At 41.8% G+C, this 93,392-nt stretch carries 93 protein-coding genes, 2 pseudogenes and 4 riboswitches (1 of these 99 cut by a window edge); of the genes and pseudogenes, 23 read left to right on the top strand and 72 right to left on the bottom strand.

Annotated elements, in window-relative coordinates:
• On the bottom strand, window positions 1-434 hold a 434-nt coding region (locus FNK51_RS07165; RefSeq protein ID WP_141992881.1), incomplete at its 3' end, for a YkvA family protein.
• A 355-nt stretch (window positions 435-789) separates the two neighbouring features.
• Here FNK51_RS07165 and FNK51_RS27105 point away from each other — a divergent pair.
• On the top strand, window positions 790-1,056 hold the full coding sequence (locus FNK51_RS27105; protein WP_141992880.1) for a hydrolase: 267 nt from the start codon (window positions 790-792) through the stop codon (window positions 1,054-1,056).
• Window positions 1,057-1,166: 110 nt separating this feature from the next.
• Here FNK51_RS27105 and FNK51_RS26425 read toward each other — a convergent pair whose 3' ends face one another.
• The 3 genes from FNK51_RS26425 to FNK51_RS07150 form a co-directional block, all read right to left on the bottom strand.
• The gene (locus tag FNK51_RS26425) at window positions 1,167-1,325 is read right to left on the bottom strand and encodes a hypothetical protein (RefSeq protein ID WP_181762203.1); all 159 of its coding nucleotides are present in this window, start codon (window positions 1,323-1,325) and stop codon (window positions 1,167-1,169) included.
• 157 nt (window positions 1,326-1,482) lie between these two features.
• Entirely contained in the window at window positions 1,483-1,845 is a 363-nt protein-coding gene (locus tag FNK51_RS07155) for a HesB/IscA family protein (RefSeq protein ID WP_098371466.1), read from the bottom strand.
• A gap of 207 nt (window positions 1,846-2,052) precedes the next feature.
• Complete coding sequence (locus FNK51_RS07150; protein ID WP_098371467.1) at window positions 2,053-2,289, bottom strand: YuzB family protein; 237 nt, start codon at window positions 2,287-2,289, stop codon at window positions 2,053-2,055.
• A 286-nt stretch (window positions 2,290-2,575) separates the two neighbouring features.
• Here FNK51_RS07150 and FNK51_RS07145 point away from each other — a divergent pair, with 286 nt between their 5' ends.
• The gene (locus FNK51_RS07145) at window positions 2,576-3,643 is read left to right on the top strand and encodes an NAD(P)/FAD-dependent oxidoreductase (protein WP_141992879.1); all 1,068 of its coding nucleotides are present in this window, start codon (window positions 2,576-2,578) and stop codon (window positions 3,641-3,643) included.
• Window positions 3,644-3,727: 84 nt separating this feature from the next.
• On the opposite strand, the gene FNK51_RS07140 is transcribed toward FNK51_RS07145, so the two are convergent.
• The gene (locus FNK51_RS07140) at window positions 3,728-4,057 is read right to left on the bottom strand and encodes a YuzD family protein (RefSeq protein ID WP_098371468.1); all 330 of its coding nucleotides are present in this window, start codon (window positions 4,055-4,057) and stop codon (window positions 3,728-3,730) included.
• Between the two features lie 184 nt (window positions 4,058-4,241).
• Between FNK51_RS07140 and FNK51_RS07135 the strand changes: the two are divergent.
• A pseudogene (locus FNK51_RS07135) lies at window positions 4,242-4,463 on the top strand (NifU family protein); the annotation flags it as partial.
• Window positions 4,464-4,655: 192 nt separating this feature from the next.
• Here the strand turns inward: FNK51_RS07135 and thrB are convergent.
• From thrB to yutH, 5 genes are all read right to left on the bottom strand, one after another.
• Entirely contained in the window at window positions 4,656-5,600 is a 945-nt protein-coding gene (thrB, locus tag FNK51_RS07130) for a homoserine kinase (RefSeq protein ID WP_141992877.1), read from the bottom strand.
• On the bottom strand, window positions 5,597-6,658 hold the full coding sequence (thrC, locus tag FNK51_RS07125) for a threonine synthase (protein WP_141992876.1): 1,062 nt from the start codon (window positions 6,656-6,658) through the stop codon (window positions 5,597-5,599). Before thrC ends, thrB begins: the two co-directional genes overlap by 4 nt.
• On the bottom strand, window positions 6,655-7,953 hold the full coding sequence (locus tag FNK51_RS07120; RefSeq protein WP_141992875.1) for a homoserine dehydrogenase: 1,299 nt from the start codon (window positions 7,951-7,953) through the stop codon (window positions 6,655-6,657). The genes thrC and FNK51_RS07120 overlap by 4 nt, the downstream gene beginning before the upstream one ends.
• Window positions 7,954-8,143: 190 nt before the next feature.
• Window positions 8,144-9,058: a L,D-transpeptidase family protein gene (locus tag FNK51_RS27100; RefSeq protein ID WP_286178589.1), complete on the bottom strand. Its 915-nt coding sequence runs from the start codon at window positions 9,056-9,058 to the stop codon at window positions 8,144-8,146.
• Window positions 9,059-9,163: 105 nt separating this feature from the next.
• Window positions 9,164-10,165: a spore coat putative kinase YutH gene (gene yutH, locus FNK51_RS07110; RefSeq protein WP_141992874.1), complete on the bottom strand. Its 1,002-nt coding sequence runs from the start codon at window positions 10,163-10,165 to the stop codon at window positions 9,164-9,166.
• Window positions 10,166-10,362: 197 nt separating this feature from the next.
• Between yutH and FNK51_RS07105 the strand changes: the two genes are divergently transcribed.
• Window positions 10,363-10,860 (top strand): phosphatidylglycerophosphatase A family protein, encoded by a 498-nt coding sequence (locus tag FNK51_RS07105; protein ID WP_098371473.1) that lies wholly within the window; start codon window positions 10,363-10,365, stop codon window positions 10,858-10,860.
• Between the two features lie 61 nt (window positions 10,861-10,921).
• Here the strand turns inward: FNK51_RS07105 and FNK51_RS07100 are convergent, their stop codons facing one another.
• Window positions 10,922-11,689 carry a TIGR01457 family HAD-type hydrolase gene (locus FNK51_RS07100; protein ID WP_098371474.1) on the bottom strand — a complete coding sequence of 256 codons (768 nt, stop codon included), beginning with the start codon at window positions 11,687-11,689 and terminating at the stop codon, window positions 10,922-10,924.
• A 23-nt stretch (window positions 11,690-11,712) separates the two neighbouring features.
• On the bottom strand, window positions 11,713-12,297 hold the full coding sequence (locus tag FNK51_RS07095; protein ID WP_311624894.1) for a DUF86 domain-containing protein: 585 nt from the start codon (window positions 12,295-12,297) through the stop codon (window positions 11,713-11,715).
• 270 nt (window positions 12,298-12,567) lie between these two features.
• Between FNK51_RS07095 and FNK51_RS07090 the strand changes: the two genes are divergently transcribed.
• Together FNK51_RS07090 and FNK51_RS07085 are read left to right on the top strand one after the other, a co-directional pair.
• Window positions 12,568-12,834, top strand: a complete 267-nt coding sequence (locus FNK51_RS07090) for a DUF3055 domain-containing protein (protein ID WP_098371475.1) — start codon at window positions 12,568-12,570, stop codon at window positions 12,832-12,834.
• Window positions 12,835-12,904: 70 nt separating this feature from the next.
• Window positions 12,905-13,192 carry a cytosolic protein gene (locus FNK51_RS07085; RefSeq protein ID WP_377409758.1) on the top strand — a complete coding sequence of 96 codons (288 nt, stop codon included), beginning with the start codon at window positions 12,905-12,907 and terminating at the stop codon, window positions 13,190-13,192.
• 30 nt (window positions 13,193-13,222) lie between these two features.
• On the opposite strand, the gene FNK51_RS07080 is transcribed toward FNK51_RS07085, so the two are convergent.
• Window positions 13,223-13,498 carry a YutD family protein gene (locus FNK51_RS07080; RefSeq protein ID WP_076368161.1) on the bottom strand — a complete coding sequence of 92 codons (276 nt, stop codon included), beginning with the start codon at window positions 13,496-13,498 and terminating at the stop codon, window positions 13,223-13,225.
• A 113-nt stretch (window positions 13,499-13,611) separates the two neighbouring features.
• Between FNK51_RS07080 and FNK51_RS07075 the strand changes: the two genes are divergently transcribed.
• On the top strand, window positions 13,612-14,274 hold the full coding sequence (locus FNK51_RS07075) for a YhcN/YlaJ family sporulation lipoprotein (protein WP_141992872.1): 663 nt from the start codon (window positions 13,612-13,614) through the stop codon (window positions 14,272-14,274).
• A gap of 38 nt (window positions 14,275-14,312) precedes the next feature.
• On the opposite strand, the gene lipA is transcribed toward FNK51_RS07075, so the two are convergent.
• A complete protein-coding gene (gene lipA / locus FNK51_RS07070; RefSeq protein ID WP_063234033.1) occupies window positions 14,313-15,227 on the bottom strand; it encodes a lipoyl synthase in 915 nt (304 codons plus the stop codon).
• 187 nt (window positions 15,228-15,414) lie between these two features.
• On the opposite strand from lipA, the gene FNK51_RS07065 reads away from it, so the two are divergent.
• Both FNK51_RS07065 and yunB read left to right on the top strand, forming a co-directional pair.
• Window positions 15,415-16,404 carry a M23 family metallopeptidase gene (locus tag FNK51_RS07065; protein ID WP_483296114.1) on the top strand — a complete coding sequence of 330 codons (990 nt, stop codon included), beginning with the start codon at window positions 15,415-15,417 and terminating at the stop codon, window positions 16,402-16,404.
• Window positions 16,405-16,490: 86 nt separating this feature from the next.
• Window positions 16,491-17,240 (top strand): sporulation protein YunB, encoded by a 750-nt coding sequence (yunB, locus tag FNK51_RS07060; protein ID WP_141992871.1) that lies wholly within the window; start codon window positions 16,491-16,493, stop codon window positions 17,238-17,240.
• Between the two features lie 122 nt (window positions 17,241-17,362).
• Here yunB and FNK51_RS07055 read toward each other — a convergent pair whose 3' ends face one another.
• The 11 genes from FNK51_RS07055 to FNK51_RS27740 all read right to left on the bottom strand — a co-directional run bounded on the left by FNK51_RS07055 (window position 17,363) and on the right by FNK51_RS27740 (window position 28,057).
• A complete protein-coding gene (locus FNK51_RS07055; RefSeq protein WP_353617855.1) occupies window positions 17,363-18,361 on the bottom strand; it encodes an HD-GYP domain-containing protein in 999 nt (332 codons plus the stop codon).
• A 178-nt stretch (window positions 18,362-18,539) separates the two neighbouring features.
• Window positions 18,540-18,842: a YunC family protein gene (locus FNK51_RS07050; protein WP_098371480.1), complete on the bottom strand. Its 303-nt coding sequence runs from the start codon at window positions 18,840-18,842 to the stop codon at window positions 18,540-18,542.
• A gap of 55 nt (window positions 18,843-18,897) precedes the next feature.
• Entirely contained in the window at window positions 18,898-20,289 is a 1,392-nt protein-coding gene (locus FNK51_RS07045; protein ID WP_141992870.1) for a bifunctional metallophosphatase/5'-nucleotidase, read from the bottom strand.
• A gap of 16 nt (window positions 20,290-20,305) precedes the next feature.
• Window positions 20,306-21,133, bottom strand: a complete 828-nt coding sequence (locus FNK51_RS07040) for a sulfite exporter TauE/SafE family protein (RefSeq protein WP_141992869.1) — start codon at window positions 21,131-21,133, stop codon at window positions 20,306-20,308.
• Window positions 21,134-21,216: 83 nt separating this feature from the next.
• Window positions 21,217-22,065: a DUF72 domain-containing protein gene (locus FNK51_RS07035; protein ID WP_098371483.1), complete on the bottom strand. Its 849-nt coding sequence runs from the start codon at window positions 22,063-22,065 to the stop codon at window positions 21,217-21,219.
• A gap of 192 nt (window positions 22,066-22,257) precedes the next feature.
• Window positions 22,258-23,655 carry a Fe-S cluster assembly protein SufB gene (sufB, locus tag FNK51_RS07030; protein ID WP_098371484.1) on the bottom strand — a complete coding sequence of 466 codons (1,398 nt, stop codon included), beginning with the start codon at window positions 23,653-23,655 and terminating at the stop codon, window positions 22,258-22,260.
• Between the two features lie 55 nt (window positions 23,656-23,710).
• Window positions 23,711-24,139 carry a Fe-S cluster assembly sulfur transfer protein SufU gene (gene sufU / locus FNK51_RS07025; protein WP_141992868.1) on the bottom strand — a complete coding sequence of 143 codons (429 nt, stop codon included), beginning with the start codon at window positions 24,137-24,139 and terminating at the stop codon, window positions 23,711-23,713.
• The gene (locus FNK51_RS07020) at window positions 24,129-25,358 is read right to left on the bottom strand and encodes a cysteine desulfurase (RefSeq protein ID WP_141992867.1); all 1,230 of its coding nucleotides are present in this window, start codon (window positions 25,356-25,358) and stop codon (window positions 24,129-24,131) included. The genes sufU and FNK51_RS07020 overlap by 11 nt, the downstream gene beginning before the upstream one ends.
• Window positions 25,358-26,659: a Fe-S cluster assembly protein SufD gene (sufD, locus tag FNK51_RS07015; RefSeq protein WP_098371487.1), complete on the bottom strand. Its 1,302-nt coding sequence runs from the start codon at window positions 26,657-26,659 to the stop codon at window positions 25,358-25,360. Before sufD ends, FNK51_RS07020 begins: the two co-directional genes overlap by 1 nt.
• A 15-nt stretch (window positions 26,660-26,674) precedes the next feature.
• Window positions 26,675-27,460 carry a Fe-S cluster assembly ATPase SufC gene (gene sufC, locus FNK51_RS07010; RefSeq protein WP_034310141.1) on the bottom strand — a complete coding sequence of 262 codons (786 nt, stop codon included), beginning with the start codon at window positions 27,458-27,460 and terminating at the stop codon, window positions 26,675-26,677.
• 456 nt (window positions 27,461-27,916) lie between these two features.
• Entirely contained in the window at window positions 27,917-28,057 is a 141-nt protein-coding gene (locus FNK51_RS27740) for a YuzK family famiily protein (protein WP_472673127.1), read from the bottom strand.
• A gap of 466 nt (window positions 28,058-28,523) precedes the next feature.
• Between FNK51_RS27740 and FNK51_RS27095 the strand changes: the two are divergent.
• Window positions 28,524-28,864: pseudogene (locus FNK51_RS27095) on the top strand (IS5/IS1182 family transposase); the annotation flags it as partial.
• Between the two features lie 112 nt (window positions 28,865-28,976).
• Here FNK51_RS27095 and FNK51_RS06995 read toward each other — a convergent pair.
• The 11 genes from FNK51_RS06995 to FNK51_RS06945 all read right to left on the bottom strand — a co-directional run bounded on the left by FNK51_RS06995 (window position 28,977) and on the right by FNK51_RS06945 (window position 40,856).
• Window positions 28,977-29,813, bottom strand: a complete 837-nt coding sequence (locus FNK51_RS06995; RefSeq protein ID WP_141992866.1) for a MetQ/NlpA family ABC transporter substrate-binding protein — start codon at window positions 29,811-29,813, stop codon at window positions 28,977-28,979.
• Between the two features lie 15 nt (window positions 29,814-29,828).
• A complete protein-coding gene (locus tag FNK51_RS06990; protein ID WP_076368176.1) occupies window positions 29,829-30,497 on the bottom strand; it encodes a methionine ABC transporter permease in 669 nt (222 codons plus the stop codon).
• Complete coding sequence (locus tag FNK51_RS06985; protein ID WP_076368177.1) at window positions 30,490-31,524, bottom strand: methionine ABC transporter ATP-binding protein; 1,035 nt, start codon at window positions 31,522-31,524, stop codon at window positions 30,490-30,492. Before FNK51_RS06985 ends, FNK51_RS06990 begins: the two co-directional genes overlap by 8 nt.
• 153 nt (window positions 31,525-31,677) lie before the next feature.
• A riboswitch (SAM riboswitch) is annotated at window positions 31,678-31,790 on the bottom strand.
• 116 nt (window positions 31,791-31,906) lie between these two features.
• Entirely contained in the window at window positions 31,907-33,217 is a 1,311-nt protein-coding gene (locus tag FNK51_RS06980; RefSeq protein WP_181762202.1) for an O-acetylhomoserine aminocarboxypropyltransferase/cysteine synthase family protein, read from the bottom strand.
• A 99-nt stretch (window positions 33,218-33,316) separates the two neighbouring features.
• A riboswitch (SAM riboswitch) is annotated at window positions 33,317-33,423 on the bottom strand.
• A 145-nt stretch (window positions 33,424-33,568) separates the two neighbouring features.
• Complete coding sequence (locus FNK51_RS06975; RefSeq protein ID WP_098371655.1) at window positions 33,569-33,877, bottom strand: thioredoxin family protein; 309 nt, start codon at window positions 33,875-33,877, stop codon at window positions 33,569-33,571.
• A gap of 3 nt (window positions 33,878-33,880) precedes the next feature.
• On the bottom strand, window positions 33,881-34,246 hold the full coding sequence (locus tag FNK51_RS06970) for a toprim domain-containing protein (protein WP_048688210.1): 366 nt from the start codon (window positions 34,244-34,246) through the stop codon (window positions 33,881-33,883).
• A 93-nt stretch (window positions 34,247-34,339) separates the two neighbouring features.
• A complete protein-coding gene (gene gcvH, locus FNK51_RS06965; protein WP_034310122.1) occupies window positions 34,340-34,723 on the bottom strand; it encodes a glycine cleavage system protein GcvH in 384 nt (127 codons plus the stop codon).
• 95 nt (window positions 34,724-34,818) lie between these two features.
• On the bottom strand, window positions 34,819-35,175 hold the full coding sequence (locus FNK51_RS06960; protein WP_063234020.1) for an arsenate reductase family protein: 357 nt from the start codon (window positions 35,173-35,175) through the stop codon (window positions 34,819-34,821).
• A gap of 142 nt (window positions 35,176-35,317) precedes the next feature.
• On the bottom strand, window positions 35,318-37,105 hold the full coding sequence (locus FNK51_RS06955) for an acyl-CoA dehydrogenase family protein (RefSeq protein ID WP_141992865.1): 1,788 nt from the start codon (window positions 37,103-37,105) through the stop codon (window positions 35,318-35,320).
• Between the two features lie 69 nt (window positions 37,106-37,174).
• Entirely contained in the window at window positions 37,175-38,353 is a 1,179-nt protein-coding gene (locus FNK51_RS06950; protein WP_141992864.1) for an acetyl-CoA C-acetyltransferase, read from the bottom strand.
• Between the two features lie 73 nt (window positions 38,354-38,426).
• The gene (locus FNK51_RS06945) at window positions 38,427-40,856 is read right to left on the bottom strand and encodes a 3-hydroxyacyl-CoA dehydrogenase/enoyl-CoA hydratase family protein (RefSeq protein WP_397269077.1); all 2,430 of its coding nucleotides are present in this window, start codon (window positions 40,854-40,856) and stop codon (window positions 38,427-38,429) included.
• Window positions 40,857-41,019: 163 nt separating this feature from the next.
• On the opposite strand from FNK51_RS06945, the gene FNK51_RS06940 reads away from it, so the two are divergent.
• Window positions 41,020-41,154, top strand: coding sequence for a YuzL family protein (locus FNK51_RS06940; protein ID WP_072273724.1), 135 nt, complete (start codon window positions 41,020-41,022; stop codon window positions 41,152-41,154).
• Window positions 41,155-41,203: 49 nt separating this feature from the next.
• On the opposite strand, the gene FNK51_RS06935 is transcribed toward FNK51_RS06940, so the two are convergent.
• Window positions 41,204-42,121 carry a proline dehydrogenase family protein gene (locus tag FNK51_RS06935; protein WP_141992862.1) on the bottom strand — a complete coding sequence of 306 codons (918 nt, stop codon included), beginning with the start codon at window positions 42,119-42,121 and terminating at the stop codon, window positions 41,204-41,206.
• 149 nt (window positions 42,122-42,270) lie between these two features.
• Between FNK51_RS06935 and FNK51_RS06930 the strand changes: the two genes are divergently transcribed.
• Together FNK51_RS06930 and FNK51_RS06925 are read left to right on the top strand one after the other, a co-directional pair.
• Window positions 42,271-42,549 (top strand): hypothetical protein, encoded by a 279-nt coding sequence (locus FNK51_RS06930; protein ID WP_141992861.1) that lies wholly within the window; start codon window positions 42,271-42,273, stop codon window positions 42,547-42,549.
• A 13-nt stretch (window positions 42,550-42,562) separates the two neighbouring features.
• Window positions 42,563-42,898, top strand: coding sequence for a spore coat protein (locus FNK51_RS06925; RefSeq protein WP_095394034.1), 336 nt, complete (start codon window positions 42,563-42,565; stop codon window positions 42,896-42,898).
• An 82-nt stretch (window positions 42,899-42,980) separates the two neighbouring features.
• Here FNK51_RS06925 and FNK51_RS06920 read toward each other — a convergent pair whose 3' ends face one another.
• From FNK51_RS06920 to FNK51_RS06900, 5 genes are all read right to left on the bottom strand, one after another.
• The gene (locus FNK51_RS06920; RefSeq protein WP_098371496.1) at window positions 42,981-44,153 is read right to left on the bottom strand and encodes an FtsW/RodA/SpoVE family cell cycle protein; all 1,173 of its coding nucleotides are present in this window, start codon (window positions 44,151-44,153) and stop codon (window positions 42,981-42,983) included.
• 147 nt (window positions 44,154-44,300) lie between these two features.
• A complete protein-coding gene (locus FNK51_RS06915; protein WP_141992860.1) occupies window positions 44,301-45,182 on the bottom strand; it encodes a metal ABC transporter permease in 882 nt (293 codons plus the stop codon).
• The gene (locus FNK51_RS06910) at window positions 45,179-46,105 is read right to left on the bottom strand and encodes a metal ABC transporter permease (RefSeq protein WP_098371498.1); all 927 of its coding nucleotides are present in this window, start codon (window positions 46,103-46,105) and stop codon (window positions 45,179-45,181) included. Before FNK51_RS06910 ends, FNK51_RS06915 begins: the two co-directional genes overlap by 4 nt.
• Window positions 46,106-46,112: 7 nt before the next feature.
• The gene (locus FNK51_RS06905; RefSeq protein ID WP_076368189.1) at window positions 46,113-46,868 is read right to left on the bottom strand and encodes a metal ABC transporter ATP-binding protein; all 756 of its coding nucleotides are present in this window, start codon (window positions 46,866-46,868) and stop codon (window positions 46,113-46,115) included.
• Between the two features lie 12 nt (window positions 46,869-46,880).
• A complete protein-coding gene (locus FNK51_RS06900; RefSeq protein ID WP_141992859.1) occupies window positions 46,881-47,804 on the bottom strand; it encodes a metal ABC transporter solute-binding protein, Zn/Mn family in 924 nt (307 codons plus the stop codon).
• Between the two features lie 710 nt (window positions 47,805-48,514).
• On the opposite strand from FNK51_RS06900, the gene FNK51_RS06895 reads away from it, so the two are divergent.
• On the top strand, window positions 48,515-49,477 hold the full coding sequence (locus FNK51_RS06895) for a LacI family DNA-binding transcriptional regulator (protein ID WP_098371500.1): 963 nt from the start codon (window positions 48,515-48,517) through the stop codon (window positions 49,475-49,477).
• A gap of 251 nt (window positions 49,478-49,728) precedes the next feature.
• Window positions 49,729-49,914, top strand: a riboswitch (Lysine riboswitch).
• 96 nt (window positions 49,915-50,010) lie between these two features.
• Window positions 50,011-51,462: an amino acid permease gene (locus FNK51_RS06890; RefSeq protein ID WP_260397948.1), complete on the top strand. Its 1,452-nt coding sequence runs from the start codon at window positions 50,011-50,013 to the stop codon at window positions 51,460-51,462.
• A 39-nt stretch (window positions 51,463-51,501) separates the two neighbouring features.
• Here the strand turns inward: FNK51_RS06890 and FNK51_RS06885 are convergent, their stop codons facing one another.
• The 7 genes from FNK51_RS06885 to FNK51_RS06855 form a co-directional block, all read right to left on the bottom strand.
• Window positions 51,502-53,181 (bottom strand): glycoside hydrolase family 13 protein, encoded by a 1,680-nt coding sequence (locus tag FNK51_RS06885; RefSeq protein ID WP_141992858.1) that lies wholly within the window; start codon window positions 53,179-53,181, stop codon window positions 51,502-51,504.
• 85 nt (window positions 53,182-53,266) lie between these two features.
• A complete protein-coding gene (locus tag FNK51_RS06880; RefSeq protein ID WP_141992857.1) occupies window positions 53,267-54,346 on the bottom strand; it encodes a Ger(x)C family spore germination protein in 1,080 nt (359 codons plus the stop codon).
• Window positions 54,343-55,443, bottom strand: a complete 1,101-nt coding sequence (locus tag FNK51_RS06875) for a GerAB/ArcD/ProY family transporter (protein ID WP_141992856.1) — start codon at window positions 55,441-55,443, stop codon at window positions 54,343-54,345. Before FNK51_RS06875 ends, FNK51_RS06880 begins: the two co-directional genes overlap by 4 nt.
• A gap of 23 nt (window positions 55,444-55,466) precedes the next feature.
• Window positions 55,467-56,975 carry a spore germination protein gene (locus FNK51_RS06870; protein ID WP_480339338.1) on the bottom strand — a complete coding sequence of 503 codons (1,509 nt, stop codon included), beginning with the start codon at window positions 56,973-56,975 and terminating at the stop codon, window positions 55,467-55,469.
• A gap of 162 nt (window positions 56,976-57,137) precedes the next feature.
• Complete coding sequence (locus FNK51_RS06865) at window positions 57,138-57,692, bottom strand: YhcN/YlaJ family sporulation lipoprotein (protein ID WP_181762201.1); 555 nt, start codon at window positions 57,690-57,692, stop codon at window positions 57,138-57,140.
• A gap of 54 nt (window positions 57,693-57,746) precedes the next feature.
• Complete coding sequence (gene sugE, locus FNK51_RS06860; protein WP_098371657.1) at window positions 57,747-58,067, bottom strand: quaternary ammonium compound efflux SMR transporter SugE; 321 nt, start codon at window positions 58,065-58,067, stop codon at window positions 57,747-57,749.
• A gap of 47 nt (window positions 58,068-58,114) precedes the next feature.
• A riboswitch (guanidine-I (ykkC/yxkD leader) is annotated at window positions 58,115-58,213 on the bottom strand.
• A gap of 40 nt (window positions 58,214-58,253) precedes the next feature.
• The gene (locus FNK51_RS06855; RefSeq protein ID WP_141992853.1) at window positions 58,254-58,583 is read right to left on the bottom strand and encodes a DUF948 domain-containing protein; all 330 of its coding nucleotides are present in this window, start codon (window positions 58,581-58,583) and stop codon (window positions 58,254-58,256) included.
• Between the two features lie 118 nt (window positions 58,584-58,701).
• On the opposite strand from FNK51_RS06855, the gene FNK51_RS06850 reads away from it, so the two are divergent.
• Entirely contained in the window at window positions 58,702-58,881 is a 180-nt protein-coding gene (locus FNK51_RS06850) for a hypothetical protein (RefSeq protein WP_141992852.1), read from the top strand.
• A 486-nt stretch (window positions 58,882-59,367) separates the two neighbouring features.
• Complete coding sequence (locus tag FNK51_RS06845) at window positions 59,368-59,988, top strand: RraA family protein (RefSeq protein WP_098371507.1); 621 nt, start codon at window positions 59,368-59,370, stop codon at window positions 59,986-59,988.
• A 60-nt stretch (window positions 59,989-60,048) separates the two neighbouring features.
• Here the strand turns inward: FNK51_RS06845 and ltaS are convergent, their stop codons facing one another.
• The 5 genes from ltaS to FNK51_RS06820 all read right to left on the bottom strand — a co-directional run bounded on the left by ltaS (window position 60,049) and on the right by FNK51_RS06820 (window position 66,888).
• Entirely contained in the window at window positions 60,049-62,019 is a 1,971-nt protein-coding gene (ltaS, locus tag FNK51_RS06840; RefSeq protein WP_141992851.1) for a lipoteichoic acid synthase, read from the bottom strand.
• A 1,069-nt stretch (window positions 62,020-63,088) separates the two neighbouring features.
• Complete coding sequence (locus FNK51_RS06835; protein ID WP_181762205.1) at window positions 63,089-64,033, bottom strand: siderophore ABC transporter substrate-binding protein; 945 nt, start codon at window positions 64,031-64,033, stop codon at window positions 63,089-63,091.
• Between the two features lie 212 nt (window positions 64,034-64,245).
• On the bottom strand, window positions 64,246-65,004 hold the full coding sequence (locus FNK51_RS06830; RefSeq protein ID WP_063233995.1) for an iron ABC transporter ATP-binding protein: 759 nt from the start codon (window positions 65,002-65,004) through the stop codon (window positions 64,246-64,248).
• Window positions 64,998-65,945, bottom strand: a complete 948-nt coding sequence (locus FNK51_RS06825) for an iron chelate uptake ABC transporter family permease subunit (RefSeq protein WP_141992849.1) — start codon at window positions 65,943-65,945, stop codon at window positions 64,998-65,000. Before FNK51_RS06825 ends, FNK51_RS06830 begins: the two co-directional genes overlap by 7 nt.
• On the bottom strand, window positions 65,938-66,888 hold the full coding sequence (locus tag FNK51_RS06820) for an ABC transporter permease (protein WP_141992848.1): 951 nt from the start codon (window positions 66,886-66,888) through the stop codon (window positions 65,938-65,940). The genes FNK51_RS06825 and FNK51_RS06820 overlap by 8 nt, the downstream gene beginning before the upstream one ends.
• 264 nt (window positions 66,889-67,152) lie before the next feature.
• On the opposite strand from FNK51_RS06820, the gene FNK51_RS06815 reads away from it, so the two are divergent.
• From FNK51_RS06815 to shc, 3 genes are all read left to right on the top strand, one after another.
• Window positions 67,153-67,494, top strand: a complete 342-nt coding sequence (locus FNK51_RS06815) for a DUF1450 domain-containing protein (RefSeq protein WP_141992847.1) — start codon at window positions 67,153-67,155, stop codon at window positions 67,492-67,494.
• Window positions 67,495-67,713: 219 nt separating this feature from the next.
• A complete protein-coding gene (locus FNK51_RS06810; protein ID WP_141992846.1) occupies window positions 67,714-69,363 on the top strand; it encodes a M14 family metallopeptidase in 1,650 nt (549 codons plus the stop codon).
• A 167-nt stretch (window positions 69,364-69,530) separates the two neighbouring features.
• Window positions 69,531-71,426 (top strand): squalene--hopene cyclase, encoded by a 1,896-nt coding sequence (gene shc, locus FNK51_RS06805; protein ID WP_286178588.1) that lies wholly within the window; start codon window positions 69,531-69,533, stop codon window positions 71,424-71,426.
• Window positions 71,427-71,652: 226 nt separating this feature from the next.
• On the opposite strand, the gene FNK51_RS06800 is transcribed toward shc, so the two are convergent.
• The 4 genes from FNK51_RS06800 to FNK51_RS06785 form a co-directional block, all read right to left on the bottom strand.
• Entirely contained in the window at window positions 71,653-72,135 is a 483-nt protein-coding gene (locus tag FNK51_RS06800) for a tetratricopeptide repeat protein (RefSeq protein ID WP_098371516.1), read from the bottom strand.
• A 265-nt stretch (window positions 72,136-72,400) separates the two neighbouring features.
• On the bottom strand, window positions 72,401-72,949 hold the full coding sequence (locus tag FNK51_RS06795; protein ID WP_098371517.1) for a PepSY domain-containing protein: 549 nt from the start codon (window positions 72,947-72,949) through the stop codon (window positions 72,401-72,403).
• 65 nt (window positions 72,950-73,014) lie between these two features.
• Window positions 73,015-74,370, bottom strand: coding sequence for a sensor histidine kinase (locus tag FNK51_RS06790; RefSeq protein WP_141992844.1), 1,356 nt, complete (start codon window positions 74,368-74,370; stop codon window positions 73,015-73,017).
• The gene (locus FNK51_RS06785; protein ID WP_141992843.1) at window positions 74,367-75,062 is read right to left on the bottom strand and encodes a response regulator transcription factor; all 696 of its coding nucleotides are present in this window, start codon (window positions 75,060-75,062) and stop codon (window positions 74,367-74,369) included. The genes FNK51_RS06790 and FNK51_RS06785 overlap by 4 nt, the downstream gene beginning before the upstream one ends.
• Window positions 75,063-75,647: 585 nt before the next feature.
• Here FNK51_RS06785 and FNK51_RS06780 point away from each other — a divergent pair.
• The gene (locus FNK51_RS06780) at window positions 75,648-75,833 is read left to right on the top strand and encodes a hypothetical protein (protein ID WP_141992842.1); all 186 of its coding nucleotides are present in this window, start codon (window positions 75,648-75,650) and stop codon (window positions 75,831-75,833) included.
• Here the strand turns inward: FNK51_RS06780 and msrA are convergent.
• From msrA to FNK51_RS06715, 13 genes are all read right to left on the bottom strand, one after another.
• On the bottom strand, window positions 75,805-76,326 hold the full coding sequence (gene msrA / locus FNK51_RS06775; RefSeq protein ID WP_141992841.1) for a peptide-methionine (S)-S-oxide reductase MsrA: 522 nt from the start codon (window positions 76,324-76,326) through the stop codon (window positions 75,805-75,807). The two genes, FNK51_RS06780 and msrA, sit on opposite strands and share 29 nt — an antisense overlap.
• A 119-nt stretch (window positions 76,327-76,445) precedes the next feature.
• On the bottom strand, window positions 76,446-77,054 hold the full coding sequence (locus FNK51_RS06770; RefSeq protein WP_076368214.1) for a response regulator transcription factor: 609 nt from the start codon (window positions 77,052-77,054) through the stop codon (window positions 76,446-76,448).
• Between the two features lie 12 nt (window positions 77,055-77,066).
• Window positions 77,067-78,188, bottom strand: a complete 1,122-nt coding sequence (locus FNK51_RS06765; protein WP_098371520.1) for a sensor histidine kinase — start codon at window positions 78,186-78,188, stop codon at window positions 77,067-77,069.
• Between the two features lie 93 nt (window positions 78,189-78,281).
• Entirely contained in the window at window positions 78,282-79,340 is a 1,059-nt protein-coding gene (gene desA, locus FNK51_RS06760) for a Delta(5) desaturase DesA (RefSeq protein ID WP_098371521.1), read from the bottom strand.
• Between the two features lie 279 nt (window positions 79,341-79,619).
• Window positions 79,620-80,327 carry a response regulator gene (locus FNK51_RS06755; RefSeq protein WP_098371522.1) on the bottom strand — a complete coding sequence of 236 codons (708 nt, stop codon included), beginning with the start codon at window positions 80,325-80,327 and terminating at the stop codon, window positions 79,620-79,622.
• Window positions 80,324-81,916 (bottom strand): ATP-binding protein, encoded by a 1,593-nt coding sequence (locus tag FNK51_RS06750; RefSeq protein ID WP_141992840.1) that lies wholly within the window; start codon window positions 81,914-81,916, stop codon window positions 80,324-80,326. The genes FNK51_RS06755 and FNK51_RS06750 overlap by 4 nt, the downstream gene beginning before the upstream one ends.
• A 79-nt stretch (window positions 81,917-81,995) precedes the next feature.
• Window positions 81,996-83,522 (bottom strand): tripartite tricarboxylate transporter permease, encoded by a 1,527-nt coding sequence (locus FNK51_RS06745; protein WP_098371524.1) that lies wholly within the window; start codon window positions 83,520-83,522, stop codon window positions 81,996-81,998.
• Window positions 83,523-83,540: 18 nt separating this feature from the next.
• On the bottom strand, window positions 83,541-83,996 hold the full coding sequence (locus tag FNK51_RS06740) for a tripartite tricarboxylate transporter TctB family protein (protein WP_098371525.1): 456 nt from the start codon (window positions 83,994-83,996) through the stop codon (window positions 83,541-83,543).
• 57 nt (window positions 83,997-84,053) lie between these two features.
• Window positions 84,054-85,076, bottom strand: a complete 1,023-nt coding sequence (locus tag FNK51_RS06735; protein WP_141992839.1) for a Bug family tripartite tricarboxylate transporter substrate binding protein — start codon at window positions 85,074-85,076, stop codon at window positions 84,054-84,056.
• 159 nt (window positions 85,077-85,235) lie between these two features.
• The gene (locus FNK51_RS06730) at window positions 85,236-86,162 is read right to left on the bottom strand and encodes an AEC family transporter (protein ID WP_141992838.1); all 927 of its coding nucleotides are present in this window, start codon (window positions 86,160-86,162) and stop codon (window positions 85,236-85,238) included.
• Window positions 86,163-86,317: 155 nt separating this feature from the next.
• Complete coding sequence (locus FNK51_RS06725) at window positions 86,318-87,190, bottom strand: LysR family transcriptional regulator (protein ID WP_141992837.1); 873 nt, start codon at window positions 87,188-87,190, stop codon at window positions 86,318-86,320.
• A 152-nt stretch (window positions 87,191-87,342) separates the two neighbouring features.
• The gene (fdhD, locus tag FNK51_RS06720; protein WP_141992836.1) at window positions 87,343-88,140 is read right to left on the bottom strand and encodes a formate dehydrogenase accessory sulfurtransferase FdhD; all 798 of its coding nucleotides are present in this window, start codon (window positions 88,138-88,140) and stop codon (window positions 87,343-87,345) included.
• Window positions 88,141-88,195: 55 nt separating this feature from the next.
• Window positions 88,196-88,558 carry a Na-translocating system protein MpsC family protein gene (locus FNK51_RS06715; RefSeq protein ID WP_076368224.1) on the bottom strand — a complete coding sequence of 121 codons (363 nt, stop codon included), beginning with the start codon at window positions 88,556-88,558 and terminating at the stop codon, window positions 88,196-88,198.
• Between the two features lie 335 nt (window positions 88,559-88,893).
• Here FNK51_RS06715 and fdhF point away from each other — a divergent pair, with 335 nt between their 5' ends.
• On the top strand, window positions 88,894-91,833 hold the full coding sequence (gene fdhF / locus FNK51_RS06710) for a formate dehydrogenase subunit alpha (RefSeq protein ID WP_141992835.1): 2,940 nt from the start codon (window positions 88,894-88,896) through the stop codon (window positions 91,831-91,833).
• 18 nt (window positions 91,834-91,851) lie between these two features.
• On the top strand, window positions 91,852-92,328 hold the full coding sequence (locus tag FNK51_RS06705) for a helical membrane plugin domain-containing protein (protein WP_141992834.1): 477 nt from the start codon (window positions 91,852-91,854) through the stop codon (window positions 92,326-92,328).
• A 568-nt stretch (window positions 92,329-92,896) separates the two neighbouring features.
• On the opposite strand, the gene FNK51_RS06700 is transcribed toward FNK51_RS06705, so the two are convergent.
• Window positions 92,897-93,392, bottom strand: partial view of a nuclease-related domain-containing protein gene (locus tag FNK51_RS06700; RefSeq protein ID WP_141992833.1) — the 3' portion only. 473 nt of this gene lie beyond the right edge of the window; the window shows 496 of its 969 coding nt (coding positions 474-969); the start codon falls outside the window, past its right edge; its stop codon occupies window positions 92,897-92,899.

The following is a 93,392-nucleotide window of genomic DNA, read 5'->3' as shown; positions in this document are numbered from 1 at the left end:
GAAATCCTGCGAATAAGCGAGTATTCGTGAGCATTATCTATTAAACTGAGGGAGTTCATTAAGCGATAAATATTTATAATAGCCCATATTATAATCAAGCCCCAAATCAATACTATTATAGAGCCCACTATCCAATTCTTCGGCTTACCGTTTTTCATCATTTCCTCTGCCTTAACTTCACAGTCGGTTAATACATTCTTTGGTATCATCTTTAATGCAATCATTATCCCTATCGGAACGAGAATTACATCGTCTAAGTAGCCAAGAATGGGTATAAAATCAGGTATTAGGTCAATCGGACTGAATGCATAAGCTACAACACAAGCCGTAAATACTTTTGCATACCTAGGCACTCTTGCATCTTTACAAGCAAAGTAAAGGATAAAAATCTGTCGTTTTAGATCCCTCGCCCAAGTTTTAATTTTTTTGAACATTTTATCTCCTAATAATCGTTAAAATTTTATTTTCATTATAACAAAATAAAATTTACTAAGGATTGTTATTTCACTAACCTGCCCCGATAGTCGCATAAAGAAAAAACTGCCTTAAAGACAGTTCCGATCTTAAGCTAATGTAAAAAATTGAAGCTTGCTTTTTATTTAATATGGTCTTTTTCCTCATTGTTTAATTTTCATGGTAGTGTATCATATCTGTCCCTCATAGACCAAGGAGCAAAAAAAAGCCTAATTAACTCAAAAACGGCCAAACAATCAATCCCTTTGTCCACTCCTGATTGTTTTCCCTTTCATATGTTATTAAAGTAAGACAAGCTAATGAAAGGGGGATGTAATGATGTCAAGTCGAAATTCATCGAGTCGTCAATCCAGTTCATCTCGTAGAAACAGATGCAATGGATGTGTATGTAATACTTTACGCCGTTTGCGTCCTGGTACAGAAGTAGACGTTTTTTTATCTGGAGGCACAGTTCTTGAAGATGTTATCTTCCGTGCCTTTGACAACAATACTTGTTGTGCCCGATTCAGAGACGAAGAGAACGAACCTGGTACTGTCATTTTTGTTGACTGCCGAGACATCCAAGCCCTTCGCATCGAGTAATAACATTTAGGGGGATCCTTCATTTTTGAAGGATCTTCATTTATTAAAGACACCGTATTGAAGTAATTTTCCTCGTCAAGCCATCCGGTAAATTAACGCCAAGTGTTCGGTTAATCATCACGTATCCTATCCCGGATACCTTCACCGATCTTTGCAGTAATAAAGTAGTTCCACGCAGGCTCTAGCGCCATCGGCTGGATATCGGATGTGACGTTCGCACACTTGGCAACCTTAGCCCTTCGCTGCTTGATTTTCCTTTCTTCGGACATAAAAAAGACGCCTCCCAACGTATCGTTAAATACGTCAAGAAGCGTCAAATATATGAGTTGATATCGAATTAGCTAGGGGTTTAGAACGTAACCCTTCGAAGAGTAAATACGTAATCCCCATCGTTTAACTTACCGATCACTGACCGTCAGCCAACCGTTAGCAGTTCTCCGGTGTACCGGCGTTTTTTGCCGTTTTGAAGGAAGACCCGCAACCGCATGAAGCGATAGCATTTGGGTTTTCGATCGTAAAGCCTCCGCCCATCATCGTTTGTTTATAATCAATTACCGTTCCATTCAATATATCTGCATCCTCGGCATTAACAAGGATCTTAATTTCAAACTGTTCCAGCTGGCTATCTTTATCCCCAGGCTCTTGTTCAAAACCCATTCCGTAGGATAATCCGCTGCAGCCTCCGCCTTTAACGGCCACTCTTAAAAATGAACCCTCTTCGCCATTATGTTTCATCATTTCTTTTATCTGAAAAGCGGCAGCTTCCGTTATTTGAACAACTTCACTCACAATAAATCCCTCCTTCTTCTGATATGTGAGATAGAACTATTTCTCTTTATAGTATATACCAAAGAAATTCCCACGCTCAATTTTCCAGCTTGAAAATATTCATATTCCCCCACCTATTTTACCAAAAAATTAGTTTATACTAATGCTGCAAAACTAAGTAAAAAGGCTGTTCCATCGAGGAACAGCCTTTTAATTCACCATTGATGATTAGAACATTTCATATTCATCAATGTACTTATATATTTTATCCACCAATTCATCCGTTGTGTCACCAAAAACCACTTCACCGTTTACAAGAGCATATAAGTTACTGGAGCATCTGCCGCAATATCCCAGACAACCATATTCTATGATATCTAAATTCGGATCCCTCTCCAATCTTTCCAGAGCCTCCTGAGCGCCACTGGCCAGATTGCTTACACAAAATTCAATAATCGGGTACATTGTTTCACCTCACAGTTACTAACAAACCATCTTATTACTTTTCCCGTATACAGTCAATATTTACGCATAAAAAATCAGCCGATTTCAAGATATCGGTTGTGATTTCCTTTTATATTCGTTATACTTTTGTCGGGGTACGTAAAAAAAGAAAATTATCTAATTTTTTATTCTTGTTACTAATTGGGGTATATATATTTATTTAAACTTTAAAGGGGACCATTTGGGGGAATCCTATAGTTAAATGCTTATCAAATTTTCAAGAGATCAAATAAAGGGGAAAAATCATATGAAGAATCTAGTCATACTTGGTGGCGGGTATGGTGGTATGCGCATGTTGCAAAGATTGCTGCCTAATCAGCTTCCTGAAAATGTGAGCATCACGCTTATCGACCGTAATCCTTATCACTGCTTAAAAACGGAATATTATGCTTTAGCAGCAGGTACCATTCCAGATCAGCACATCCGTGTTGCATTTCCTGAACATCCTCGCTTGAAGAACGTATACGGAGAAGTACTTTCCATCGATATGGAAAATAAACAGGTCATTATAGAAAATCAAGATCCTGTCTTTTATGATGATTTAGTCATTGGCCTTGGCTGCGAAGATAAATACCACGATATTCCTGGTGCAGACACACATACTTACAGTATCCAAACAATCGATAAATCACGAAGCACATATTCAGCTTTGAATAATTTAGGTGCCGGTGCAACCGTTTCTATCGTTGGTGGCGGACTGAGTGGTGTTGAGCTTGCAAGTGAATTGATTGAAAGCCGTTCAGATTTAAGCGTTAAGCTATTCGACCGTGGACCGCATATTCTATCTGCATTCCCAGAAAGATTAAGTACTTTTGTTGAATCATGGTTCGATAAACATACAATCGAGATCGTCCATCATTCAAATATAACGAAAGTTGAGCCAAACCTTCTTTATAATGGCGACGAAGCCGTTCAAAGCGACGTCATCGTATGGACAGCTGGAATTCAGCCAAGTAAGATCATCCGCGATATGGATATTGAAAAGGACCGTCAAGGAAGAGCTGTTCTGACTCCTCAGCATTTCCTACCTAATGATGACAGCATCTTTGTCGTCGGTGACTGTGCGAGCCTGCCTCATGCGCCTAGTGCTCAATTAGCGGAGTCCCAAGCAGAGCAAATCGTCCAAGTTCTTGTGAAGAAATGGGCAAATGAACCACTTCCGGAAAGCTTCCCTACAATGAAATTAAAAGGAACATTAGGTTCCCTTGGGAAGAAACAAGGTTTTGGTCTTGTTGCAAATCGCCCAATCACAGGCAGAGTGGCACGCCTAATGAAATCAGGCATCCTCTGGATGTATAAATACCATAACGGTTGATTCCAACCCATGATACAGTTAAACTGACCCAATGAGCTGCATGCAGCTCATTGGGTCAGTTTTTCTTATTTCTTCCATTATATATCACACTTGCATCGTATATCCGTATTTTTCCATGGTTTCCACCACTTTTTTGAGACGCACATTTCCTTCTGCAATAATTTCACCTTCGATGAGGACCAGTGGATAAAACAAATCTTCTTCGATCATCTTCGCGGCAAAGTTCTTTTGCTTCAGCGTTTCTGGGGGATTATACATATCTATATAGGATATTTTGAATTTCTGCTCAGGAAACTTTCTCGTTAAAGCGGCTTCAAGCCACTCACAGGTATCTTTCGAAGAAGGGAGATTCACACAACTCGCGCAAATTTGCTCCGCTCCATACACTTCTATCTCAATTTCTTTAATTACCATACTCTTCCTCCTTCATTTAAGTATATTTGCTTCATTTTGAATAATGTTTAAAAACTTCACCTGTTTCCATCATACCAGAATAATATAGATTATATTTCCGCAAAGTTACAGTTGGATTTTTTACTACCTTCGCTTTATAATATGAATAGGAAAGGAGTCGATTGCAATGTCTGAACAACAAACAATGGAAGTTCAAGTTCAAGAAGTCCTAGATAAGCTTCGTCCGTTTCTTCTTCGTGATGGCGGTGACTGTGAACTAGTTGACGTAGAAGATGGAATTGTAAAATTACGATTACTAGGAGCCTGCGGAAGCTGTCCTAGTTCGACCATTACGCTAAAAGCTGGGATTGAGCGTGCCCTTCTTGAAGAAGTTCCTGGTGTAGTGGAAGTTGAACAAGTTTTCTAATAGCCCTTTAAATAACATGCAGCGTATGGATGAAGGATTACTTCATCTATACACGTTCAACCTTTTTCATGCAGACCGGAACTTTTCCTGGTCTGTAATAAAAATAAAGCTGACTCGGCTTTTGCCCTATCAAATGAATTGATACGGCTTGACGCGAGTCAGCTTTTTTATTGGACGGTATATGAACATGGCTTACGATTCCAAAAATTTCAATTCCTTTTTTTCCTGTTCTGAAAGGATTGCCGTATAACTGCCATCATTATCGATTTCCAATTCTTTCACAAGAAATTCCGGAAACCTTTCCTTCAATCCAGTATGCAAACTTTTACTTTTTTCTGCCGATGCCAAGCATAAAACAGTTGGTCCTGCTCCGCTTAGTGCTGCACCAAATCCGCCTTCATTAAGGACAACTTCTTCTATAAGCGCTAAATGAGGGACCAACTCCGCCCTATATGGTTGATGGAAGCGATCACTTTGCATCATTTCACCAACAAGCTTCCAATCTTTTGATAGAACTCCCGCCAGCAAAACATTTGCGGCTGCACTTCCGCTTATCGCATCTTTATAGGAAAGCGAATTCGGAAGGACATTTCTTGAATCCTCAGTAAGCAATTCAAAATTGGGAATGACAGCGATCACCTTAACTCCCTCGATCGGAAACGACACGACATCCGTTCTTTCATCCGTATGAAGGCCCACGACCAATCCACCATACACAGATGCCCCTGCATTATCCGGATGCCCTTCAAAAAGGGAAGCATGCCTATTCTTTTCATCATCGGATAAATGAAGTTCACCAACGATGTTCGCCAATTCAATCCCCGCCACAATGGCAGAGGCACTGCTTCCAAGACCCCGAGCCAGCGGAATTTCGCTAGAGACGAAAAGCCGGCATGGGGATAGTTCCTTTCCATAGGAAGCCGCCGTTTCCTTGGCAATCTGGACGATATAATTACGATCATCCCTTGGAAAAACAGACATTTCCTCTGAAAGTGGAACGACTTCCCAATGATCTGATGAAGATCCATGTATTTCCAAGTAAAGACCTAACGCCAAGCCGATGGAATCGAATCCTGGGCCTAAGTTGGCCGTACTTGCTGGTACACGGATCAAGAACATCTCCGATTCTGCACTCATGCCTGCTTCACACCCTGCAGATGTTCTAAAATGACTTCTTCATCCATTGGCAGCAATGTCGGTTGAATCGTGCTTGTATCGACTGCCACATTCGGATCTTTCAATCCATTTCCAGTCAATACAGCAACAACCTTACTTCCTTTTTTGATTTCACCGCTTTTTAGTTGTTTATAGATACCTGCAATGGAAGCACAAGATGCTGGCTCTGCAAATACCCCTTCTTTTTTAGCAAGGAAATGATAAGCTTCCAGAATTTCTTCGTCTGTCACCTCATCGATTTTGCCTTTGGATTCATTTGCTGCTTCAACAGCAAAGTTCCAACTTGCAGGATTTCCAATCCGGATGGCTGTTGCAATCGTTTCTGGATTTTCAATGATGCTATCCCGGACAATCGCAGCCGCACCTTCAGCTTCGAACCCTCTCATTTCAGGAAGGCCCGTTTGTTTCGCTTCGTTATATTCTTTAAACCCTTTCCAGTAAGCAGTTATATTACCTGCATTCCCGACAGGAAGAGCCAAAATATCCGGTGCCGAGCCGAGTGCATCACAAATTTCGAAAGCCGCTGTCTTCTGCCCTTCAATCCGGTATGGGTTGACCGAATTCACAAGAGTTATCGGTGAGCTCTCACTAAGTGAACGGACGATTTTTAAAGCCTGGTCGAAGTTCCCTTCGATCGAGATGATTTCCGCTCCATACATAACGGCTTGGGCAAGCTTGCCCATGGCAATTTTACCTTCCGGGATGACAACGATACAGCGCAGGTTGGCACGGGCCGCATAAGCTGCTGCAGCTGCTGATGTATTCCCGGTGGAAGCACAGATGATCGTGTCGCTGCCCTCTTCTATCGCTTTGGCGACGGCCATGACCATTCCGCGATCTTTAAACGACCCAGTTGGATTTGCCCCTTCGTATTTTACATGTAAGTCGATTCCCCACTCTTCGGATAATCGATTCAGTCTGATTAAAGGTGTATTCCCTTCCAAAAGGGTTAGTGCAGGTGTGTTTTCATTAACGGGTAAAAAATCTTTATACGTGCTTATAAGTCCTTGCCAGCTCATTTGATGTCCTCTCCTTCAACTCTGTATGTGCTTTTCACTTCTCTTACCATATTGTAATCATTTAATTTCTGTATTATTTGCTCAAATGCAGCCTTTGTGGCAGTATGCGTAACCAATACGATTTCGGAAGATTCCTTTTCATCCAGAGGCAATTGAAGGATTTTATCGAATCCTACCCCATGCTCAGCAAATAAATTCGTGATTTTGGCTAAAACGCCAACTTCATCTTGAACATGTAATCGAATGAAGAACTTAGCGAAAATCTCAGTCGCATCTTTTAATTGTTTCGGGAACTGAGGTGAAACGGCACTGCGGCCATTTACGCCCAGCCTCATATTCTTGATGACCGTCACCATATCCGAAACGACTGCAGTCGCAGTAGGAAGACTGCCAGCCCCCGGTCCGTAAAACATCGTTTCCCCTACGGCTTCCCCATAAACGTATACCGCATTATACTCATTATTTACCGATGCTAAAGGATGTGCTTCAGGAAGAAGTGCAGGCTGGACACTTACTTCGACTCTATCCCCTGCCCTCGAAGCGACGCCGATCAATTTCATTGTATAACCAAGCTTCTTACTATATCTCAAATCCTCTTCGGATATCTCGGTAATGCCCTGTACCTCAACATCATTCAAGCCAATGTTCATGGAGAACCCGAGTGTGGAAAGGATCGCCATTTTACGGGCCGCATCCAAACCGCCTACATCAGCAGTCGGATCGGCTTCAGCAAATCCCAGCTCCTGAGCTTCCTTCAATACGTCATCATAAGCTCTGCCTTCCTTGCTCATTTTCGTTAAAATGAAGTTTGTCGTTCCATTGACGATTCCCATCATTTTCGTGATGCGGTCAGAAGATAATCCATCCACAAGTCCGCGTAAAATCGGAATTCCCCCTGCAACACTTGCTTCATAGAACAAATCACATTGATTCTCTGTGGCCAATTCCAGCAATTCAGGTCCATATAAAGCCATTAGGTCTTTATTGGCCGTAACGATATGCTTTTTATTCTTTATTGCCTCTATCAGATAACCGCGTGTTTCTTCGATTCCACCCATCACTTCTATTACAACATCAATCTCGGGATTCGAAAGGATATCCTCAGGATTGTCAGTTAACATACCTTTATCGATCTCGACAAGCCTCTCCTTCGTCGTGTCTTTGACTAGTATCTTCTTAACGGATATGGAACAGCCCACTTGGTGCATGAGCTTGTCCTGATGGCTTTCAATGATTTGTACGACTCCTGATCCAACTGTACCTAACCCCAATAAACCGATTGAGATGGCTTTCATATTTTGGTTCCCCCTTAAAAACTGTTTGCCTGAAGAAGACGTTTGTATTTGTATAGTAGACATTATAAGTTTAATTCATATAATTATCAATAGTTAGAAAAGATGGATGCACGAACTTTTTTCGTCCATCCCTTGAACGAGTAAGAACGGGTAAAGCTAAATTTTTTATGGGAAACCATTTTGTTCATTATTACTTAACGCTCTTCAATGAATCATTTGTACCCATTACAATATGTGGCTTTTGCACGGGATCCATCCATTTCAGTAAACTGACGACATTCTTTTCGGCCGTGGCTGTACATCCAGCCGTCGGTTTTGTACTCCCTCTCCATATATGAAGAAAGATTGCACTTCCTTTTCCTTTTACGATGGGATTCGTATTATAATTGATGACTGCCCCATACTTATAGAGTTCATGATTCATCCTTTCGAAAGACTTCCATTTACCTGCAGGATTTCCTTTATAGGTTTTCCACTTGTTATAATCCGTGGATGTCTGATCATCAATCCAGTAGTCATATTTGGTCGTTTTCTTATAACTCATTTTCACTCCTGCCGGCTTCGTTTCGCTTCCAAAGGACGTACCAAATGAATAAATCCCGACCGGGGATTTCCCATCACCCTCTTTTTTGCTCATCGTGAAGCCGTTCTTCCCAATGACACCCTCCATCTTCTTCAATGCCCGGCGCCATTCCCCTTGTTTCTTCTCATAAGTTTGGATCGTGACCTTCTTATCACTCATCGCTTTACCTGTCACAGATACAACTTGATTAACGCCCTTTCTCCCATCGAATTTCTTCAAAATGGCTTTTTCACCGGAACTGAAAACCTCTTTTGCATCTGCAATATTGATATATGCGGTCTTATTTGAGTGACAGACCTTATACCAGCTTCCAGTTCTTCCGCTTGCCGATAATTCTTTATTTTTCTTATAGGTTTTTAACGTTTTACTTGCAGCCGACGCCTTTTCTTTCACATCCGCTTCAGACTTCATGACAATCTTGAATTGAGTTGCTTCGCAGCCTGTTTTCGTTTCAGCCTTCGCAAGATTTGCCGTTTGGAAGATTAAAAGGGCTATAAGGGCGGCCATCATCAATCTTTTCATGGTCCCATCCTTCCGTAGTGATTAAATATCTAATTATTCTAAAAAATCTTGTTATCATCATAACATAGTAAGTAAGGATGAATCATATTTCTTTCCTGTTTTTATCTAAATCCAGTCAATTTTAGGCAAATCATATTGCTTGACAGGGACCTCTGCCAATTCATAAAAATGTTTGAGGAAGGACTCATATTGTTGGGAGGATTTCGTGATCGAAGATATTTTATCCTCCAATTGGTTCGACCTTGATTCCGTCGTTTTTGAAAAATACTCTTCCACAGTTTCAAAGTAATGAATGGGAAATAGCATCCTCGAATATAATAACCGGGCCGAAAAGCTGGAGAACGGTTCTATGGACTGATATTCGTGAAAGAAATGGGCAATTCCCCGCTGATGGGTATGCACATTTTGAAAATAATGTTCCCTCACCCATTCCGCGACATCCCTGGTTCCGTGGTCAAATACCCAATCGAACGGATTTTTCATCCACTTATTGCTTTTCCAGGTATCATGTAAAAAACGTTCATAACATACCGTTCCACTATCGACAATTTGCGGGGTATCATCGATTTCCGTGTCGACTAAATATTGAATCGCATTTTCACCTAGGACCATATAATAGGGAAAGGTTTCAATAAATAATTTTTCAAACTGGTTATCAGGATGGGCGTTGAGCTTATCCCGCCAAATCTTTTCTAACTGATCGATCCTTTGTTCCCAGAGTTCTTTCCATTTACCGATCCTTGAACATGTTCGAATCGTATCATTAATAGTTCTCCCACGCTGATGGAATCTTGCCAGACGTCTTCCTGGGTTGAAATTTTTCGGACCTTCCAATGCCTGATTGGCAAGAAGGATGAATAATTGTTCATCCGCTTCCGAAACATAGCTTCCATGATTGGCAAGGACAAAGGCGGATACGTGACGATCACCTTGTGAAATCAGATGTTGAGACATTTTATAACGTTCCACTAATTCCTCCTGCTCCATATTTTCAATGGGAACGATACTGTACACCATATTCCCTGAACGGAAGCTTGGAAACCTGACATTGGCTTCTTCAAGCTCCACCTGTATACCATAATTATTAAAAATGATTTCTTCTATCATGGAATGGCCCCCTTCATCAAATGGATATAATAGAAATATTGGACATCATAAACTTATATATATGTGGCATAACCCGTTTTCTGAATGATTATCGAAACCTTATTAGAAATTCCAATCAAAACATCTTCCGTGGGTTTTCATTTTAATCAAATCAAACTACCTGCATTAGAACTTAATATAGAGAAATGGGTGATGACATGGCTAATATTGAACAATCAATGTCTGAGAAAACGGCTCGAAAATGGCTAATTGAACGAGGAGTGAAATTGGAGGATATCGCTGAGCTTGTCATGTATTTGCAATCTGGCTACCATGAAAATCTCCAAATGTCCGATTGCCTTCACAATGTCGAACGGGTCCTTTCAAAACGCGAGGTCCAAAATGCCATCCTTACCGGCATTCAGTTGGATATTCTAGCTGAGAAAAAACTGCTCGAGGAGCCTTTGCAGAGCATCATTGAAATAGATGAAGGCCTATATGGGGTCGATGAAATATTGGCTTTTTCAATTGTGAATGTTTATGGATCCATCGGTTTTACCAACTATGGTTTCATCGATAAACAAAAGCCGGGTATCTTAAAATATTTAAACGATAAAAGCACGGGTAAGGTGAACACCTTTTTAGATGATATCGTTGGGGCAATTGCAGCTGCCGCTTCAAGCCGGCTTGCCCATAGAACCGAAAATGGGGAATAGTAAACATATGATATTCACGGCATAAAAAAACCAGGGCTGCATTCGCAGGCCTGGTTTTTTTTCATTCGAAGCGCCATAAGTCGAGGGTGTCCACCACATGCGTCGGCTGCTCCTTATATTGCTTTAAGCGTTCTTTTGTCGTTACGCCAGTATGTACAAGCAGTGTATCGATCCCTGCATTGATGCCGGCAAGGATATCCGTATCATAGTTATCTCCAACCATGATTGTCTCTTCTTTAGGTACCCCTAATACTCTTAGAGCTTGCTCTACTATGACGGATTCAGGTTTTCCAATGAAAATCGGCTGTACCTGGGTCGAAACGGAAACTACGGAGGTCAAGGCACCATTCCCCGGTAAAAGGCCTTGCTCAGTGGGAATGGCAATATCACCATTGGTCGAAATGAAAACAGCGCCGTTTCTTACAGCAAGACAGGCTTTTGACAACTTTTCATAATTGACCCCGCGGTCGATGCCCATTACCAGAAAGTCTGGATGCTCTTCCACAAGCTTCATTCCTTTTTCCTTAAGAGCCTCTATGATGCCTTCTTCACCTACCACATAAACCGATGCATCTTTCTTTTGTTCAGCTATGTAATTGGCAGTGGCCATGCTTGTCGTGAAAACCTGGTCATCTTCCGTCGATATGCCGATGCTTCTCAATTTATCCGCCACCTGTGCCGGAGTCCGGGATGAATTATTGGTGACGAATAAATAAGGGATATCCCTTTTCCTTAGGTCATTAATAAACCCTGCCGCTTCCGCAATTTGTTCGGTTCCGCGATACATGGTGCCATCCAAGTCAATTAAATATCCTTTATACGACTTCATTTGAATTCGCCTTCCTAACGCTGCTAGTTTTTAAAAGCTGATACAGGTCCCAATTCATTTGTTAAATAGTTCCTCACCAAATCCGGGAATTGCTTGAATGCCTCGATATTTTCCGAAAATACGGCATGCAGTTCTGTGTGATTCACTTCAATGAAGTCTTGAACCAGCATTTTCCTTAGCGGCAAGACCTTTTTGAATTGTATCGCCTTTTCTTCAGAAATGACTTTTTCATCTTGAAGGATATCGATAATATCTTCATAACTTCCTGGATCACGCATAATAAAACCATCAATTACCGCATTTCCTACGTCCAACACGGAATCGATGGAAGTTTGTATGAGCCTTTCAGCGATAAGTTCCGAAAGATCTCCATCCCAATTATCATGCCCTTCAAAAAGTCCAAGCTGCTTTTCAAGAAAACCTAATATTTGTTCAATCTTTTGGCGGTCTACAAAGTACATTTTTTTCCAGATCCTTTCTGATCTAAGATGATATAGGGAATCATTGGTTGAATGAGCGGCATAGTTAAAACCCTGTGCCGCACCAACCTTATTCCTTGATAATACCATAGCTTCTCCCTTACTCTCAATTCCTTCAACCACAACCATTGTACCATCCAATAACTAACAGAAGCGGGTGTGTTACACATTGCCATTTTCTATGGGTGCATTTCCCGACAGCACTCCAAGAAATCCAATTCACGATCCCATTTATATTCTTACCATTTTCATTTAATCGATGAACGCTTAATGATTGCCGGAGCATCATGAAGAGCGACGAGGTTCTCATGCAGAAGCCCCGTAAAATGTCTGTTCCCCTATTGTAGTCACTTTGTTATGATGGAACTACAAATGTGAAGTTAAGAAGGGAATGATACTATGGAAGATCGTTTTTATTTATACAATGACGTCGTTGATTCAAAAACCCGGTTCATAAGCTTCATGGGAGAGGAATCAAGATTCGACCTGGCCATTACGACTACCGATCGTTTTTATGGAAAGAAACTTGTTTTAAATATGCAGAGTAACCGTTTCGCGATTATTGGGCCTGATGATTTAGAAGAGGAAGGCTATCTTGAGCATGCCTTTCAGTTATCAGAAGCCGAAGCCGAAGAACTGCGTCACTTTTTAATGGAAATCGTCTGAGTGCTGAAGTTTTTTACCTGAAACGGGAAACCTACTGAATGTAAGATCGATTACATGAGGGGGGATTATCTTGGACAAAGAAGAATACCACGATTTTTCCAATGTCGAAAAACAGAGGGATTATTTAATTCCTGAAGAATTTCCCGAAGGACCTTTTGGATCAGCCATAGCAAAAGATGCACCAGTTCAGAATAAAAACACCCCGTGGCAGGAAGGGCAACGATATCAAAGTGCCTTTAATTATGAAAATAAATCGTTGCACGAAGGTTTACCTCGACAATATCCTGGTGCTCATCCGACACATGATGATTCAGAAAAAGATGAACAGCCTCCATATAAAGGATATGGTAGCTCTTAACATAAAAGGCCAGAGTGAATTCTGGCCTTTTTATTTCTTTATTTTCTTCACGACGAAATAAGGACAGCCAAAATTGCAGTATTCATATAAATATTCACTAAGCGTGCTTATTTTCGTATCAAAGGTCGCTTTCTGATTATTATCATCAAAAAATCCACGCAGCCTCAATTGCCCGTAACCCCAATCCCCTACTATATAATCATATTTCGTTAAAATCTCACTGTATCTGGCCTTAAACGCTTCTTCGTTATAGCCTTCCCTTTCATTCTCAATTATTTCATAGGTCATGTTATTGATGTTAATCATTGTTTTCACCTCTCATATATACATTCCTTCTTTAAATTATAACTGATTCCCCATCAATTACTAAGCGAAAAATAGAGAAATATGTTCATCCTAAAGTTACGGGGGTGTTATTGATGAAAAAAACAATAATAACGATAGGTTTAAGCTCGATTATTGCACTAACCGGATGTGCTGATAAAGCAAAAGATCAGGGGATGGGTGCAAAAAACCATGCCGGTAACCCAACAAACGTAAATAATCCAACTCAATATTATGATGAGGATTATCGTAATAATGACAATAAAAGTGATGATTTCGGTTTTACCCGCACTAATAGCGCAACCATTGATGGCCGTAACATTTCCAACAAAGCTGCTTCCATTGACCGTGAACAACTTTCTGATGTCATTTCTAAACTGAGTGTTCAGATTCCAAATGTCAATGATGCCGCTACCCTCGTTACTGATGAGGAAGTGCTTGTCGTATATGATACCAATGCCAAGGATCGGACGGAAACCGCAGACCAAGTCAAACGCACTGCCATGTCCATCGTGCCTCGCTACTATCATGTCTACGTCAGTGATGATTATCAAACCCTTGCCCAAGATGTCGAGAACTTCTCTACATTGAAATCCGGCAGCAAAGGGATCGACTATACGATCGAACAAACCATCAAAAGAATGCTGAAGTCGCCTCAAGGGTACAAAATGAGTGACGAAGAAAATGAAAACGGGGAAATGGTTAACGATAAAAGAGATCATCACGATAACATCCATCAAAAAATGGATAACCGTTAATAAAAAAGGACCGAATTTTTTCGGTCCTTTATTTCACTCTATTTCAATAATTCTTCACCTTTGTTTTGCTTATGTTTTGCCGCAGCATTAACCTGTTCATCCGCATGGTAGGATGAACGGACAAGCGGGCCGGATTCACAATGGCTGAAGCCTTTTTCCAATGCACGTTCCTTCAGCTCGGCAAACTCCTCAGGCGTGTAGTATTTCAGCACCTTTAAATGCTTTTTAGTCGGCTGCAAATACTGGCCGATCGTCATGATATCCACATTATTAGCCCTTAGGTCATCCATGGTCTCAAGGATTTCCTCCCGAGTTTCACCCAAACCTACCATTAAACTGGACTTTGTCGGGATTTCCGGATACAGTTCCTTGGCTCTTCTTAAAAGCTCCAATGAACGTTCGTACTTGGCTTGAGCCCGTACACGGTCGGATAAACTTCTGACAGTCTCTATATTATGGTTCAGGATATCTGGTTTAGCATCCATCAAAGTCTTGATATTTTCAAACACCCCGCCCATATCAGACGGTAATACTTCAATTGATGTAAATGGATTTTTGCGTCGGATGGCACGGACCGTTTCAGCGAAAACTTCAGCGCCTCCATCCTTTAAATCATCACGGGCAACAGCTGTAATGACGACATGCTTTAAATTCATCAAAACGACGGAATCGGCAACACGCTCCGGTTCAGCCCAGTCCAATTCATTCGGACGTCCGGTTGTAACAGCACAAAAACGGCAAGCCCTTGTACAGATTTCACCTAAGATCATGAAAGTAGCCGTCCTTCTCACTGCCCAGCATTCGTGAATATTCGGACATTTTGCCTCTTCACAGACAGTATGAAGGTTTTTCTCGCGCATCATATTTTTTAAACCGAGGTAATTTTCGTTAGTATTAAGCTTTATTTTCAACCAATCTGGTTTACGAAGAATTTCTTTATTTGTAGAAGACATGAAAATGCCACTCCATTCTATAGAAATTAACACACCCTACTTTAACAATAAAAAAGCATTTATACAAGTTATAGTTGGTTTCCCATTATTTATTTTTCATGTTTATAGCTAAATCAGCAAAACTATAAAAGATGGATGGACTGATGTCTTTTAAATACGGAAAATGTCATGAAAGGAGCCTGCCCCGTTGAAAAAATTATTCCTTCTTACCATAACTTGTTTGTTTATTTTGAATGCACCAGGCCAAGCGGCTAATGCTGCCGATATCCCAGATGTTTATGCCGGGAGAATGGAGCTATATAAAAATATGGAGGCCACCCTCCAAATCCCGTGGTATTACCTTGCTGGAGCTGATCAATATGAGCACAGCCTCAGGGCTGCACGAAGGGATTTAGAGCCGGCAAAGGGTTTGATAGGCATCCACATCGAGCCTTCAAAGTGGAGCGGGGCCCTCAATCCTGACTTAAACGACGTGAACCCGCTCACGATCACATTTTTTGATGGGTTTGGCCAGGATGGAAATGGTGATGGCAAAGCTGATATCACTACTGATACAGATCGATTGTATGCTTTTTCGAAGCATCTCCAATCTTATGGTGCTGATGAAGATAATATCCGGATCGGCTTGTGGGATTATTATAAACGAGATAAAGCCGTCAGCATCATTATCGGCAATGCCGAGATTTATAAAAAATATGGCCGGTTGGATCTACAGGAAAAGGCCTTCCCGGTTCCAGTACGAACTCATTATACGTACTTAAATACATGGGGAAGCGCTCGTGGATGGGGCGGAAGGAGAATCCATGAGGGCACTGATATTTTTGCGGACTATAGCCTTCCCGTTCGTTCCACGAGCTATGGAATCATCGAAATGAAAGGCTGGAATAAATTTGGCGGATGGCGGATTGGGATACGGGATTTAAATAATACCTATCATTACTTTGCCCATTTAAGCGGCTTTGCCAAAGGGTTGAAAGTCGGACAAATCGTCGAGCCCGGACAAGTCATCGGAGGTGTCGGCAGTACAGGTTACGGCCCTCCAGGAACTTCCGGAAAATTCCCCCCCCATCTTCATTACGGAATGTACAAAGACAATGGAATTACAGAATGGAGCTTTGACCCTTACCCCTATTTAAGATTGTGGGAAAGGAAAGATCTGTCTAAAAAGCAAAAGTGAGCGGCGTGAATTTTACGCTGCTTTTTTTTGATTCGAACATAAACCCCTGAACTTAATGCATAGTTATTAGTAAAGGGGGCTAAAGCGTGTTCCGAAAAAGATTTCGAACGAAGAAATTCCGAAAAAAGGGGCCTCTTCCCACCCGAAAAGTATTTCTCTATTCATTTATCCTGTTTATCTTATCAAGCATCATGACTCTTTGGTACGTGGACAAATCAATCGAACCCGTGATCATGAGTGTAGCCGAATATGAAATCAAACGGATTGCAACGGAAACGATTCATGAATCGGTTGATGAGAATATAGCGAAGATTGATATGACCAAAATCATCACCAATAACAAGGGTGGTAAGGGCTCCAGTTCTTCCTATAGCTTCAATCCGGTCATATACAGTGAATTGCGGGCTAACATTACGAATGATATTCAAAAAAAGCTTGGCATCAAACAGGGAAACCCTTTTAAAACAGGTTCAGCCAAAATAAATGATGAACAATATAAAAGTGTGGTCTATTATATACCATTTGGTGTCGTAACCGGGAATAACCTTCTTTCCAATTACGGACCTGAAATCCCAGTGAAAATGTCGGTCATCGGGAATGTTGAATCGGATTTGAGGACAAAACTGACAAACGCAGGCATCAATAATGTTTATTATGAATTGATTGTGGATTTTGATGTCAATATTCAAATCGTCATCCCCTCTTTCACAAAGGAGACCAAGGTGAGTCAGGAAGTGACAGTCGGAAGCCTGCTGATCGAAGGTGATGTTCCAAGTTATTTTAGTAACGGAAACAGTTCGGTGGCACCTCCCATCATGAAGGAAAACAAGGAATGAAAAAACCAGCTTATCCTTGAGGTTAGGCTGGTTCTTGTATATTGAGACATTTCATGATAAGCAAATGCAGGTTTTTATTCAAGTCCACTTCATACGGCTCCTTGATTTGCTCCCCATCTTCTTCAAGTATCCTTTATCATGGGGCGGTCTCCTATCCCCTCGTTCTGAGCGGATACTACCCCTTTCCTTCCATCATTCAATTCAACGGATAGACCATTAGGATAAATGGCAACCGCCCGGCGGAAAGCCTCGATGATCATATTGTCGAACTTTTTCCCGACTCCGGCATAAAGGACTTCCAATCCCTGATGCGGCAGCATGGCCTTACGGTAAACCCGGTTGGAAGTCACGGCATCAAACACATCGGCAACGGCAATGATCTTGCCGAAATAATGGATTTCATCCCCTTTTATCCCACGGGGATATCCAGAACCATCTAACCGTTCATGGTGCTGATAGGCACAATTCGCAACTAAAAGGGAAACGGTATGAACATTTTTGATTAGATGGAATCCGTAATCGGCATGTTTTTGGATTTGTTCAAACTCACTCTCCGTCAGCTTACCGGGTTTATGGAGGATCTCCAAAGGCACGAGCATTTTGCCGACATCATGTAAAATCGCTCCCAGCCCAAGAATTTCGAGATTCCTATCATTGATATTCAATTCCAGCCCGATTGCCAGGGTATATAAGGTCACATTGAAGGAATGAGTAAAGATATAGTCATCGTATGTATAAACGTCAGCCAATAAAGTCATTAACTCTTTATTCCTTTTCAGCTCGCCCATGATGTTCCGAACTATTTGAGTGAACTTGACGTTAGCCTGCTCTATCGTGAATGACCCAGCAAGGTACATTTTATTTTTCATGTCCAGGAAAGTGGTTTCAATCGTATTAATGGCTTCTCTTCGTAGTTTCCCTGACACTGGGGGCATTGCAATAATGTCATCCGTCCTGGAATCTTGAATGTAAACAAAGGGAATATTAAGGGACACCAGTCGATTGATCATTTTCTGCGTTAAAGTAAGACCCTCGCACAATAGGATATGGCCCCGCTCATTATAGATGTGTTTACCGAGCCTTGCTCCAGGGCTTAGGGACTCTGTAATAGCTAGCCTCATACTTGTACTCCATTTCCCCGTTCAATATTTGTAAATCAAACCGTTTCCTTCCTTTGTTAGGATTATCGGAAAATATTTTGATAAATGAATCTGTTTGAACGCATTTATTGAAAAAATATCAGCATTTTCTTTGATAAAAAAATAAGGCCCCCTTCTGGAAAAAAGAAAGCCCCCCTTTTCAAATCATTTTGATTAATGCCTCTTTACCAATCATTCCTGGATGAATGCCCTTTTCCACAGCCTCCCAGGTAACTGATTCAAGCGGCGCTTCCAATAGTTCTTCAATCGATTTAACTCCTGTGGCCCTTCCTGCAAGGATTTTACGATCTCTCAATTTATCATTCAGCAGTCCAACATCTAACGCACCGCACATTATATACCCTTTTTCGGACGCGATAGCAAGTAAATTCGTTTTGGGAAGTCGGACAGAAATGGCTAGGAATGTATGATTATCAAGAATTATTGGTATCATGTTAATCAATTGGTTTCGCCCCTCTCTTCCCGATACTTTATGAAAAAAAGGGCGAAACCGTGATTTAGAGTTTGGTGTTTGTGTATATTTTTTCCAGCTTCCATAAAAGGATATCCCGTAAGAATTCCGGTAGTAAGTATTCCTTGCGATTGGAGCGCTGGATACTTGGAAAGAAGTGCCCAAACGTGAACATATCAGGTATTGCCAGTTTATAGGACTTATCTGCCTGCAGTTTCTCCCCTTTTATAAGTATCCCTTTTACGATTCCATTCTCCATTTCGTTAAATTCAATTTGATCATAATGCATGGCTCCCATGATATTTCCGCGGAAACCGAAACCTTTCACCTGAATATGAGGCCACTCCTCATTTCTCGATTGCATTAAGATTTCTTTTAATTCATTCCCATTAACTTCAACGACGCAAGGATTGATGGGATGCGGACAGATTCTGTGAATATCCCCTTTTGTGACAGGTCCCTTGGGCAGCCCTTCGAGCAGAAGACCGGCATTCAAAAAGGAACAATCCGCCTGAGTCCACTCCCTTAGGGCATCCCCAAGGAGTTCAGTCAAAGGACTTCCTTTGAACCAATCATTATCCAGTGCTTCGGGTAAATCCACTGCAACCTGTTTTAGTGTTTCCCCTCCAGCCTGGTGTATCTCTTCAATCCATGACCGTTCATTCTCCAATTCCAAAAAGTCATTGGTATCATAAAGAATGGCACTCTTATGGCTAACTTTCTTTTCCTGATTGACGGTCATTTCCACCTGTCCAACATAGAAACCATATTTCCCTGCACCGCAAAGGAGTGTATCATTAATCAATTTACCTTGGTGGAGGATGTGGTGGGTATGCGCGCCAAGTATGATGTCAATCTCCGGAAAATCCTCTGCCATCCTCTCATCATCATGGATGCCCAGGTGGGAAAGGATGATGATTACATCCGCCTCTGTTTTGACCTTTTCGAGCTGTGCCTTTAACTCCACGAATGGTTCTGTTATTTCCCAGCCCAACGCAGAATAAAACTTTTGAAAAAAAGCTGTCAAACCTATCATGGCAATTTTGGTGCCTTTTACCGTCGTATGTATCCAATATGGCAGCGCCCATTCCGGCCTTTCATAATCACCGTAATAAATATTGGCTGCCAAGACCTTGAACTTTGCATGATCATATAAGGAGTCTAATGCATCATGAGGTAGAGTGATCCCTTCATTATTGCCGATGGTCACATATTGGTAGCCCGCTTCATTAAGCAGTTCAATATTTCCTTTACCCAACGTACCTTCTGTATATGGATGCCAGCGGTCCACATGATCGCCTATATCCAGTATGATCGCTTCTTCTCCCGTTTCTTGATGAAGTTGTCTTCTTTCTTTAAGAAACTTATCAATACGAGGCCAATTCTCAAAATGACTATGGAGATCATTGGTGTGATACAAATGAATGATTTCTGACATCATTTCTCCTCCTCGTTTATCCTGTAATACCTTGATATATAAGACGTAAACCAATGATTATCAGCACTATTTTTAACATATTTTCCAGCGATGCACTCTTTAGGCGCGTATTGATGAATGCGCCAAATTTAGCACCGAACCAAGCACCCGGAATCAGGGCAAAAGCATATGGCCAATTTACATTCCCAAGAGAAATATGCGTAATCGAATTAGTGATGGAAGATAGAAATACCATGAACATCGAAGTCGCAACAGCCATATGCGGAGGGAAGAAGAATAGAAGCATCATGACGGGAACCATTAAGGCCCCACCGCCAATTCCAAATAACCCGGAGCTGAATCCCACGACAAAAGAAATCAATACAGCCAACAGGGGGTGGTAACCATAGGAAAATGAATGTCCATTTTCTGTTTTATACGTCTTCACTATTTTCCCTTTTCCAGGCTTGAAAAGCATTGGCTTCAAACGATTTTTCACTAATAACACGATAGCCATGAAAACCATGAAAATTCCAAAGTACAATGAAAAAGCTTCGGCGTTAAGGTTTTTATTCACATAAGCCCCTATTATTCCACCAGGTGCACTGCCAATAAAAAAGATTAAGCCGGCCTTATAATCCACCACTTTATGTTTTAAATAAGATAAAGTAGAAGATAAGCCGGTAAAAATCATGATTACGGTTGAAACACCTACGGCGACCTGAGGAGTCAGCTCATCGATAATATTCGTAGATGTACCTAAATATAAAAGAGAAGGCACAATGATGATGCCGCCGCCCAGACCGACAAGAGCGCCGATTGCTCCCGCTAATAATCCAATACCAACTAATACTAACCATACCATGAAGAAATCCGCCTTTACCTGTTTGTGAGGATATTACCTCTCTAGCTTGTCACATCATCTCTTTATTAATTATATAATTCCCCTTAAAACAAACCAAGCTGCTTAGGAGCCAACCCTTCATATTCTATACCAAGCAACTCAATCATTTGTTTGGCATTATCAGCGGCATCTCCTCCTGAGTTATTATTGAACAGGACATATATCTCCTTGGATTCCTTTTCCAATTTCCTGATTTTCTCCACCCATTCTGTCAATTCCTGATGATTATATCTATATAAGTACCTGACTTCACGCCAATTATCACCTGAGGAAGGCCTTTGCCAACCATGCAGGTTACGGCCATGAAAGCGTATCAGGGTTTTATCTTTACCGGCGGCATGCAGAACGACAGGAATGGATCCCTCTCCAGCCTGCGGCTCATCGCATACAGTATGGATCCAGCCTTCCTTTTCGATAAAGTCCAAAGTTTGCTGTAATACATTGGGCCTGTACCAGCTTTGATTCCGAAATTCAATGGCAGCTGGAATATCGCCCATTTCAGCTTTGCACCATCGCAGGTAATTCACATTTTCCCGTTTACAATCAAACCATGGCGGAAACTGAAATAAGACCATCGCAAGCTTGCCGGACTTCTGATAAGCTTCCAGAGAGTCGCAAAATGCCTTGAACATTTCCTTCTTACTTTCAAATGGGATTTCCCCACGCTGATGTCCTGTCATCCCTTGATAGGCTTTAACGACAAACTGGAATGATGCTGGCGTCTCGGATACCCACTTCTCACTGTTCCTCTTTGGCTGGACTGCATAGAATGAGGCATCCACCTCCACAACGGGAAAATGTGCACCGTACTCTTTGAGTTTATCACGCTGGGACACACCGCCATGATACAAACTATCATGATCACCCCAACCGGTCACACCAACATAAATCATCTGCATCATCACTCCTTTGGGACAGGCCCCAATTACTGGACTTCTTCTTTATTATTTTTTACCCTTTTTGAGCCATATCTAATCTTTGGTATAAGGGTGTGAATATCAAAACAAAAAGCCTGCCAGTCAGACCCGGCAGGCTTTTGTATGAATGGTTATCCTAAATCGCCTTACAGGCAGGCCAGTCGGTTATTATCCGATGGAGCCTTCCATTTCGAACTTGATCAGACGGTTCATTTCAACCGCATATTCCATTGGAAGTTCTTTTGTAAATGGTTCGATGAAGCCCATTACGATCATTTCCGTTGCTTCTTGCTCAGAAATTCCGCGGCTCATCAAGTAGAACAATTGTTCTTCAGATACTTTGGAAACCTTCGCTTCGTGTTCAAGGGAAATGTTATCATTCAAGATTTCATTGTAAGGGATCGTATCAGATGTAGACTGATTATCCATGATTAATGTATCACATTCAATGTTGGAACGAGCTCCATCCGCTTTACGTCCGAAATGAACGATACCACGGTATGTTACTTTACCGCCCTGTTTAGAAATTGATTTAGATACGATAGTTGAAGATGTATTTGGAGCTAGGTGAATCATTTTTGCTCCAGCATCTTGGTGTTGGCCTTTGCCGGCAATGGCAATCGATAATGTCATACCACGAGCACCTTCACCTTTTAAGATGACAGCAGGATATTTCATTGTCAATTTGGAACCGATGTTACCATCGATCCATTCCATTGTTGCGTTAGCGTCACAAACCGCACGTTTCGTAACCAGGTTAAACACGTTGTTTGCCCAGTTTTGGATCGTCGTGTAACGGCAGTAAGCATCTTTCTTAATGACGATTTCAACAACCGCACTATGAAGGGAGTTAGTTGTATAAACAGGAGCTGTACAACCTTCTACATAGTGAACGGATGCGCCTTCATCAACAACGATTAGCGTACGTTCGAATTGCCCCATGTTTTCAGAGTTGATCCGGAAATAAGCTTGAAGCGGAGTATCCACTTTAACGCCTTTTGGTACATAGATGAAAGATCCGCCTGACCAAACTGCCGAGTTCAATGCAGAGAATTTATTGTCAGTGGGCGGGATCGTTTTTCCAAAGTGCTCACGGAAGATATCCTCATTTTCACGAAGTGCCGAGTCCGTATCTTTAAATACGATACCCAAATCTTCCAATTCTTCTTTCATGCTATGGTAAACCACTTCTGATTCGTATTGAGCCGATACGCCGGCAAGATATTTTTGTTCGGCTTCAGGAATTCCCAATTTATCAAAAGTCTGTTTGATTTCATCAGGAACTTCATCCCAAGATTTCTCTGATTTCTCTGATGGCTTAACATAGTATGTGATTTCATCAAAATTCAGGCTCTGCATGTCGCCGCCCCATTGAGGCATTGGCATGTTGTAAAAATGCTCCAATGATTTCAAACGGAAATCAAGCATCCATTGCGGTTCATCCTTCATTCGAGAAATTTCTTCCACGATTTCTTTTGTCAGACCACGCTTTGAACGGAAGATGGAAACATCTTTATCCGCAAAGCCATATTTATAATCGCCGATTTCAGGCATTTTCTTTGCCATAGCTCGTATTCCTCCATTTCAAATGGCTGAATTACAACAGCTCATTTTAATTTAATTATTCCTTCAATCCCTTTTCCATGGCTTTCCAAGCTAAGGTAGCACACTTGATTCGGGCTGGGAATTTAGAAACGCCTTGAAGGGCTTCAATATCCCCAAGGTCCATCTCATCGTCGTAATCTTTTCCCTGAATCATTAAGGAAAAAGTTTCGGATAACGCTAGGGCAGTATCCACGTCTTTGCCCTTAATGGCTTGAGTCATCATGGAAGCTGAACTCATGGATATCGAACAACCATCACCATCGAATTTAACATCGCTGACCTTGCCATCTTCAATCTTCATCGTTAAACGAATTCGATCGCCGCAAGTTGGATTATTCATATCGATTGTCATGCTGCCATCCTCTAGCATGCCCTTATTACGCGGTTTCTTGTAGTGATCCATAATGACTTGTCGGTAAAGTGTATCTAGGTTATCAAAAGACATTACTGAAATACTCCTTCGTTTTAACAAGCCCGGATACGAGCTTATCAATATCTTCTTCCGTGTTATATAGATAGAAACTTGCTCTTGCCGTCGATGATACGTCAAGCCATTTCATTAATGGCTGTGCGCAATGATGACCGGCACGGACAGCAATTCCATCTGCATCAAGAACGGTAGCGACATCATGTGGATGTACGTCATTAATATTAAAGGTTATTACACCCGCACGCTTTTCTGCATCTTTAGGACCGAATATGGTCAGCCCTTCGACTGCTGACATTTTTTCCATTGCATAAGCGGCGAGCTTATGTTCATGCCGTTCAATATTATCCAAGCCGATTTCTTCCAAGAAATCAATTGCAGCACCAAGGCCGATGGCGCCGGCAATGATTGGGGTACCGCCTTCGAATTTCCACGGGAGTTCTTTCCATGTAGACTCTTGCAAACCTACAAAATCGATCATCTCTCCGCCGAATTCAATCGGCTCCATTTTTTCCAGAAGTTCTTTTTTGCCATATAATACGCCGATACCTGTTGGACCGACCATTTTATGTCCTGAGAAGGCAAAGAAATCACAATCCAGATCACGGACATCCACTTTTAGGTGCGGCGTGCTTTGTGCCCCGTCGACTACCATTACAGCACCGTGTTCATGGGCAATTTTCGCGATTTCCTTCACAGGATTGATAACACCAAGCACATTCGAAACCTGCATGATGGAAACGATTTTCGTTGCGTCCGTAATTGTTGCCCTAACATCATCAAGGGAAATCGTGCAATCCTCTTGAAGCGGAATATACTTCAGTACAGCGCCTTTTTCTTTGGCAAGCTGCTGCCACGGAATTATATTACTGTGATGCTCCATGTAGGAGATGACGATTTCGTCACCCTCTTTAATATTTGCACCACCGTAACTTCTTGCTACAGTATTTAAAGAAGTCGTTGTGCCTCTTGTAAAGATGATTTCTTCTGTAGAAGAAGCATTAATGAATTTACGTACCTTTTCACGTGCACCTTCATACGCATCCGTAGCCTTTGTTCCAAGTGTATGCACCCCGCGGTGAACATTCGAGTTGTATCCGCGGTAATATTGCTCAATCGCTTCAATCACTGCAGCCGGTTTTTGAGAGGTTGCAGCACTATCTAAATAAACTAATGGCTGACCATTGACTTCTTGATCTAATATCGGAAAAAGCTTACGAATTTCGTATGGGTTCATTACTGTACTTTCCTTTCAATGACCGCTACTAATTGTTTTTTAACTCCCTCAATTGGAAGCTGGTTAACAACAGGGGCCAAGAATCCGTGAATGACAAGTCTTTCTGCTTCTTTCTTAGTAATACCACGGCTCATTAAATAATACAGTTGAAGCGGGTCGACACGACCGACGGAAGCAGCATGGCCAGCCGTTACATCATCTTCATCAATCAAGAGGATTGGATTGGCGTCCCCGCGTGCTTTTTCACTTAACATCAATACGCGTGATTCTTGTTCGGCATTTGACTTTGTAGCGCCATGCTCTATTTTCCCAATTCCATTAAAAATGGAGGATGCGGATTCTTTCATAACACCGTGCTTAAGGATATAGCCCTCAGAGCGTTTGCCATAATGAATGATCGCTGTCGTAAAGTTCTGTTTTTGTTCCCCGCGTCCGACTACAACGGATTTAGTATCACCGTGAGAGCCATCGCCCATGAGATATGTTGTATTATCTGAAATCGTATTTCCATCGTTCATCAGGCCAAGTGCCCACTCAATACGAGCGTCACGCCCTGCCACTCCACGGCGGTTAACGTATGTCGTGAAGCCTTTAGAAAGGGTATCGACCGCTCCGTACTCCACTTTGGCATTCGCATTTGCAAATACTTCCGTTACGATGTTGGCAACACCTTCGTTAGACTCAACGCTTGAGAAGTAGTTCTCTACATATGTGACAGAGCTATTATCTTCCGCTACGATCAAGACATGGTTGAAAAGTGTAGTATCTGGATTATCCAATAGGAATACCGATTGGATTGGCTCTTTGATTTCTACATTTTTCGGAACATAAAGGAATGCTCCTCCATTAACTAATGCAGCATGAAGTGCCGTTAAACGATGTTCATCTATCTTAACGCCGTCTTTCATGAAATATTTTTGCACGAGCTCAGCATGGTCACGAGCCGCTGTTAAAATATCCGTAAAAATGACGCCTTGTTCTTTCACATTTGCTGACAGATTGATATGTGCCGGCGTATTATTGCGTTGAATGTATAAGTTTTCATTTTCTTCAATGATGGATTTAATTTCTTCCGGAAGCTCCTCTAAAGAGGCAAAAGCTTCACTATCAACCGTATGGGTCTGGAAAGAAGTGAAATTCCATTTATCGATTTTCGTTTTATCCGGCTTTGGCATCGGGAGCTTTTCTAATTCAGAAAACGCTTGAATCCGAAGCTCGGATAACCAAGCTGGATCATTATTTTTAGTTGAATAGGAGCTTATATCCTCTTGTTCAAACGGTAATTTCGTTTCTGTAGTCATTGCAAATCCTCCTACTTACGCTTCTTCGCCAACAGTTTCGTCTTCAATGCCCAATTCTTGTTTAATCCAGTCATAACCTTCCGCTTCCAAGCGGGCAGCAAGTTCAGGACCGCCTGATTTAACGACACGTCCTTGCATCATAACATGTACAAAATCAGGAGTGATGTAATTTAATAGACGTTGGTAGTGAGTGATGATCAAGCATCCAAAGTCTTCTCCGCGCATTTCGTTGATTCCTTTTGAAACGACTTTAAGTGCATCGATATCTAGACCTGAATCAATCTCATCCAAGATTGCAATTTTAGGTTGGATCATCATTAATTGAAGAATCTCGTTACGTTTTTTCTCTCCGCCAGAGAATCCTTCATTCAAATAGCGTTGCGCCATATCTTCATCCATTTCAAGGAACTCCATTTTTTGGTCCATTTGACGGATGAATTTCATCAATGAAATCTCATCGCCTTCTTCACGGCGTGCATTAATGGAAGAACGCAAGAAGTCAGCATTTGTAACACCGCTGATTTCACTTGGATATTGCATAGCTAGGAATAGACCGACACGAGCGCGCTCGTCTACTTCCATTTCCAATACATCTTCGCCATCGAATGTGATGCTTCCGCTAGTCACCTCATATTTAGGGTGACCCATGATTGCTGATGATAAAGTGGATTTACCAGTTCCATTTGGTCCCATGATCGCATGGATTTCTCCACCTTTGACTTCAAGGTTTACCCCTTTTAAAATCTCTTTACCTTCAATTGATACGTGAAGATCTTTAACCGTTAATGTAGAAGCTGACATAATAATACCTCCGTGAACTAATTCCAATTTTATTACCAGAAAGTAAGGATTACTTTCTTTACTGTAATTTACGTAAAAGCATTCTCACTTTATTCTCATTCCAATTTTATAACAAATCCAATTTGGAATCAACTAAATAGATAAGGGTTTCCACTTCTGTCATGTTAAAAACCCGTCCTATTCTTACAATACTAACAGATATAGCCTGTTTCCTGCATATTCATACTTATTTTAGCTTTTGTTAAAATTATCTTATTATTCAGCAAATCTCCATCCTTATTAATATAATATATGTTCAAAGAATTCGATTGCAAGGTATGAACGTTCCGCTTTAAAAAGAAAAAAAAACGGACTGTCAGGCATTATGTAAGTTTATCCAATAAGGCACCCCTTATTTATGGACCACTTTCCATTTTACCTCTACAGACCGATCTTTTAAAGAACTCTTTTATATGCTTATCCGTGAATTTTGCGTTGTAGGTCCTGGACCATTTTATTGCACTTTACATGTTCCCTATCCCGTTCTTTCTCGACCTCGATACGGAGGTCTAAGTTTCTACTGTACTCACTGTAGCCAATCCCATGTGAAGACTGCATCGCCTTTTCCATTTCGCTTGTTACATTTAAATCTAGAGTATTGATAGTGAACCATCCTTTCAAATTTGTGTATCATTTTAATGCCTTCATATCTCTATACCCTTCACTTTCATGATTAAACATGAAATGAATTAAATTAGGCCGCAGACTGTAAACAAACTGGATGATCAATGAGTTTATCTACAGTTTTTTAGTTTTTAGGTTTTCAAAATTTGAACGTTACTTTCCACTTCAGGCACTCGCTTTCCGCGGGCGGTCCGGAAGCCTCCTCGGCGCTTTTGCGCCTGCGGGGTCTCCCTTGACTCGCTTTTCCCGCAGGAGTCTCGTACCTTCCGTTCCAATCCACTAAGACTAAACAATCAGATAGAATCACTTTCACCTACAGTCTTTATTCGTTCCATGCCGGTTAAGGTTTCCATGATAAAGTGCCTCACTTTTCTAAGTTCGGAAAAAATTTTGAGCGACGCATTATGTAAAAGCTGAACGAACAAAACAGTTTGCCTATTCATTTATGCGGCGACAGACCGTAACGGATTTGTGTTGAGGACGATAGTAACACCCGGAAATACTCATGATAGTCGTTTCTTAAGAGCATCTGGTTGAACAAGTGATTAAGAAAGTTGGAAAACCTGAAGCTGGTTGACGCAGATGCAACTAACAAAACACCAGCTTTACTCTGTACACGTCCTCGAACAAAAGAAAGATTCTTCCGCAACCATGGCTATTTGTAATATGAGCGTTTTGGTTGTTATCTCTGCCCATCGGCACTCAACAACAAATAAAGAGGGCTATCGTGAGTACAAATCGCTTTAACTGCTTCAAATCCAATAAAAAATCAAAAGGTTCCGGAATGAGAACATTCCGGAACCTTTTTGTTTACAAACTGCGGCCTTAATTAAATCAGGCCGCCATTCTTGAATTATTTATCCGCCGGTACAACTGCACCTTTGTATTCCTTTAGAATAAAATCTTGAATTTCTTTAGAATGTAATACTTCTACTAGCGTTTTGATTTCTTCTTTATTTTCATCACCTTTGTTAACAGCAATAACGTTAACATATGGTGATTCAGAGTCTTCAATCGCAATTGAATCTTTAAGCGGATTCAATCCAGCGTCAATCGCATAGTTGGAGTTGATCAGGACGGCATCGCCTTCGCCGCTCTCATATATTTTAGGAAGCAGGGCCGCTTCATAATCAGCATCGAATTTAAGGTTTTTCTTATTTTCAACGATGTCTTTCGTTGTAGCTGTCGTTTTATCGATGCCTTCTTTTAATGTAATCAGGCCATTTTTTTCTAATAGAGATAACGCACGTCCGTGGTCAGCAACAGAGCTGCTCATAATAATTGTTGCGCCTTCCGGAAGTTTATCAATGCTTTTATATTTTTGTGAATATAGAGCAATCGGCTCGATATGAATTCCGCCAGCATTGACGAAGTCATATCCATTTTCTTTAATTTGCCCTTCTAAATAAGGAATGTGTTGGAAGTAGTTAGCATCCAATTCCTTATCATTCAACGCCTTATTCGGTAAAACATAGTCCTGGAATGTTTCGATTTCCAATTCGATTCCTTTTTCTTTAAGAAGCGGCTTAGCTTCCTCAAGGATTTCAGCATGCGGAACATTGGATGCCCCTACAACTAATTTCTTCGATTCTTTTTCTGTATCACTGCCGCTTTTATCCTTTTCACTTCCACAAGCAGCCAAAGCGATAGATAACACTAAAATTAATGCAAATCCTAAAAACTTTTTCATCCTATTCATCTCCTTTTATCTTTTGTCCAATTTAGATGTAATCACATCTCCAATAATTTGAATTATGAAGACGATAATTAGAATAACGATCGTCGCTACAAGCGTAACGTCATTTTGATTTCTTTGATAGCCGTCCAAATAGGCTAAATTACCAAGTCCGCCTGCACCGATGACCCCGGCCATTGCGGTATATCCAACCAATGCAATCGATGTTACCGTAATTCCGGAAATAAGGGCAGGCATAGACTCTGGAAGAAGGACCTTCCAAATGATCGTACTCGTTTTTGCCCCCATAGATTTAGCGGCTTCAATTACACCTTTATCGATTTCACGCAGGCCGATTTCAACCATACGCGCATAAAATGGGGCCGCACCGATAATAAGTGCCGGCAATGCAGCGTTCTCTCCGATCATTGAACCGACAAGTGCCTTAGTGAAAGGAATGAGCAGCACGATCAAAATAAGAAATGGAATGGAACGGAATATATTAACGATAGCACTCATGACCCCGTTGATTACCCGGTTTTCCCACATATTACCCTTCCCTGTCAGGAACAGGATCAATCCTAATATTATGCCTATAAAAAAGGTTGCCACTACAGAGACGCTTGTCATGTAGAGCGTTTCTTTCGTTGCTTCAATAATGTCTTCCCAATCAATATTCGGCAATAATTCTTCAAGCATGAGTAATCACCTCCACGCCTACCTGCTGTGCTTTAATGAATTCGATTGCGCGGAGCATTTCATCCTCTGTGCCATCAAGATGGATAAACAATGTTCCATATGAACCGCTTCTTGTTTGGGATATCTTACCTTGAACGATATTGACATCCAACTCGAAGTTTCGTACAAGCTTGGTGATCAACGGGCTTTCTGCATGATCACCTACAAAGGTCAATTGAATCACTTTGCCTGCAGGATAACGTTCGAGCAAATGGTCCATCGTTTCTTTCGTTTCTTCTGGTTCCGTTACCTGCTGCACGAAACGCTTCGTCATTTGTTCTTTAGGATTCTTGAAAACATCCAGGACAGGACCCTGTTCAACAACTTGCCCGTTTTCCATCACGGCGACGCGATGACAGATTTTACGTATTACATGCATTTCATGTGTTATCAAGACGATCGTCAATCCTAGGCGCTGATTGATGTCAACAAGCAATTCGAGTATGGAGTCGGTAGTCTGCGGATCCAAGGCAGATGTCGCTTCATCACACAGCAGCACTTTAGGGTTATTTGCCAGAGCCCTGGCTATTCCCACCCTTTGCTTTTGCCCTCCGCTTAATTGTGAAGGATAGGCCTTTTCCCTGCCTTCCAGTCCGACTAACTTGATCAATTCGTTCACACGCTTGGTCCGTTCAGTTTTAGAAACTCCTGCAATTTCCAATGGGAAAGAAATATTTTCCTGAACGGTCCTTGACCATAATAGATTGAAATGTTGGAAAATCATGCTGATTTCTTGACGGGCCTTACGGAGCTGAGCCCCTTTAATTTTTGAAATTTCCTTCTCAGCCACCACAACGGATCCCTCTGTAGGAGTTTCCAATCCATTGAGCATTCTTATCAAAGTACTTTTCCCCGCTCCACTGTATCCGATGATACCGAAAATCTCACCTTTATTTATTTCAACATTCACATTATTTACAGCCTTGATCGTCTCACTGTTTCCTTTTCCTGTTCGGAACAGCTTACTGACTTTCGTCAATGTAATCATTAATCCTCACCTCTTTTATCCAATAAAACCTATGAACTTAGTTGATTTCTCTACATTATTAGTCTGTTTCTCATATCATGCACATGTTTTCCTCATTAAAACAGAAAAAACCTTTCTGCATGAGCAGAAAGGCAGGTGAAGAAACAGGCCTTTCTCTCATCTTCCAAAGTAATTAAACTTTGTGTGAATTGGCACCTTTCCAAGGAAATCTCCTTGTCGGTTGCCGGGTTTCATCGGGCACATCCCTCCACCTCTCTTGATAAGAGCTAATATATAGAATATTTGTACATCATTAAGTTCTTTAGTATGGAGAAATTTTATCATAGATAAAAAAGGAGCGCAATGTATATTATTTCTAGTTCAAGAATGACAGGAACTTTGGTTAAAGCGTTTTGGAAGTCAAGGAAACGATATTCGTCGCTTTTTCAATTGCCTGCTCCAAATCTTCTATTAAGTCGTCTACATTTTCAATCCCGATGGATAAACGGACTTGATCGGCGCGCACACCCGCTTTCGCAAGACCCGCCTCATTCAATTGTTGATGGGTCGTACTGGCTGGGTGGATGATCAAGCTCTTCGCATCCCCTACATTCGCCACATGGGACCATAATTCCACCGAATTGATAAGTTTTGCCCCAGCTTCGCGATTACCTTGTATTCCAAAAGTCACGACAGATCCGGCTCCCTTAGGTAAATATTTATCCGCAAGGGCTTTATCGGGATGATCCTCATCACCAGGATGCGAAACCCAAGTCACGGCAGGATGGTTTTTTAAATATTTAATGACAGACTTGGTGTTTGATAGATGCTCTTTCATCCTTACATGTAGCGTTTCAAGTCCAAGCGTAAACTGGAATGCACTTTGGGCACTTAGCGCAGGGCCTAAGTCTCGAAGTAACTGAACTCGGGCTTTCGTTATGAATGCGGCAGGTCCTACTGCCTCGGCGTATACAAGACCGTCGTAGCTTGGGTCAGGCTCCGTGAAGCCAGGATAGTTTGGCGAGTTCCAATCGAACTTCCCTCCATCCACGATGACACCGCCTAGTGTCGTTCCATTTCCCAGAAGCCATTTTGTAGCGGAATGGATGACGATGTCCGCGCCAAAATCAATTGGTCTGCAAAGATATGGTGTTGCAAAGGTATTATCAATGATTAAAGGTATGCCGGCTTCATGGGCGATTTTCGCTACCGCTTCAATGTCAAGCACCCTCAAACTTGGATTACCGATCGTTTCGGCAAAAATGGCTTTAGTTCTTGGCGTAATCGCCCTTTTGAAATTTTCAGGGTCATCGGGAGAAACGAACTTCACTTTGATCCCATACTTGGGAAGAGTATTTTCAAAAAGGTTATACGTACCGCCATATAATGTAGAGGCTGAAACAATCTCGTCACCTGCAGCGGCAATGTTCAGGATTGAAAGTGAGATGGCAGCCATTCCGCTTGCTGTTGCCAACCCGCCGATACCGCCTTCCAATAAGGCCATTCTTTCCTCAAAAACGCTGACCGTGGGATTATGAAGCCGTGTATATATATAGCCATTCTCCTTTAGGCCAAATAAATTCGCTGCATGGTCGGTGTCTTTGAACAAGTATGCATTGCTTTGGTAGATAGGAACTGCACGTGCACCTGTTTCATCAGCTTGCAGACCGCCATGAACACTCAATGTTTCGAAACGCAACTTTTTCCCTGACATATGATTTCACCTTTTTCTATGGATTTAGTTGGAATTATATGATATCTGGCCTTTTATAAACAAAAAAACCACTTCAACAAGAAGAGGTCTCAAGAACACACCTCATCTACCAGAGCCAACACTCTGCTGGAATTAGCACCGTATATAAAATTTATACCGGTTGCCGGGCTTCGTCGGGCCAGTCCCTCCGCCACTCTTGATAAGAACTATTAAATTCTGCCATTACTTAATTCAAAATATAGCATTTTAGAATAAATCAGTCAATAAATTGTTAGAATATTCTTTGTTTAATTCCGATCTCGCATTCAAATGTCCGCAACAAAGAAACCAACCACGGTTCTGATTGGTTTCTTAGCTGATTTCCTTAAGCAATCCGTACAAATAAGGAACGGATTGAAAGGCATATATTTTTTTGTGCAGCTTTCCTTTTTTGAAAAGCAATAAACAAGGCACACTTTCGATTTCATATGATTCGGCAATTGCATGGACATAGTTCATATTCATTTTACCTGCCTTCAATTCCGGAAACAGCTCCAAGGATATCGTCAACATCTTGGATGCAACCTGACAAGTGCCGCATAAAGGCGTATATAAATATAAGCAAAAGGTTTCCCCATTTTCAACAGCAAGCTTACACTCTTCTTCTTTCCATTCCTGCATCAATTAGTCGTTCACCCTTTGACTTAAAAATTTCATTTTCACATTCATATTGGCAGATAGTAGCACAGTTGCGATATGATGTTCGGGTGAGCTTTCCACTTCTTTGTACATTTTATTAATATACAGGTGGTTCGCTTCCGGCATTTCCCTTCGGAACTGCTTCCGCAGCTTTTCTCCTGATTCATCTGCGTCAAAAAGGAGATAAACATCACGATCCATCAATTCATCCACTAATTCATCCAGCTTAGTTAATGATATGGTCCCATTCGTACATCTTATTTCCACATCTTCATTTAAAACGGAGGCAACTTTTCTTCTATCGGAACTGCCTTCTACAATGATCACTTTATCGAATTCGCCCCACTCCATGTCATCACTCCATCTCACGAATTATGTGCGCAACTGACACTGTACAAAATGAAAAAGAGAGCAGGCCTTTTCAGTCCCCCCTCTCCTTCTAATTTAACCGTTGATTAAACTCTCATACTCTTCAGCGCTCATCAAGTTTTCAATATCACTGCTATTAGATGGTTCAAGCACGACCATCCATGCCTTTTCATAAGGAGACTCATTTACATATTCAGGGTTGTCACTTAAATCTTCGTTTACTTCAACAACCTTGCCACTGATAGGTGCATAAAGCTCAGAAACGGTCTTAACGGATTCAACACTTCCAAATGGTTCGTTCGCTTTCAATTCATCGCCTATTTCCGGAAGCTCAACGAATACGATGTCCCCAAGCTCGGACTGTGCGAAAGCTGTAATCCCAATGCGCACTGTTCCATCTTCCGTTTTGACCCATTCATGTTCTTTAGTGTAACGAAGTTCTTTTGGTGTTGTTGTCATTATTAACCCTCCATATGTACATCTTATTTTATCTATTACATTATAAGGTAGATTGTTTGTTTAAGTAAGGAATTAACCAAATATTTTGTGAAATTTTAGTTCCAAACCTGTTCGAATTGCTCTTCTTTGAAACCTACCGTCACTTTGGTGCCATCTGTAACAATCGGCCTTTTCAGAAGCATGCCATCCGTGGACAATATATCAAGCATTTCTGCTTCAGAAGCTTCTTTCAGCTTATCCTTTAAGCCCAGCTCCCGATATTTTTGACCGCTAGTATTGAAAAACTTCTTCAATTCCAAATTGCTGATTTTATATAGTTGTTCAATTTCTGTTCGCGAAGGCGGATTTTCCGCTATATGGATCGCTTCATATTGCAGTTCATGATTATCCAGCCACTTCTTCGCGTTACGGCATGTGCCGCATTTTGGGTACCAATATAATGTTAAGCCCATCATTTCACCACCTATCAATAGAATACCCGTTTTCAGCAAGCAATACAACGAAATATCTTTTGAATTTCCAATGCGATTTCATCAAAGTAAATAAAAGGGAATGCCTTAACAGGCATTCCCTTTACAGATTCTGATTCATTGCTTACAGAGCATATTTTTCCGCTTCGATTACCTTGACGGAAGCTTCACGTTTTTTCGCAATGACATTGATCGGATTGTGTCTTGTCAGCTTGCGGAGCGACGAAAGCATGATGCGAAGAGTATCGCCTGATTCCACCGCAATTAACGTTTCTTTTGCATGCTGTTCTATTTCATTGAAAGCTTCCTGAACGAAGATTTCAGTGTAAAGCACTTTTTGTTTGTTCTTCTCCAGGCCTGTAGATGCAATGGCTTTCTCCGTACGCAATACCACGGATTCAGCTGCATAGGCAAGGGATGCGATATCAGCAATATTAGAGAGGATTTCTTGTTCTTGATCAAGAGTTTTGCCGTATTTCTGTGCCGCTAGGCCAGCTGCCAAAATACCGATTTTCTTAGCGTTCCTAACAAGCATTTTTTCTTGTGCCAGTGGCTCATCGCCAGGTTCTTCCGGCATCATCATCATTAATTCCTCTTGCAGGCCTTGAGCTTTTTGAAGAAGCGGCAATTCCCCTTTAAGTGCTTTCTTCAGGAAAGTTCCCGGGACAAGCAATCGGTTGATTTCATTTGTACCTTCAAAGATCCGGTTAATACGTGAATCGCGATATGCTTTTTCAATTTCATACTCCTGCATGAAACCATAGCCGCCATGAAGCTGTACGCCTTCGTCCGTAACATAATCCAATACTTCAGAAGCGAAGAATTTATTCAATGAACACTCAATGGCATATTCAGCAACTGCAGCCGCCATTGATTTTCCATCTTTCACTTGCTCATCCGTCAATTTGCTTTGTCTTTGATCATAAAGGCCAACGGTGCGATATACAGAGCTTTCTGCTGCATAAATTTTAGCTGCCATTGTTGCAAGTTTTTCTTTCGTCAAGTTAAAATCGGAAATTTTCGTTTTGAACTGTTGACGTTGATTCGTATAAGCAGCTGTAATCTCAAGGGCACGTTTAGATCCGCCGACCGCACCGACGCCTAATTTATAGCGGCCGATATTCAGGATATTGAAAGCGATGACATGCCCTTTTCCGGCTACACCCAAAAGGTTTTCGACTGGTACATGTACGTCTTCAAGTATTAATGTACGTGTGGATGAGCTTTTGATCCCCATTTTCTTCTCTTCAGCACCAGTTGATACGCCTTTATAATCACGCTCAACAATGAAAGCGGAGAATTGTTCGCCGTCGATTTTGCCGTATACACAGAAGACATCTGCAAAACCTGCATTTGTAATCCATTGTTTTTCACCATTTAAAATATAGTGTGTTCCTTCTGGATTCAATTTCGCCGTCGTTTTTGCTCCCAAGGCATCTGAACCTGAGCTTGGTTCCGTTAAGGCATATGCAGCAATCTTCTCACCCGTTGCCAGTAAAGGGAGGTATTTTTTCTTTTGTTCTTCATTCCCGAATAATACGATCGGCAATGACCCGATACCTACATGTGCACCATGTGTAATTCCGAACCCGCCTGCAAGCGCCATTTTTTCCGTAATCAATGCCGAACTGATTTTATCAAGACCCAATCCGCTGTATTCCTCGGGAACATCAGCACCAAGTAAACCGATTTCTCCTGCATGCTTCAGTAATTTAACGGAACGGTCAAATTCATGGTTTTCTAAATGTTCAACCTGCGGCAGAATTTCATTCACTACGAAATCCTCGGCAGTTTTGGCGATCATTTTATGCTCATCAGAATAATCTTCCGGTGTAAACACTTGATCATACGTAATATCTTCCACTAAAAAGGCTCCGCCTTTAATGAGGCTACCTGTAGTTTGATTTGACATGTCATTTCCTCCTAAGTATTTAAGATGGTAAACCCGCCGGAAGCATGACAGCTTCCGGGAGGCGTGGGATTACGCCAATAATTCAAATACTCCAGCAGCACCCATTCCGCCGCCGATGCACATTGTCACGACTCCGAACTGTTGGTTTCTGCGCTTCATTTCATGAAGCAGGCTTAATGTCAATTTTGCTCCCGAACATCCCAGTGGATGGCCTAAGGCGATGGCTCCGCCATTTACATTGACAATCTCTTCATTCAATCCGAGCTCACGGATAATTTGAATGGATTGGGAAGCAAAGGCTTCATTCAATTCAAATAAACCAATATCCGATAACTCAAGACCCGCTAGCTTCAAAGCTTTAGGAATGGCTGCAATTGGTCCGATGCCCATAATTTCAGGCGGTACTCCTGCTACAGCAAAGGAACGGAACTTACCCATCGGTTTCATCCCAAATGAAGAGGCCTTTTCCCTATCCATGACCATGACCGCGGCTGCACCATCACTCGTTTGTGATGAATTCCCAGCTGTTACGGATCCTGTAACAGAGAATGCAGGTCTTAGTTTTTTTAGCACTTCAGCGGTCGTGCCTGGACGAACACCCTCATCCTGTGTAAAAGCAAATGATTTTTCCTTTAATTTAAGATCTGGTCCCACTGAACGGAGGGTCACTTCAACCGGTACGATCTCATCGGAAAACTTTCCTTCTGCAATGGCCTTAGCCGCCTTTTGATGACTTCTAACAGAAAATGCATCTTGATCTTCACGGGAAATGCCGTATTTTTTTGCAACGGCTTCAGCAGTGTGACCCATGCCCATATAATATTCCGGTGCCGTTTCCGCAAGTCTCGCGTTCGGACGTGTTACATGGCCCATCATTGGCAAAAGGCTCATGGATTCCGCTCCGCCTGCAATGACTGTATCACTTTGGCCGAGCATGATTCTTTCCGCTCCATAAGCGATACTTTGCAGCCCGCTTGAACAGTAACGATTAATCGTTATGGCCGGTACTGTATAAGGCAATCCTGCCAATGCTCCAATGTTACGCGCCATGTTCAATCCTTGCTCCGCTTCAGGCATTGCACAACCGATAATCAGGTCATCTATGGTGCCTTCATATTTACCTGCCCGCTTTAACGTTTCCTTTACAACAAGAGCCCCTAAATCATCAGGACGTACACTAGCAAGAGAACCTTTTTTCGCTCTTCCTACCGGAGTCCTTGCTCCAGCTACTATTACCGCTTCTTTCATGAGGATCCCCCTTACTCATTTTTAAGCTATCGATCTATTAATCTTCGTTTTTTGCCATATCTTCATCTATTCATTAATTACGGAGCGGTTTACCTTTAACAAGCATGTGCTGCATCCTTGCCTGGGATTTCGGAGTCGAAATCAGTTTTAGGAATGCCTGTTTTTCTAGGTTCAAGATATACTGTTCATCTACTTCCGTGCCAAATGGGAGTTTTCCTCCTGCCAGGACGTATGCAAGCTCTTTGGCTATGACAAGGTCATGATCTGATAAGAATCCTGAAAGGCGCATGGATTCCGCCCCTAATAGAAGTGTGGCATAGCCAGTTTCACCTACGACAGGGATCTTTGTGCGGGCTGGAGCGGTATAACCTTGTTCATGCATGGAAAGTACCGCCTGTTTCGCATCATATAGCTGATGATCCGCATTCACGCTTATTCCATCAGCTGAATTAAGGAAATTATTCTCTCTCGCTTCCTCGGCTGAGGTCGAAACTTTTGCCATGGCGACCATTTCAAATACTTGGTTAACCACTTTCTGTAAGTCGAAGTCAACGCCCTTCGGCATATTCTTCAACGTCTTCACATAAAGTTCTTTAGTCCCGCCGCCGCCTGGGATTAAACCTACGCCAGCTTCCACTAATCCCATATACGTTTCAGTCGTTGCCTGGATGCGGGCTGCCGGAAGTGACACTTCAGCACCCCCGCCAAGTGTCATATTAAACGGGGCAACCACTACGGGAACTGCACTGTACTTAATTTTAAGCATCGCCTTTTGGAATTGGCTGATGACCATATCGAGTTCAAAAATATTGTCATCCTGCGCTTCCATCAACATCATTGCAATATTAGCGCCTACACAGAAATTCTTTCCTTGGTTTCCGATGACCAGGCCTTTAAAATTCGCTTCCGCTTCGTCGACCGCCGCATTGATCATTTGTATGATATCCAGACCGATTGCATTATTCGGTGAAGTGAATTCAAGGAGAGCCACTCCATCGCCGATATCCATCAAGCTTGCACCACTGTTTTTCTTGATTACGCCTTTTTGCTTCTTGATCGCTTTAAGATTGATCACTTTAGGATTTTCGACAAGTTCTTTATATTCACCATCATCATAATAGTGAACAATGCCATTTTCTTCTTTATAGAAAGAAGTGATTCCTTTAGCGAGCATATCCTTCACCCATTGCGGAACGGTGATGCCTTCCGCTTCCATTCGGGCTACCGATTTTTCTATCCCTATCGCATCCCAGGTTTCAAAGGGACCTGTGGACCATCCGAAGCCCCATTTCATCGCTTGATCGATCGCCACGATGTCATCCGCGATGTCCCCAAGCAGCTGGGCAGAATACACAAGCGCCGGATTCAGAACATTCCAAAGTAATTGGCCGGCACGGTCTTCGCTATAAACAAGCGCTTTCATTTTATTTTCCAAGCCCTTGGCCTGTTTAGCCATTTCGATGGAAGGCGTTTTTAATCTTTTTCGTGCATCATATTCAAGGGTTTCGGGATTCAGTTCAAGGATTTCCTTGCCTTTTTTCAAGAAAAAACCTTGGCCTGACTTGCTTCCAAGCCACCCATTCTTAAGCATTTCATTCATGAAATCAGGTATTTTGAAAACTTCTTTTTCTTCTCCATCCACCTGGTCATATACGTTTCTGGCAACATGTGCAAAGGTATCCAATCCAACTACATCAAGTGTCCGGAAAGTAGCGCTAGTTGCCCTTCCAATCAACGGACCTGTAACCGAATCGACCTCACCAACACTGTATCCGCCTTTTTGCATTTCCCGCAAAGTGACCAATAAACCATAAGTTCCAATGCGGTTTGCGATGAAGTTAGGGGTATCCTTTGCTTCGACGACACCTTTTCCCAGTACATCTTCGCCGAATCGTTTCATGAATTCGAGCACTTCTGGTGAAGTTGCTTTAGTAGGGATGATTTCCAACAATTTAAGATAACGCGGCGGATTGAAGAAGTGGGTTCCCAGGAAGTGCTTTTGAAAGTCCTCCGAACGGCCTTCTGCCATCGCTTCGATTGAGATTCCGGATGTATTCGATGAAACGATGCTTCCCGGTTTACGATGCTGATCAACCTGGGCAAACACACTTTGCTTAACCTCAAGCTTCTCAACGACCACTTCGATGATCCAATCGACATCCTTTAAACGACTTATATCATCTTCCAGGTTTCCCGCCTCGATCAACGCAATGTTTCCCTTAGCCGAAAGCGGAGCTGGTTTCTGTTTTAAAAGTTTCGTAATCGCAGTTTGGCTGATGCGGTTACGCACTTGTTTATTATCTAATGTAAGTCCCTTTTTCTTTTCATCCTCAGTGAGTTCACGAGGTACAATATCCAATAATAAAGTCGGAATGCCGATGTTAGCAAGGTGTGCAGCAATCCCTGATCCCATAACTCCTGACCCTAGAACAGCAGCCTTTCGTATTTGTCGAACCAAGTTTATATCCCCCTTACGCAATTTATTGAATGAATGCTCATTCATTTTTAATTTAAAAAAATTTTGAATATTTTTTCTTATTACTAATATAGAATATATTTGGAAATTCCGCAATGATTAAACAGGAAAAAAAATATTTTTTTCTCCGGGTTCTTTAGGTTATTTCTCCTCCGTTCAGTAAAAAATAACTGGGCAGGAGGTGACCTATATAATGAAGCGTAAAGATAATCCTTCTAAAGCAGCCGTAAGCGCAGCAAGCGTTAAAGGCAATGCCGGACCTGGCGCCGAACGTCAACATGGAATCAATAAAGTGAACAGCCAGAACAATCAGTTCAAAAGATAATCCTTCTTAATTTGAGCAGCCGTCCCTTCTCCGGGGCGGCTCTCGCTTCCTATTTCTTGAATAGGCCTTTTAAAACGAAAGCAATATTGGCAGGTCTCTCCGCAAGGCGGCGCATGAAATATCCATACCAATCCGTACCATATGGAACATACACCCTTACCTTATATCCTTCTTTAGCAAGTTCAAGCTGCTTTTCAGTGCGGATGCCATATAACATTTGAAATTCAAAACGATCCAGGGGAATTCCCTGATCTTTGACCAAGTCCCTCGTATAATCAATGATTTTATCATCATGTGTGGCAACGGCTGTGTAATGGCCATTTTGCATATGCTTCTTGATGATTTTCTTGAAATTCTCATCCACATCTTTTTTCTCGGGAAAGGCCACTTCCCTCGGTTCTTTATAAGCTCCTTTAACAAGTCTTAGATTCGGCTGGTATGCATCCAGTTCCTCAATATCCTTCTCAGTCCGATACAGATAAGCTTGGATGACAGTCCCCAATTCATTATATTCAGACTTAAGGTTTTTGAATACATCCAAAGTCGGCTGACAGCGAGGAAAATCTTCCATATCAAGCGTCACGAAAACACGATGGGCCTTTGCTTCATCTAAGATCCTCCGCATGTTATTCATTACGGCTCGTTCGGACACATCCAGACCCATTGAGGTCAGCTTCAGGGATAACTGTGAATCCAGTTCATTTGTGCCGATCATGCGGATCGCTTCGATGCACTCATCTGCCATCTTCCTTGCTTCTTGTTCATCTTCAATGAATTCACCTAAATAATCAATGGTGACAGCAAGCCCTTTCCGGTTAAGATCTACAATCACTTCACATGCCATATCCAAGGATTCCCCTGCCACGAAACGAGATGCCCCAAACCGCAGCCCGTATTTTTTCGCTGCCTTTGTCATGCCTTTATTCTTTGATAAAAAAAGGAATAGATTTTTCAAAACTCTTTCCATCTGCATTCCCCTCCAAATCATTTTGGAAAATAGATGCACAAGATTATTTTACCATTTAATTCATTTTTCAGATATTTAGAATCAAGAATAAAAAAAATTCATGAAGGGAAAATTAAGCTCGTTTAAAGAACACTTAAGGAGGTAGAATGATGGAACAGCAAAATTCGTTTAACAGCCTACAGCAGTCCACCGGCTTTATGAAACAGCCGCCGGAAATGGTTTCGGTGAAAGATAGCTTATACTTAACGGATATGCTTGCATGGAATCTTAATGCGGTTAAAAAAGCAAATTTTTTTGCCACTCAATGCAAGGACCCGCAAATCATTGATGCGTTAAATCGGTGCGGACTCATGCATCAACGCCATTACGATACCATTTTGAAACATTTGAACCCGGATCAAAACCAGGTTCAACAACAATACCAGTAAAGGAGGGTTCTTGATGCCCAATGAAAACAAAGTCCAAAACCCTGAATCTCCCGTGGCAAAGACACCGCAAATGAATGACAGGGATTTTATAAATGATATGCTCACAACTGAAAAGTACTTTTGTAACTCCCTTTCCGTTGCCCTGCATGAAATGAGTAACCAAGCATTATTCCAAGACATTTTCTCCGTTTCCAAAGAAAATCAGGAAATGCAGCGAGAGCTCTATAACCTTATGTTCGAAAAAGGCTGGTATAGTTTAGAAAAGGCGCAAGCAACCAGCTTAGGCCAATCGTATCAACAATTTTCCGGTTATAAAAATCAATTTCCATCTGGAACGAACATTCAATAAGCAAACATTCAGGGGGTGGATTCTGCTCCTTTTGTTTTTGTGCTACAAGTAAAGCCGGCCCATGGGGGGGCCGGCTTTATTTTTAGATATCCGTTGAAAACATATACTTCTTATAGTGATACCGAATGCTGAATATTAAGCCCATGGCCATCATGTTCCCCATTAGCGAGCTTCCTCCATAACTGACAAATGGAAGCGGAATCCCCGTAATCGGCAAAAGGCCTACAGTCATGCCGATATTTTGAAAAACGTGGAACGTCAACATGCTTATAACGCCAACACAGATATATGTATAGAAGTTATTTTTCGTGTCCATTCCCGTTTTTGTTATATGGTAAATCAATAGGAAAAACAAGGAAATAATGATACTTGACCCGATGAAGCCGAATTCTTCACCGATGATGCTGAAAATGAAATCCGAATGACTCTCAGGCAAATACACTTCCCTCGAACCGATTCCCTTGCCCGTTGTCTGACCGGAGCCGATGGCCAGTAAGGATCTGGTTAAGTGATATCCTTCGGAGCTGGCATAATTATATGGATCCAGCCAGGAATAGATACGGCCGAATTGATAGGATTTTACCCCTAGGTATTTTTCCAGGATTTCCGGCTTCCAAAGTACAAAGTACAGGACAGTGGAAGCGACGACAATTCCTCCCGAAACGATCGGCAGCAGGATCTTCCATGTTACCCCTGATATGAAAATCATTCCGAGCATGATTGACATGATAACAAGCGAGGTACCCAAATCCGGCTGTTGCATGATTAACAATAAGGGCGCACCGGTCACAAGACCGATTTTAATAAGCAGCCAGATATCCGTTTGAATCGTTTTCAGCGTGTTTTTGAGATGATGGTTCGATATGACATTGGCTAGAGCCAAAATCAGGAAAACCTTCATGAATTCCGATGGCTGAATCGAACCGATTCCCGGAATGACGAACCAGCTTCTTGCACCATTAATATTAGGTACGATGCTACTTGGCATAATGATCAGCAAAAATAGCAAAAATAATCCGAATCCATAGGCATACCAAGAGATTTTTTTCAGTTGGTCCGAATCCAGTGTGATGAACCCTAATACGATTCCAATCCCCACTATATACCAAAAAATTTGTTTAATTAAGAAGTTTTCAGCGTACTGTCCAGTCGTTTGGGCACTATAGATTGCTAGGCAACTTCCAACGCATAATAACAGCAATATTGTGACCAAAGAAAAATCTATTCGAGATGAAAATTTATTTTGTTCTTCCATACTTAACTCTCCCTTAAAAAGGCTCCTGCGATACATCTATAAATACACTTATTCATTATACTTTAAACAAATAAAATCACAACTATATCGAAGAATTGTTTACAGGCTTCATGGAGTTATTTCCAAGAAGCCTGTAGGCAGGGGGAACTATGCATGTGATTCCTTTGATTTTCTCCGTTTCAGCAATCTGCTGACCAATCCATGGCTTGGGGAAAAGAGAAAGGCCAATCCGAATAATATGGCGGCCGATCCCACCATGCAACCTGATATCGAGGCATCCAAAATGGTGGCTGAATAGTAGCCGATGACGGAACTTAGCACCCCGACCCCGATACTGACCAATATCATGCGGCTTAAACGGTCTGAGAGCAGATAGGCCGTCGCTGCAGGTATGATGAGCATTCCAACTACTAAAATGGAACCTACACTATCAAAAGAAGCTACAGTTGTCAGTGAAATGAGGCTCATCAATAAGTAATGAAAGAACAGTACAGGAATTCCCATTGCAGCCGCAAGTGATGGATCAAATGACACGAGTTTAAACTGTTTGAAGAAAAGGAAGATCAGTATGAGGTTCAGGATAAAGCAGCTGCCGACAATCCAAACAGCTTTTGGTCCAGCTTCGATTCCCGCGATTGTCATCGTGTTCCAGGGAGTATAGGCTATTTCTCCATAAAGGACATGTTCCAGGTCAAAATCTATTTGTTGCGTATACAAGCTCACGAGTACGATCCCCGTTGCAAAAAGTGAAGTGAATACAATCCCGATCGCTGCGTCAGATTGAACGCCCGACGATTGGAAAAGCTGGATCAAGAATACGGTGAGCAAACCGAGAGCAGCTGCCCCTATCAGCATCGGAACAGAGTCACGAGTCCCGGTTATTAAAAATGCCAATACGATTCCCGGCAAAACGGAATGACTGATGGCATCCCCAATCAACGTCATTTTCCTGACTATCAAAAAGCATCCTAATACACTGCAAGCACTCGCCACCAATGCTCCGACTAAAATAATCCAAAAATCATTCATGATGAGTGGCTCCCTTTCCTTCTATTCTGTTCTAGAGAATATTTCTTTTTCGTCGATACCCTTCTCCATATAGATGAAAGCAGTCCACGTTTAGGTGCAAAAAGCATGGAAAAGAAAAACCATACCGTCGCGGATAAGACAATTAACGGTCCTGTTGGCAAATCATTGACCGATGTACTGATCAACGTTCCAGACACACCGCTCAACATTCCGAATATACCAGACAGGATGACCATGATATGCAGCCGCTCAGTCCAATACCTCGCAGAAACCGCAGGCGTGATCAGTAAAGATGCCATCAATACGACGCCTACAGCCTGGATACCGATCACCACAGCTGCCACGATCAGCATCATGATGAAATAATCCAGAAAAACAACCGGCAATCCCATCCCCTTAGCAAACCCAGGGTCAAAGGACAGTAATTTGAACTCTTTAAAAAATACGGTACAAGTGAAAATGAGAATAAAGGAAACCGTCATCATCATATATACATCTGACATGACCATTGACGCCGTCTGCCCAAATAAAAAAGTATCCAATCCACTCTGGTTTCCATACTCACTCTGCTGAATCTGTGTAAGCATGACAATTCCGAAGCCAAAGAAGGAAGATAAGACGATTCCCAAGGCCGCATCCTGCTTGATCTTACTGTATCTCGTTAGCACACTGATCAAGAAGACAGCCACTAAGCCAGCCAGGGCAGCACCTATTAGAAAGTAGGAAGTGGATTTCACTCCAGTTAACATAAAGGCGACACAGATACCGGGTAACGCTGCATGTGCGAGCGTGTCGCCAAGCAAAGACTGCTTTCTGAGGTAGGCAAAGCTGCCGATGACCCCGCTGCTTAATCCGAGGAACATCGTGCCAAGCAATATCCACCTTGTATTTGGATCAGTAATAATATCCAGTATGTTCATCATGTACACCTCATTTTAATAAAAGGCCGGACTTCGTGTCTGATAGTATCGCTAGGCGGCCTCCATATGTTGCCTGTAAGTGTTCGGGAATGAATACTTCCTCCGTCGGACCTATTTTCATCACCTTTTTATTCAATAACATCGTCCAGTCGAAATATTCCTTCACAGTGGATAGATCATGGTGCACAACCAGAACGGTTTTGCCTTTTTCCTTCAATTCCATCAGCAATTGTATGATTGCTTTCTCTGTTGCGGCATCCACCCCTACGAACGGTTCATCCATAAAATAAATATCCGCTTCCTGTGCCAATGCACGGGCCAGGAATATCCGTTGCTGCTGTCCACCTGATAGCTGGCTGATCTGACGGTTAGCGTATTCAGCCATCCCCACCTTTTCCAGGCACTCCATCCCCTTCTGCCTTTCGGACTTACCTGGTCGCTTCAGCCATCCGAGATGACCATATCTGCCCATCATCACGACATCGAGTGCGTTGGTCGGAAAATCCCAATCCACTGACTCCCGTTGTGGTACATAGCCGATACTCTTCCTCATCGATTTATAAGTAGAACCCTTTATTGTGATTTGCCCCGATATTTTGGGGATCAATTCGAGTATCCCCTTTATCAATGTGGACTTCCCTGCTCCATTGGGACCAATGATACCGATTAAATTCCCTTCCGGCACCTCAAATGAGACATCTTCGACAACCGGCTTCTTATGATAAGCAATCGTTAAATTCTCGACCTTCAAAGCTGCTAGATTCATAGTTTCTCCCCCTTATTTCAAAGCACGGACGATTGTGTCGGTATTATGACGGACCATTCCGATATACGTTCCTTCTTCCGTCCCTTTTTCACCCATGGCATCCGAGAACAATTCACCGCCGATTTCCACCTTGTGCCCCTGCTTACCTGCTCCTTGAATGACAGCCTCGATGGCCTTCCTTGGTACACTTGACTCAATGAAAATCGCTTTAATTTTGTTCTCCACAAGATAATTCCGCATGTCCGTCACATCTTTTGATCCATATTCCGATAATGTATTGATCCCTTGGAGACCTCTTACGTCAAGTCCGTAAGACTGACCGTAGTACCCAAAAGCATCATGTGCCGTAACGAGCACCCGTTGATCTTTTGGTATTTTATTAATTTCGTCTTGAACATATTTATCAAGTTCCTCCAATTGCAGGACGTACTCTTCATAATTTTCACGAAACTCTGCTTCATGGTCCGGATCATTGGCAATCAATTCTTTCTTAACTGCCTCCGCCGCAACGATCCAAAGCTTTACATCGAACCATACGTGGGGATCATGTTCCGTTGCACTCACTTTGCGAAGTTGGTTCTCCTTGAAGTCCTCCGTTACGGCAATCGTCGGTTTATCCTTGCTCATCATTTCAAATATATCCGTCATTTTCCCTTCAAGGTGCACACCGTTATAAAAAATCATATCAGCCGAATCCAGTGTCTTAACATCACCCTGCGTCGCTTTATATAGATGGGGGTCGACTCCCGGACCCATTAAACTGGTGACCTCGACATGTTTACCGCCGATATTCTCAACCAAATCTCCAATCATTCCCGTTGTTGCAACGACATTCAACTTACCATTGCCTTTATCACTTTCGACCGTATCATTGCCGCACCCCGTTAAAATCAGCAATGCAGCAAGCACGCTCCCAATAGATTTCAGAAAACCCATCCATATTCCCTCCCTTTTTCATCTTTCTAAAATAGTTTGCCATGTGCAAAATTAAGTGTAAATTTTTTTACATTGTCGCAAAGGCTAAAAAGTTTCCCGAGCACAACTTATTTTATACTATACACAAATATACAAAAAAAGTGAAACTATTTTTTCAAACATTTCAAAAAAGGACAATGACTTTTACACACAGCAAAAAACTGTCAGGAAGCTCCACTAGGGAGCTTCCTGACAGTCAGTCATTCCGTACATGAAACTAACGCTGAAGTTATATTATATTGTGGGGTCTTAATGGTGAATATAAACTATGGGGGCTATTTCGGGACGGTGTGAAATTCACGAGTAAATGCGCGGATTTTACGAGTAAAGTGCCAAAATTCACGAGTAAATGTGTGAATTTCACGAGTAAAGTGCCAAAATTCACGAGTAAACGCGGATTTCACGCATTCCATGTGCATTGCCACTCATTTTTTCAAGGAAATTGCCAAGTAAGCAAATCCCAATTCGATTCCGCAAAGCACAAAAAGGGTGATTAAAGTTTGGAACATCATGATCTCCTCCTCCTCTAAGACTTAAAACAATCTTAAAGGATGAAACCCATACCAGAACAAGACCTTATTTGAAGAAATCTTCAGCAGCCCCGCACTGTTCTCTTGCCCTGAAATGGGTTTCATACTGTACAATATAAAAAAAGAAAAAACGGTGATACCATGACAAATATTAAAGAAATAGCTCAATGTGCCGGTGTATCTGTCTCAACAGTGTCCCGTGTATTGAATGATCATCCATATGTAAGCCCCGATAAAAGAAAGAGCGTCTTAGAAGCCATCGATCGTTTGAATTATACGAGAAACATAAATGCCATTCATCTTTCAAAAGGTAAAACAAATCTTATCGGCATCATCATCCCCTTCAACAATCACCCATATTACGGGGCAATCGTTAACGGAATCACTAAACAGGCAAATGCAATTGGCTGTCATATCGTCATCTTTCAAACAAACTATGACAGAGAGAAAGAAATCGAGGCTTTTAATATGCTGCAAATGAAGCAGCTCGATGGCATTATCGTTTGTTCAAGGATTTCGGAAATGAAAATCCTTTTGGATTATCAAAAATACGGACCGATTATTTTATGTGAAGATACAGCCCAGGCTGAATTCTCATCCATCAGCATTGATCATTATGCAGCTTTCTCCTGTGCCCTTGAGTACGTGATTGCTAAAGGATATAAGAAAATCGGATACAGCCTCGGCCGTAAAAAGAGCAGAAATAGTTCCCATCGTACAAAGGCCTTTAACGATATCATGAGTAAACATCAACTGATAAACAATAAAGAATGGCTGTTTGAAGGCAGTTATCACATCAAAGACGGTGAACAATTGTTTCAGGAATGGAATTCGATGATAGATAAACCTGAAGCCATCATCATCACGAATGATGACACGGCGGCAGGCTTCATTCTTACCGCTAAGAAATCGGGTATAAGGGTCCCGGAAGATGTGGCCATTCTCGGTTTCAATAATGATAGCCTGAGTGAAATGCTCGACATCACGACCATTTCCTTACCGCTGGAATGGATTGGGAAAATGGCAGTGGACCTATTTGAGAATCCTGAAGTGGTCAAACATGTAAAACTGGACTACGCCCTTATAAAAAGGAGGACCGTTTAGTTATCACATTGCTTTATTTTGGTATATCGTAATTAAAATCTTCCTTGCCCATCATTCATTAACTAGAAAAAAATAACCACATAAAATAATCATTGCGATATTCATGAGATTATTTTATAATTTTGATATAGTAAAGTTTACTCAATTACTAGCAATCTATTGCGATTGCATGAATTTCATGAGCACTATCGTCCGACGTCACTTACAAGCTGACGCAACGATTTTAGAAAATTGAATACTTCCTCATTTACCGATGAGTTAGAGGCTGCAGCTTATAAAAGTAAAACGGACGAGATTCTGGAAAATTCAAGACTCCGTTTGAAAGGATAAGTTGCCGAAGTTAGGGTATATTCCATGTATATTCTCGCTGGCGGTGTTACCGAACAGGAACACCACTGTCACGTTTTTTCAAAAAAGCGTGGGGAGCTATCTTCGGAAGGATAAACGGGTTTATTATAAACAGCCGTCGATCTTTTTCGACTGCTGTTTTTTTATTTTTCGTTCCCTTCCAATAAAAAGGAGTGTAACATCAATTGTCAAATTCACAATCACCATCAAGCCCTACTGAACTGAAAAGGAGCCTGAAAGCGCGTCATTTAATGATGATTTCATTAGGTGGAACGATTGGAACAGGTTTATTTTTAGCAAGTGGCGGGGCCATTCATTCAGCCGGTCCCGGCGGTGCTTTGGTGGCATACGCGGTCATCGGCATCATGGTTTATTACTTAATGACAAGTCTTGCAGAAATGGCAGCGTTCATGCCAGTGGCCGGTTCGTTCCGTGTCTATGCATCCAAATTCGTCGATCCGTCTTTCGGTTTTGCGATTGGTTGGAACTACTGGTATAACTGGGCAATCACCATTGCCGCTGAATTGGCTGCCGTTGTCTTAATTATGAAGTTCTGGTTCCCGGATAGCCCTTCATTTATCTGGAGTGCCATTGCGTTAATCACTATGTTTCTTATCAATTACATGTCAGTTAAAGGTTTCGGGGAAACAGAGTTCTGGTTTGCCATGATCAAAGTCGTGACAGTCATCATTTTCTTGATCACGGGTGTTCTGATCATTCTCGGAATCATGGGTGGGAAAGACCCAATTGGTTTTTCCAATTTCACAATGGGCGAAGGTCCCTTTAACGGAGGGTTCTTCACGATCCTGGGCGTATTCATGGCTGCCGGCTTTTCATTCCAAGGAACGGAATTGCTTGGAGTGACTGCTGGTGAAAGTGAGGATCCAGAAAAAAATATCCCAAAAGCGATCAGATCCGTTTTCTGGCGCATCATCTTATTCTATATCCTTGCCATTTTTGTAATTGGAATGATCATTCCGTTTACCGATTCACGTTTATTGAGTGAAGATGTTGCCGTAAGTCCATTCACGCTTGTATTTGAACGGGCCGGCCTTGCATTTGCTGCATCCATCATGAACGCGATCATTCTATCATCCGTACTCTCTGCCGGTAACTCTGGCATGTACGCTTCAACCCGTATGCTATGGGACTTGGCACGTGATGGGAAAGCACCGAAATTCCTAGGCAAGTTAGATAAAAGAGGAGTACCCGTGAATGCACTTATCGTGACTTCTTTAGTAGGCTGCGTTGCATTCTTAGCTTCATTTTTTGGTGATGGCGTCGTTTATATCTGGTTATTAAACGCTTCAGGCATGGCGGGATTCGTCACCTGGGTCGGGATTGCGATTGCCCATTATCGGTTCCGCAAAGCTTACGTAGCTCAAGGCCTTGATATGAATGATTTACCATTCCGGGCAAAAGGCTTCCCATTCGGGCCTATATTCGCACTTGTCCTTTGTATTATCATTATCATCGGACAAGGCTATCAAGCTTTCAGCAGCGATGGGATCGACTGGAATTCAATGTTTGTTTCCTACATTGGCTTAATTTTATTTTTCGTCCTATGGTTCGGCTATAAAATCAAGCATAAAACGAAAATCATTCCCCTAGAGGAATGTGACCTTAAATCAAAATAATACACAAAGGACCTGTTCTAAGGAGAACAGGTCCTTTTTTCATTTCAAATGATAAACACGGCATTCATATGGACGCAGAGGTTTGCTGGAGATTCCTTCTTCCTCCTGATCATAATTGCCGATCAGCTTTGTGGCAGAATATGCTTGCAGCTCTTCAGGCAAAGTATAGGAGGCCTGCTCTTCTCTAAAGTTGCATAGAACCAAAAGCCTTTCTTCTTCAAACGATCTCGTGTAGGCAAATATTCGTTCATCATCCGGCCATAGCAGTTCAAAACGGCCATAAACGACTACTTCATGTTTCTTGCGTAATTGGATAAGCTTTTTATAAAAATGAAAAATGGAATTCGGATCATTATAGGCTTTTTCTGCATTAATCTCGGGGAAATTGGGATTAACCTTAATCCAGGGCGTCCCTTTCGTGAATCCTGCGTTCCGGGAGTCATTCCACTGAATCGGTGTCCTCGCATTATCCCTGCTGCGGGCGTGGATGGCTGACATCATCCGCTCTTTTGACCAGCCATGTGAATTGACGAGTTCGTCATATGAATTCAATGTTTCGATATCCCGGTAATCATCGATGCTTTCAAATGCAACATTGGTCATGCCCAGCTCTTCTCCTTGATATATATAGGGTGTCCCTTGAAGCATATGAAGGCAAGCTGCAAGCATCTTTGCGCTTTCAATACGATACTTTCCATCATTACCAAACCTTGAGACAATCCGGGGCTGATCATGGTTGTTCCAGTATAAACTGTTCCAGCCATCCCCCTCCAAACCAGTCTGCCACTTGGAAAGAATTCGCTTTAAATCGGTAAGCTTCCACTTATCATTACTCCATTTCCCTGCTGGTCCGCTCCCCAAATCCATATGTTCGAATTGAAAGACCATATGTAGCTCACCACGATCTTTACCTGTGAACAATTGCGCCTCCTCCGGTGTGACGCCTGGCATCTCCCCAACCGTAATCACGTCATGTCCAGAAAATGTCCGTTGATTGATTTCCTGCAAAAACTCATGTATGCGCGGGCCATTCAGGAAAAAGGGGCTTCCATCGCCATGCTGTTTCTCATGATGAACGGCTCCATCTGAATAGCTTTGATCTTTCGAAAGGAAGTTGATGACATCCATCCGGAAGCCATCGACACCCTTATCCAGCCACCAAGTCATGATGCTGTAGATCTCTTCACGGAGCTTAGGGTTCTCCCAGTTTAAATCCGGTTGTTTCCTGCTGAATAAATGTAAATAATATTCATCGGTTCCCTCATCATATTCCCATGCTGAACCTTTAAAAATGGACTCCCAATTATTCGGTTCTTTTCCATTCCTGCCAGGTTTCCAAATATAATAATCACGTTTCGGATTATCTTTTGAAGATCGTGATTCCTTGAACCACGGATGTTCATCTGAAGAATGGTTGACCACCAGGTCCATCATGACCTTCATTCCACGTTCATGAACCGCCTTCAACAACCTATCGAAATCGGCCATGGTCCCGAATTCAGTCATGATTGATTTATAATCACTGATATCGTACCCATTGTCATCATTGGGAGATTGATAAACAGGGGATAACCATATCACGTTCACACCCAGCTCTTGTAAATAATCGAGTTTCATCAAGATCCCGTTTATATCCCCTATCCCATCTCCATCACTATCCATAAAACTCCTTGGATACACTTGATACACAACTGCCTCTTTCCACCATGCTTTGTCCATGCCTTTCCCCCTCTTTAGCCGCATTGATATAATCATTACACCAATACCCCTATTATAAAGGGGGAAACTTCAGAATATTCTACTTTTATTCAGCTATTCCCGTTTGAATCATTTCAATATCAAGATCCACCTCGATTGGAATATAGGGATATGCCTTCTCCCAATGCCTCTGATCGAAATTTCTTGTTTTACTTTTAGCGTGATCACCGATTGCAATCGGATCGATATGGTTCTCCTGAAACATAGTCACCATCTCACTTAATTTTTTCCCAATGACACGCTCGGCCCTGGCCTCTATTTTATTCAGGTCGACCGCTTTACCCAAGTCATAGCCTTGGACCTCCAGCAGACTCGCTTTTAATTTCACTTCAATCCTGACCTTGGGATCTTGGTTTGCATCCGAAATATGATAATGGACACGTGACTCCACGTTATTAATATCTGTAAAGTCATTTTCCTTCCATTTAATTTCATAACTCCCCATCTTAAAGTTTTCAGTAAGGACTTTAAATAAAAATCCGTCCTCATAAGGAATATATTTACCAATATAACGATCCTTTTTAAACAAGGCGATCCCTTTTACCCGTATATGATCCCCTGCCGTTTCCAATAAGGGCAAGACCGGATCGATTCCTTTACCATGACACGCATATAAATACCTATGCAAATCTACATCAGGCAAATTAGTCCTAATATTCTGTTCGATCAGCTCTTTCACTTGAACCCCTGGAGTTTTGATCAACTTCGGCTCCATTTTAACTACATCCTCCGCTTTGCCATGAACGACCGCTAAATACAAATTCCTTCCCACCATCGGGTCACGCCTATATGTATCGACATAATCATTCAACCCCATACCTGCCAATTCTGAACCATAGAGAATGACTGTCAGTCTCCCGCCGGCAATCGGGAATGGTGTTTTTGCATTTTCCTTCTGGCGGGCTGCCTTTATATCATGGGAGATCGCTTCATATACTTCTTTACCTAGATCTGCTTCCTCCCCAGGCTTAGGAACGCTGACAACGACCGTACCTTTGATTTTTTTGTCTTCGGCATCATAACCTACGACTTCAGCAATTAAAATATCTTCTAATATTTGCTTTTCCACGCCGCAAGCCGTCATCAAGAAACCTGCCAATGTTATCAGGAGAAGTCGGATTTTCATGATTTATGCCCCCTGACTTTATAGACGATCGACTGCCATATGAATAAGAGAGGAAGATACAAATAAATGATATAAAAACCTATTTGCGAACTGATCGTGTTAAACTTATCGATTCTATAGCGATTATCCACAAAAATGCAGGATATTAAGATGATAAGCAGAATGAAAACTACCATCCTTTTCTGTCTAAATCCAAATACTCTTTTCGCTGTTCTGCTTGCTGCCCAAACTCCTATGCAAACATTCGGCAGCACCATGAACAGCCAAACGGAAATCCCTATGTATTCAAACCTTTCAATGAATGGAAGATCCACAATTTTCCACAACGTCAAAGTTGCCCAAATTACATCTTTTAGCTGATCTTGATGATAGTAGGCTAATGAAACAATTATGGATACTAAATATGTCGCCGTAGTAAACAACGCCCCTAAGTGGGCCCACTTTTGGGATTTTTCACGGTTTTTAATGAAAGGGTAATAAATGAGGAGTAATTCAAAACCAAGGTAATTCAGGGTCATTCTCTTACAGGCCTTCATGATTTCCAAAAAGGAATGATCAAGAAAAGGACCTAAATTTTCGAAGTGGGCGTACTTCAATGGGAAATAATTCAATAGGAATAATGGAGATCCGATAATAAGCCCGATTATGCAAAAACCGGTAATGACCCTGAAACCTCCCTCCACAAAACTATACACGAGAATAAGAATGATGGTTATTAGCATCAGGACATTGACACCAGGGAACATCCAAACCTGAATGACTTCTAAATAAGTCCTGATAAGAATGATGGAGATCATTATAAAGTAGAGGATGAATAAAATATTGAAAGCATTTCCGACCCATTTACCAAACAAATCTTTGTGGATGGCGACCAAGTCAAGTGTTTGGGGCCCCCTGCCTAAAAGCTTGAAACACATCCAAAGCAGAACATTTATGATCAACCCTGATATGAGGACCGCTATCCATGCGTCTTGGCCAGCCTCTTTCACTATGATCCGTTCAAACCCCAATATCCCTACTCCAATCTGCATGCCGGGCATGAGGAAAAAAACAAAAAATGGAGATATTTGTTTAGTTTCATTTGGTTTGACTTCCATACCTTCTCACCGCTTTCTATGCCTTATTCATCAATATCGCTAGGGGGGTTTGGAGTTTCCTCCTCCTTCCTTATCCTTAGCGGATTTTCCGTCCGCAGAAATTGCGGGCGTTTTTTCTGCTTTGAAAAAGGGAGGCGAATCAGACTATCTTTAAAGTCATGAATTCTTAACGGGTAAAGCGGGTCTAAATAGGGACTGCCAAGCGAAGTCAATTTCAATAAATGACTTAATATGAATGCACTGCATAAAGCTATTCCAAACAAACCGTATAACTGGGCTGCAATTAGAAAAGGGAAGCGGATAAGGCGGATGGTATTACTGATTTGGTAAATCGGCACCGTAAATGAAGCCAAGGCAGCCAAAGCGACAAGCATCAACAAGACATTACTGACAAATCCCGCTTGCACAGCGGCTGTACCGATGACTATACCGCCAACAATGCCGATGGTGGAGCCAACCTTAGCTGGCAGCCTGACCGCTGCTTCCCTCAGCAATTCGATTGTCCCTTCCAGCACAATCGCTTCCAATATCGGCGGAAAAGGAATCACACCCCTGGATGATATTAAGATGGGCAGCAAATCTGTTGGAATCACTTGATAATGATACGTTAAAACGGCAACATACAGAGGTGATGATAAAACGGAAAACAGCACTGCGAAAAGCCGAATCAAACGGAATGAGGTGCCAAGATTCCAAATTTGAAAATAATCTTCAAATGAGGAAAAGAACGAAATGATGGTATTGGGACCAACTAATGCATGAGGAGATCCATCCAGCATGATCCCTATTTTCCCTTCCGATAATACACTGGCCAGATGATCAGGCCGCTCCGTATCAATCAGTTGCGGAAACATCGAATTCCGATTATCCGTGATCATCTGGCTTACAAACGAAATATCGACGATCGTATCATATTCTATATCTTCAATTCTCTGCATGACTGTCTTAATGATCTGTTGATTTACTATCCCATCTATGTATAGTACCGCTAACCTTGTTTGCGAGATGCTCCCGACCCGAAATTCCTTGGACTGCAATTTTGGAGTGGGCAGCCTGTTACGGATCAGATTCAAATTCGAATCAAGCGATTCAACAAAGGCCTCCTTGGACCCAACGACCGTATACTCCGACTCAGGTGTGGAAATTTGCCTTTTCACACTATGAACACATGGAATCAATAAACACATTTCATCATCTTTCTTGTATTGAATCATGACCGATCCGGCCAATACCAACCTTTGAATATCTTTTATATCAGCAGTCAATTGCATATCTTCCATTGGAATATCGCTTTTTAATTGCTTAAGATCCTGCTTTGGATGATTCAATATGGCAGCAAGTACTTGTTCATGGAGCTGTTGTGCACTTACCAGTGAATTGAAGTAGGAGATGATATAGCCATCATCATCCGGGAATTGGAAGGTAAGAAAATCATTAGATGCTTTAAACTTTTTAAGGAGTTCCTGAAAATCCTTGGAAGTAACCTGAAAGGATGCTGCATCCATTTCCCTCCTGTCCTTAAAAAACCTCACCATTCCACCCCCATTGCCTTTCCAAAATTTTTTAGTTCACTCGATTATTGTAACCACCCTATTTAAAGTTAGTCATGATTCACCTAAATCCTTAAAATAGGAAAAGACCTATCCGGAATTCACCGGATAAGTCCTTTCGTCTTAATTCATTACCGTTACCAATTACCTTGGGCTTGGAAAAATCCGTGTTACAAGTTCACGGAACTCTTCAGCAAATCCTGCAACGGGTTTTCCATTCTGAATATCATTCGCATACCCTTTCATTCTTTGAACAAAGTCCGGGTTTGTCGACACATAAACTTGGTCTACCGATGGATCGGCTCCCCTTACTGTATCAGCAATCCTTTCTTTAAGGTCATTGGAGATATCCTTATCTCCGCCGTCTTTCAATACTGCCGCTACATAGGCATTATTTTCAGTAACGATGACACTTGCGTTACTTACTTCCTTCAAGGCTTCGACTCGATTTGAGATATCCTTGGAGACCCTCATATCATTTATTCCATTACCGTTATCATTATTGTTATTAATATCATTATTGTTATTAATATCATTAACATTTTGCCTTGTGTCGCTTACTTTCATCGGATTATCTAAATTATCTTGATGGGTACGATTCAGGCCAAGATTTTCACTGGCACCTTCTTTATCATTAGGAGAACAACCTGTAATCACTAATGCCATCATCGCACTTGATACTATCGCTTTATAATTCATTTTCTTCTCTCCTCTAAAATCGTTTAACATTACTATTTACGAGGAGTGAATAGATTATTCAGAAGAAGTGACCTTCAAGCCGATAATCCCCACTAAAATTAAACCGACGAATACCAAACGCATCGCATCCTTAGGCTCGTTAAATACGATGATGCCAACCAGAACAGCCCCCAGAGCCCCTATTCCAGTCCAAATTGCATACGCTGTTCCCATAGGCAGGGTTTTTATCGCCGATGATAAAAAATAAAAACTAATGACCATACCGGCAATCGTTATGATAGAAGGCAATAATTTCGTAAAACCCTCAGTATACTTTAAACTTGTCGCCCATACCACTTCAAATAATCCGGCAATCACCAATTGAATCCAAGCCATCTTTTTCCCTCCAATTACAGAAAAAGCCCGAAAGGTCATAAATCATAACCTCCCGGGCTTTTTTCCCTCCGTGTACGCAGATTCCTGCGCGTTTCTCTTGGACCATTCCGGTAAAATCCAACCGAGGAACCCTAGAAACTTATTATTTCCATACTATATCATGTACATTTTAAATCGGTCAAACACTTATTCATCGCTTCTGTTTCTAAGCTTCCACTTGTCACCTTTTATTGAAAACCAAATATTTTTAAAGGGTTCAGGTATTTCTTTAGCCGCATCAACCGTATATTGTACGGCCTCTTTTTTATATTGAACATCTTCAGTGATTTCTTGCTGTGTCATGGCGAGTTGGTCCGTCTCCGATTTAATCTGGTCCGTTTTGGCCTGGATGCGTGTAACGGTTTCAGTCACATTTTCAATTGTCGGTTTGGAATCCTTAAATGTTTTAAAAGCAAAAAACGCTAAATAGATAATCGATCCGATAAAAAGGGCAAGACTAATATATAAAATGATCACCTAGATTCCTCCTTTTATTTTACCTTTACTATACCCGTAATAATTGGGCAGAAGACGAATCCCCATGTATTTTCTTTTATGCCTGGTCATATTATTGATATAAAAAGGAGGAATGAAAATGAATCAAATGCCTCTGCTTAAATCCTGTTTTAAAGCTGGAATTCACTTCATTAGACATATGACCATACAGCAGGCTGCAACTATTGCAGGAATCATTTTTTTAATCATTCATCCAGAAGTTTTCAGCCCCCTTTGGCTTACATTGGCAACCTCCGTCTTGATTCTGCTCCTGCTTTGAAGATTATTAGTGACCTCCCGCACACTGGTTCACTAACACCCCCATCCAAATCAGGAAAACACCGAGGATATGCAACAACATTCTTCTCTTGATCTTAGAAGAATGTTCATGCACGGATCAAACTGCCATGGAGACTCGAACATTAATAGGACCCCTTCTATGATTAATATCATATGAAGTACATACGGTGGAAATCACTATTTCCATTAACACCTTATATCCACTCTTCTGAAATTATCGCATTGAATTAAAAATGTGTACACTGGGATCTCAAACTCTTCATAATGATGAACTATTAAAGTTTAATCAATCGATTGATTAAAAAGGAATTTGACTTGAACCCCCTTGTGACAGCAGAACTTCCCTCCCCTTCATATATTGATTACACTGCATTTACCATTTTATCAAACGGAAAACTATTAGAAAATTACAAAATTTGTGTATAATTAGGCTATATTCATTAACTCTTAAGGAGGAATCATAATCATGGATACTCTCATTCAACAGTTCAGGAATTTGCCCACCACGGCGATTTCTGATGCAATGGAAGGGTTGAGCAATCTGGCATCAGCGATTAAACCCTTAAAGGAAGAATTTCATATGGCCGGACGAGCTTTGACTGTACAGATGCCCGTTGGTGATAATTCAGCCGTGTTAAAAGCAATCGGACAAGCAAGGCCTGGGGATATAATAGTCGTTGACAGCAAAGGTGATACATACCGGGCTATAGCAGGAGACTTCGTTGTCGGCATGATGCAGACCATGGAAATTGGCGGCCTCGTAGTAGATGGAGTCATTCGCGATCTTGAAGCCATTAAAGAGATGAATTTCCCTGTCTTCAGCAAAGGGACAACGGTTGCCTCAAGCGGCAAGGCAGGTGTAGGAGAAACCAATATCCCCATTTCCTGTGGGGGCGTCACAGTATTTCCAGGGGACATTATCATAGGGGACATAGATGGAGTCGTGGTCGTGCCACAAGCCATGGGTGAAGAAATCCTTACTAAAGCAAAGGATAAAATCATGAAAGATGAACAGCGTGCTGAAAAATATGCAGGGAAGCCTGATGAAATAAGAAAGTATATTGCCATGATGACCAATAAAGCATGATCTAACGCATAAAAAAACAGGCAGGAAGCGATGGCTTCCTGCCTGTTCTTTTCATTAGCCTTATTTATCGGTCTTGTCTTCCTTTGAACCTTCTTCATCATATGTGTAATCATAATCAGTAGGGTCTATCGGTTTAAAACCATTTGGAGTATAGAAACGGAGTAAGTCACCGTTCACTACTTGGTCGGATAAATTGAGCATCGTTTCAGCTCTCTTTTTATAATTGAGGATGTCATCATTTTCCTCGACCAATTCCCCTGTTTTAGTATCGTAGTATTTACCTTTAATGGAAGTGACATCTGGTGTGACAAAATCACCATTCCTGAAAGGTACTACTTCATTATGATCTTTTGACAATAAATCGGAACCGAATTGTACATAATCTTTAGATTCGATTCCTAACAGATGCAATAAAGTCGGGAGAAGGTCGATCTGTCCTCCGTATTGGTGCATTTCCCCGCCTTCAACACCTGGAACATGGATCAATAATGGTACACGTTGCAATTGGGCATTCTCAAATGCTCCAACATCCTTGCCAAGCACTTTTGACATGGCTTCTTTATGGTTTTCGGAAATACCATAGTGATCACCATACATAACGATTACCGAGTTATCATATAGACCAGATTCCTTCAGATAATCGAAAAACTCTTTAAGCGCCTCATCGGCATAGCGTGCAGTCTGGAAGTAATTATCAACCGAAGCATCGCCTGTCGTTTGTTTACCGATTGTTGCTTTTTCCTGGTCCATCGCATATGGGAAATGATGAGATACTGTTATGAATTTTGTATAGAAAGGCTGTTTAAGCGTTTCTAACATAGGAATCGATTCTTTAAAGAAAGGCTTATCCATTAATCCATAACTTAGTACTTCCTCTTTATTTTCCATATTATAATGGTTTGCATCGAAGAACTGATTAAAACCAAGAGACTTATACATATTGTCCCGGTTCCAGAAAGATTTGTAATTACCATGGAACACAGCAGATGTGTATCCTTGTTGTCCTAAAATCGCTGGTGCTGCTTGATACGTATTTTGGGATCTGTTTGTGAATGCTGCCCCCTGTGGTAAACCGAACAGGGAATTTTCAAGCATGAATTCTGCATCAGCCGTTTTACCTTGGCCTACTTGATGGAAGAAATTATCAAAGTGCATGAAATCTGATTTATCATGTGCAAGTGAGTTTAGAAATGGAGTTACTTCTTCCCCATTCAATTTATAATCGATCAAGAAATTCTGCATGGATTCCAAATGCAGGTAGATGACATTCTTACCTTTGGCTGCACCAAAATATTCAGGGTTCGGTTCAGCGCTTGTTGCCTTCGTATAGTTGACGACTTCAGCGATATCGGTGCTGTTTGCAGTCGCACGCTGAGCGTATGTTTTAGTATTCTGAACGGCATCATAAACCGTATAGTTGAACATGCCCAAATATTTGACGATATAGTTCCGGTCGAATGTTCTTGATAATAATTGCGGGCGATCCTTTTCAGCAAGTCCCAAATTGATTGCGAAAATTGCAAGTCCCGCTAGGTAAACCAATCCAACTGTACGGCGTTTGACTTTGAAGTCTTCCACTTTAAAGTCTTTGAATCTGTACAACACGATCAAAAGGACCGTATCAAGGAAATAAAATACATCATGGGGTTTAAATAATTCTAAAATACTCGGTCCCAAATCCCCGGCATTATTTTGCACTTGTGTCAAGGTTGGTAATGTAATGAAATCGGTAAATGAACGGTAGTATACTATATTGCAGAATAGCCATAAGGACATCAATAAGTTCAACCGAATAATCCATTTAAACGATTTTTTACCTTTCGCCAGTAATGCCAAGCCAAAGAATAAAATGGCTGAACTAATTGGGTTTATGAACAGTAAGAACTGTTGCAGGCCATTCTCAATACCTAAGTTAAATTCAACTCGATATCCAATATAAGTTTTTATCCAAAACAAGACTACTGCAATAAAGAAAAAGCCTAGTATGTTATCTGCAAATAAATGCCGGCTTTTTTTTAGAAAATTATTCATGCTCTCACCTCTATTAATCTAGTGGTTTATTTATATAAATTTTTACAAACTTACAAAAGACGGAAAATCGGAAACCCTATAATAGCATTCTTTCACTTGGATAGTCAAGATTGTGAAAACCACCTTTTGTCACATCCATAACTCTTATATCCAGAACACTTCTTTAGCTTATGAACAAGCCTTTGAAAAAATAACAGAGTTTCGCCCGTCTTGAATGTTCAGCGCACCTATAACAAATATATAGGAACTCCATGTCTTAATCCAATAAATATCACCGTAACTTTTTGGGGTGACTGCGGGTGACAGTCACTAATTAGTTTCACGTCCTTCAGGCTTTTACCATTATAAACGAAGCTTTATAAAAAAACCAGTACATTACAAAATATGTAAAGATATAAATCTTCAATTATTTAAAGCTATAGATATATCCAGGATTTCTTTCCCCGATAATTCGACAGTTAAAAATGGATAGCCGGTTACATGGATGCATCTCTCCTCCTCACTTTTGATACCCCATCCAAAATCCGTGCCTGCAAAAGTTTGACCCGTTTATCATTGCGTCCTGCCACCCTAAAATCCCATAAACTAACAAATGGATTTCGCGTAATATCGACATCATTCCCCTCCGGCATATTTAATTAGCTTTTTTCAAATAATTTTCCTGTAAGTGATGATTATATTGTGTTTATATTTTTACTTTCCAGGATTATTTTTATCATCCATAAAAGATTCAATTTACCAAAGTTCACTTAAATTACAATTTTAAAACCCCTCCTTGAACCGGAAAGGAGCAAATGACATTATAATAGGAAGAAACTGAATTTTCCCATATTGGCTGAAGGGTTATTTTCTTACGATAGCAGCCCATATGACCATAGCAGCGGTAACAGGTTTGAATATAGGTCTTGTCTTTTCCATTCGCCTTAATGGGGGTTGTGGCGCCTTATAAGCTTACCTGTGTTTTGCAAGTCATCTTTTCGTCCCCTTTGTTAGTATATTTGTTTCATCCAGCTTTATTATAAAAAATAAAAATCCTGCCCTCGATCGAGGACAGGATTCCTTATTTATATTACTTAATGCCTTCTGAAACTTCTTTAACCATAGCGTCAACAGATTCTAAACCGCCGCCTGATAAGTACCAGTAGTTAGGGTCTAGATAAATGATGTTACCTTCTTTAAATGCTTTTGTATTTTTCACAATGTCATTTTCAACAGTTTTTTTCGCTGCAGCTCCATCACCGGCAACCGCATCTCTATCTACAACGAATAGGTAATCAGGATTCTTTTCAGCAATGTATTCGAAAGAAATACTTTGACCATGTGTCGATACTTCCAATTTATCATCTACTGCAGGTACTCCGAATACATCATGGATGATTCCAAATCTTGAATCCGATCCGTAAGCACTTACTTTTCCACCGCTGGAAAGAACGATTAAACCAGTTTTGTCAGTTGGAGCTTTTTCTTTCAAAGCTTTGATGTTTTCTTCAACACTTGCCAATTCTTTAGCAGCTTCGTCTTCTTTATCGAAGATTTTACCCAAAAGTGTTACGTTTTCTTCAAATGATTCCATATACTTTGTTGTATCTACACCCACAAAAACAGTAGGAGCAATTTTGCTTAATTCTTCATATGCTTCAGATTGACGGCCAGAAATAAGGATTAAGTCAGGAGCAATTTCGTTGATTTTTTCGAAGTCAGGCTCTTTTAATCCGCCGGCATTTTCAGTTGTACCTTTATATTTAGAAAGGTACTTTGGAAGGCCATCATGAGGAACAGCTGCCACTTCCACACCCAATTTATCAAGAGTATCAAGTGCACCCATATCGAATACAACGACTTTTTCAGGGTTTGTTTTTACTTTCGTTTCTCCTAGTTGGTGCTTAACTGTAATTTCTTCGCTGTTAGCATTTTCCTTTTTCGCGCTTGATTCTTCTTTTTCCTTATCTGATCCACAAGCTGCAGCCACTACAGCCAGCATTGCAACCAAAAGCAGTAAAGATAATTTCTTAATCATTATGGTCACCTCGAAAAGTATTTTTTTATTTAAAATTACATATTGAATCCTCACCTTCACAGAGTTCACCTTCATCACTTTCCCTGCCATATGAACAGGAGGCGGCTAAAGTCTTGGGCGCCCGCCAACTCTTAACAGCCTAATGAGCGTTTGAGATATTCTGGGACGGCTACGAATACTGAAGTAATTTAAAACCAAATGGAATTGTCTTAAGTGAAGTACACACAGATCTTATTGTCATTGATATTTTGGATTTCAATATCCATATCATAGATTTCCTTTAATACATTGGAATTGATGACTTGCTCGGTAGGTCCATTATGAACAACCTTGCCATCCTTCAATGCGACAATATAGTCGGAATAACAGGATGCAAAATTAATGTCATGAATGACGATGATGACCGTTTTCCCTAATTCATCGGCCAACCTCCTCAATACCTTCATGATTTGGACGGAATGCTTCATATCAAGATTGTTCAGGGGTTCATCAAGTAGTACATACTCCGTGTTCTGAGCAATAACCATGGCAATGAAGGCCCTCTGTTGCTGCCCGCCGCTAAGCTGGTCAAGGAACTTATCCTGCATGTCTGCAAGTTCCATATATTCAATCGCTTCATCGACATATTCCCAATCCTCTTTGGTCAGCTTGCCTTGTGAATACGGAAAACGGCCAAAGGCGACGAGTTCACGAATCGTTAATCGGATATTGATGTGGTTAGCCTGCTTTAAGATGGCAATCTTCTTCGCAAGTTCATTGCTATTGAATTTCCCCATATCCTTACCATCGATCAGGACTTCTCCTGAATCCCGGGTAATGAGCCGGCTGATCATCGAAAGGACGGTACTTTTCCCCGCTCCATTGGGACCGATGAAGGATGTGATTTTCCCTTTCATTATTTCAATAGAAACATCCTCTACAACCGTTTTACTATTATATTTTTTGAATAAATTTTTCACTTCTACCATGATTTATTCTCCTTTAATAGAAGATAGATGAAATAGACACCGCCGACAAAGTTGATGATGACACTCAATGTGGTAGTGAACGTAAAGATCCTCTCCACAATGAATTGGCCGCCGACCAGGGCAATCACACTGATCAGCATTGCACCCGGGATGATATGTTTATGCTGATAGGACTTAATGAATTGATATGCCACATTTGCAACAAGTAATCCGAGGAACGTGATCGGACCGATCAGGGCAGTCGAAATGGAGATTAAAACCGTAACGACGATTAAAACCCGCTTCGTGACAAAATCATAATCCACACCCAAGTTTATGGCTTGGTCCCTCCCCAGTGACATGACATCTAAATATTTCAAAAATCTCATGAAATATATCATTGCCGCTATCATGAGGATAATAGCTAACGTCAACAGGTCCGTGTTGACATTATTGAAGCTTGCGAACATTTTATTTTGAATGATTTGAAACTCATTCGGGTCAATCAATACCTGCATGAATGAAGACATGCTGCCGAATAAGGTTCCAAAGATGATACCGATCAGCAATAGGAAGTAAATATTGCGGTTTTTCTTGAACATGAACTTGAACAGCAGGCTGGAAAAAATAAGCATGGCCGCAAGTGTAATCAGGAAATTAAGATTTTTATTCATGATCATGATATGCGTTGAACCGAAGAGGAAAATCACTCCCGTTTGGATCAGCATATACATGGAGTCCAAACCTAATATGCTTGGTGTCAGAATTTTATTATTCGTGACCGTCTGGAAAATCACTGTTGAAAAAGCTATAGCACAACCAACCACGATGATGGCGATGATTTTGATAACCCTTCTTGGCAGTGCATAATCCCAATTCGGGCCAAGGTCCCAAAAGATATAACCTGCCGTTAAAGCTGCTGCAAGAACAGCTAATATAATGATTCTAATTTTATTATTCATATGCCTTTCTCCTCAGTATCAGATAGATAAATACGGCGCTTCCTATCACACCAACCACGAGTCCGATCGGGATTTCAAATGGATATATGAGGATCCTGCCCAGAATATCGCAGATCAATAGGAATACTGCCCCTAGCAATGCTGTATGAGAAAGACTCTTTTTCAAATTGTCACCAAGGTAAAGGGATACAATATTTGGTACGATCAAGCCTATGAAAGGAATCGTTCCCACCGTTAACAGGACGACAGTTGAGGATAAAGCAACGATGATTAACCCAAAATTGACGATAAGCTTATAATTGAGTCCTAGATTGATAGCAAACTCCTCACCCATCCCTGCCACAGTGAATTTATTGGCAAAGAAGTATGCGAGAATGACTAGAGGGATACTTACATATATAAGTTCGTACCTTCCCGACATGACCATCGAGAAATCCCCATTCATCCAAGTGTTGAGGCTTTGAATTAAATCATATTTATAGGCAAAGAAAGTCGAGATAGATCCGACGATATTGCCAAACATCAAACCAACCAATGGGATGAAAATCGTATCCTTATATTTCACTTGATCAAGAATTTTCATGAACAAGAATGTACCTGCCAATGCGAATATGAAAGCGAATGCCATTTTCTCGATAAGTGCTGCCGATGGAAAAATGATAATGGCAAGAAGAAGTCCGAGCCTTGCAGAATCCATGGTACCGGCAGTCGTCGGTGACACAAACTTATTGCGGCTCAATTGCTGCATGATCAGGCCGCTTATACTCATCACAATACCTGCAATGACTATGGTCACCATTCTGGGGAAACGGCTTTGCAGCATGATTTGCACTTTATCATCACTTAGATCCAATAAATCCAGAGGGGTAATATCTTTTACGCCAATGAATAATGACGTAAATGATAAAACAATTAACGCCATGACTAAATATCTTATCTTCATCTACATTTCCTACTCTTCCTATCTCAGTTAATACAGCGATAATATTTTTAATTAAAGATACTTGAATAAAGACTATTGCAAAGTCATCTATTGAAATAGAAATTATGAAGTCGCAATAGTTACAAGGTTTTCCCATTCGTGATAATGAGATTCATTATCATTAACTCTTATTCTATCATTTCTCAGACATGTGTCAATATATACAAGGGAATTACTTTGATATTCTCCGAATAGTCATATTGTCATGAATTTGGGTGAACAATCATGCATTTCGTTACAGGAAGTGATAAAATCAAAATAACAAATATTTACTCTTCCAATGAAAGAAGCGATATGATGAAAAACTTGCTATCCAAAGTGTTCTTAAAAAAGGCGAAAATCCAGATTGAATTTTGCCAAAATAATCTTGACCGCTTCCTTAATGAACAAACAGTTGCTGATTATGGTAAGTTCTTAGCGAATCCAAGGATTCAATATAAGGAATATGAATGTTTGAGTGAGTGTAAACTTTGTAAGAAAACCCCCTATGCGAAAGTGAACGGCCAGATAATGAGTGGCGAAGATTCACAGGACCTTTTAAATAAGTTACATGATGTATTGAAATGATACGGGCCAAGCAAATTGCTTGATCCGTATCATTTTGACTTTCCACCTGTAATTATACAGAATACAGGTGGTGAACATCTATTAAAAGGAATTGGGAATTATGCTATGGAATTATTAATCTAGTCGTTACTTCCTGTTTTTCACTATTTCCTACGTTTTCACTGTATAAATAGCTTAATATATGATAATTTATGGAAAAAGATAGACAGGAGGACGTCCATGAAAAAAATCATTCCTACCATCGTATCAGCCGTAACACTAAGTCTTGTCACTGGATTGCCTAACCCCATAGCCGAAGCAGAAGAATTCACCCCTTATTATGGAAATGGTCCAAGCTACATTCAACCAGATAACCTCTCCCACCTTTTCCCTGACCCTAATGTATCTTTCAACACCCCTGCCTTTAAGCAAAACAAGATCGCCTTTACGAGCCAGGAAGAAATGTTGGATCATATCAAGTCCCTCTCCCATAAATACAAGAACATCCAGTTCAAGACGATTGGCAAATCCACAGAAGGACGCGACATCCCTATGCTTCTTTTCAGCAAGGATTCAAAAAGACCGAATAAGAGTTCACATAAACCATTGATTTGGATTCAAGGTCAGATCCATGGCAATGAACCCGCTTCAGGTGAATCAACATTAGTCCTTGCACAATGGCTGGCTGAAGGCAAGCTTGGTGATGTCCTCGATAAAGTGAATGTTGCCATCGTTCCACGCGTCAATCCTGATGGCTCTTATTATTTCAAACGATATACCGCAAATGACATGGATGCGAATAGGGATTACTTAAAAGTGGAGTATCCTGAAGTACAGACGATTCATCAGTCAATCGATGATTATGAACCGGAAGTCATTCTGGATGTACATGAATATACAGTGAATCCCGCCCCACTGAAAAAAGTGGGAGCAAATGGATCGATCGCTTCCTATGATTTACTCATCTCCTCAGCCAAGAATTTAAATATTCCCAAACAGCTTAGAAAAGCTTCCGATGAACTGCTTTTACCGAATGTTTTTAAAGCATTGGAAAAAGAAAAGCTTTCCTACCACGATTACTATACACTGGCTACTTCTGATGATGGAGTCCTTACTGCCACAGAAGGAAGTACAGAAGCCCGGATTGGCCGAAACGCCCTCGGTTTGAAAAATACAATGACCTATTTAATTGAAACGAGGGGAATCAATATCGGCCGTACGGATTTTAAACGACGTGTTTTTGCACAAGCTACAGCCCAGGCAGCCTTCATCAAAACGGCAGCTGAACAGGCCACTAAAGTTAAAAAGGCCGTTAAACAGGCAGAAACTGAAGTCGTGCAAAAAGGGCGAAAAGCAAATGATAACGATAAAATTGTCATCACCAGTGAAAATAAAATGGTTAAGGATCAAAAATTGACAGTAGTCGATTTAGCGAAAGCTAAAATGGCCGATGCCTCCATCGATTGGCTGGATTCTACCGATGCCTACCCTACCCTTGTTAGAGATCGTCCGACAGCCTATATCCTTCCACCGGAATATGAAAATATCGCCAAGAAACTTCAGTTATTGGGAGTAGAAGTTAAAAAATTAAAAAAACCTATGAAAATAGCTGTTGAAAGCTATAGGGTCAAGGATTTAAAAGTTTCCGCTGAACTGGAAAGCGGACATTCCACAAGGGAAGTCACGACAACCGTTACTTCAACAACTCGGGATTTCCCAAAAGGAAGCTATGTTTTCGACATGGGCCAGCCTGATGCCAACTTCATCCCCCTTGCCCTCGAACCTGAAGGCATTGACAGCTATGTGACATTCAATTTCATCCCGGCTGATAAAGGAAAAGAACTGCCGATTTACCGCTATATGCAGCCATCTTCCTTACCAGTTAAATGATGCATAGTATCTAAATGACGCTTCGGCAGCTTTCATTGCCAAAGCGTTTTTAGTTTCCACCTCCTTTATTCATGCGGGACGAGGCGCCTGACATGATTTCTTGAATGCGACGACAAGTTTTGAATATACATATAAACGGAAAATGTGTTTTTAGAGGAGGAAAGTCATTGAACCAACATGTACAATTGGAAATAAATCGCCTTGTTCATCGCTTGAAACAAGACCAATCCGCTGATGGTTCGTGGAATTATCCCTTTGACACCGGGATAACGGCAGATGCCTATATGATCATATTATTGAAAATTTTAGATATGGAAGATGCTCCTCTTATAGAGGCTTTAGTAAAAAGAATCGAAAGCAAGCAAACGGAAAACGGTTCATGGAAACTTTTCCAAGACGAGAAGGACGGCAATGTTACGGTTACGATCGAGGCTTATTATGGCCTTCTTTTTAGCGGACTCCGCAATAAGAACGATCCCCATATGAGGAAAGCCAAACAATTCATTCTTTCCAAGGGTGGCATCAAACAGGCCAAAATGTTAACGAAAATGATGCTTACTGTTACCGGACAATATCAATGGCCGCGCCTATTCCCCATTCCTCTCGAAGTGGTCTTACTTCCTCCGACCTTTTTCGTCAGCATTTATGATCTTTCCGTATATTGGCGGGTCAACATGATTCCATTGCTATTGCTTGGCCATAAAAAGTTTCAGATCAAAACCCCGGACACGCCAAGTTTAAAAGAATTATTTCAAACAAGGGAGGACCTTTCCGAAGAGCATGCATGGGAAGAGTATCGTACCGAGGAATATCGTTCCTTCTTTTCCAAACTTCAAACAGGCGTCAAAACTCTGATTGGTTATCCCGATTATTTACATTCCTTAGCCTTGGATTCAACGAAAAGGTTCATGCTCGACAGGCTGGAACCAGACGGGACACTGTACAATTATTTCGGTTCTACCTTTTTCATGATCTTTGCCCTCCTTTCAATTGGATATTCGAAAAAGGATCCAGTGATACTAAAGGCCATTGCCGGTCTGAAGGGGATGGCCTGCTCCATTGAGGGACACACACATATCCAGTTCACGACGCCCCATGTTTGGAATACCTCCTTAATAAGCTACGCCCTTCAAGAAGCTGGCATACCTCCCAAAGACCCAACGGTCAAGGCCGCCAATCAGTACTTACTGTCACGCCAGCATTATATGTATGGAGATTGGCTGATCCATAATCCCAACACGATTCCAGGCGGCTGGGGGTTCTCGGATTTCAATACCATGAATCCGGATGTCGATGATACGACCGCCTCACTGCGGGCGCTGGCTAAGCAACTGCAAGCAAAACCGGATAATCGGGACAGCTGGCAGCGCGGTGTCTCCTTCACGATATCCATGCAAAATGATGATGGCGGATTTCCAGCCTTCGAACGGAATAACGACAATAAATGGCTGCATCTTCTTCCTATAGAGGGTTCGAAATATCTCCTGACTGACCCTTCTACCGCTGATTTGACAGGAAGAACGCTGGAATTCCTCGGGAACTATACAAATATGAAGAAGCCGGAAGAAGTCAGTAAAAGAGCGGTGGATTGGCTATTGGAAGACCAGAAGCGTGACGGCTCCTGGTATGGGCGCTGGGGCATCTGCTATCTATATGGCACATGGTCTGCACTGACCGGCATGAAGGCAGCAGGGCAAGCCACTGGACATCCATCCATCCAAAAAGCCTTAACTTGGTTGAAGAAAATTCAAAATGAAGATGGTGGCTGGGGTGAATCTTGTTACAGTGATATTAAGCAACGATATATCCCCCTCGGAGAAAGTACACTGACACATACAGCTTGGGCTGTGGATGCGTTAATATCGGCATCCGAAAAGCCGACAGCCGAAATCGAAAAAGGCATTGCCTATCTCATCCGTGCAGGTCAGCAGGACAGTTGGACCAATGATTATCCTGCAGGCCAGGGAATGGCCGATTTTTTGTATATACATTATCATAGCTATCGCTATATTTATCCCCTTTTAGCCTTAAGTCATTACAATAAAAAATTCCTGAAGACTTAATTGCCAGTTTTTTTTATCATATAAGGGTGAATATGTGGATTACCTGTGGAAAAGTAGTGAATAACACCGGAAAGTTATCCACAATCCGAGGTTATCCACATTCATTTATCCGTAAATGTGCTAAAAGCAAGAAATTTCCCGTCATATTTGTTGATTAATTCATTTCGGACATGTAATAATAACTTGTTTTATCCAGGCTTTGTGGATAGTTTGGGGATGATCACTATTATGTGAAAACTTTATCCAGTTTATCACTATAAAATTCTATCGCCTTAGCATAAGATTGTATGTCTCGATCCTTAGAGGTTTCGGCAATTATCTTCAATAAAGACTCCATTGCAAGATCGTGTTGGCCCAAATTATAAAAAGCCATGGCCCTGAATACCAATAAAGCCTTATCCTCAGGAAACTTCGCCAGCCCCGATTCCAATGTCTGTCTTGATTTTTCATATTCCCCTATGGTGCGATATGTGCTCCCCAATCCTATGCAGGCCCCTTTTGCCTCCTCCTCCGGCAAACCTAATTTGAGAGCCGCTTCATAATAGGGCACCGCCTTTACCTCATGTCCGAGAATATCCAAACTCCAGGCACACTGATACTGTATGACTGCATCACCGGGATTTTGATTTGCCAAATCCATCAATAATCGATTGGATTTTTTGAATTCTTTTTTTCCTCTTAATGACAGTGCGATTTCCAAATCTCCCATTACTATTCCTCCATTGTATAAGATTCCTTATTGCCCCTATTCGCGATTCCTTTTTTTAATTCCTTTATAACCGCAAATATTTTTAAAGTGTCATCAGCTATACGGTGGTTTCTCCCCCCATCCGCCTCTTCATATAACGGAAGTTTCTTCTTTTCCCCTAATTTCGCTTGAGAACCATAATGGCATAAAAAAAGGATCTGCCATTCGGCAAATCCTTTCATGCACTTCAGTTCATGATCATTCTTAGATCACAGATTACCATCGATTAATCATCCAATTGGTTTTTCAATACTTTTCCCGTGGTGGCATCTACCACTACATCATATTCCTTTTGTCCTTGTTTTAATTCCAGCTCGTACACAAGGGTGCCATTCTCCGAATCAAGCTCCATGTCCGTTACTTGACCATCCACCGCTTTCAAGGCAATCTTTTCGGCTTGATCACTGCTGATTTTTGCAGTTTCCGCCGCTTGTTGTGTGCTCATATCGTCATCGTCTCCGTCTTCCATTTCCTGAGAAAGTATCTCTCCTTTTTCAGCATCAACGTCAACTTCTTGATAGCCTTCTTTCGTTTTAACGGTCATCTCATAGGTCATCGGCTGGTCCCAATCCTTTTCAAATTGAGTAACTTCCCCGCCTAGTTTTTCTGAAATCATTTTGACAGCCTCATCCTCGGATAGGTTACCCTTATTGACTGCATATACCGCCGTTCCAGCAGCACCGCCGAAAAGTAAAACGGAGGCCATGGACACCGTCATGATCACCTTTTTCCTTTGAATGATACCTTCTTTAATCGTACTCCACTGTTTTTTCATGAATGAATTCCTCCTTTAAGTTGTTACCTTAATAATAAGCATCCTTCATGAAACGAACATGAGCGTTAGATTAGAATTTGATGAGAAAGAGTAATCGTCACCAACGTTCCCTCTCCCACTTCGCTTTGAATCTCCAATTTACCTTCGAATGACTCGACCAGCGTCCGGGCGATGGAAAGCCCGAGTCCATTGCCTCCCGTTTTCCTTGCCCTCGATGAATCCACGCGATAAAAACGTTCGAATACATGTGGGAGATGTTCCGGTGATATCCCTGCACCGTGATCTTTCACACCGATGAAAATTTCATCGGCCTGCCGTTTTATCATGATCTGAATATTTGATTCACTGTATTTCATAGCATTGTCCAATAGGATGACAATCACCTGTTCAAGCTTACTGGAAATGGTCATTGCATATATTTCCTTAAACTCTGATTCTATCGTTATTTCACGATTTACCGTCCTTCTGAATGTTTGGGCAATCCCTTCACAAAACGAAATAATTTCTATTTTCCCTTCCACATCTGCTGAAGGTTCCGTTTGGGAAGCAGACTGCAGAAGATGTTCTGTCAGCTTTTTCATCCGGACGGCTTCATGATGGATTGCCTCCACCGCCTCTTCCTGAATCGCCTCATCCTTCATTCCCCAGCGTTTCAATAGGGAAGAGTAGCTTTCTATGACCGTAATCGGTGTTTTCAATTCATGTGAAGCATCTGAAAGGAATTGCTGCTGTTGGTTATAATTCCGCTCCAGCCTTTCTATCATCCTGTTGAATGCCACTCCCATCACCTGCAGTTCATCCTTTGATTGATCCGATACCGGTATCCGTTTGAATTCCCCGCTTTTCTCAATATCGTTCATCGTTCCGCTCATGATCGATATCGGTTTGAGGATCAGGTTGGCCAGCCACTTACCGGCAAGAATGGATAAAAGAATGACAAAAAGCGATGCACCGCCTAAAACGAAGGCAAGCGTCGATAAATTATCAAGGAGGGTATCTTGCGGCTGTGTGACCTCGATCATCCCTAGCTTCTTCCCTTCATCAGGATAAGGATAACGGTAGGTCATTACATATTCCCCGTCAGCTTTGGTAAAATCATAACCTTTCTCGTTAATGGCTTTAATCGCAAGCCCCTCAAGGTCCTCTTCATCGGTAAATGATTTTACCAACCTTCCATCAGTATCGAATATCCGCACCATTCCATCGTCAGGGATATACGGCTCCATTAAATCGGGATCACCGGAAATCAAATCTTTCGTCAGGATATTTTCTTCAATTAATGAGGCTTGATCTTCAAGCAGATCCCTTTCCCTCTCTACCGATATCCAAAGGAAGGCGATTAAAACGATGATACTCAACAATATAAGCATGACGCTTAAAAAAAGACTGGAATACGTTTGGATTTTCGTCCGGATCTTCATACTGGCTCCTTCAAGCTGTAACCTACACCACGGTATGTATGTATGAGCTGCAGCTCAAAGGGATAATCTATTTTTTTGCGTAAATAACGGATATACACATCGACCACATTCGTATCCCCTGCAAAATCATATCCCCATACATGTGTCAGGATTTGCTCCCTCGAAAGTACTTGATTTTTATTTTGCAAAAGATAAACCAGCAAATCGAACTCGCGGGAAGTCAGCTCAATCCTTTTGCCTTGCCTGTGAATGTCCCTTGTACCAAGGTTCAACTTCAGATCATGGATCTTTAGTTCATCCACTTCCCCTTCTGATTGGCACTCCCTTACATTGGTACGGAAGCAAGCACGGATCCGTGCAAGCAGCTCTTCAATTTCAAACGGTTTCGTTACATAATCATTTGCACCATGGTCAAGGCCATTCACCTTGTCTGGCACAGCATCCCTTGCCGTTAGAAGGATGACCGGTGTCGATCCATTCTTTTTCCGATAACGCCTAAGTACTTCTATGCCATTCAGCTCGGGCAGCATCACATCCAATAAGATTAAATCCCAATCCTCGGCTTCTGCCCTTTCCAGCCCTGTCTTTCCGGTAAATGCCGATTCTGTTTGATAACCCTCATGATTAAGTTCCAGCTGGAGAACCCTCGCAATTTTTTCTTCATCTTCTATAATTAAAATTCTTTTATTCATGATCATCACCACCTACCCCTTAGTGTACTGAAGAAATATGAAAATATCATGAGAAATTGAACCCTCCGCATGAAATAATGATTTTAATTTTTGTGCCTTTAAAAAAGGTCAAAAAAAAGAACCGGATGTGAAAAGTCCAAGAGGGTCTTTACAGACACCATACACATTCCTCACAATCATTAAGAATTTCCCCATAGCTAAATAATAAAAGCCTAGGTATCAATGGATAACCATAATAAAAAGACTATGGAATATTTCCATAGTCACAGTTTGTCGACAAAATGGGGTTCGGAACGGCCTCATCCCAAATAACTGGCTTGGTAAACAGTCAGCAGAAAGAGAGCGGATCTTTGATAACAGCTAGAGCGTTGATTTCCTCTCCAGGCACTCGCTTTCCGCGGGCGGTCCGGGAGCCTCCTCGGCGCTTTTTGCGCCTGTGGGGTCTCCCTTGAACACGCTTTTCCCGCAGGAGTCTCGTACCTTCCGTTCCAATCAACTGGATTGCTTTTTAAAGAAAAGACTGTAGTCTGGTCTCATCCCTGACTTGATTAAGAAATGGTTGCACTTTGGGTTTTTTATTGTTTAATGAAACCTCATTTGATTGAAGAAATATGCGACACTCCTGCCGAAAAACTGGCTAGCCAAGACCCCACAGGCGCTTGCGGCGAGGAGGCTTGGCAGACAGTCGGCGGAAAGGGAGCGGATTTCTTCAATCAACTGGATCGTTTAATAATGATCCATTTCATTCACCGGTCCAATGCTGGTCAATGAATTTATCGCGTCCCGATTTCGCACGGTCCGCTTTATAATCATCTTTGTTTTTTTTATGATAGCCTTGATGGTATTCTTCGGCAGGATAGAAGGTTTGGGCCGGAAGGATTTCCGTTACGATGGGTTTCTGGAACTTCCCGCTCGCTGCTACCTTTTCTTTCGCTTCAAGAGCCAGTTTTTCTTGAGCTTCATCATGATAGAAGATGGCCGTCCGATATTGGCTACCCCTGTCATGGAATTGACCGCCATCATCGGTTGGATCAATTTGCTGCCAATATAGTTCCAGCAATCTTTCATAAGGAAATAACTGAGGATCGAAAGTGATTTCCACGACTTCATAATGCCCCGTAGCTCCCGTCTTCACTTCCTCGTAAGTCGGGTTTTCAACATGTCCTCCCGAATAACCGGATACGATCCCCCCAATCCCCGGTAGTTCTTCAAATGGTGTCACCATGCACCAAAAACAGCCTCCAGCAAATGTAGCCTTTTGCATAATGGTCTTCCCCTTTCCTGTATGTAATAAAAATTAATATACCATATTCCAATCCTGACACTGTGCTTTTTCGATTTGAGAAGCCGCCATTAAATGCGCCAAAAATGATTTACCTTTGATCAATCTTTTGACCAGCCCTTTTCCTTGAATCTTACAATCGCTTCAACGCGGTTGCTTACATCCAATTTATCAAGGATGACCGATATATAATTACGAACCGTTCCATTAGTCAGATAAAGCTGGCTTGCGATTTCTTTTGTGGTCTTACCATCCGCGATCAATTTGAGCACTTGGCACTCTCGTTCAGTCAAAGGGTTTTCTTCTTCGAAAGCCATATCCACCAGCTCAGGAGCATAAACGCGCCGCCCATCCATGATGACACGGATCGAGTTCGCCAGTTCATCACTTGGGCTATCCTTCAACAGATATCCACCTACTTCTGCCTTTCTGGCTCTTTCAAAATACCCAGGACGTGCAAAAGTGGTCAAAATGATGACTTTGCATTGGTGGCCCTGATCCTTGATTTCCTCCGCTACATCGAGCCCGGTTTTAACTGGCATTTCAATATCGGTTATGCAGATATCCGGCTTTAATTGATTGACGAGATTCATTGCTTCTTCCCCATTGCTCGCTTTTCCTACAACTTCCATGTCACTTTCCAAATCAAGGATGGAACCTAGCGCGCCAAGCAGCATCCGCTGATCTTCGGCAATTACGATTCGAATCAATGTCAATCCCTCCTATCCATTATTTTTTATAGCATTCGGAACCCTTATATAAAGTGTCGTTCCATCTGTTGATTGAATATCCAGGCTGCCATTAACGAATTCGAGCCTTTCTTTCATTCCTTGAAGCCCATTGCCTTTAAAAAACTCTGATCTATGTGAAAGCCCCACTCCATTATCCTTCACTGTGATCGTCACTCCTGTTTGTAATTCTTCAATGACGATATGACAGCAGTCGGCACCGCTATGTTTGACGATATTGGTCACAGCTTCTTTCAAGCACATGCTTAAAACCGTTTCAACAAGCAATGGGGTATCTTTCAATTCCGTGGTGCCTTCCAAATTGAATTCTATCCCTGCCGCTTTCAATATTTGCTTGACCCGGATGATTTCATCGCTAAGCTTGGCCCCACGCATTTCCGACACCATTTCACGTACTTCCTTGAGTGCCGTCCTCGCCGTTTGACGGATATCCTTGATTTCCTTCTTGGCCGACTCCGGATTCAAATCGATCAATTTCCCTGCAAGGTCACTTTTCAAGCCAATCAAAGACAGCTTTTGTCCAAGTGTATCATGTAAGTCACGGGCAATCCGCTGACGTTCTTCCATTTTGCCAAGCTCTGATATTCTTTTATGTGCGTCCTCCAATTGTTCTTCCAGCCTGCCCCGTTTATTTCGATTATATGTGTTGAATGGGAGCAGGATCACGCCTACCACACAAATGAGCATAAAGGGAAATTGCGAAAAGAATGTAGGGTCTTTCATGATGAATCCAATATTGACAGACACGATGGTAGCCAATAGCTGGATCGAATATAATACGAAAAAGCCAACCTTATTTTGAACATTCCCAATAAAGAATGCTAAAAAAAGCGAAAAGTAAATATAGCTGAAAAATATGGTCATGGATATGGATATGACTATTTGTATCGCCGTCCATACGTATACGGGCCATCCCTTCGAAACAAATGAGAGACCATATGATATGAAAAACAAAATGATCATGACGATTCCAAAGACTATCTCCAACATCGAAGAGGATTTGAAGATGAAATAAAAAGGTAGGATACAAAAAATGATCCAGACATAAGGGCTCAGCCCTGTGTTTTTCGGAAAGATATGATACCAACTTTGCATGGCGCCGCCTCTATTTCTTTTTACCCTAGTATATACTAAGGAGTTTCATCAAAAAACCACCCAATGGAAATTGAATGGTTTTTGATGAACTATTTATTTTTCTTGAAGACTTGGACGTTTATTATTGATTTCCACCTTAGGTTTTGTTTCATTTAGACGTTCCTTAATCTCTTTAAAACTTACAAACGTCTTGTTTTCTCCATCATATAGGCGGAAGCGTAGTGATTTTAAACTTGAACTAATGGTGATTGTCGTTGCCTGCTGCAATGGCAGGGTGGAATCATGGACTTTTTCCAGATTATAGTTTGGCACTCTTGGACTAAGATGATGCACGTGGTGAAAACCGATATTACCTGTTACCCATTGCAAAACCTTTGGAAGTTTATAATAAGAACTTCCATCAATGGCAGCCTTCACATAATCCCATTCCGATTCCTCTTCGAAATAAGAATCTTCGAACTGATGCTGTACATAAAACAGCCAGATGCCCAGTGATCCCGTTACAAAAAGCATCGGTACCTGAATCATCAGGAATGCCTGCCATCCGATAGCCAAGCATAAAAAACCATAAATTGCCACGATTGCGGCATTTGTCAAATACGTATTCATCCGTTCTTTCTTTTTAGCGCCCTTTTTATTCAGACGGTTCGATACAAGAAATAGATAAAATGGACCTAATCCAAACATGACGATCGGATTTCTATATAAACGGTAAGCCAGACGCCCCCAGAATGAAGCGGCGATATATTCATCAACGGTCATGATCCAAATATCTCCTGTACCGCGTTTGTTTAAATTACTGCTCGTTGCATGATGTATGGAGTGGCTATGCTTCCATTGTTCATACGGAAATAATGTAACGATTCCACTGATTGTACCCAGGATGCCATTCGCTTTCCTGCTTTTGAAAAACGATTGATGACAGCAATCATGGAAAATGATGAAAATCCTGACTACGAATCCTGAAGCCAGGACGGCAAATAAAAGGGTCAGCCAGTATGAAATGGTTAAGCTTTGATAAGCTAAAAACCATAACAGGAAAAATGGCGGAAATGTATTTATAAGCTGTTTCACGCTTGATTTAGTATTGGATTTTTCAAAAGGGGCAATATCTTTTCTCAATTGTTTTTGATTATGATTATGATTACTCATGATTTCCTCCTCATAATATATAGGAATGGAGTGGTTATACTTACATCTCTTCTTTAAGTATAGGAATAATAACCGATTTTCTATAGTCATAAACGTCAATTCCCTGCCATGACACTTGTCATATACTTGTCTGCTTCAACACTTCTCACACGTATTTTTTCCTCTTTCATCATTTTTACACTTCAAAAAAAGACGATGAATCCAATCAATCTGATTCCAAGAAAATGCCTGACATTTATTCGATCCAATAAAAAAAGATCCGCCGCTTGGCGAACCCATTTATAACTTGATGGCATACACCCGTTCAGGACGTCCTACCGTGCCATATGTTAAATCGGCATCAATTTTTTCCTCTGACATCAAGTGCTCCAGATAACGTCTTGCCGTTGTCCTGCTCACCCCGATCTCCTTTGCCACTATTTCGGCAGTTAACCCAGGGGAGGATTTCCCCAACACAACCATCACCTTCTCCAAAGTCATCCGATCGATCCCTTTTGGCAGTGAAGCCTGTTCTCTCTCTTTTTCTTTCATATCCTTTCGCAAAAGCTTATCAACCTGTTGCTGCGTTACGGGAAAATTGCCCTTTTCCAATTCAGACAGCTTAATGTGATACTCTTGATATCGGAGTAGGGACTGCTTGAAACGTTCAAATGCGACAGGCTTGATAATATAATCAAATATGCCGATTTTGATAGCTTCCTGGACTTTTTCGATTTCTTTAGCAGCCGTTATCATAATGACATCCATTTGTTTGCTTTGCTGCTTGATTTCTTTCAGGATATCAAGCCCATTCATATCCGGAAAATACATGTCGAGCAGCAATAGATCCGGCTGCATGATTTCAATGAAGCTTTTGGCTTCGTCATAGCTTGAGGCGATCCCGATCGTTTGAAAACCCTCAAGCTTTTCGATGAATAGCTTTTGTATTTCGGCAATCCGCAGGTCATCTTCTACGATTAAAACTTCTATATCGCGATTGGCCATCATGAAATCACCCCTCTGTTTTTTGGCAGTGCTACAGTAAATATCGTATATTCCCCTTCTTTCGTCGAAAAAGTGATATACCCCCCTAATCCATCTATCGCTTCCTGAACAAGGCTCAAACCTATACCTGAATTGGTTTGATGGCTTTTCGTCGTAAAGCCGTTCTGGAAAATCAGTTCGGTAACATCTGAATTCATCCCTTTTCCATTATCTTCAACCTCTATGATCAACTCTTTACCCAAGTCCGTGACGAACAACGATACCCTTTTTTCCTCCCTATCGTTTGCCCGTACAGCTTCGAAGGCATTATTTATGAGGTTGCCGATGATCGTCACTAATAAATCCCGATCTATTTCGGATGGAATATCTTTAAAACTGCTCTCTCTATCAATTGTAAAATCAATTTTCAGCTCGCTCGCTAAACTCACCTTCCCTAAGATGAACCCAGCAATAATCGGATCAGGTATTTCCTTCATTAGAAAGTGAATGAAGCCTTGGGTGACATCGACTTCCTTCGATATGAAATCCATTGCTTCTTTATATGAACCGAGTTGAATCAGGCCTAGCAGTGTATAGAGCCGATTCGAATATTCATGTGTCTGGGCCCTCAGCCCTTCTGCATATGCCTTTACATGTGACAGTTCCTGAAGGAGATTGGATAGTTCCGATTTATTTCTTAAACTTGCAACGGCACCGATGATTTCACCCTGTCCATTCAAAATGGGGATCCGGCTTGCCAAAAAAACTTCACCGTCTATCATGAATTCCTGATCATACTCGGCCCGTGCCGTGCTGACTACATCTAGCAAATGTGTTTGCGTTATGACTTCTTCAATTTTTTGCCCGCGAAGCATGACGTCTTTAGGGATATGAAGGATTTTATGCGCCGTTTCATTGACGACCGTGATTTTCCCATGAACATCAATGGCAATGATGCCTTCGTGAATGGATTCCAAAATGGCATGCTTCTCTTGAAACATCCAGGCGATCTCTTTCGGCTCCAGACCCAATATCGCCTTTTTTATATTGTATGAAATGAAAAAGGCTATCAATAAACCGCCAATTAATATAAAAGAGATGATCCAGACGATCTTTCTTTGTATACTGGACACTTCTTTTTCAATATCATCCTGAAGGTAGCCAACAGAGACGACTCCAATGACTTTTTCATTTGCGATTATCGGGGATTTCCCCCTTATGGAAGGACCCAATGTCCCAGTGGACTCCGTGATGATGGATTTCCCATCCCACACTTCGGCGTTATCTCCCCCTACCATTTTCCTCCCGATCATATCGGGATTTGGATGGGACAGCCGTGTTTCATTCTTATCGCCTATTACTATGAATTCCGCATCGATCTGCCTGCGAATCCTTTCCGCGATGGGCTGGATGATTACAGAGGGATTATCCGTTCGAAAAGCTTGTTTAATATCAGGCAGCAAAGAAATGGTCTGGGCAACCGACAATGCTTTTTCCCCTGTTTCCTGCTTCAGGTTATTTTCCAGGATATTTATAAAAATAACTTCAAAGATTCCGCCCATTAAGATGATTAACGTACAGATGCCCAGCATCAACTTGGTGTGTAAACGCATTCAATCACCTCTACTTACATCATATAAAAAAAAACCCCTTTAAAAAAGGAGTTTTTTCACAACATTCAGAAAATACGGGTTAACCTTCAATATTGATGACAACATCCTTCCCTCTCTTCTTAAGCAAAACCGGAATGAGCAGCCATAATGCCGTTATGATCAGGAATGTCAGGGAAAGCGGCCGAGTGAAAAACAAACTGTAATCCCCATCGGATATCGTCAGGGCCCTGCGCATATTATTTTCTATCATCGGTCCTAAAACCAGTCCTAATACCAATGGGGCGATTGGATAATCATTTTTACTTAAGAAATATCCCAAGACCCCGCATCCTAATAATAGCAATAAATCATAAGTCGATACTTGTACAGCATAAACGCCAAAAATGGAAATCGCGATAATGATCGGAATCAAATATTTCTTTGGCGTTTCTATGATTTTCGCAAAAACCTTAACGAGTGGGAGATTAAGGATGAGGAGCATCAGATTCCCGATGAACATACTGGCGATGAGCCCCCAAGCCACCTGAGGATGGTCCTCGAATAATAATGGACCTGGCTGAACATTGTACATCATGAGCGCACCCATTAAAATCGCCGTTGTACCGGAACCCGGAATTCCCAGCGTCAATAATGGAATCATCGCTCCGCCAGATGCCGCATTATTGGCCGTTTCAGGTCCAGCCACCCCAGCGATCGCCCCTGTACCAAATCTCCAAGGTTTTTTTGAAATCCGTTTTTCCATAAGATATGAGAAGAAAGATGCAAGAGTAGCCCCTGCACCCGGCAGGATCCCTACAAAGAAACCTAAGAGCGACCCCCTCGCAATGGGACCCGCGGATTCCTTGAATTCTTCTTTGGAAGGAATCAAATTTTTGATCTTTGCAATTTCCCCGTCATCCTCTTCTTTTTCCAAGATTGTCTTGAATACTTCTCCAAGTGCGAATAGACCGACTGCGATCGTCAGGAATTCGACCCCTTGATACAGCCAAGGAATGTCGAATGTAAAACGGGCGATCCCGGATACATTATCGATTCCTATCGTCCCGATCAACAAACCGCAAACCGTCATGATCAGTGCCTTGGTTACTGATTTTCCCGCGAGGCCGCTGACGGCCGCCAACCCTAGAAGCATGAGCGAAAAATACTCCGCCGGACCGAATTTAATGGCAATCGTCGATAATGGCTGAGCCAAGGCAATCATGGCGATAAGGGTCACTATCCCTCCGACGAAGGAACCGATTGCCGAAATGGATAAAGCACTACCGGCCCTTCCCTTTTTCGCCATTTGGTAACCATCCAATGTGGTGACGACAGAAGAAGATTCGCCAGGTGTATTCAATAGGATTGAAGTTGTCGACCCTCCATACATCGCTCCATAATAAACACCTGCAAGTAAAATGATGGCGCTTGTTGCCGCTTGCTCTGGTGGAAGTCCCCCTGTAATCGAAGCGGTTACCGGAATCAAAAGAGCCACCCCGCTCATCGGCCCGATCCCTGGCAAAACGCCGACAGCCGTACCGATCAATACTCCGACAAATGCAAAAAGGATGTTATACCAAGTTAGTGCTGTTTCAAATCCATGCATTAAATAATCAAAAGTGCCCACTTCACATCCCCCTTCCTTTTATGAAAACCAGATTGGCCAACCCGGCAGTGTTCCCTTTAATACATTCACGAATAAATAATAGATGATTCCGGAAAATCCTGCGGAAATGATGAGCGATGTCACCCACTTATTCCGTTCCATCGTTTGAAAGCAAACAAACAAAAAGAGAAAGGTCGTAATGACATATCCTATCGTTTCCAATGTCAAAATATAAATCAAGGTGGAGAGCAGAATGATGATGAAGGGTTTATATTCCAGCTTTCCCTTACCCGATTCCTGCACCTTGCTCCGAAATGCCTCATAGAACAGGCGAATACTTAAAACAGCAAGAACGAGCCCCAATACAAAAGGGAAAATGTCCGGTCCTACCGAACTTCCATAAGAAGAACTGGCCAGTTTCCTGCTTCCTATCATGAACAGCACCCCGACAGCCAGAAAGGCTACAGATGCAAAGCGATCAAATTTCACGTCCATTCTAATCCCTCCATTTCAGAAAATAAGAAGAAGGTGAAAGCACCTCCTTCTCCCCGATTATTTTTCCATGCCTAAAGCTTCTAATAATTGTTGCACCTGTTTTTCCTGTTCTTTTAAAAACCTACTGAATTCTTCACTATTTTTATATTCCTGTTCCCATCCTTGAACTTCCACTTCCTTTTTCCATTCAGAAGTTTCAACTAGCTTTGCAATGGTTCCGTCCCAATAGGTTTTCGCTTCATCAGACATATTCTGAGGTCCAAAAACCCCTCTCCAAATCGTGAATTCAGCATCAACACCCTGTTCCTTTGCCGTCGGTATGTCTTTAAGATCGCCACCCAAACGTTCAGTCGAGGTTACGGCCAACACTCTAATCTTCCCTGCTTTTAAAAATTCCCTGACACTGGATGCATCCGTTCCAATCACATCTGCATTACCGCCAAGCAATGCCGTAATCGCTTCCCCGCCCCCGTCGTACGAAACGTATTTAAGTTCAGTTGGATTCAAGCCATATTCATAGGCTGGAAGAATGGAAATCAAATGATCCATTGATCCAGGAGCCGATCCTCCTGCAAAGGTCAGCTTACGCGGATCATTCTTCACCGCTTCCAGCACTGATTTCAAATCCTTGAATTCAGAATCCGCCTTTACCACTATTGCCCCATAATCCTTTGTCAGCTGCGCTAAAGGGGTCGTATTTTTATATCCATAAGGACTGTTCCCTTCTTTTTTAAGGTTATTGATGATGACAGGCGGTGAATTCACGAACAGCATGTCATTATTATCCGCTTGCTGTGTTGCATAATCCGCCATGAAGACTGCGCCCCCGCCACCGGGTTTGTTTTCGACGGTCAATGGCTGGTTCACCAGTTTTGTCTCACTCAAGACCTTTGTAAATGAACGGGCGGTTAAATCCCATCCCCCGCCTGCGCCCGATGGAGCAACGACCGTTATGGCTTTTTTCGGATAGCCTGTGCTTTCTTTCTTTTCTCCTGATGTATCCGAACTGCTGCATGCACCTAGACTTAAAGCTAACGAACCCGCCAATATGACCGCTGAAATCTTTTTACGAGAAAACATAATAATCCTCCTTTTGAAAGCGTTTTCTTAATTCTACAAAAATATCTTCCTTTTCTTTGATTATTAACCTAAGATGCATAAATTCCATAACCTCTATAATGTTCATAAAGTTTTATCAGGAGACATGGGAAAAAGGCCCGCCCATTATGAGCAGCCCTGCTAGAATAGTATTTTTGATAGATATACGACCACCGTTACCGTTATACTGCTGAATAAAGTCGACATCAAGACTGCCTGTGCCGCATACTCCGGATGATTGTCATATTCCAAAGCGAATAATGCGCTGTTTCTCGATGTTGGAAATGAGCTTGCGATAAATAATCCCTGAGCGACAGTCCCTTCCAGGCCCAGCAGGAGGATGATCAGGAATGCGATGGATGGCGAGAGTATTAACCGGCCAATCAAGCTAAGGATAAGCGGAAGCGGAAATTGCGTCATTTTCAAATAGGCACTCTGTGCACCCAATGTAATCAAGGCAATGGCTATGAAAGCACTCGCGATATTTTCAATCGGGGTCCATAAGAACAGCGGAATGTCGAAAGAAGCGGAATGTAATAGAAAACCGAGTAATAAAGCATAAATGACGGGGTTCTTCAAGAACTCGCGAATGGCGCCCTTCGCACTTTTTGTATGGACGGAAACGGAATTCATCAATCCATAGGTATAGGTCAACAGGTTTTGAAAAATGATCACGATGACTTGGATCGACAGGCCAAGAGGATTACCATTAAAAACCATCTGGCTGACGGGTAACCCGAAATTGGCTGAGTTATTCAGGACTACACTATTTTTAAACGTGGCAGAAAGACTTTGATCAAACCTGGCAAGTTTAGCAATCACTGTACTCACGATGATGAGGCTTACTGCTTGAAGGGCAAGGAAGCTGAATATCTGGACAATCATTCCCCCGCCCATTTTACTTTGATATATATTGACAAAGCTAATGGCCGGCATGAGCAGGAAGTGATTCAATTTAGACAGCGTATTCATATCCAACTTGAATTTACGATGCAGGATGGCCCCAGCCCCTATTAGGAAAAAGACCGGCACAATGACATTCAATACGATCAGAAACAGGACACTCACTTGACTTCCTCTCCATTCCTTAGGCAAATTCCTGATGATTTACATCTCCCATCTATCATAATCCCGGGATAACCATAGTTAAAATACCAATAAATTATCGTTATCCATTCAAAAAAGGAATGACAAAAAAAGCACAGAGATTTCTGCGCTTCCAGTTAAATATCACTCATGAAATCGACGTCTTTGACAAATTCGACAAACGCTTTGACCAGTTTTAATTCCAGCGACTTTTCATGATATAACATCCACGTATTCCTGATAAGGGGATTACCTTGCTTATCCTTGAGGTCCATTTGACGGAGATTTTGGTCTTTCTCCAATAAAACACTGGGGAGGATGCCATATCCCAGGCCATTCCTGACCATTTCTTTGCATGTATCACCTTTGTCCACTTCCATCCCAACCAAAGGCGGTCCTGAAAAATTGTCTCTCCACCAATTATCGATCATTGTTTTCAATAAAGCATCCGTCCCATAATCGATCCTCGGCAGTAAAGGCAGGTCCCGGACTTCGATTTCTTCCTTGGAAGCAATACAAATCGTTTCCTCAAAAAGATGGTGCCTTGATCCTGCCCATTGATAGTCCCCCCGAACGATCCCTACATGCACTTCTTCCTTGTAAATGAGGTTCAGCACTTCTTTACTCCAACCAGTGGTTACATGGAAATCCACTTTAGGATATCGCTCACGGAATAATCTCAACAGGCCTGGCAATTTATGCAGCGTGATATAGTTGGAAACACCCAGCCTTAATGTCCCACTGATCTCCTGGCCCATATTGAACGCTGTCTCTTTTATCTGCCGGAGCCTGATCAGCATCTCATCTGCACAGTTGGCCAAATATTCTCCTTGAGGGGTGAACTGCACTCCCCTTGTTCCCCGCTCCACAATCTTTAGATTGAACTCCTTCTCTATTTGTTGAATTCGTTTCGTTAAAGAAGGTTGCGATATATATAGACTTTGCGCCGTTTTAGTAATGTTCTTATGCTCATGCAACACCTTTAAAATATGCCAATCCCTTTCATTCATAACCCTTCCCCCGATACCGCTTTTTCCTTGAATGTCTTATCCAAACTGTACCATAAAAGGCTTGTTGGCATATCCAGCCATGCCGGCAAGGACTTTCCCAAAGCGCATTCTCCAGCCCGCCTTAGGAGCAGCATCTTTCAAGCGGAGGACGCTCAGTCATTCAATTGAATTCTTTCAGGGCATGTATAGATATTCAGTGAATCATTACGAATGAACCCGACCGTGGTGATTCCCAATCCTTCAGCCAACTCCAAGGCCAATTCGGTTGGAGCGGATTTCGAGAGTATCAGTTCACAGCCGATTTTCGCCACTTTCAAGAGAATTTCCGATGAAATCCGGCCGCTGAACACGATAGCTTTCCCATCTATCGAAATACCATTTTTCAAGCAATGGCCGTATATCTTGTCCAAGGCATTATGCCGTCCGATGTCCATCCTGCTTAATACGAGGCCATCGACATCGCATAGAGCGGCATTGTGGACCCCTCCTGTGTTCTGGAAGGTGACAGCGGAATTTTGTAAATCCTTCATCAAGCGGAAGCAGTCATCGGGAGTCAGTCTCACCGAAACATTATCCATTTTCTTGGCAGTCAATGCATCATTCACAAAGACGAACCCTTGTCTGCTCATTCCGCAGCATGATGTAATATACCGCTTATTTTGAAAGTCCTGGAAGTAGGGATTCACTTTATCTGTCTTCACATGAACAAAGCCTTCTTTTTCCTGGACCCAGATTTCTTTTATCTCATCATAATTTTTGATGATGCCTTCCGAAGCCAAATAACCGATCACCATATCCTCGATGTATTCAGGCGTACAAACCATCGTGACGAATTCCTGGCCATTTATTTTGACAGTGACGGGATACTCCGTTACGATCGTATCTTCCGTCCGCTCGATGTTGCCTTTGGTTATCCGGATGATGTCCCTCTTGCTTTCAATCGCTTTCATGTTCCCACTCCTTTTACTATTCAGGAGCCAATTGACCAATATGTAAGGAACATGGTCAATGCCCGTTGAGTTTGTCCGCTATATCCTTATCAAATACGAATACGGAAATCGCTATGTTCTCTTTAATTTTGATATCTGAAAACAAATGGACCAGTTTAGCTCCAACCAGTTCTTCCATTCCATCAGGAGGACTCTCCGAATACACATCTTGAACCATTTTGGTACGTGCAGAATGGACCATGTCCCTTCCTTCCTCCGATCTTGATATGAACATTTCCGTAGGAGTCAAATTCCCATATAACGTAGAAACGGCCATATTTTCCACGAAAACCGTGTGTATGCGTTCTGGTCCTTTACCGAATAGTTCCTTGCGCAGCTTACGAATCATATCATTGAATTCATGGATAACTTTTGACACCGTTACGTCACTCCAATTCAAGAAAATTAAGTTCTCAATTTTCTTATCATAAATCAACCCGGAGAAAAACGAAAGGAATTTGGGAATGATAACCTCTTTCCAGGATTGTTTCTTGTTAAAATTAAAGGTATAATATCAAAGAGGAAAGTTGGGAGCATAATAGTGTACTGTTGTGTCCTATCTTTTTTAAAAATTATCCATTATGGTATGGATTGGTATATTGGCAAGCTTTGCTATTAAACTATTCCACCATGACCTACATTTCCGTTCAGAGCCGGAGGTGTGATCATGGTGGTTTTTTTTCGTGTTTTTTGGCTATATAAGGGGGAAATATAATGAGCGATTCAAACATCATCATCAAAATCAATGGGAAGGATTATACCGCTAATGAAGGAGCGACAATACTGGAGGTCATCAACCAAAATGAGATAGCTCATCCACAGATTTGTTATGTTCCTGAAGTGGATCCGATCCAAACATGCGACACATGCATCGTCGAAGTTAATGGGGAACTCGTCCGATCATGTTCGACAAAAGCAGCGGGCGGCATGGATATAGCCTTGGATTCAAGCAAGGCAAAAGAGGCCCAAACCGAAGCCATGGACCGGATCCTGGAAAACCATTCTTTATACTGTACTGTTTGTGATAATAATAACGGAAATTGCAAACTGCATAACACAGCGGAATTAATGGAAATTGAACACCAAAAATATCCTTACACACCTAAAGTGGAATTGGGTGCCGTCGATATGTCCCATCCATTTTACCGCTATGATGCCAATCAATGCATCGCATGCGGTCAATGTGTCGAAGTCTGCCAAAACCTTCAGGTCAACGAGACGCTGTCCATCGACTGGGAAGCGGAACGCCCCCGGGTAATCTGGGATGAAGGAACGGAAATCAATAACTCATCTTGTGTAGGCTGCGGACAGTGTGTAACCATTTGTCCATGCAATGCATTAATGGAAAAATCGATGCTGGGTGAGGCAGGCTTCATGTCAGGTTTGAAAAACGATATGCTTGAACCAATGATTGACCTTGTCAAAGAAGTGGAACCTGGATACAGCGGGATTTTTGCCATTTCGGAGATTGAAGCGGCAATGCGTGATACACGGACGAAGAAGACAAAAACGGTCTGCACGTTCTGTGGGGTAGGATGCACATTCGAAGTCTGGACAAAAGGGCGTAAAATTCTTAAAGTCCAACCTACTCATGAAGCACCCGTCAATGCGATATCTACATGTGTCAAAGGGAAATTCGGTTGGGACTTCGTAAACTCGGAAAAACGTTTGACCAAGCCCCTGATTCGGAAAAATGGTAGATTCGTTGAATCAAGCTGGGATGAAGCACTTGATTTAGTTGCATCCAGACTTGGTTCGATCAAACAGCAATACGGCGGGAATTCAGTAGGCTTCATTTCCTCATCAAAGATCACGAATGAAGAAAACTATGTGATTCAAAAACTGGCACGGCAAATGTTCGAAACGAATAACGTCGACAATTGCTCGCGTTACTGTCAATCCCCGGCAACAGACGGACTGTTCCGTACAGTCGGCATGGGCGGAGATGCTGGTACGATTAAAGATATCGCCGCAGCAGGTCTTGTCATCATCGTTGGGGCTAACCCTGCAGAAGGCCATCCCGTACTGGCGACACGCGTAAAACGGGCACACAAGCTTCACGGACAAAAACTGATCGTAGCTGACATCCGCAAAAACGAAATGGCCGAGCGCTCCGACATCCATATCAGTCCAAAACAAGGAACAGACCAAGTTTGGTTGATGGCGGTTACAAAATATATGATCGATCAAGGCTGGCATGATCAAGAATTCATCAATGAAAATGTTAACTTCTTCGAAGATTATAAAGAAGTTCTTAAGAAATATTCCTTGGAATATGCAGAAACACACACAGGTATTTCAAAAGAAACATTGATCCAAATAGCTGAGACCATTCGCGATGCAGACGGAACATGCATTCTCTGGGGAATGGGCGTTACACAAAACACCGGTGCTTCCGATACTTCAGCGGCAATTTCCAACTTGCTATTGGCTACGGGTAACTACCGTCGTCCAGGAGCGGGAGCTTATCCGCTTCGCGGCCATAACAATGTACAGGGCGCTTGCGATATGGGTACCCTTCCAACATGGCTTCCAGGATATCAGCATGTTACCGATGACGTGGCACGTGCTAAATTCGAAAAAGCTTATGGAGTGAAAATCGATGGCAAACCTGGCTTGAACAATATTGAAATGCTTAAAGCGATAGAAAAAGGCGACATGAAGGCCATGTATCTTGTCGGAGAAGATATGGCACTTGTTGACGCGGATGCAAACCATGTTGATAAAGTATTATCCGGATTGGATTTCTTTGTTGTACAGGATATTTTCCTTTCAAGGACAGCCCAATATGCCGACGTGGTATTACCCGGAGCTCCATCTCTTGAAAAAGACGGAACGTTCACCAATACTGAGCGCCGTGTACAGCGTTTATATAAAGCCCTTCCCACTATAGGAGATTCTAAAGCGGACTGGGAAATCACTCAAGAGATCGCCAATCGCTTAGGTGCAAATTGGAACTACACTCACCCTAGTGAAATCTATGATGAAATGGCAAGCCTGTCACCGATATTCAGCCAAGCGAATTACGAGGTGCTGGAAGGATGGAACAGCTTCCTCTGGGGAAGCCATGATGGCTCAAACACGCCGCTTCTTTATGTGGATGGCTTCAACTTTCCTGATAAGAAAGCGCGCTTTGCACTGGCTGACTGGGTGGAACCCTATAAATTCCCGGAAGAATATGACCTTCATATCAATAATGGACGCATGCTTGAGCATTTCCATGAAGGCAATATGACGAACAAATCCAATGGAATCCAATCGAAAGTACCTGATATTTTCGTTGAGATATCACCAGAACTTGCAAAAGAACGTAAAGTCGGTGATGGCGGACTCGTTCGCTTAGTGTCCCCATTCGGAGCCGTTAAATTAAAAGCCCTGATCACAGACCGTGTGAAAAATAATGAGCTATTTTTACCGATGAACTCAGTCGATAAAGACTCTGCCATCAACTTCCTGACTGGTCCTATCTATGATCAACGCACAAGCACGCCTGCCTACAAACAGACGATGGTCCGCATGGAAGTATTAAGCGCAAGCGGAGACATCCCATTACCGGGTACCAATCCAAGGAACAAAAAACGTCACCCTCAAAATGGTGTCGAGGTTGAACGTAAGTGGGCCCGTCCAGGGTATGTTCACTTAACGGATAAATAAACAAGGAGGGTGAAGATCATGGCAGCTCCTATTACGGAAATCCATAATCCCATTACTGAGGAAGAAATAAAGCTACAAAAACTCGAAGAACTGAAAACGCTGATCACCGATAATGAAGATGCATTAAACAATATGTTTAAAATCGTCAATGAACTGAATGACTCGGGAGTATTCGAAGCCGCGACCTCCATGCTTCAAGGAAAAGAACAAATTGCAAAAATCGCTCTTCAACAAATCACAAGGCAACCTGTCACAAACCTAATCAATACCCTTATGGGGGCAACAGGAGCCTTGATGAACGCCGATGCCGCACAATCCACGAAACTGCTAAACAGTGCACTTGCAGGAATCGATGAAGGAAAAAAATTCCTTCAGACCGATAAGAAGATCGGAGTTTTGGATTTAATGAAAACATTGAATGACCCAGACATAAACCGGGCGATCGGTTTTGGCGTCCACTTCCTAAAGGGAATGGGCAAGGAATTAAAAGAATAGAATCGGAACAAAGACTCAAGAGAAACTTCTTTTGAGTCTTTGTTCTATATTGGATGAAATGCTAACATATGAAACACGGTGAACATCCCTGAATTGCATTAAGATTGATGGAACGAAAGCTACAACTACGCTAAAAATATGAATCATTTGCTTGTTTTGTAATGGCTTAGTTGCTGCAAAAGTGTAGCGTATTGGATAAGATTAGCATTGGAGTGGATGATTTAATGAATCAAGAAGAAAAAATTAAGGAATTAGAATACGAATTGTTTTTATTGAAGCATGCATTTTTAAATTACATGATAGTATGGCCCCGAATGGCTTTACAGAGCAAGAGGTTAGTGAGTTAGATAGATTTTTCATGTGCGTTTACGGCACAAAAAATTATCCCACAAAGGAAGAAATGAGAAAAAAAGTGGCGGATATAAAAAATATTGAAATTGAAGAATTACATATTGCCTAAGTAAAAAAATCTTATTAGCTTATCAAGCTCCAGTAATAGATATTATTCTGGAGGATTTCCAAAATGTTGATGTAAATATAGAGAAATAATTTAAAGCGTGGGCTCAAATCAATCATCAAAATACAGGCTGTACACCCTCCCCTTATTCGCACCACGGCTTGTCAGACTCAATGATTGCAAGATCCTCGTTGCACTGGATGAAGAGGAAATGTTTAAAAAGTCCCTCAACTGCCGATTCGTTATGGTCGAGCCTAATAGATAAAAATAATCTCGTAAAGCGGGGATATGTGCTTTTTTACTGGTTAATTGGCATTGATGACAAATCCATGTGCCATGCCTTCTAAATAACTGATTCCCCTTGCAATTCTCACATATCACTCCTTTTATTATGTCCTTTTCGGTAAGGTTGTATCGTTCCAGAATGGAAAAGTCCGCATCGATGTGGTGTTTATTCATTACTCGAACTGCCTTTTTCAGATCTTTTTCACTAAAACTGAAGTCTGTTATGGAATCTTCCATTTGACTAATTTTATAAGGAAGTGCATCGCGATGGATAACTTTATAGTGGAGTTTATGGTTACTAGGAGCTGTACGGATGATTGTT

Source organism: Bacillus sp. B4EP4a (assembly GCF_006680105.1).
Classification (GTDB): Bacteria; Bacillota; Bacilli; order Bacillales; family DSM-1321; genus Peribacillus; species Peribacillus simplex_E.
The sequence above is the reverse complement of the archived record's forward strand: the minus strand, read 5'-3'. Positions and strand labels throughout refer to the sequence as shown.

Bases quoted from the DNA above. Each gene is read 5' to 3' on its own strand.
- FNK51_RS07040 (WP_141992869.1), bottom strand. From the start codon at position 21,133: ATGGTATGGTTAGTATTAGTTGGTATTGGATTATTAGCGGGAGCAATC.
- FNK51_RS06820 (WP_141992848.1), bottom strand. From the start codon at position 66,888: ATGAAGATAAGATATTTAGTCATGGCGTTAATTGTTTTATCATTTACG.
- FNK51_RS06790 (WP_141992844.1), bottom strand. From the start codon at position 74,370: ATGAAGATCCGGACGAAAATCCAAACGTATTCCAGTCTTTTTTTAAGC.
- FNK51_RS06945 (WP_397269077.1), bottom strand. From the start codon at position 40,856: ATGAATGAGCATTCATTCAATAAATTGCGTAAGGGGGATATAAACTTG.
- FNK51_RS06875 (WP_141992856.1), bottom strand. From the start codon at position 55,443: ATGGAAGTCAAACCAAATGAAACTAAACAAATATCTCCATTTTTTGTT.
- FNK51_RS07120 (WP_141992875.1), bottom strand. From the start codon at position 7,953: ATGAAAGCCATCTCAATCGGTTTATTGGGGTTAGGTACAGTTGGATCA.
- FNK51_RS06955 (WP_141992865.1), bottom strand. From the start codon at position 37,105: ATGTCAAATCAAACTACAGGTAGCCTCATTAAAGGCGGAGCCTTTTTA.
- FNK51_RS06740 (WP_098371525.1), bottom strand. From the start codon at position 83,996: ATGGACGTGAAATTTGATCGCTTTGCATCTGTAGCCTTTCTGGCTGTC.
- gcvH (WP_034310122.1), bottom strand. From the start codon at position 34,723: ATGACAACAACACCAAAAGAACTTCGTTACACTAAAGAACATGAATGG.
- lipA (WP_063234033.1), bottom strand. From the start codon at position 15,227: ATGTCTTCTACAAATAAAGAAATTCTTCGTAAACCAGATTGGTTGAAA.
- FNK51_RS07035 (WP_098371483.1), bottom strand. From the start codon at position 22,065: ATGATTTATGTTGGTGTGACCGGTTGGGGTGATCATGATAGTTTGTAT.
- sufD (WP_098371487.1), bottom strand. From the start codon at position 26,659: ATGACTACAGAAACGAAATTACCGTTTGAACAAGAGGATATAAGCTCC.
- FNK51_RS07150 (WP_098371467.1), bottom strand. From the start codon at position 2,289: ATGTACCCGATTATTGAATTTTGTGTAAGCAATCTGGCCAGTGGCGCT.
- sufC (WP_034310141.1), bottom strand. From the start codon at position 27,460: ATGTCAGCTTCTACATTAACGGTTAAAGATCTTCACGTATCAATTGAA.
- FNK51_RS07100 (WP_098371474.1), bottom strand. From the start codon at position 11,689: ATGAAGTCGTATAAAGGATATTTAATTGACTTGGATGGCACCATGTAT.
- FNK51_RS06765 (WP_098371520.1), bottom strand. From the start codon at position 78,188: ATGCAAAGTTGGTATCATATCTTTCCGAAAAACACAGGGCTGAGCCCT.
- FNK51_RS06865 (WP_181762201.1), bottom strand. From the start codon at position 57,692: ATGAATTATAAAGCGATAGTATCAAGTGCGATGATGGCATTAGTGATT.
- yutH (WP_141992874.1), bottom strand. From the start codon at position 10,165: ATGATAGAAGAAATCATTTTTAATAATTATGGTATACAGGTGGAGCTT.
- FNK51_RS07020 (WP_141992867.1), bottom strand. From the start codon at position 25,358: ATGAACCCATACGAAATTCGTAAGCTTTTTCCGATATTAGATCAAGAA.
- FNK51_RS06780 (WP_141992842.1), top strand. From the start codon at position 75,648: ATGAAACCTCATTTGATTGAAGAAATATGCGACACTCCTGCCGAAAAA.
- FNK51_RS06930 (WP_141992861.1), top strand. From the start codon at position 42,271: ATGGAACAGCAAAATTCGTTTAACAGCCTACAGCAGTCCACCGGCTTT.
- thrB (WP_141992877.1), bottom strand. From the start codon at position 5,600: ATGAGTGCAGAATCGGAGATGTTCTTGATCCGTGTACCAGCAAGTACG.
- FNK51_RS06795 (WP_098371517.1), bottom strand. From the start codon at position 72,949: ATGAAAAAACAGTGGAGTACGATTAAAGAAGGTATCATTCAAAGGAAA.
- FNK51_RS06705 (WP_141992834.1), top strand. From the start codon at position 91,852: ATGGCAGCTCCTATTACGGAAATCCATAATCCCATTACTGAGGAAGAA.
- FNK51_RS06935 (WP_141992862.1), bottom strand. From the start codon at position 42,121: ATGGAAAGAGTTTTGAAAAATCTATTCCTTTTTTTATCAAAGAATAAA.
- FNK51_RS06925 (WP_095394034.1), top strand. From the start codon at position 42,563: ATGCCCAATGAAAACAAAGTCCAAAACCCTGAATCTCCCGTGGCAAAG.
- FNK51_RS06915 (WP_141992860.1), bottom strand. From the start codon at position 45,182: ATGAATGATTTTTGGATTATTTTAGTCGGAGCATTGGTGGCGAGTGCT.
- FNK51_RS06755 (WP_098371522.1), bottom strand. From the start codon at position 80,327: ATGATGGCCAATCGCGATATAGAAGTTTTAATCGTAGAAGATGACCTG.
- FNK51_RS27740 (WP_472673127.1), bottom strand. From the start codon at position 28,057: ATGCAGTCTTCACATGGGATTGGCTACAGTGAGTACAGTAGAAACTTA.
- FNK51_RS06880 (WP_141992857.1), bottom strand. From the start codon at position 54,346: ATGAAAATCCGACTTCTCCTGATAACATTGGCAGGTTTCTTGATGACG.
- FNK51_RS07090 (WP_098371475.1), top strand. From the start codon at position 12,568: ATGGAAGATCGTTTTTATTTATACAATGACGTCGTTGATTCAAAAACC.
- FNK51_RS06920 (WP_098371496.1), bottom strand. From the start codon at position 44,153: ATGGAAGAACAAAATAAATTTTCATCTCGAATAGATTTTTCTTTGGTC.
- FNK51_RS06785 (WP_141992843.1), bottom strand. From the start codon at position 75,062: ATGAATAAAAGAATTTTAATTATAGAAGATGAAGAAAAAATTGCGAGG.
- FNK51_RS06905 (WP_076368189.1), bottom strand. From the start codon at position 46,868: ATGAATCTAGCAGCTTTGAAGGTCGAGAATTTAACGATTGCTTATCAT.
- FNK51_RS07095 (WP_311624894.1), bottom strand. From the start codon at position 12,297: ATGGTTGTGGTTGAAGGAATTGAGAGTAAGGGAGAAGCTATGGTATTA.
- FNK51_RS06910 (WP_098371498.1), bottom strand. From the start codon at position 46,105: ATGATGAACATACTGGATATTATTACTGATCCAAATACAAGGTGGATA.
- FNK51_RS06850 (WP_141992852.1), top strand. From the start codon at position 58,702: ATGAATCAAATGCCTCTGCTTAAATCCTGTTTTAAAGCTGGAATTCAC.
- FNK51_RS06825 (WP_141992849.1), bottom strand. From the start codon at position 65,945: ATGAATAATAAAATTAGAATCATTATATTAGCTGTTCTTGCAGCAGCT.
- FNK51_RS07140 (WP_098371468.1), bottom strand. From the start codon at position 4,057: ATGGTAATTAAAGAAATTGAGATAGAAGTGTATGGAGCGGAGCAAATT.
- thrC (WP_141992876.1), bottom strand. From the start codon at position 6,658: ATGAGCTGGCAAGGACTTATAAGCACGTATAAAGATTTTTTACCCGTT.
- FNK51_RS06895 (WP_098371500.1), top strand. From the start codon at position 48,515: ATGACAAATATTAAAGAAATAGCTCAATGTGCCGGTGTATCTGTCTCA.
- FNK51_RS07045 (WP_141992870.1), bottom strand. From the start codon at position 20,289: ATGTCAGAAATCATTCATTTGTATCACACCAATGATCTCCATAGTCAT.
- FNK51_RS06815 (WP_141992847.1), top strand. From the start codon at position 67,153: ATGCATTTCGTTACAGGAAGTGATAAAATCAAAATAACAAATATTTAC.
- FNK51_RS06960 (WP_063234020.1), bottom strand. From the start codon at position 35,175: ATGGGCTTAACATTATATTGGTACCCAAAATGCGGCACATGCCGTAAC.
- FNK51_RS07055 (WP_353617855.1), bottom strand. From the start codon at position 18,361: ATGAGGCTAGCTATTACAGAGTCCCTAAGCCCTGGAGCAAGGCTCGGT.
- sufB (WP_098371484.1), bottom strand. From the start codon at position 23,655: ATGGCAAAGAAAATGCCTGAAATCGGCGATTATAAATATGGCTTTGCG.
- FNK51_RS07145 (WP_141992879.1), top strand. From the start codon at position 2,576: ATGAAGAATCTAGTCATACTTGGTGGCGGGTATGGTGGTATGCGCATG.
- msrA (WP_141992841.1), bottom strand. From the start codon at position 76,326: ATGCAAAAGGCTACATTTGCTGGAGGCTGTTTTTGGTGCATGGTGACA.
- FNK51_RS06810 (WP_141992846.1), top strand. From the start codon at position 67,714: ATGAAAAAAATCATTCCTACCATCGTATCAGCCGTAACACTAAGTCTT.
- FNK51_RS07080 (WP_076368161.1), bottom strand. From the start codon at position 13,498: ATGATTAACATCAATAACATGACCTATGAAATAATTGAGAATGAAAGG.
- desA (WP_098371521.1), bottom strand. From the start codon at position 79,340: ATGAGTAATCATAATCATAATCAAAAACAATTGAGAAAAGATATTGCC.
- FNK51_RS06900 (WP_141992859.1), bottom strand. From the start codon at position 47,804: ATGGGTTTTCTGAAATCTATTGGGAGCGTGCTTGCTGCATTGCTGATT.
- FNK51_RS06985 (WP_076368177.1), bottom strand. From the start codon at position 31,524: ATGATTACATTGACGAAAGTCAGTAAGCTGTTCCGAACAGGAAAAGGA.
- FNK51_RS06800 (WP_098371516.1), bottom strand. From the start codon at position 72,135: ATGGGAGATTTGGAAATCGCACTGTCATTAAGAGGAAAAAAAGAATTC.
- sugE (WP_098371657.1), bottom strand. From the start codon at position 58,067: ATGGCTTGGATTCAATTGGTGATTGCCGGATTATTTGAAGTGGTATGG.
- FNK51_RS06975 (WP_098371655.1), bottom strand. From the start codon at position 33,877: ATGCAGGAATGGAAAGAAGAAGAGTGTAAGCTTGCTGTTGAAAATGGG.
- fdhF (WP_141992835.1), top strand. From the start codon at position 88,894: ATGAGCGATTCAAACATCATCATCAAAATCAATGGGAAGGATTATACC.
- FNK51_RS07075 (WP_141992872.1), top strand. From the start codon at position 13,612: ATGAAAAAAACAATAATAACGATAGGTTTAAGCTCGATTATTGCACTA.
- FNK51_RS26425 (WP_181762203.1), bottom strand. From the start codon at position 1,325: ATGTCCGAAGAAAGGAAAATCAAGCAGCGAAGGGCTAAGGTTGCCAAG.
- FNK51_RS06990 (WP_076368176.1), bottom strand. From the start codon at position 30,497: ATGCTTGAAGAATTATTGCCGAATATTGATTGGGAAGACATTATTGAA.
- sufU (WP_141992868.1), bottom strand. From the start codon at position 24,139: ATGTCTTTTGATAACCTAGATACACTTTACCGACAAGTCATTATGGAT.
- FNK51_RS06970 (WP_048688210.1), bottom strand. From the start codon at position 34,246: ATGGAGTGGGGCGAATTCGATAAAGTGATCATTGTAGAAGGCAGTTCC.
- FNK51_RS06725 (WP_141992837.1), bottom strand. From the start codon at position 87,190: ATGAATGAAAGGGATTGGCATATTTTAAAGGTGTTGCATGAGCATAAG.
- FNK51_RS06750 (WP_141992840.1), bottom strand. From the start codon at position 81,916: ATGCGTTTACACACCAAGTTGATGCTGGGCATCTGTACGTTAATCATC.
- FNK51_RS06885 (WP_141992858.1), bottom strand. From the start codon at position 53,181: ATGGACAAAGCATGGTGGAAAGAGGCAGTTGTGTATCAAGTGTATCCA.
- ltaS (WP_141992851.1), bottom strand. From the start codon at position 62,019: ATGAATAATTTTCTAAAAAAAAGCCGGCATTTATTTGCAGATAACATA.
- FNK51_RS06845 (WP_098371507.1), top strand. From the start codon at position 59,368: ATGGATACTCTCATTCAACAGTTCAGGAATTTGCCCACCACGGCGATT.
- FNK51_RS06735 (WP_141992839.1), bottom strand. From the start codon at position 85,076: ATGTTTTCTCGTAAAAAGATTTCAGCGGTCATATTGGCGGGTTCGTTA.
- FNK51_RS27100 (WP_286178589.1), bottom strand. From the start codon at position 9,058: ATGAAAAGATTGATGATGGCCGCCCTTATAGCCCTTTTAATCTTCCAA.
- FNK51_RS06950 (WP_141992864.1), bottom strand. From the start codon at position 38,353: ATGAAAGAAGCGGTAATAGTAGCTGGAGCAAGGACTCCGGTAGGAAGA.
- FNK51_RS27105 (WP_141992880.1), top strand. From the start codon at position 790: ATGATGTCAAGTCGAAATTCATCGAGTCGTCAATCCAGTTCATCTCGT.
- FNK51_RS07105 (WP_098371473.1), top strand. From the start codon at position 10,363: ATGGCTAATATTGAACAATCAATGTCTGAGAAAACGGCTCGAAAATGG.
- FNK51_RS06830 (WP_063233995.1), bottom strand. From the start codon at position 65,004: ATGGTAGAAGTGAAAAATTTATTCAAAAAATATAATAGTAAAACGGTT.
- fdhD (WP_141992836.1), bottom strand. From the start codon at position 88,140: ATGAAAGCGATTGAAAGCAAGAGGGACATCATCCGGATAACCAAAGGC.
- FNK51_RS06995 (WP_141992866.1), bottom strand. From the start codon at position 29,813: ATGAAAAAGTTTTTAGGATTTGCATTAATTTTAGTGTTATCTATCGCT.
- FNK51_RS06980 (WP_181762202.1), bottom strand. From the start codon at position 33,217: ATGTCAGGGAAAAAGTTGCGTTTCGAAACATTGAGTGTTCATGGCGGT.